Genomic DNA, 110,119 nt, shown 5'->3' with positions numbered 1-110,119 from the left:
CCGTGGGTCCCCCCCCCCCCCCCGGCCCCCGCCGTCTCCCCGCCCGCCGGGGCGGGGCGGGGGGCCCGCCCCCCCCGCGCCCCCCACTCCGCCGTTACGGGACCCGCCGGCCCGGCGGTCCACCGACGTACGGGCGGTCAGCCGCCGCACCGTGCCCATCCACGCACCGACGGGGGAACTCATCATGTCCACGGCTCGCAGCCCGCTGTCCGACGCCCGGCTCTACCTGTGCACGGACGCCCGCAAGCGGCAGGGCGACCTCCCCGAATTCCTCGACGCGGTGCTGGCCAACGGCGTGGACATCGTCCAGCTGCGGGACAAGGGCATGGAGGCGGCCGAGGAGCTCGAACACCTCGCCGTCCTCGCCGACGCCTGCGAGCGCCACGGCGCACTCCTCGCGGTCAACGACCGGGCCGACGTGGCCCACGCCGCCCGCTCCGACGTGCTGCACCTCGGGCAGGGAGACCTGCCCGTGCCCGCCGCCCGCGCCGTCGTCGGCGGTGGCGTGCTGATCGGCCGCTCCACCCACGCCGAGGCCGAGGTCGACGCCGCCGCCGTCCAGGAGGGCGTCGACTACTTCTGCACGGGCCCCTGCTGGCCGACCCCGACCAAGCCCGGCCGCCACGCCCCCGGCCTCGGCCTCGTGCGCCACGCCGCCTCGCTCGGCACGGCACGGCCCTGGTTCGCCATCGGCGGCATCGACGCGGGCAACCTGGACGAGGTGCTGGACGCCGGCGCACGGCGCGTCGTCGTCGTCCGGGCGATCACCGAGGCCGCGGACCCGGCCGCCGCGGCGGCCTCGCTCGCGCGCCGGGTCAGGGAACGCACCGGCTGAGGCGCGTCGCCGAGGCGGTGGAGGAGGGCTCCGAGGGGGTGGGGCGGGGGAGTGTCCGAGGGGTGGACAAAATCCGCCTCATTCCGGTCAATTCCCGCACTCTGGTTGGGGTACCGCCAGGCCCTGGTTAACCTCCCAGTATGGCTCTTGGCACACCTTCCACCAGGACGGATCACGCGCGCACCGTGCGTGAGCTGCTGGCGACCGGCGAGACGTCGTTCTCGTTCGAATTCTGGGCGCCCAAGACCGAGAAGGGCGAGCGGAACCTCTGGAACGCCCTGCGCCGGGTCGAGGCCGTGGCGCCGAGCTTCGTCTCCGTGACCTACGGGGCCGGCGGTTCGACCCGCGCCGGGACCGTCCGGGCGACCCAGCAGATCGCCGCGGACTCCACGCTCACCCCGGTCGCGCACCTGACCGCCGTCGACCACTCGGTCGCCGAACTGCGCAACATGGTCGGGCAGTACGCCGACGCCGGGATCCGCAACATCCTCGCGGTGCGCGGAGACCCGCCCGGCGACCCGATGGGCGAGTGGGTCGAGCATCCGCAGGGGGTGCGGTACGCGGCCGATCTCGTCCGCCTCATCAAGGAGGCCGGTGATTTCTGCGTCGGCGTGGCGGCTTTTCCCGAAATGCATCCGCGATCCACCGACTGGGACTCCGACATCGGTCATTTCGTGGACAAGTGCCGCGCCGGTGCCGACTACGCGATCACCCAGATGTTCTTCCACCCGGAAAGCTATCTGCAGATGCGTGACCGCGTGGTCGCTGCGGGTTGCGACACCCCGGTCATTCCCGAGGTGATGCCGCTCACCAGCGTCCGGCAGCTGGAAAGATTCGCGCAGCTCAGCAACGCGTCCCTGCCGGCCGCGCTGAAAGAGCGCATCCTCGCCGCGAAGGACGACCCGGCCGCTGTACGCTCCATTGGCATCGAGTTCGCCACGGAGTTCTGCGCGAAACTGCTCTCGGAAGGTGTTCCGGGGCTGCACTTCATCACGCTCAACAACTCGACGGCGACACTCGAGATCTACGAGAATCTCGGACTGCACAAGCAGTCGTGACCGGCCGTACCCGCCACCAACCGGGGCGGTGGCCGTAGGAGGGGGCGGGCGTGGGCTGGACGGTCCTCTACATCGCATTCGGCATAGTGGCGCTGTGGCTGCTGGGCGAGGTGCTCCTGCAGTACAAGGCGCGTCTGCGCTGGCGGTTGCTCGCCTTCGCCGGCTTCCTCGGAGTGGTCCTCGGCGTCCTGCTCGCCTCCGTCCCGGTGATCGTCCTCGGGGCGATCGCCTTCGCGACGGGCCAGACGTACGTGACGCTCTCCTTCCGGCGCGGCTTCTCGACCGGCTGGGCCGTGGGCGGCAGCCCGGGGGAGAGCCGCCGCCGACGCAAGGGCGGGGCGCCGGTCAGCCAGGAGCCCGTCCTGGAGGTCTCCGGCCTGGAGTACGGGGGAGAGTCCGGACCGGACGGGAGCGAGCCCGCCCCGACGGCGGTCTACGCGCCGCAGCCGATGCCGGAGGACACCGGCCAGTACGGCGTCTACACCGACCCCGTCCCGGCAGGCAACGACCACCACCAGCCTCAGCACCAGCCCGAGCACCAGCCTCAGCACGGTGAGCAGCAGCCGCAGTACGCCGCCTACGACCCGTCGTACGACGGGTACGGCCAGCAGCCCGCCGCCCACGACCCCTACGCCGTCCAGGGGGGCTACCCCGGCCAGGAGACCTACCAGCAGGACCAGGGCGCCTACGCGGGACAGTACGACTACGGCACGGGCCGGCAGCAGGACGGCTACCAGGCCTACCCCGACCCCTACACCGGCGCGGAGACCACCTCGGGCACCGGGCAGTACGCCCCGTACGACAACCACGGCAACGGCTACGACCCGTCCTACGGCGCCGGGCACCAGCCCGCGGCCGACCCGTACGCCGCGCCGTACACCGACACCCCGCCCGGCGGGGTGTGGGTGCCGCAGCAGCGCGAGAACGAGCCCTACCACTCCCCGCTGCCGCCCGAGGTCCCCGTCCGGCCCGCCCCGTACGGCAACGGGTACGACACCGGCCAGAACGACCAGTACCGCTACTGACCCGCCCGCCGGCCGTCCGCACCCGGCGGCCGGCTCCGGCGCGCCGTCCGCGGCCTCACTGAGAGCCGCGGAAGCCGTCCCCCTCCACGATCAGTCCGGCGACCAGGGCGCCCGACATCCCGGCGTGGGCCGGCCCGCCGCCGGGATGCGACCAGCCGCCCGCCCGATACAGCCCCGGCAGCGCGGTGCGGTTCGCGGAGTGCAGACAGGCGCCCCCGGCCCCGGCGAGGGCCGGAGCCGGCACCGAACCGCCCGCCGCGCCCGTGTCCGCCGCGGTCTCGGCGGGCGTCCGCACCTCGGCGTGGAGTATCCGCTCGCGCAGGCCGGGCACCGCCTCGGCGGCACGGCCGGTCACCACGTCCGCGTACCGCTCGCGCAACGCCGCGTCCGTCCAGTCCACCGGACCGTGCGGCGCGACCGTCACCATCAGGGTCACCGCCTCGTGCTCCCCGTCGGGCCGGGTGGCGGGGTCGTCCGGGCGCAGCACCGTCACCGTGGGAAGCTCCGCCGTCCGGCCACCGAACACCGCCTCCTGCTCCGCGCCCGGATCCGGGCCGTGCACCACCGTCCGGTGGACGGCGCCGGCCTCCCGCGCGCCGCGCAGCGACAGCATGACGAGGAAGCGGCCGGGCACCGGATCCCCTGCGGGCCGTTCGTCCGGGAACGGCAGAAGACCCGGCGCCGGCTGCGCGCCCAGGACCACATGGGCGGCCTCCACGCTCCGGCCGTCCGCCAGTTCGACGCCCGCCGCCCGGCCGTCCTTCTCGGCCACCCCGACCACCTCGGCGCCGAAGACGAACTCCACCTTGCGCGCCAGGCACCGGGCGTACACCGCGTCGGCCAGCGCGCGCATGCCCCCCGCGACGTACCAGCTGCCGAAGGTCTCCTCCATGTACGGCAGGAGGGCGGCGGAGGCCGGGGCGCGGCGCGGGTCGAGACCGTACGACAGGGCGTATCCGTCGAGCAGGGCCGCCAGGCGGGGGTCGGCCAGCTCCCAGGCGCCCACCTCCGCCACCGTCGACGCCTGCCGGGACGGGCGCAGCAGCCTGCGGTGGCGCGTCGCGGGGTAGGGGTCGCGGCCGAACATCTGCCGGTCCTCGGGCAGCGGCTCCTCCAGCAGGGGCCTGCGCGAGCGGTTCCAGGCGACGCCCGCCCGGTCCATGAAGTCGCCCCAGCGGGCCCCGGCCCCCTCGCCGAGCGCCTGGTCCAGCGCCCCGACGACACCGGCCCGCGAGGCGTTGGGCAGCGACACCGCGGTGCCGTCCGCGAAGAGATGCCGGCTCGCCGGGTCGACCTGGGTGAGGGTGACGCACTGCTCCAGGCTCTCGCGGCCCGTCTTCACGAACAGGTCGCGGTGGACCGCCGGCAGATGCAGCAGCCCGGGGCCCGTGTCGAAGACGAAGCCGTCCCGGGCGTACCGTCCGAGCGAGCCGCCGTAGGTCCCCGACCGCTCGTACACCGTCACCCGGTGGCCTGCCACGGAGAGCCGGGCGGCCGCCGCCATCGCGCCTGTCCCGGCGCCGATCACCGCGATTCGTGCCATGCGAGTGACCTTACGGGGTGCCGCCGGCGCTCATCCGTACGGCCACCTTCTGCCCGCCCCGGCCGGCCGCGCCTCCGCGCGGCGCCGTGCCCGGCGCCGCAGGAACCGGCGGATCCGGGAGGCCAGGAAGAACAGCACCACCAGGCCGAGCAGCAGCAGGGACCCCGCGACGACGGCGGCCGCCACCGGGTTGAAGACGGCGAAGGTGATGACACCGGCGACGCCGAGGTCCTCCAGGACGCTGACCCCGGCGTTGCTGAACGGTTCGGGTGAGGTGTTGACCGCCATCCTGGTGCCCGCCTTCACCAGGTGGCTCAGCAGCGCGGTGGTCCCGCCCACGGCCCCCGCCGCGATCTCCGGCAGCGACCCGCTCGCGCCGGCCAGCAGCGCGGCGACGACGGCGCCGGCCACGGGCCTGATCACGGTGTGCGCCGCGTCCCAGGCCGAGTCCACGTACGGGATCTTGTCGGCGACCGCCTCCAGCAGGAACAGCACGGCCGCGGCCACGAGCACATCGGTGCGCCGGAGGGGCTCGGGCACCTCGTCGGCCAGACCGGTCGCGCCGAACAGACCGAGGAGGAGGACCACCGCGTAGGCGTTGATCCCGCTCGCCCAGCCGCTCGTGAACACCAGGGGGAGTACGGACACGGACGCGATCGTAGCCAGTCCGGCCGGCGCCCGGACGGGTGCTGCCGCACAGGTCTGAGTATCCCTACCTAGTACGGGAGATGAGTAGCGGCGCGGATGGGCTCCCACCTGCGCGGACGGAAGAGTGGGGACCACGGAAGGGGCGCGGCCCGGCACCGCCGGCACGGGGCGGCGGAACGGCGCGGTACCCCGGACGTGACGGGGCGTCGGCGCGGAGCTCCGGGACCACGGGGGACACGGGGTCACGGGGGAGGGCTCCGCGGCGGGACGCCGAGCCGGTCCGGTGGAATTCGGGGGGATCGAATTCCACCGGACCGGCGTTCTTCCGTGTGCGGGCCGCCGGGCGGTCTCAGCGTCCGCTGACCCGGCCGTGCAGCAGCAGGGACAGGGCGGAGTGCACGTCGTCGATCGTCCGCTCGGGCTGGAACGCCTGCCAGTCGAGCGCCGCTACCAGGACCATCCCGACCAGCGCCGCGGCCGTCAGCTGGATGTCGATCTCCTCGCTGAGCTCCCCGCCCGCGACGCCCTCCCGCAGCACTCCCTCGACGACGGCCACGGCCTCCTGACGCAGCACCAGGAGGGTCGACTGCCAGGCGCGGTTGGTGCGCCAGAGCTCGGCGACGTACAGCTGGGTGAAAGCCGGGTAGCGGTCGATGAAGACCAGGCCGGCCCTGATCATCGCGTCCAGCGCCTCCACCCGGGTGCCGCCCCGCGCGTCCGTCGAGTCGGCGGCGGAACGCAGCGACTGCGTGAGCAGTCCGACGCCGTGCCGCAGCAGCTCCTCGAACAGTTCCGTCTTGCTCTTGAAGTTGTAGTAGACCGTGCCCTTGGCGACCCCGGCGCGCTCCGCGATCTCGTCCACCGTCGTGGCGGAGAACCCCTTCTCGGCGATCAGGGTCACCGCCGCCTCGTAGAGCTTCTGCCGGGTGATCTGGCGGCGCGTGGTGCTACTGCTGTCCATGCCGTCGATTCTCACAGGTCCCGGGGCGCTCACAGACTCAGCTCCGGGTGCAGCCGGTCCAGGGTCCACACCTGCTTGCGGCGGGCGGAGAGGGCGGTCAGCGCGAGCGCGCCCGCGGTGAAGGCGAGCAGCACGGCGCAGCCCTGCCAGACGGGGCCGAGCCCGCCGCCCGTGATCAGCCGGCGCAGCCCTTCGACCACGTAGGTCATCGGCAGGTAGGGGTGGATCGCGCCGAAGAACCCGGGGCTCGTCTGGACCGGGTAGGTGCCTCCGGCCGAGGTCAGCTGGAGCATCAGCACCGCCAGGACGAGGATGCGCCCGGCCGCCCCGAATCGGGCGTTGAGCCACTGCACGATCGACGCGAAGCAGCAGGTCACCAGCGCCAGGAAGCCGATCGTCCCGGCGGCGTGCGTCATCTGGAGGCCCAGCCGCCAGTGCAGCACCGACATCAGCGCGGCGACCTGGAGCAGGCCGACCGCGGCGACCGGCAGCCAGCCCGCGAAGGCGATGCGCCAGGCGGGTGCCCCGGCCGCGAGGGCCCGCCGGTTCAACGGCTGGATCAGCATGTACGCCACCATCGCGCCCACCCACAGCGAGAGCGGGATGAAGTAGGGGGCGAAGCCGGTGCCGTAGTTGGGCGCGGCGTGCAGCGAGGAGGAGGCCAGCTTCACGGGATCGGCCATGACACCGGTACGGGCGTCGCGTTCGTCCTGGTCGTAGTCGGGGATCCTGCCGACCCCGTCGTTCAGCCCCTGGGCGAGCGTCGACGAGCCGTCGCCCAGGCGCTGGAGCCCGCTGTCCAGGTTCACGGCACCCGTCCTGAGCTTCCTGACGCCGGAGTCGAGGTCCGTGGCGCCCGTCCGCGCGGTGCCGAGGCCGGTGCGGAGCGTGCCCGCGCCCTCGGCCACCTGGTGCGCACCGGTGTTCAGCGCGTTGATCCTCGACACGGCGGACTCCAGGTCGGTGTCCAGGTCCGGTGAGCGCTTCGCCAGGGCGTCGGCCTGCTTCTCCAGGTCGGTCAGCCGGGTGCGCAGTGTCGTCAGGTCCCCCTTCTGGTCCTTCACCAGGGCGTTCAGGTCGTCGGACACCGCGGCGACGTCCTTCGCCGCCGTCACGGCGCGCTGGAGCTGCGGGCAGACCTCCGGGTCCGCGGGGAGCTGTTCCTCGCAGCGGACGCGGTGGACGTCTGCCAGGTCGTCGGAGGCCTTGTGGGCGGCGGCGGAGGCGCCCGGCGCCGTCTCGGCCAGCAGGTCGAGGTTGTCGCGTACGGCCTTCGAGGAGTCGGCCACCAGCCGGGCGGTGTCACCGATGGCCTTGCCGTTGTCCTTCAGGAACGGGCGCACGTCGGCGGCGACCGCGTCGACCTTGTCGGCGAGCAGCTGGGTGCCGTCGGCGACCTGCCGGGAACCCGTCGCGAGGCCGGCCGCGCCCTTGTCCAGCCGGGTGATGCCTGCGGAGAGGGTGCCGCTGCCCGACCTGGCGTCCCTGAGGCCGTCCGCGAGGTCCTCGGAGCCCTTCTTCGCCTTCGTCAGGCCGCTCTCCAGGTCGTCGGCTCCCTCGGCCGCCTTCGCGGTCGCGTCGTGCAGGTCCGAGAAGTCGATGAAGATCCGGTCCAGGAAGCCCCGCGAGGCCTTGGCCGACGCGGCGCTGCGGACCTCGGCGAAGACCGTCCTGGAGATCTGCCCGACGATGTAGTTGTTGGCGTCGTTCGTGCGGACCCGCAGGGCGCCGGTGGCGGGGGAGTCCCCCGCGCTGGAGGCGATCCGCTCGCTGAAGTCCGGCGGCACGGTCAGCGAGAGGTAGTACGTCCCGTCCTCGACGCCCTTCCCGGCCTCGGCGGAACCGACCTCGTGCCAGTCGAAGACCTCGGAGTCGAGCAGCCGCCCGGCGATCTCGTCCCCGGCCGCGAGGTGTTCGCCCCCGGTCCGCGCGCCCTTGTCCTCGTTGACGAGCGCCACGGGGATGCGGTCGAGCCGGCCGTAGGGGTCCCAGAACGACCAGAGGTAGAGCGCCCCGTAGAGCAGGGGCAGCAGGAGGAGTGCCACGAGTGCGGCGCGCGGCATCCGGCCCCTGCCGAACCGCCGCAGCTCAAGCGCGGCCAGCCGTGGTGATCGCATCGGCCGTCCCCTTTCCGGTCGTCGTGCCGTCCGAGGGCGCGGCCGTCGTGGCCGCCGGGCGGGTGGGAACGGTGAGCGCGTCCTCCGGGGCCTCGTCGCACACGGCCAGCACGGTGGTCCCGCCGGCCGCGATCGCGCGCAGCAGCTCCCAGGCCGGTGCGCGCTCGGCGGGGGAGAGCTTGAGGTCGGCGTCGTCCACGGCGAGGAGCCGGGGACGGCCCATCAGGGCGAGGGAGACGGAGAGGCGGAGGGCCTCCAGGCGCTCCAGGTCCCGCACGGAGGTCCGGCCGGCCTTGGGCAGGGCCGCGAGGTCGAGCCCCGCGCCCTCCAGGGCGGTGTCGATCACGGCCCGCGCCGTGGCGGTCCGTTCGGCGCGGGAGCGCAGCAGGGAGCGCGGTGAACCGTCGAAGCGGCGCCGCAGCAGGGCCCGTTCCCGCAGGTGCTCGGCGACGGTGAGGGAGGGGTCGAGCTCATTGACGCCGGGGACCGGGCCCAGCGCGCTGAACCGCCGTACGGCGGTGAGCCGGCCCGGCAGGCGCTCCCCGCCGACCTCCGCCCGGCCCTGGGTGGAACGCATCCGTCCGGTGAGTGCGAGCAGCAGGCACGTACGGCCCGAGCCGGACGGGCCCTGGACCGCGACGAGCGATCCGGGCGCCGCGGTGAACCCCACCCCCCGGAAGGCCCAGCCCCGCGGCCCCTTCAGTCCGAAGTCCTCGGCGCTCAGCGCCGCACCGTGCGGGCCGTCCATGACCCCACCCCTGTCTTTTAAACTGACCAGTCAGTGCAAAAAGCTAGCCCGAACTCGCGCTGGAAGCAAAGTGCCTGGTCAGGGCCGGATTCTGAGGGATTGTCAGTGCCGGGCGGCATCATGGATACAGACGGCCACCGAGCCGTCACACGACGACAGGAGGTTCGTCATGGCCAGCTCGTCCGCAGCCGCCGCCCCGCGGCGCCGCGCAGGCAGCCCTGCCCCCTCACTGACCGGTCCGGCAACCGACGTCCACCCCGTGCCGCGCCGCACCGCCGCGCCGCCCGCCGCCCTCGACCTCCTCGCCCAGGCCCACGCGGGCCTGGCCGAGGCCGCCGTCCTCGACGTCCCCAACGAGCGGTACGCCACCGCCCACCTCGCCGCGCTGCGCACCGCCGCCGCCGTACTCGCCGCCCGCGGCCGGCCCGAACCGGGCAGGCGCCGCAGGGAGCCGATCCGCAGCGCCTGGGAGGTCCTTCCGGACATCGCGCCGGAACTCACCGAATGGAGCGCCCTGTTCGCCTCCGGGGCCCGGCGCAGGGCCCGCGCCGAGGCGGGCATACCCGGCGCGGCCAGCAGCCGCGACGCCGACGATCTGCTGCGCGACGCGGAGATGTTCCTGCGTCTGGCCGAACGGCTGCTGGTGCTCCAGCCCGTCCTTCCGCAGCCCCGGAAGGAGAGGCCCGGGCAGCGGTCCGACGCGGGGTGACCGTGAGGGCGGTGCGAGGCAATAGGGTGGAGAGCACCCGTACCACCTGCACCGTTCACGCTCCGCCGTCCGCGGCGGCACCGTGCCGAGGAGTCAACTGCCGTGTCGGACCAGCTGCGCCCCCGCGCCTCCCTCCGTACCGCCGTGGTCTGGGAGGTCCTCAAGGACGCTCTCGAGCGCCGGGTCAAGGCGACCGGCAGGGAAGCCCTGGACGTGCTGGACACGGGCGGCGGCACCGGTAACTTCGCGGTGCCCGTCGCCCGGCTCGGCCACCAGGTCACCGTCGTCGACCCCAGCCCCAACGCCCTGTTCGCGCTGGAGCGCCGGGCCGACGAGGCCGGCGTCGCCGACCGGGTCCGGGGCGTCCAGGGCGACGTCCTCGGTCTGTTCGAGGTGGCGGACCGGGCCGGTTACGACGCGGTGCTCTGCCACGGCGTCCTGGAGTACGTGGACGACCCGGCCGAGGGCGTACGCAACGCGGTCGACGCGCTGCGGCCGTCCGGCGCGCTCAGCCTGCTCTGCGCCGGTCTCGGCGGAGCCGTCCTGGCCAGGGCCCTGGCCGGGCACTTCGCCGAGGCCCGGCAGGCGCTGACGGACCCCGCCGGGCGCTGGGGCGACGGTGACCCCGTGCCCCGCAGGTTCACCGCCGGCCAGCTCACCGGACTGGTCGACGCGGCGGGCCTGGAGGTCGGCTCGGTCCACGGGGTGCGGGTCTTCGCCGACCTCGTGCCGGGCGTTCTCGTGGACACCGAACCGGGCGCCATGGAGGAGCTCCTCAGGCTGGAGGCGGCCGTCGCCGAACTGCCGGCCTTCCACTCGGTGGCGACCCAGCTGCACGTTCTCGGCGAGAAGCGCGCCTGAGCCGCGACGGCGACACCGTCGGAGTAGGGCCGCGAAAGCGACGGGAGCACGGCTGATCAGCAACGCAGCTGCAGACGGAGTACCGCCCGGAACACCCGATCGGGCCGCGAGCCCCGTATGATCGGGTGACACCATCCGGCATGACGGATCGGAGGTCGGGGAATCTACGCCTCAGCAGCCGAGCCGACATGGCGGTCCGGACTGGCTATGGCTAGAGGGCGGGTTTCACGGGGGCGAATCCCTGCCTATCCTGGAAGGGCCGCATACCGGTCGCCCCCGCGGCCGACGACGAGGAGGACTCCGTGCCGCTCTCGGAGCACGAGCAGCGAATGCTCGAGCAGATGGAGCGAGCGCTGTACGCCGAAGATCCCAAGTTCGCTACAGCGCTTGAGGGAAGCGGGCTGCGCAGGTACACCCGGCGACGGGTCTACCAGGCGGTAGCCGGTTTTCTGGTGGGTATCGCGCTCCTCATGGCCGGAATGGTTTTCCAGCAGACCTGGGTCAGCGTGGCGGGATTCCTCGTCATGCTGGGCTGTGCCGTGCTGGCGGTCACCGGGTGGCGCAAAGCGCCGAAGCCCGGTGAGCAGCAGCCGGCGGGGAGCGCGGGCGGGGGCGGCGGCGAACGCCGGCACCCCAGGCAGCGCCGGTCGATGATGAACCGGATCGAGCAGCGGTGGCAGCGTCGCCGCGACGAGCAGGGTCAGTGAGCTCTCCGCTTCCCGGCCGGCGGTGACAGCAGCACCGTCCACCGGCCCAGGAAGCGGACCGGGCACACCGACAGATGGACGCCGGACCTCACCATGAGGGGCGGTCGCCTCAGGGCGACCGCCCCTCACGCGTTCTCCGCGCGGCCCCGGCAGGCGGGAGCCCTGAGCCCGGGCCCGGCTCCACGGCCCGCCCTCGTCGGGGGAGGGGCAGGGATGCCGGGCACCCGTAGCTGCCCTTGGCCGGGTGGGGGCGTGGGGCCCGGCACCCACGGCTGCTCCGGTCCGCTGAGGGGCGTGGGGCCCGGCACCCACGGCTGCTCCGGTCCGCTGAGGGGCGTGGGGCCCGGCACTCGTGACTGCCTTGGCCGGGTGAGGGGCGTGGGCCCCGGCGCGCGCGGCCGCCAGTCCCGCGAGGGGCGTGGGGTCCGGTACCTGCGGCCGTCCCGGGTCGATCGTGTCCGCCCGGGTTCCGGCGCCCACGGCCCGCCTTGGCCGGGGAGTGGGGCCCGGCACTCGTGGCCCCTTGGTCGGGTGAGGGGCGTGGGGCCGGGCTCTCGTGGCTGCCTTCGGCGGGTGGGTGGCGTAGGCCCTGGCGCGCGTGGCCGCTTGTCGGTGAGGTGCGTGGGCCCCGGCGCCCACGACCGCCCCGGTCGGGTGAGGCGTGCGGGCCCCGGGCCCGGCGCGGACGCCGGACGTGGGGGCCGCCCGGGACCAGCCCCGCTGTGGCGGCCGGCCCCCGGGGATCAGCCCTGCTGCCGTGACGGGCGGCGCAGCCGGGCCGCCCAGCGGTCGCGACCCAGACGGTCCGACCACCGGCGGCCGAGCTCCGCCCGCCGCTCCGAGACCGCCCACATCACCCGTACGGCCGAACGCGGTGCGAGCGTCGCCCGGATCCTGCCCCAGCGCCCGGCCGAGGCCCACAGCCCCGCCCGGACAGCCCGTACGTCCTCGGCCGTGGCGGAGGCCCCGTCCGGCCCGGGGGCGTACAGCACCCGCTCCACGGCGCCCGCCACCCGGTGGACCGCGGCGGCCGCCCCACCGTCGAGACCGCCCAGCCGCACGATCCGCGCGGCGGCCCTGCGCGGGGTCTGTGACTCGTCCGGCGCGATCCCGTGGTCCCAGGCCGTGTCGGTGATCTCCCGCCACGCGGCCATCACCCGGTCCGCCGCGTCCCCGGCGGTACGCCCGCCCGAGGAGCCGAGCCGCCGGGCACGGGCCCGTACGCGCCAGAGCATCGGCAGCAGCGGGAGCACGACCACCGCGAGCGCGCCGAGCACCCACAGCGCCACCGTGCCCGCAGGGGTCCCCGGATCTCCGGAATCCACCGCACCCGGAGCCGCGGACGCGCCGCACTCACCCTGCCGGCGCTCCTGCGCGGGGCAGGACTCCGAGGTGGAGGGCTCGGACGTCGGCGCGGCCGAGGCACCGTCCGTCGGCAGCGCCGGATCGCTCGGGTTCTGCGACGGCGCCTCCGGCAGGGTGTACGCCGGGGTGGTGCCACGGGACGGCGTCGGCTCGAAGCGGGTCCAGCCCACGCCCTCGAAGTACAGCTCGGGCCAGGCGTGCGCGTCCCGCAGCCCGACCGACACCGATCCGTCCGCCTGGGCCGTGCCGGGCGTGAAGCCCACCGCGACCCTGGCCGGAATGCCCAGCGTCCTGGCCATCGCCGCCATCGAGAAGGAGAAGTGGACGCAGAAGCCCTCCTTGTCCTTCAGGAAACGCTCGATCGCCGCGGTACCCGTACCCGACGTCACCGTCGTGTCGTAACGGAAACCGCCCTCCGAGGCGAACCAGTCCTGGAGCTTCACGGCCCGCTCGTAGTCGTTGGCCGCGCCCTCGGTCACCCGCTGCGCGGTCTCCCCCACCACATCGGGCAGCGAGGAGGGCACCCGCGTGTACTCGCGGGCCAGCTCCGAACGCGGGGCCATCGCCCCGGCGAGCTGCTCCGCCGTCGGCTCCACGACCAGACTGCTGACCTCGTAGCGGACTCCGCGCGTCGTCTGGCCCCCGTCGCCGACGAGGGTCCGCCCCTCGGGCTCGTACCGCCAGCGGCCCAGGACGTCCACCTCGCTCGCCGGATAGGGGAGCGGCAGATACGTCTGCTGGTAGGAGCGTGACGCCGAGATGTTCGTCCGGACCTCGGTGACGGCGACGTCCTCGCCCAGCCCGGCCGGCTGCGGCAGCCGGTCGGGGACGTTCTTCAGCTTGCGGGTCGACGGACGCCATTCACCGCCGGTGAACTGGTCCAGCGCCAGGATGCGCAGATAGAAGTCCTGCGGAGCGGCGGAGTTGGTGCGATACGTCAGCACCTCACGGTTCTCCGGCTGGTTGAGGTTGTTCTGCAACGAGACCAGGGGGTTCACCGCGGAGATCGTGCCGCCGCCGCTCCCCTTGCCCGACCCGCCGCCCGTGCCGCCCAGCAGACCGCCGTCCAGAGCGGGCAGGGCCGCGGGCACGGCCAGCGCGATGCCCAGGGCCACGGCGCCGATGCGCCGCCCCGTACGCACCGGTGCCAGGGCGCGCCCGGCCCCCTCCAGGCCGCCGGCCAGGCCGTTCGACGTACGGGACACCCCGCCGAACACCCGCCCCCAGCGGGACAGCCGGTCCCGGCCCTCGGCCAGCAGGAGCAGCAGGTATCCGCACGCGGCGAGCAGGAACCAGAGCCATCCCGCGCCGCCGTCGGAGAGCCCGGCCGCGACCGAGTACAGCGCGAGCAGCGGCAGACCCGCCGGAGCCGCGGCCCGGAAGGTCACCGCGAGGACGTCCACGGCGAGCCCGATCAGCAGGACCCCGCCGATCAGCATCAGCCGGATGCCGTCCGTCGCCGGTGCCGGGATGGCGTACCTGCCGACGTCGTCGGTCCCCGCCGTCAGCAGACCGGCGAGGTGCTGGACCGCCCGGGGGCCGGGCACCACCCCGAACAGGGCGTGCTCCCTGGCGAAGACCACGGTCAGCGCGAGCAGGGTGACGGCCACCTGGAGCGAGACCGTCAGGACCCGGGCCGGCCGGAACCGGCGGGCCAGCGCACCCACCCCGCTCTGGACGGCCAGCAGGAACGCGGCCTGCAGGGCCCACCTCGACGTCTCCACCAGGGGCAGCAGGGCGCCCGCCGCCATCATCGTGGCGACGAACGCACACACCGCCAGCCGGTTACGCCCGCTCATGACCATCCCCCGGAGAACCCCGCCGTCGATCCCGCCCCTGATGCCGGAGCCCCCGGGGCCCGCGTCCCCGCGGGCTGCCCGCCGGAACCCTCCTGGCCCGCCCGCTGCCACAGTCCGGCGAGCTCCGCACCGGGCGGCACCGCCATCGCCGTCCATCCCGCCTCACGCAGCAGCCGCAGACGGGCGGCGGCCGGGGCGGAGGCCACGCCCTCACCGCCGCCCACCCAGTCGTCGCTGTCCAGCACGAACGCGACGGCCCCGCGGCTGCGCTGCCGCAGCCTGGCCGCCACCGCCGTCTGCTCCTCGTCGAGGTCGCCGAAGAACGCCACCAGCAACCCCTCGTCGCCCCCGCGCAGCACGTCGACCGCGCGGGAGAGGCCGCCCCCGTCGGAGTGGTCGACGACCGCGAGGGTGTCCAGCATCAGGCCGGCCGACTCCGCCGACTCCTGCGCCGGCCCGGCGAAGCCGTCGCCGCTGCCCTCCGGCATGGCGCTCCCCTCGTCGGTGAGCAACCGCACCGAGAAGCCGCGCTCCACCATGTGCACCAGCGCGGACGCCGCCCCGGACACCGCCCATTCGAAGGCCGATCCGGGCCCCGCACCCTGGTAGGCGATGCGCCGGGTGTCCAGCAGGACCGTGCACCGGGCCCGCTGGGGCTGCTCCTCGCGCCGGACCATCAGCTCGCCGAAGCGCGCGGTGGAGCGCCAGTGCACCCGGCGCAGGTCGTCACCGTGGCGGTAGCCGCGCGGAATGATGTCGTCCTCGCCGGCCAGCGCCAGCGACCGGTGCCTGCCGTCGCCGTACCCGGAAGCCGCACCGGACAGCCGCAGCGGCGGGAGCGGCTCGGTGCGGGGGATGACGACGAGCGTGTCGTACGCGCTGAAGGAGCGGGTCAGCTCGCACATCCCGAACGGATCGTTCAGCCGGAGCTGGAGCGGCCCCAGCGGGTAGCGCCCGCGCAGGTCGGAGCGGACCCGGTAGGACACCTCCCGTACGCCGCCGGGCTCCACCCGGTCCAGCACGAACCGGGGCCGGGGACCGAGGACGTAGGGAACGCGGTCCTGGAGCATCAGCAGGCCCGTGTGCAGACGGGAGACGTTGTCCATCCGCAGATGGACCCGCGCCTCCGAGCCCGCCGGAACGCGCGAGGGCGACAGCCGCCGGCTGCCGGTCACCCGGTAGCGGGTGCGGTGCAGCACGGCGACGCAGACCAGCGGCAGCACCGCGAGCAGCAGCCCCACCCGGAGCAGGTCGCCCTGGCCCAGCACGTAGGCGCAGACCGCCGCCGCCACACCCGCGGCCAGGAAGGACCGTCCACGCGTCGTCAGCCCGCCGAGCGCCGCCCGCAGACCGCCCCTGTCGTCACTTCCGTCCACGGGGCCGGCCGCCCCGGCCGCCGTCACAGCCGCCGCGCCCCGGGCTGCCGGCCGTACACCGGGGCGCCGGGCCGGTGCTGGGGCTGCACGGGAGCGGCCGCGCCGCCCGACACCGGCACCGGGGTGCGTTGCAGGATGTCCAGCACCACCTGCTCGGCGGTGCGGCGGTTCAGCTGGGCCTGGGCCGTCGGCAGCAGCCGGTGGGCGAGCACCGCGACCGCGAGCGCCTGGACGTCGTCCGGCAGGGCGTAGTCCCGCCCGCTCAGCGCGGCCGACGCCTTGGCGGCGCGCAGCAGGTGGAGGGTCGCGCGGGGCGAGGCGCCCAGCCTCAGGTCGGCGTGGTGACGGGTGGCGGCCACCAGCTCCACGGCGTACCGCCGGACGGCCTCGGCCACGTGGACCGTGCGCACCGCGTCGATCAGCTTCACGATGTCGTGGGCGTGCGCCACCGGTTGCAGGTCGTCCAGGGGCGAGGAAGCACCGTGCGCGTCGAGCATGCGGAGCTCGGCCTCGGCACTCGGGTACCCGATCGACACGCGCGCCATGAACCGGTCGCGCTGCGCCTCGGGCAGGGGGTAGGTGCCTTCCATCTCCACCGGGTTCTGGGTGGCCACCACCATGAACGGGTCGGGCAGTTCGTAGGTGTGCCCGTCGATCGTGACCTGGCGCTCCTCCATCGACTCCAGCAGTGCCGACTGGGTCTTGGGCGACGCGCGGTTGATCTCGTCGCCGATCACGATCTGGGCGAAGATGGCGCCCGGCTTGAACTCGAAGTCCCGGCGCTGCTGATCGAAGATCGAGACCCCGGTGATGTCCGAGGGCAGCAGGTCCGGTGTGAACTGGATACGCCGCACCGAGCAGTCGATGGACCGTGCCAGCGCCTTGGCCAGCATCGTCTTGCCGACGCCGGGCACATCCTCGATCAGGAGGTGCCCCTCCGCGAGCAGCACGGTCAGCGAAAGCCGTACGACCTCAGGCTTGCCCTCGATCACACCCTCGACCGACCCGCGTACCCGCTCGGCTGTGGTGGTCAGATCTGTGAGGCTCGCTCGATCGTCATAGGTCGTCACCCGGCCCTCCTCGGCCCCTTGTGCTCGGACCGGCGCAGAAAGCTGCCCGGCCCGCCCCGATATACGGACACTCTCCGGAGTACCCGGAGAGATGTCACACCCGCATTCTTGTTGCCGTTACCGCTTCGTGTCACTCGCCCGAGGACAAGTGAGCCTGAAATGCCGGGTGTGGTCCGTATGTCGGGGGTGCTTCAGGAGACGGGGAGGATCTCGCGCAGCTTGCCCGTCGTCACGTCGAAGACGAAGCCCCGGACATCGTCCGTGTGCAGGAGGAACGGTGAGGTGCGCACGCGCTGCATCGACTGCCGCACGTCCTGGTCGGCGTCCGAGTAGGCCTCCACCGCCCATGCCGGACGCTGCCCGACCTCGAGCTCCAGCTCCTGCCGGAAGCCCTCGGTGAGCGACTCCATGCCGCAGTTGGTGTGGTGGATGAGGATGACGCTGCGGGTGCCGAGGGCGCGCTGGCTGATGGTCAGTGACCGCAGGACGTCGTCAGTGACCACACCGCCCGCGTTGCGGATGGTGTGGCAGTCACCCAGCTCCAGGCCGAGCGCCCGGTGCAGGTCGAGGCGGGCGTCCATGCAGGCGACCACGGCCACCTTCAGCACGGGACGCGCGTCCATGCCCGGATCGGTGAACGCCTCCGCGTAACGCGTGTTCAGGCCGACCAGGCGGTCGGTGACGGTCTCTCCGGAGGTCGTGGGGGAATCGGTCTCGGCGGGAGTCTGCGCAGAAGTCGACATGGCTACGACGTTAACCGTCACGACCGTCCTGGCGTGCTGTGGAAGGGGACAAAGAACATCAACGGGGCTTGTTGTGAGGTAACCCACAAGTCTCACCGCCGGACACCCGACCGGGTGAGGTCCGCGCCCCCGCCGCAGCCGGGTGACGCGCTGCGCGGTTCGTTGATCGGGAATGGATCGAATGGCAGGGTGGACTAAAGTGACGCGAAGTTACCGACACGCCTGCACATTCTGCATATTTTTACACGTTTCGCTTCCCCGTGATGTGCGGCGTACATGCGGCCCGGCCCTCTCCCGCCCGTCGGCCGGCCGACGCCACCTTCCCCGGCGCCGGCCGACCTCCCCTTCCGGGCGGGTGGGGACCAGACCGCGTGTACGGCCACACGGGACAGAGCCTGAGAGGGCGCTTTGAGCCAGACCCGACACGTCCCGGTGATGCTCCAGCGATGCCTGGACCTGTTGGCCCCGGCTCTGGAGGAGACGGGACCGAGGCCCCCCGTCGTCGTCGACTGCACCCTCGGACTCGGCGGGCACAGCGAGGCCCTCCTCGCCGCGTTCCCCGCCGCCCGGCTGGTCGCCCTGGACCGGGACAAGGAGGCGCTGAGGCTCTCCGGCGAACGCCTCGCCCCGTACGGCGACCGCGCCACGCTGGTGCACGCCGTCTACGACGAACTGCCCGAGGTCCTCGACCGGCTGGGCATCCCCAAGGTCCAGGGCGTGCTCTTCGACCTCGGGGTCTCCTCCATGCAACTGGACGAGGCCGACCGCGGATTCGCCTACGCCCAGGACGCGCCGCTCGACATGCGCATGGACCAGACGACCGGCATCGGCGCGGCCGAGGTGCTCAACACCTACCCGCCCGGCGAACTCGTCCGGATCCTGCGGGCGTACGGCGAGGAGAAGCAGGCCAAGCGCATCGTCTCGGCCGTCGTGCGCGAACGCGAGAAGGAGCCCTTCAGCAACAGCGCCCGTCTCGTCGAGCTGATCCGGGACTCCCTGCCGCAGGCCGCCAAGCGCACCGGAGGCAATCCGGCCAAGCGCACCTTCCAGGCCCTGCGCATCGAGGTCAACGGTGAACTCACCGTCCTGGAGCGGGCCGTCCCGGCCGCGGTGGGGAGCCTCGCCGTCGGCGGCCGGATCGCCGTCCTCTCGTACCACTCGCTCGAGGACCGTCTGGTCAAGCAGGTCTTCGCGGCCGGTGCGGCCAACACGGCGCCGCCCGGACTGCCCGTCGTCCCCGAGCGCTACCAGCCACGCCTGAAGCTGCTGACCCGCGGCGCCGAACTGCCCACGGAGGAGGAGGTCGCCGAGAACCGGCGCGCCGCCCCCGCCCGGCTGCGCGGCGCCCAGCGGATCCGTGAGGAGGAGCGATGAGCCGGTCGCGCCGGGCGGGCCGTACGCGGACGAGGACGGTGGGACCGCGGTGACCAGGACGGCCGAGCAGATGAAGGGGAGGGCCGGCCGGCTCGCCCGGCTGATGCCGTCGGGGCCGAGCACCGCCGCCCGCACCCCCTTCGTCCTGCTGGTCGTGCTGCTGCTCGCGGGTGGCCTGATCTCGCTCCTGCTGCTGAACTCGGCGCTCAATGAAGGATCGTTCAGGCTGAGCAAGCTGAAGAGGGAGACCACCGAGCTCACCGACGAGCAGCAGGCCCTCCAGCGTGACGTGGACGGCTACGCGGAACCCGACGCCCTGGAGCGCCGGGCCCGGGAGCTCGGCATGGTCCCCGGCGGCAGCCCCGCCTTCCTGAACCCCGACGGCACGGTCAGCGGGGTGGCCGAGCGGGCCACCGCCGAACCCTCGCCCGCCGAACCCTCATCCGCCGGGCCCTCGCCCACCGAGGCGCCGAAACCGGAGCCGAGCGAGGCGGAGTCCGCCGGTTCCGATCCCGCGTCGCCCTCCGCCTCCCCGGCGGGCCCGTCGCCCGCCGACCCCTCCGCGACCCCGTCGCCCCCCGATCCCGCGGCCCCGGCCACCCAGGCCCCGGCCGCCCCGGCCCCGACAAGCTCCGGCAGGTGACGCAGTGCCGTCCAAGGAACCGCCGCGCCGCCGCGTACCCGGCCCCTCGCGCTCCCGCAACGCGGCCGGCGGAGCGGGGCGTTCCCGGCCCTCCGCCCGTACCGGGGACCGGCGTCCCCGGCGCCCCGCGGCACCCCGCAAGCGGTCCGGCGGCTCGGCGCAGCCCATCCGCCTGGGCAGCCCGCGCCCCCGGCTGCGCCTGATCAGCCTCTGCCTGACGCTCGTCATGCTGGCCTTCGTCGTCCGGCTCCTCCAGGTCCAGGCGGTCGACGCCAACGCGTACACCGCCAAGGCCGAGAAGAACCGGTACCTGGAGTACACGGTCGCCGCCGAGCGCGGGGAGATCACCGACCGCAGCGGGATCGCCCTGGCCACCAGCGTCGACGCCCACGACATCACCGCCGACCCGAAGCTGTTCACGCCCGAGGACAGCAAGGCGCCGGACGCCCCGCAGCAGGCGGCGGCCCTGCTCGCCCCGATCCTCGGCAAGGACGAGGCGGAGCTGGCCAAGAAACTCGCCACCCCCAAGAGCCGCTACCAGGTGCTGGCGCGCAGGCAGACCCCCCAGGTCTGGAAGCAGATCAAGGACCTCAAGTCCGTCTTCGCGGAGAAGGCCGCCGCCGACCGGGCGAAGGGCGGCCCCGGGGCGAACGTGCTGGCCGGGGTCCTCCAGGAGCCCACCACCAAGCGCGTGTACCCCAACGGCGACCTCGCCGCCGGGATACTGGGATTCGTCAACGCCGAGGGCAAGGGCGGCGGCGGCCTCGAAGCACAGCTGAACAAGGAGCTCCAGGGCGAGGACGGCAAGATCCGCTACGCCCAGGCGGGCGGACGGCCCGTGCCGACCGCCGGCTCCACGGAGATCCCTGCCGTCGCCGGCACCGACGTCGAGCTGACGATCGACCGCGACATCCAGTGGGCGGCCCAGCGCGCCATCGCCGACCAGGTCGAGAAGTCCAAGGCCGACCGCGGCTACGTGGTCGTCCAGAACACGAGGACCGGAGAGGTGCTGGCCATGGCCAACGCCCCCGGCTACGACCCCAACGACCTGGCCCGGAGCAACTCCGCCGCCCTGGGCAACGCCGCCCTCCAGGACGTCTACGAACCCGGCTCCACCAGCAAGGTCATGTCCATGGCCGCCGTACTGGAGGAGGGGGCGGCCACACCCGGCACGCACGTCACCGTCCCCAACCGGCTGCACCGGGGCGACCGGCTCTTCAGGGACGACATCGACCACCCCACCTGGTACCTCACGCTCAACGGCGTACTCGCCAAATCGAGCAACATCGGCACCATCCTGGCCACCGGGCAGCTCGGGAGGACCCAGCCCGAGGCCAACAAGGTCCTGCACTCCTACCTGCGCAAATTCGGCATCGGCAGCACCACGGGACTCGGCTACCCGGGCGAGTCGCCCGGCATCCTCGCCAAGCCCCAGGACTGGTCGACCTCGCAGCAGTACACGATCCCGTTCGGCCAGGGGCTCTCCCTCAACGCCATGCAGGCGGCGTCGGTCTACCAGACCATCGCCAACGGCGGGGTCAGGATCGAGCCGACCCTCGTCCGCGGGACCAAGGGCGCGGACGGCCGCTACACGGCGTCCGACGCCCCCCAACGGACCCGGGTGGTCAGCGAGAAGACGGCCACGACCCTGGCGAAGATGCTGGAGTCCGTGGTCGACGACGAACAGGGCACCGGGACCAAGGCGCACATCCAGGGCTACCGGGTCGCGGGCAAGACGGGCACCGCCAACCGCGTCGACCCCGTACGCGGCGTCTACAAGGGCTACACCGCCTCCTTCGCCGGCTTCGCCCCCGCCGACGACCCGCAGATCACCGTCTACTGCGCCATCCAGAACCCCACCAAGGGCAGCTACTTCGGCGGCCAGATCTGCGGCCCGATCTACAAGAAGGTCATGGAGTTCGCCCTCAAGACCCTCCAGACCCCGCCGTCCGGCAGCGCTCCCGCCCGGCTGCCGGTCTCCTTCAAGCCCGGCGAGTGACTCGGGGAACCCTCAGTGACCACCATCACCCCTGATCCCGGGAACCGGAACGAGAAGTACCGCGACCCCGGCCCCTCACTTCGCGAGAGGCCGGGTCCGCCCGGTACGCTCACCGCCGTGCCCCACGCTGATCAGTGTCAAACCACTCAGAAGGACGCGCCTGTGACCTACCCGGGAGCGCCCCGACCGGACCGGCTCAGGCCGACGCCCCTCGGAGAGCTGGCCGCCCGGCTCGGTGCCGGACCGCAGGATTCCGGTGAGGTCACCGGCATCACCCACGACTCCCGGGCCGTGCGCCCGGGCGATGTGTACGCGGCCCTGCCCGGTGCCCGCTTCCACGGTGCCGACTTCTCCGCCCAGGCCGCGGGCCTCGGCGCCGCCGCGATCCTCACCGACCCGGCGGGCGCCGACCGCGCCGCCGCCACCGGCCTTCCGGTCCTCGTCACCGACGACCCGCGCGGCCGGATGGGCGACATCGCGGCCGAGATCTACGGGCGGCCCGGTGTCGGCCTCCTCCAGATCGGCATCACCGGGACGTCCGGCAAGACCACCACCGCCTACCTCGTCGAGGGCGGGCTGCGCGGCGCCGGACGCAGCACCGGACTGATCGGCACCGTCGAGATGCGGATCGGCGACGAGCGCATCAAGTCCGAGCGCACCACCCCCGAGGCCACCGACCTCCAGGCCCTGTTCGCCGTCATGCGCGAACGCGGCGTCGAGGCGGTCGCCATGGAGGTCTCCAGCCACGCCCTGGTGCTCGGCCGGGTCGACGGCTGCGTCTTCGACGTCGCCGTCTTCAACAACCTCAGCCCGGAGCACATGGAGTTCCACTCCGGGATGGAGGACTACTTCCAGGCCAAGGCGCAGCTGTTCACCCCGCACCGCAGCAAGCTGGGAGTCGTCAACTTCGACGACGAGTACGGCCGCAGGCTGGTCGAGGAGGCGTCCGTCCCGGTCGTCACCTTCTCCGCCGAGGGCCACCCGGACGCCGACTGGCGCGCCGAGGACGTCGAGGTGGGCCCCCAGGACAGCCGCTTCACCGTGACCGGCCCGAAGGGCGAGCGCGTCACCGCCAGGGCCCCGCTGCCCGGCCCGTTCAACGTCGCCAACACCCTCGCCGCGATCGTCACCCTGGCCGCCGCGGGCGTCGACCCGCAGGCGGCCGCCGACGGCGTCGCGGCCGTCCCCGGCGTTCCCGGCCGGCTCGAACGGGTCGACGCCGGACAGCCGTACCTCGCCGTCGTCGACTACGCGCACAAGACCGACGCCGTCGAGTCCGTCCTGCGCTCCCTGCAGAAGGTCACCGAGGGCCGGGTGCACATCGTGCTCGGCTGCGGCGGCGACCGCGACACCACGAAGCGCGGGCCGATGGGCGCCGCGGCGGCCCGGCTCGCCGACACCGCCGTACTGACCTCCGACAACCCCCGCTCCGAGGACCCCCTCGCGATCCTCGCCGCGATGCTCTCCGGCGCGGCCGAGGTACCCGTCCACGAACGCGGCGACGTGCTGGTGGACGCCGACCGGGCCGCGGCCATCGCCGCCGCGGTCGCCCGGGCCGAGCCCGGTGACACCGTGCTGGTGGCCGGAAAGGGACATGAGCAGGGGCAGGACATCCACGGAGTGGTGCGCCCCTTCGACGACCGGAAGGTCCTGCGCGAGGCCATCGAGCGCTCACGAGGACGTACGGGCGCGGCGCAGGACGCCCCCGAGGACCGCGTACACACCCATGAGAACAACAGTCAGGGATGACCAAGTGATCGCCCTTTCCCTCGCCGAGATCGCCGGAATCACCGGCGGGCAGCCGCACGACGTACCGGACCCGTCCGCCGTCGTCACCGGCCCCGTCGTCATCGACTCCCGGGAGGTGCGGCAGGGCTCCCTGTTCGCCGCGTTCGCGGGCGAGCGGGTCGACGGCCACGACTACGCGCAGCGCGCCGTCGAGGCCGGAGCGGTGGCCGTGCTCGCCGCCCGCCCCGTCGGCGCGCCCGCGATCGTCGTCGACGACGTCGTGGCCGCGCTCGGCGCCCTCGCCCGTGCCGTCGTCGAACGCCTCGGCACCACCGTCGTCGCCCTGACCGGTTCGGCGGGCAAGACGTCCACGAAGGACCTGATCGCCCAGATCCTGGAGCGCAGGGCGCCCACGGTCTGGACGCCCGGATCCCTCAACAACGAGATCGGCCTGCCGCTCACCGCGCTGCGCGCCACGGCGGAAACCCGCCATCTCGTCCTGGAGATGGGCGCGCGCGGTATCGGTCACATCCACTACCTCGCCGACCTGACGCCGCCGCACATCGGCCTGGTCCTCAACGTGGGCAGCGCCCACCTCGGGGAGTTCGGCAGCCGCGAGGCGATCGCCCGGGCCAAGGGCGAACTGGTCGAGGTCCTGCCGGAGGACGGCGCCGCGGTCCTCAACGCCGACGACCCGCTGGTGCGGGCGATGGCGTCCCGTACAAAAGCCCGGGTGCTCCTCTTCGGAGAGGCCCCGGATGCGGACGTACGGGGAGAGAACGTGCGGCTGACCGACGACGGACGCCCCGCTTTCGCTCTCCACACACCCACCGGGTGCAGCGACGTGACCTTGCGCCTGTACGGTGAGCATCACGTGTCGAACGCGCTCGCCGCGGCCGCCGTCGCCCATGAGTTGGGCATGTCCGTGACCGAGATCGCCGATGCGCTCTCCGGGGCGGGCACCCTCTCCCGCTGGCGCATGGAGGTCACCGAGCGTCCGGACGGTGTGACGGTCGTCAACGACGCCTACAACGCGAACCCCGAATCCATGAAGGCCGCACTCCGTGCGCTGGCCGCCATGGGCAAGGCCCGACGGGCAGACGGGGGGCGCACGTGGGCGGTGCTCGGTCAGATGGCCGAGCTCGGTGACGCGTCGCTCGCCGAGCACGACGCCGTCGGACGGCTCGCCGTCCGGCTCAACGTCAGCAAGCTCGTCGCAGTCGGGGGAAGAGAAGCCTCCTGGCTGCAACTGGGCGCATATAACGAGGGTTCGTGGGGTGAGGAGTCGGTGCACGTGTCCGACGCACAGGCGGCCGTCGACCTGTTGCGCAGTGAACTGCGCCCGGGAGACGTCGTGCTGGTGAAGGCGTCCCGGTCGGTCGGCCTGGAGAAGGTCGCCCTGGCACTGCTGGAGACGACCGAGGGCGAGGTCGCCGTCCGATGAGGCAGATCCTCTTCGCAGGGGCCATAGGGCTCTTCCTGACGCTGGTCGGCACCCCGCTGCTGATCAAACTTCTGGCCCGCAAGGGCTACGGGCAGTTCATCCGGGACGACGGCCCGCGTACCCACGGCAGCAAAAAGGGCACACCCACCATGGGTGGTATCGCCTTCATCCTGGCCACGATCATCGCGTACCTGCTGGCGAAGGTGATCACCGGCGAGCCGATCCGCTTCTCCGGTGTCCTCGTCCTCTTCCTGATGGCGGGGATGGGCCTCGTCGGCTTCCTCGACGACTACATCAAGATCGTGAAGCAGCGTTCGCTGGGTCTGCGGGCCAAGGCGAAGATGGCCGGCCAGCTGATCGTCGGCATCGCCTTCGCGGTGCTCTCGCTCCAGTTCGCGGACACCCACGGCAACACCCCGGCCTCCACCCGGCTCTCGTTCGTCGAGGACTTCGGCTGGTCGATCGGCCCGGTGCTCTTCTGCGTCTGGGCGCTGTTCATGATCCTGGCCATGTCCAACGGCGTGAACCTGACGGACGGTCTGGACGGACTCGCCACCGGTGCCTCGGTGATGGTCTTCGGCGCCTACACCTTCATCGGGCTCTGGCAGTTCCAGGAGTCCTGCGCCAACGCGCAGACGCTGACCAACCCCAGCGCCTGCTTCGAGGTACGCGATCCCCTCGACCTCGCGGTCGTCGCCTCCGCCCTCATGGGCGCCTGCTTCGGCTTCCTGTGGTGGAACACCTCGCCCGCGAAGATCTTCATGGGCGACACCGGTTCGCTGGCCCTCGGCGGCGCGCTCGCCGGCCTCGCGATCTGCTCCCGCACCGAGTTCCTGCTGGCCATCCTCGGCGGCCTCTTCGTGATGATCACCATGTCCGTGGTCATCCAGGTCGGTTCCTTCAAGATGACCGGCAAGCGGGTCTTCCGGATGGCTCCGCTCCAGCACCACTTCGAACTCAAGGGGTGGTCCGAAGTCCTTGTCGTGGTCCGCTTCTGGATCATCCAGGGCATGTGCGTGATCGTCGGACTCGGCCTCTTCTACGCAGGATGGGCAGCCAAGAAGTGAGCAACGTGGACTGGCAGGGCAAGCACGTCACGGTCGCCGGACTCGGCGTCAGCGGCCTTCCCGCCGCCCGTGTCCTGCACGAGCGCGGGGCGCTGGTCACCGTCGTCGACGACGGCGACGACGAGCGCTCCCGCGCCCAGGCCGCCGTGCTGGAGGCGCTCGGGATCACCGTGCGCCTCGGCGACGGCGACACCCTGCCCGAGTCCACCGAGCTCGTCGTCACCGCCCCCGGCTGGAAGCCCGGCAAGCCGCTCTTCCTGGCGGCCGCCGCGGCGGCCGTCCCCGTGTGGGGCGACGTCGAACTGGCCTGGCGGCTGCGGGGCCCCGACGCCGCACCCTGGCTCGCGGTCACCGGCACCAACGGCAAGACCACGACCGTGCGCATGCTCGCCTCGATCCTGGAGGCGGAGGGCCTGCGCACGGCCGCGGTCGGCAACATCGGGGTCTCCCTGCTGGACGCGGTGCTCGGCGACGAGACGTACGACGTGCTCGCCGTCGAGCTCTCCAGCTACCAGCTCCACTGGGCGCCCTCCCTGCGCGCCCACTCCGGGGCCGTCCTCAACCTGGCCCCGGACCACCTCGACTGGCACGGCTCCATGGACGCCTACGCCGCCGACAAGGGCCGGATCTACGAGGGCAACACCGTCGCCTGCGTCTACAACGCGCAGGACCGGGCGACCGAGGACCTGGTGCGCGAGGCGGACGTCGAGGAGGGCTGCCGGGCCATCGGCTTCACCCTCGGCACCCCGGGACCCTCCCAGCTCGGTGTGGTCGACGGCATCCTCGTCGACCGCGCCTTCGTCCCCGACCGCCAGAAGCGGGCGCAGGAGCTCGCCGAGGTCGGGGACGTCAGTCCGCCGGCCCCCCACAACATCGCCAACGCGCTGGCCGCGGCGGCCCTGGCCCGCGCCTTCGGCGTGCGGCCGGCCGCCGTGCGCGACGGACTGCGGGCCTTCCGCCCCGACGCCCACCGCATCGAGCACGTCGCCGACGTCGCCGGGGTCACGTACATCGACGACTCCAAGGCCACCAACACCCACGCCGCCGAGGCCTCCCTCGCCGCCTACGAGCCGATCGTCTGGATCGCCGGCGGCCTCGCCAAGGGCGCCACCTTCGACGGTCTGGTCACCGGGGCCGCGAAGCGGCTGCGCGGTGTCGTGCTGATGGGCGCCGACCGGGCACTGATCCGTGAAGCCCTGGCGCGACACGCCCCCGAGGTACCGGTGGTCGACCTCGACCGGACCGACACTGGGGCGATGTCCGCCGCGGTCGTCGAAGCGGCACGGCTGGCCCGGCCGGGCGACACCGTGCTGCTGGCCCCGGCCTGCGCCTCGATGGACATGTTCGTCAACTACAACAAGCGGGGCGAGGCGTTCGCGGACGCGGTCCGCCGACTCCCCGACGAGAGCGCCTGACGGGCCGGCTCTCCGCGTCGTACTGTCCCGGAGAGCCCGAGGCGTCCGTGGACCCGGTCACGCGCGGCACCGCCGGGGCGGGACACCGGCGGCGGCCCCCGGGCACGAGCAGTGGAGGGGACAGCGACAATGCCGGCCGACGAGAGCTCAGCCGCGCGCGGAGCCGACCGCTCACGGGCGGGGGCGGCCATCAGCCGGGCGCTCACCCCGCCCCTGCTCGCCGGAGCGCTGCCCGCGGGCCCCGGACCCCTCGCCGGGCTCGTCCTGCGCAGCCGGTCCGCCACGGGGTCCAGGCGGCCCCCCGCGCCGCGCGGCGGCGGCCGTACGGCGGGCACACCGCCCCGGCCGCGCCGCGGCGCCGGGATGCGGCGGACCTACGAGCGGGCACGACGGGCCTGGGACCGCCCTCTGACCGCGTACTACCTGATCCTCGGCGCCGGACTGCTGATCACGGTCCTCGGCCTCGTCATGGTCTACTCCGCCTCGATGATCAAGGCGCTGGAGCTCTCCCGGCCCAGCACCTACTTCTTCCGCAAGCAGTTCATCGCCGCCGTGATCGGGTCCGGACTGATGCTGCTGGCCTCCAGGATGCCCATCAAGCTCCACCGGGCCCTGGCCTACCCGCTGCTCGCCGGCACCGTCTTCCTGATGGTCCTGGTCCAGGTTCCGGGGATAGGGATGTCGGTCAACGGCAACCAGAACTGGATCTACCTCGGCGGCCCCTTCCAGCTCCAGCCCAGCGAGTTCGGCAAGCTCGCCCTGATCCTCTGGGGCGCGGACCTGCTCGCCCGCAAGCAGGACAAGCGGCTGCTGGCCCAGTGGAAGCACATGCTGGTACCGCTGGTGCCGGTCGCCTTCATGCTGCTCGGACTGATCATGCTCGGCGGCGACATGGGCACCGCGATCATCCTCACCGCGATCCTCTTCGGCCTGCTCTGGCTGGCGGGCGCCCCCACCAGGCTCTTCGCCGGGGTGCTCTCCTTCGCCGTCCTCATCGGGTTCGTCCTCATCAAGACCAGCCCCAACCGGATGTCCCGGCTCGGCTGCATCGGGGCCTCCGAGCCCGGTCCCGGCGACTCCTGCTGGCAGGCCGTGCACGGGATCTACGCCCTGGCGTCCGGCGGATGGTTCGGTTCCGGGCTCGGCGCGAGTGTGGAAAAATGGGGCCAACTTCCGGAGCCGCACACCGACTTCATCTTCGCCATCACCGGCGAGGAACTGGGCCTGGCGGGGACGCTGTCGGTACTCGCCCTCTTCGCGGCTCTAGGCTATGCGGGTATCCGCGTGGCCGGACGCACGGAGGACCCCTTCGTGAGGTACGCAGCGGGAGGCGTGACCACCTGGATCACGGCCCAGGCCGTGATCAACATCGGTGCGGTGCTCGGCCTGTTGCCGATCGCCGGTGTCCCGCTGCCGCTGTTCTCCTACGGGGGCTCGGCCCTGCTGCCGACCATGTTCGCCGTGGGGCTGATGATCGCCTTCGCGCGGGAGGACCCCGCGGCGAGAGCGGCCCTGGCCATGCGGAGGCCCGGGGTCAGATGGAAGACGATGAGACGGCGCGTCATGAAGCGTCCGTCCGGAGAGCGGTGAATTTCGGTGCATGTCGTACTCGCCGGCGGGGGGACCGCCGGGCACATCGAGCCCGCGCTTGCCCTCGCAGACGCCCTGCGGAGGCAGGACCCGACCGTGGGAATCACTGCCCTCGGCACGGAGCGCGGACTCGAGACCAGGCTCGTACCCGAGCGGGGGTACGAGCTGGCACTGATCCCCGCCGTACCGCTGCCGCGCAAGCCCACACCCGAGCTGATCACCGTCCCCGGACGGCTGCGCGGCACGATCAAGGCCGCCGAGCAGATCCTGGAGCGCACCAAGGCGGACTGCGTGGTCGGCTTCGGCGGCTACGTCGCCCTGCCCGGCTATCTGGCGGCCAAGCGGGCCGGGGTGCCGATCGTCGTCCACGAGGCCAACGCCAGGCCGGGACTGGCCAACAAGATCGGTTCGCGCTACGCCCACGGGGTCGCCGTCTCCACCCCTGACAGCAAGCTGCGCGGCGCCCGCTACATCGGCATCCCGCTGCGCCGGACCATCGCCACCCTCGACCGGGCCCGGGTCCGCCCGGAGGCGCGTGCCGCGTTCGGTCTCGACCCCAACCTGCCGACCCTCCTGGTCTCCGGCGGCTCGCAGGGCGCCCGCCACCTCAACGAGGTGGTCACACGGATCGCGCCGCTGCTCCAGCGGTCCGGGATCCAGATCCTCCATGTGGTCGGTCCGAAGAACGAATTGCCGCGTATCGACAACATGCCCGGGATGCCGCCCTACATCCCGGTACCGTACGTGGACCGGATGGACCTCGCGTACGCCGCGGCCGACATGATGCTCTGCCGCGCGGGCGCGATGACCGTCGCCGAACTCTCCGCCGTCGGGCTGCCCGCCGCCTACGTCCCGCTGCCGATCGGCAACGGCGAACAGCGGCTCAACGCCCAGCCGGTGGTCAACGCCGGCGGTGGTCTGCTGGTGGACGACGCGGCCCTCACCACGGAGTGGGTGCAGAGCAACGTCCTTCCGGTGCTGTCCGATCCGCACCGGCTGTACGAGATGTCCCGGGCCGCCGCGGAGTTCGGGCGGCGGGACGCCGACGACCTGCTCGTCGGCATGGTGTACGAGGCGATTGCCGCACGCCGCCAGGCGTGAGGCGGGGCGGACCCGGGGCGTGCGCCCCGGGTCCGGCGAAGGAGCGAGCGTGGCCGGACCGACGACCGCCCAGCGCGGCGAGGCCGAGCGGGCCGACACCCCGGCCCGCCCGCCCCACATCAGCCCCGAGGGGCGCCGGCTGACCGGCCGGACACGGCTGGTCCTGGCCGCGGCCGGTCTCGTGCTGACCGCCGCGGCCACCGTCTGGGTCCTCTACGGATCGTCCTGGCTCCGGCTGGAGCGGGTGGCGGTCAGCGGCACCGACGTCCTGACCAGGAGTGAGGTCGAGGACGCCGCGGCGGCCCCCGTGGGCGCTCCGCTGGCCTCCGTGGACACCGGGGCCATCGCGTCCCGGTTGCGCCAGAAGCTGCCTCGTATCGACTCCGTGGATGTCGTACGGTCATGGCCGCACGGTGTCAGCCTTAGAGTGACCGAGCGGAAGCCGGTCCTGCTGGTCGCCAAGGGAGCGAAGTTCGTCGAAGTGGACGCGAAGGGCGTACGGTTCGCGACCGTGGACGAAGCGCCCCCGCACGTGCCGCTCCTTGAGCTGGCCCCCGAGCGGTCGGCGAGCCTGCGCCGCTTCGGCGGTGACCGTCTGCTCCGGGAGGCGGTCCGCGTCGCGGGAGACCTCCCGGGGAAGGTGGCCGGGGAGACGAAGACCGTACGGGTCACCTCGTACGACTCCGCCGTCCTCGAACTGACCCGGGGCCGCACGGTGATGTGGGGCAGTGGTGAGGAGGGACCCGTGAAGGCGCGGGTGCTCACCGCTCTCATGAAAGCGTCCCCCAAAGCGGGACACTTCGACGTGAGCGCGCCCACCGCCCCTGCGGTGTCGAAGAGTTGACGCACGTTTGGCCTGGCCAGCCCCCTGGTTGGTCAGCGCTACGGGTGATCACATAGGGTGAAAAGAAAAACGGGAGGTTCGGCGTGTTCGTTGAACGTGCGCCACTTGTCGACTTAGTGTCCTGTTCGGAAGAGTCCAAGAAGCAGACACACTGGTAACCCTAAACTTCAACGTTAGGGTTTGGGTCGGCACCCGGACCGACCCAATCGGCATCCGTCGTCGCGGCGGGACTACCGCGAAGCGACGACACGTAACTCGAGGCGAGAGGCCTTCGACGTGGCAGCACCGCAGAACTACCTCGCAGTCATCAAGGTCATCGGTGTCGGCGGCGGTGGTGTCAATGCCATCAACCGAATGATCGAGGTCGGTCTCAAGGGCGTCGAGTTCATCGCGATCAACACCGATGCGCAAGCACTGTTGATGAGCGACGCCGACGTCAAGCTCGACGTCGGCCGTGAACTCACCCGCGGCCTCGGCGCCGGGGCGAACCCGGCCGTCGGTCGTAAGGCGGCAGAGGACCACCGTGAGGAGATCGAGGAGGTCCTCAAGGGGGCCGACATGGTCTTCGTCACCGCCGGAGAGGGCGGCGGCACCGGCACCGGCGGGGCACCCGTCGTCGCCAACATCGCGCGCTCGCTGGGCGCCCTGACGATCGGTGTGGTCACCCGCCCGTTCACCTTCGAGGGCCGGCGGCGCGCGAACCAGGCGGAGGACGGCATCGCCGAGCTCCGCGAAGAGGTCGACACCCTCATCGTCATCCCCAACGACCGGCTGCTGTCCATCTCGGACCGCCAGGTCAGCGTGCTCGACGCGTTCAAGTCGGCCGACCAGGTGCTGCTCTCGGGTGTCCAGGGCATCACCGACCTCATCACGACCCCGGGTCTGATCAACCTCGACTTCGCCGACGTCAAGTCGGTCATGTCCGAGGCCGGATCGGCGCTCATGGGCATCGGCTCCGCCCGCGGCGACGACCGCGCGGTGGCCGCCGCGGAGATGGCGATCTCCTCGCCGCTCCTGGAGGCGTCCATCGACGGCGCCCGCGGTGTCCTGCTCTCCATCTCCGGCGGCAGCGACCTCGGTCTCTTCGAGATCAACGAGGCCGCCCAGCTGGTGAGCGAGGCGGCCCACCCGGAGGCGAACATCATCTTCGGCGCGGTCATCGACGACGCGCTGGGCGACGAGGTACGGGTCACCGTCATCGCCGCGGGCTTCGACGGCGGACAGCCGCCGGCCCGCCGCGAGAACGTCCTCGGGTCGAGCGCCGGGAAGCGCGAGGAGGCGGCCCCGCCGGCCCGCACCTCCGAGCCGGCGCGCCAGACCGGCGGGCTGGGCTCCGTGCCTCCGCGCGAGGAGCCCCAGACGCCGGCCGAGCCGGCCCCGGTGGCGAGCGAGTCCTCGCTGCCGCAGGTCACCCCGCCGCACGTGCCGACGGCTCGTCCCTACCAGGACACCCAGGCCGAAGAGCTGGACGTACCGGACTTCTTGAAGTGATAGATCCGCAAGCCGCGGCGCGAGCCGCGGAGTCTTCGGGCGGCGCCCATTTCGCCTTCACCGACAGGTGGGGCGGAGTGAGCGCCGTTCCGTACGAGGAGCTCAACCTCGGCGGCGCGGTCGGCGACGACCCCGCCGCCGTCCGTACGAACCGTGCGCGCGCCGCCCGTTCCCTCGGTCTCGACCCGGACCTGGTGGTCTGGATGAACCAGGTGCACGGGCGCGACGTGGCCGTGGTCGACGCCCCCTGGGGCGCGGCCCCCGCCTCGGAGGTACCCGCCGTGGACGCGGTGGTCACGGCCCGGCGCGGACTGCCGCTCGCGGTGCTCACCGCCGACTGCACGCCCGTGCTCCTCGCCGATCCGGCGGCCGGTGTCGTCGCGGCGGCGCACGCCGGGCGCCCCGGCCTGGTCGCCGGCGTCGTCCCGGCCGTGGTCGAGGCGATGACCGCTCTCGGCGCCGCACCGTCCCGGATCGTGGCGCACACCGGACCGGCGGTCTGCGGACGGTGTTACGAGGTTCCGGAGGGGATGCGCGCGGACGTCGCCGCGGTCGTCCCGTCGGCCTGGTCGGAGACCAGCTGGGGAACGCCCGCGGTCGACGTCACGGCCGGGGTCCACGCCCAGCTCGACGAACTCGGCGTCCGTGACCGGCACAGCTCGCCGTACTGCACCCTGGAATCCGGTGACCACTTCTCGTACCGCCGGGACCGCACGACGGGACGGCTCGCCGGATATGTCTGGTTGGACTGATAGGGCATGACGGATCGCAGGACTCAACTCGCGGCGAACCTGGCACAGGTGGAGGAGCGCATTGCCTCCGCCTGCGCCGCGGCCGGCCGCGCGCGGGAGGAGGTGACCCTCGTCGTGGTCACCAAGACCTACCCCGCGAGCGACGTGCGCATTCTGCACGAACTGGGTGTGCGGCAGGTCGCGGAGAACCGTGACCAGGACGCGGCACCGAAGGCCGAGGCGTGTGCGGATCTGTCGCTCACATGGCACTTTGTCGGACAGTTGCAGACCAACAAGGTCCGCTCCGTGGCCGGTTATGCCGATGTGGTGCAGTCGGTGGACCGGGTGAAACTCGTCACCGCGCTCTCGGCGGCGGCGGTCCGGCGCGGGCGTGAACTCGGCTGCCTCGTCCAGGTCGCCCTCGACGCGGAGAGCGGCGGACGGGGCGACCGGGGCGGTGTCGCGCCGGACGCGATCGAGGAGTTGGCCGCCGCGGTCGAAGCGGCGGAGGGGCTCAGGCTCGACGGCCTGATGACGGTCGCCCCGCTCGCCGGCCCCTACGCGGGGCGCCAACGCGACGCGTTCGACCGCCTGATGGAATTCTCATCCCGCCTGCGCGGGAACCATCCGACTGCGAACATGGTCTCTGCCGGGATGAGCGCGGATCTCGAGGACGCCGTGGCGGCCGGGGCGACACATGTACGCGTCGGTACGGCGGTGCTCGGAGTCCGACCCCGGCTCGGGTAACGTCGCGAAGCAAGTCGGACCACAGCAGAAAATATGGTCATTCCCGCTTCGGGCGGGATGGCCGGAGTGGATCTCGGGCACTTGGTGACACGAATGCCGATCCACCACAGAGCGGAGGACTCGGAGCATGGCCGGCGCGATGCGCAAGATGGCGGTCTACCTCGGCCTCGTGGAGGACGATGGGTACGACGGTCCGGGGTTCGACCCCGACGACGAATTCGAACCCGAGCCGGAGCCGGAGCGCGACCGGCGCCGGCACCAGCCCGCGCATCCGGTGGAGCGGGAAAGGGACGAACCGGTGCGATCGGTGCAGCCACCCGCACCGCGGGAACCGGTTCAGCTCCCGGCGGAAAGCGGACGACCCGCCCGAATCGCCCCCGTGGCATCCATCACACCTGACCGCCCGAACATGGAGAAGAACGCGCCGGTGATCATGCCCAAGGTCGTGTCCGAGCGGGAGCCCTACCGGATCACCACGCTGCACCCCAGGACCTACAACGAGGCCCGTACCATCGGGGAACACTTCCGTGAGGGCACTCCGGTGATCATGAATCTCACGGAGATGGACGACACCGATGCGAAGCGACTTGTCGACTTTGCCGCGGGACTCGTCTTCGGTCTCCATGGCAGCATTGAGCGTGTGACGCAGAAGGTGTTCCTGTTGTCGCCTGCTAACGTCGATGTCACGGCGGAGGACAAGGCCCGCATCGCAGAGGGCGGGTTCTTCAACCAGAGCTGAGAACACCGGGAACAAACCCGGCCGGGAGGCCGGGGGCAACGTGAGCCAGGGGAGAGGGAAGCGCGGGACATGGGCATCGCACTGGATGTGGTCTATATCGCGCTGATGTGTTTCCTCATCGTGCTGATCTTCCGGCTGGTCATGGACTACGTCTTCCAGTTCGCACGTTCATGGCAGCCAGGCAAGGCGATGGTGGTCGTTCTCGAGGGCATCTACACTGTCACCGATCCACCGCTGAAGCTTCTGCGGCGGTTCATACCGCCGTTGCGTCTCGGGGGCGTGGCACTTGACCTGTCCTTCTTCGTTCTGATGATCATCGTCTACATTCTGCTCAACATCGTGGGCAAGCTTGCGAGCAGCGTGTGAACGATACGGTCTTGCCGACTGCCGACGACTACGTAGAGGTGAAGAAGAGATGCCGCTGACCCCCGAGGACGTGCGGAACAAGCAGTTCACGACCGTCCGCCTCCGAGAAGGCTATGACGAGGACGAGGTCGATGCCTTCCTCGACGAGGTCGAATCGGAACTGACGCGTCTGCTGCGTGAGAACGAGGATCTTCGCGCCAAGCTGGCCGCCGCCACGCGTGCGGCCGCGCAGAACCAGCAGCAGCAGCAGCAACAGGGCATGCGTAAACCGCCGGAGCAGCAGGACCGGCCGGGCGCTCCGGTGCCCGCCGCCATATCTGGTCCGCCGGTCCAGCAGCAGCAGCCCCCGCAGATGGGTCCCCCCCAGCTGCCCGGTGGTGCTCCTCAGCTGCCCGCCGGCCCCAGCGGCCATGGTCCCGGTCCTCAGGGCGGCCACGGTCCCGGTCCGCAGGGCCCGCACGGCCCCGGCCCGATGCAGGGCGGTCCCATGGGTGGCCCGATGGGCGGTCCCATGGGTGGTCACGCTCCGCAGCAGCAGATGCAGCAGCAGATGCAGCAGCAGCAACAGCAGCAGATGCAGCAGCCCGGTCAGGGCCCCGGTGGCGACAGCGCCGCCCGTGTCCTCTCCCTCGCCCAGCAGACCGCCGACCAGGCGATCGCGGAGGCCCGTTCCGAGGCCAACAAGATCGTCGGTGAGGCGCGCAGCCGTGCCGAGGGCCTCGAGCGCGACGCCCGTGCCAAGGCGGACGCCCTGGAGCGGGACGCGCAGGAGAAGCACCGCGTGGCGATGGGCTCGCTGGAGTCGGCCCGCGCGACGCTGGAGCGCAAGGTCGAGGACCTGCGCGGCTTCGAGCGCGAGTACCGGACGCGTCTGAAGTCCTACCTGGAGAGCCAGCTGCGCCAGCTGGAGACCCAGGCCGACGACTCGCTGGCTCCGCCGCGGACCCCCGCCGCCGCCTCGCTGCCGCCGTCGCCCTCGCTGGCTCCGGCCGGTGCGGGTGCGATGGGGCACACCATGGGCAGCAGCCACGGCGGTCACGGCAGCCAGCAGATGGGCGCCGGCAACCAGTCCATGGGCGGCGGCCCGTCGTACGGCGGTGGCCAGCAGCAGATGTCACCCGCGATGACGCAGCCGATGGCGCCGGTCCGGCCGCAGGCGCCGCAGCCGATGCAGCAGGCTCCTTCGCCGATGCGCGGGTTCCTCATCGACGAGGACGACAACTGAGCGGCGCGCGCTCGCTGAGCGCGTAGCCGTCGGCAGGCTGAGGGCCGGGCCCCGGGGTTTTCCCCGGGGCCCGGCCCTTTTGCGTGCGGCGTACCCCGTCCGCCGCCCGCCGCACGACCGGGGGCTCCGCCCCGGAAGCCCGGCTCCTCGAACGCCGCGGGGGCTGGTGAGCGAGGAGGGGAAGGCGGGAGCGGGGCTTCGGCGGGGAGCGGGAGCCGCGGCCCCGTGTGCGCACGCGAAACGGCCCGTCCATCCGGTCGGATGGACGGGCCGCTCGGGTGGTGCGGGTCAGTGCTCCGTCTTGCGGAGGCGGAACGTGAGGCCCAGGCCCTCGTCCTCGAAGGCGGTGCCGTAGGTGTCGTCCGCCTCGCCCTGCGCGTAGTCCAGGGCCAGGACCTCGTCCGCGACCAGGGTCGCGTGCGCGGTCAGGGCCTCGGCCGTCGCGGGCGACGTCGACGTCCAGCGGACCGCGATCCGGTCCGCCACGTCCAGGCCGCTGTTCTTGCGCGCCTCCTGGATCAGCCGGATCGCGTCACGCGCCAGTCCGGCGGCGCGCAGCTCCGGGGTGATCTCCAGGTCCAGGGCGACCGTCGCCCCCGAGTCGGAGGCCACCGACCAGCCCTCGCGCGGGGTCTCCGTGATGATGACCTCGTCGGGTGCCAGGGTGACCTGCTCGCCGTCGACCTCCACGGAGGCCGTGCCCTCGCGCAGTGCCAGGCCGAGCGCCGCGGCGTCCGCGTTCGCGACGGCCTTGGCCACCGCCTGGACGCCCTTGCCGAAACGCTTGCCCAGCGCGCGGAAGTTCGCCTTCGCCGTGGTGTCGACCAGCGAGCCGCCGACCTCCGAGAGGGAGGCCAGGGAGGAGACGTTCAGCTCCTCCGTGATCTGGGCGCGCAGCTCGGGCGTGAGCGAGTCGAAGCCCGAGGCCGCGACGAGGGCCCGCGAGAGCGGCTGCCGGGTCTTGACCCCCGACTCGGCGCGCGTGGCCCGGCCCAGCTCCACGAGACGGCGCACCAGCGCCATGTGGGAGGACAGCTCGGGATCGACGGATGACGGGTCGGCCTTCGGCCAGTCGGACAGGTGCACCGATTCCGGGGCGTCCGGGGTGACCGGGACGATCAGGTCCTGCCAGACACGCTCCGTGATGAACGGGGTCAGCGGGGCCATCAGCCGCGTGACGGTCTCCACGACCTCGTGCAGTGTGCGCAGCGCCGCCTTGTCGCCCTGCCAGAAGCGGCGGCGGGAGCGGCGGACGTACCAGTTGGAGAGGTCGTCGACGAACGCGGAGAGCAGCTTGCCGGCGCGCTGGGTGTCGTACCCCTCCAGGGCCTTGGTGACCTCCTCGACCAGGGTGCCGAGCTCGCTGAGCAGCCAGCGGTCCAGGACCGTGCGGTCGGCGGGGGCCGGATCGGCCGCGGACGGGGCCCAGGCCGACGTACGGGCGTACAGGGCCTGGAAGGCGACCGTGTTCCAGTAGGTGAGGAGCGTCTTGCGGACGACCTCCTGGATCGTGCCGTGGCCCACCCGGCGGGCCGCCCACGGGGATCCGCCCGCCGCCATGAACCAGCGGACCGCGTCGGCGCCGTGCTGGTCCATCAGCGGGATCGGGTCGAGGGTGTTGCCCAGGTGCTTGGACATCTTGCGGCCGTCCTCGGCGAGGATGTGGCCGAGGCAGACGACGTTCTCGTAACTGGACTCGTCGAAGACCAGGGTGCCGACCGCCATCAGCGTGTAGAACCAGCCGCGGGTCTGGTCGATGGCCTCGGAGATGAACTGCGCCGGGTAGCGGCTCTCGAAGATCTCCTTGTTCTTGTAGGGGTAGCCCCACTGCGCGAACGGCATCGAACCCGAGTCGTACCAGGCGTCGATGACCTCCGGGACGCGGTACGCCTCCAGCTGGCAGTTCTCGTGCGAGCAGGTGAAGGTGATCTCGTCGATGAACGGGCGGTGCGGGTCGAGGTCCGTCTGGTCGCGGCCGGTGAGCGTGGAGAGCTCGGCGCGGGAGCCGACACAGGTCAGGTGGTCGTCCTCGCAGCGCCAGATGGGCAGCGGGGTGCCCCAGTAGCGGTTGCGGGACAGTGCCCAGTCGACGTTGTTGTTCAGCCAGTCCCCGAAGCGGCCGTTCTTGACGGACTCCGGGTACCAGTTGGTCTTCTCGTTCTCCTGGAGCAGACGGTCCTTGATCGCGGTCGTACGGATGTACCAGGACGGCTGCGCGTAGTACAGCAGGGCCGTGTGGCAGCGCCAGCAGTGCGGGTAGCTGTGCTCGTAGGGGACGTGGCGGAAGAGCTTGCCGCGCGCGGCCAGGTCCTCGGTGAGCGCCTCGTCGGCCTTCTTGAAGAAGACGCCGCCGACCAGCGGGAGTTCCTCCTCGAAGGTCCCGTCGGGACGCACGGGGTTGACGACCGGAAGGCCGTACGAGCGGCAGACCAGGAGGTCGTCGGCGCCGAACGCGGGGGACTGGTGGACCAGACCCGTGCCGTCCTCGGTCGTGACGTACTCGGCGTTGACGACGAAGTGCGCCTCGCTCGGGAACTCGACGAGCTGGAAGGGGCGTTCGTAGGTCCAGCGCTCCATCTCGCGGCCGGTGAAGGACTCACCGGTCAGCTCCCAGCCCTCGCCGAGGGCCTTCTCGACCAGCGGGCGGGCCACGACCAGCTTCTCCGTGCCGTCCGTCGCGACGACGTAGTCGACGTCGGGGTGCGCGGCGACGGCGGTGTTGGACACCAGGGTCCAGGGGGTCGTCGTCCAGACGAGCAGCGCGGCCTCGCCGGCCAGCGGTCCGCTCGTCAGGGGGAAGCGCACGAAGACCGAGGGGTCGACGACCGTCTCGTAGCCCTGGGCCAGCTCGTGGTCGGAGAGGCCCGTGCCGCAGCGCGGGCACCAGGGGGCGACGCGGTGGTCCTGGACCAGCAGGTCCTTGTCGAAGATCCGCTTCAGCGACCACCACACGGAGTCGACGTACTCCGGGTCCATCGTGCGGTAGGCGTCGTCGAGGTCCACCCAGTAGCCCATGCGGGTCGTGAGCTCGGAGAACGCGTCGGTGTGCCGGGTCACGGACTCGCGGCACTTCGCGTTGAACTCGGCGATGCCGTACGCCTCGATGTCCTTCTTGCCGCTGAAGCCCAGCTCCTTCTCCACCGCGAGCTCGACCGGCAGGCCGTGGCAGTCCCAGCCGGCCTTCCGGCCGACGTGGTAGCCCTGCATGGTCCGGAAGCGCGGGAAGACGTCCTTGAAGACGCGGGCCTCGATGTGGTGGGCCCCGGGCATGCCGTTGGCGGTGGGCGGGCCCTCGTAGAAGACCCACTCGGGGCGGCCCTCGGACTGTTCGAGGCTCTTGTCGAAGACCTTGCCGTCGCGCCAGAAGTCGAGCACGGCGTGCTCGAGGGCGGGCAGGTCGACCTGGGCGGGTACCTGGCGGTACTGCGGCGATGTCATGTGCGGGCTTCCTCCGGCGGACGTCTTCCACTTCCGTCGGAGGGACGAGAGCCGGATCAGCTCCCGCGGTACCACCCTCCTTGGCCCCGGGCGTGCGCCCGTGGCCCCCTCATTGGGGTCGCGATGCCGGGTCTAGTGGCCTCGTACCGGTGGGCTGCGCCCATGGTCCGAGGTGTTCTTCCGGCGGCTCCGGGGTGATCTTCACGGCGCGCTCGCCCCCGGGCTCCCACCGTCCCCGGGTCGCTCCTGGCTGCGTACGACGCTACTCGTCCCGTCCCTGCCTCTCGCTGCGGCCAGTGTACGGGCCCGCACGGGCGGCGGCCGACCGGTTTATCCGCGAGGCGGGGCTTGACCCGAATGGCCACACGGGGCGGACGGAGTCCCGGAGAGCGCGCGGCGACGGATTACGGCGCGGGGAGCTGGGCACAACCGTTGCAGGCGCGCTGATCCCCGGCCGCGGGGAGGGGCGTACCGGCGGCGTGCCCCGTTGCCGCGGGGCTGGGGTCGATTTATCGTCCCAGCACGATTCGCGTGCAAGATCACAATATGTGAAGGGGCCGCGGCCATGGTGGCGAAGAAGACCGCCGGATCGAGAACGGCGTCCGCGAGATCCACGGCCCCGGCTGCCGAGGAGGAGAACGGGAGCACGGGCGGGGAGGCCGGTCCGGAGAAGCCGGTCAGGAAGACGGCGAAGAAGGCGGCAGCGGGGAAGACGACCGCCGCTGCCAGGAAGACGGCCAGGGCGAAGAAGACGGCGGCACGTCCGCCGGAGCCGGAACCGGCCGGTCAGGACCCGGCGCACCACGGGCCGGCGAAAAAGAGCACGGCGAAGAAGAGCACGGCCAGGAAGAGCGCAGCCAAGAAGGCGTCGGAGAAGGCCACGGGGGCGGCTCAGGCCGCCGAGCAGACAGGAGCCCACACGGTGGTAGCCAAGAAGAGCGCGGCCCGGACCACGGGTGCAGGAGAGGGCACCGCGACGGCGACGGCGCCGGCGGACCTGGCGGTCAGGCCGGGGGAGGACCCCTGGACCCCGGAGGAGGTCGACGAGGCGCGGACCGGGCTGACCGCGGAGGTCCTGCGGCTGCGCACCGAGCTGGAGGCGTCGGGCGCGGCGCTGGCCGGTCTGATGCGGGACTCCGGGGACGGAGCGGGCGACGACGACGCGGACACCGGCACGAAGAACATCACCCGTGAGCACGAGCTGTCCCTCGCGGCCCACGCGCAGGAGACCCTGGAGCAGACCGAACGCGCCCTCGCCCGGCTCGACGCGGGGACCTACGGGCTCTGCGAGGTCTGCGGCAAGCCGATCGGCAAGGCGCGGATGCAGGCCTTCCCCCGGGCCACGCTCTGCGTGGAGGACAAGCAGAAGCAGGAGCGGCGCGGCTAGGCGCCGTCTCCCGCCCGGCGGCGTACCCGCTCAGGGCCCGCTCCGGCGGGACCTGAGCGGCGGCTGGGGCCGGTGTTCCGCTCGGCGGCGTGTCCGGTCCGGGCCGTGCGGCTCCGGTCGTGGCCCGCTCCGGTGCCGCACCGCTCCGGTCCCGGCCCGTGCGGCTCCGGTCGTACGGGGACCTGCTGTGTGGCGGCTGGGGCCGGTGTTCCGCTCGGCGGTGTGTCCGGTCCCGGTCCGTGCGGCTCCCGTCCCGGCCCGCGCCGTGTCCGGTCCCGGTCCGTGCGGCTCCGGTCCCGGCCCGCGCCGCTCGGGTTCCGCGCCGCTCCGGGCCCGTGCGGCTCCGGGCCCGTGCGGCTCCGGTCGTGGCCCGCTCCGGTCCCGTGCCGCTCCGGTCCCGTACCGCGCCGCTCCCGTACCGCTCCGCTCCGGCGGGGTCCGCTGCCGGGCCGGAGCGGCGCTTCATCCGTCGGCCGGGACCGGTTCCGGCCCGGCACGGACGCCCCGCCGGGCCGTGCCGCGGGAGTCCCGCCGCCGCCGGGGCTCTCCGGCACCTGAGGCCCCTGATCACCCGGGTGTGTCGTACCCTCGTCCTCAGTCAGGTACCTAGGGTTGAGGGACTCACGTGGCAGAGGCGGAGCGCATCATCGGTACGCCGGACATCCCCGATGCCGAGGGGGCCGACGGGGCTGGACCCCAGCAGCCGTCCGAGGACCCGTCCCCGGCCGGGGACGACACCGGCGGCGGCCGGCGCCGGAAGAAGGTCCTGGTACTCCTCGTGGTGGCGGTCCTCGCCTACCTGCTGGACCTGGTCAGCAAGATGATCGTGGTCGCGAAGCTGGAGCACCAGGAGCCCATCGAGATCTTCGGCGACTGGCTCAGGTTCGACGCGATCCGCAACGCGGGCGCCGCCTTCGGGATCGGTGAGGCGTTCACCGTCATCTTCACGGCCATCGCGGCCGTCGTGATCGTCGTGATCGTCCGGCTCGCCCGCAAGCTCTACAGCCTGCCCTGGGCCATCGCCCTGGGACTGCTGCTCGGCGGAGCGCTCGGCAACCTCACCGACCGCATCTTCCGTGCGCCGGGCGTGTTCAAGGGCGCGGTCGTCGACTTCATCGCCCCGGCGCACTTCGCCGTCTTCAACCTCGCCGACTCCGCGATCGTGTGCGGCGGAATCCTCATCGTGATCCTCTCCTTCAAGGGCCTGGACCCCGACGGCACCGTGCACAAGGACTAGTGGGCGCAAGGCATACTCGACTGGTGAGTACGTATCCCGAGGTCCGCACCCTGCCCGTACCCGACGGCCTGGAGGGCGAGCGTGTCGACGCCGCCATCTCCCGGATGTTCGGTTTCTCCCGCACCAAGGCCGCCGAGCTGGCCGCGTCCGGGAAGGTGCAGGTGGACGGCGCGGTGGCCGGGAAGTCCGAGCGGGTGCACGGCGGGGCGTGGCTCGAGGTGGAGATGCCGCAGGCTCCCGCCCCGGTCCAGATCGTCGCCGAGCCCGTCGAGGGCATGGAGATCGTCCACGACGACGACGACATCGTCGTCATCATGAAGCCGGTGGGCGTCGCCGCCCACCCCAGCCCCGGCTGGACCGGCACCACCGTCATCGGCGGTCTCGCCGCCGCCGGCTACCGCATCTCGACCTCGGGCGCCGCCGAGCGCCAGGGCATCGTGCACCGGCTGGACGTCGGCACCTCCGGCCTCATGGTCGTCGCCAAGTCCGAGCGGGCCTACACCCTGCTCAAGGCGCAGTTCCGCGACCGGGTCGTCGAGAAGAAGTACCACGCGCTGGTGCAGGGCCACCCGGACCCGATGAGCGGCACGATCGACGCCCCCATCGGCCGACACCCGCAGCACGACTACAAGTGGGCCGTCACCGCCGAGGGCAAGCCCTCCGTGACCCACTACGACCTCATCGAGGCCTACCGCGCGGCCAGCCTGCTCGACATCAAGCTGGAGACCGGGCGCACCCACCAGATCCGCGTGCACATGTCCGCGCACCGCCACCCCTGCGTCGGCGACCTGACCTACGGCGCGGACCCCACGCTCGCCAAGCGCCTCGGCCTGACCCGGCAGTGGCTGCACGCGGTCCGGCTCGGTTTCGAGCACCCGGCCGACGGCAGCTGGGTCGAGTTCGAGAGCGGCTACCCGGACGACCTCCGCAGGGCCCTCGACACGATCGTGGCGGAGAGCGAATGAGCCCGGCGCCCGTCCCGTACACCACACGCAGGGCCCTGGACGAGACCGACCTCGCGGCGTGCTTCCAGGTCCGCAAGGAGGTCTTCGTCGGAGAGCAGCGGGTGCCCGAGGAGATCGAGTACGACGCCCTCGACGCCACCGCGGTGCACGTCGTCGCCGTGGCCGGGGACGGTTCCGCGCTCGGCACGGGACGGCTCCTGCACGGTGAGGACGCGGCGGGCAGGACCGGCGGCGACGAGTCCGTCGGATCGCTCGGCCGCCTCGCGGTGACCCGCGAGGCCCGCGGCCTGGGCGTCGGCGCCGCGCTGGTCCGCGCCCTGGAGGACGAGGCCCGCGCACGGGGCCTGGCCGCCGTGGACCTGCACGCCCAGACGCACGCGCTCGGCTTCTACGAGCGGCTCGGCTACACCGCGTACGGCCCCGAGTTCCCGGACGCCGGGATTCCGCACCGGTCCATGCGCCGCGTGCTCTGAGCGCGGCCGGCACGGGGGGTGCCACGGGGCCGCCGGTCCCGCGTGGCACGCTGGGATCCCTGACCGGCTGATCAACGGGCCCCGAGAGCCCGGCGCGCTGCGGAAGGCACAACGTGGACCAGATGGCACTCCTGCTCCTGCTCCTGCTCGGAGCGGTGGTCACGGTGCCACTGGGGGAGCGCCTGCGCCTCCCGGCACCGATCCTGATGACCCTCGCCGGGATCGTCATGGCCTTCGCCAGCTTCGTGCCCGACGTGAACATCCCACCGGAGTTCATCCTCCCCGCCCTGCTGCCGCCCCTGCTCTACGCCTCCGTGCAGCGCACCTCCTGGCGGCAGTTCGCGGCCAACAAGCGGCCGATCTTCCTGCTGGCCGTCGCCCTCGTCTTCGTGACCACGGCAGCCGTGGCCACCGTCGCCAACGCGATAGTGCCCGGCCTGCCCATCGCCGCGGCCGTCGCCCTCGGCGCCCTCGTCGCTCCGCCCGACCCGGTCGCGGCGACGGCCGTGGCCGGCTCCGTCGGACTGCCGCGCCGGCTGGTCTCGATCCTGGAGGGCGAGGGACTGTTCAACGACGTCACGGCCATCGTCCTCTACCACGTCGCCATCGCCGCCGCCGTCAGCGGCACCTTCTCGCTGCCCGCGGCGTTCGGACTGCTCGTCCTCTCCGCGGTGGTCGCCGTGGTGGTCGGCCTGGTGCTCGGCTGGCTCACCATCAAACTGATGGGTCTCCTGGGCGACACCACCCTCCAGGTGGGCCTGACCCTGCTCGTCCCGTTCGTCAGCTACGTGCTCGCCGAGGAGCTGATGGGCTCGGGCGTGCTCGCCGTCCTCACCACGGCGCTCTTCCTCGCCGAGCACACCGCCGACGCCGACGACGTCCTCGGGCGGCTCACGGGCCGGTCCTTCTGGGAGATCGTCGACACCCTGGTGACCGGTGTCGCCTTCGGTCTGATCGGTCTCGAACTCCACAACGTCTTCGGCACCGCCGACGGACGCGAACTGCGCCTCGTGGGCTGGGGGCTCGCCGTGGTCGCGGTCGTCGTCGGCGTACGCCTCCTGTGGCTGCTGCCCGCCACCTGGCTCGCCAAGCGGCTGCACACCCGCCGCGACTACAGCGAGGAGATCCCCACCAGCTGGCGCGAGACCGTCATCATGTGGTGGGCCGGAATGCGCGGCGTGGCCTCCGTCGCCCTGGCGCTGGCGATCCCGCTGGAGACGGACGACGGCAGGCCCTTCCCCGGCCGGGACGAGATCGTCTTCATCGCCTTCGCCGTGATCATGGCCACCCTCGTCCTCCAGGGGCTGACCCTGCCGTGGCTGGTGCGCAAGCTCGGGGTCCGGGCCGACACCGACGCCGAGCAGGCACTGGAGCGCGACCTCGCCATCCGTGCCGCCAAGGCGGCGAAGATCCGGCTCCGGGAGGTCCAGGACACCGAGGAGCTTCCCGAGGAGGTCCTGGAACGGCTCCAGCGCGCGGCGTACGACATCGGGGCGCGGATCAGCCCGGACATGGTCGACGAGGAACGGCGCGAGGCGTACGCGCAGCGCGCCGAGCGGTTCAAGGAGATCGGCCGGATCCAGCGCGAGATGATGTCGGCCGCCCGCCACGCGGTGCTCGCCGCCCGCAGCGAGCCGGGATCGGACCCCGAGGTCGTGGACCGGGTGCTGCGCTACCTGGACGTACGGAGCCTGCGCTGACGCCGCCCGCCCCGCCGGAGGCGACTCAGCCGCGCCCGGTGCGCGGGGACTTGTCCGGGGTCGGCACACGGCCGTCGAAGGGGGACCGGCCGCCGTCCGCACCCGTCAGCTCCCGCCAGTGGTCCCCCGGCGGCAGCGCCGCGGGCGACGTGACGACCCGGGGCAGCGCGTAGGGATGGTGGTCCCGGAGCCAGCCGATCATCTGTTCCCGCACGGCGCAGCGCACCGTCCAGATGTCGTCCGCGTCCTTCGCGGTCACCACCGCACGCACCTCGATCGTCGTCGGTGTGGTGTTCGTGACCGCCAGCGACCAGTCGCGGCCGTCCCACGCGGCGCACTCGCCCAGGATGTCCCGGAGGCGGTCACGCATCGCCGCGACCGGCGCCGAGTGGTCGAGCTGGAGGAAGACCGTGCCCGTCATCTGGGCCCCGCCGCGCGACCAGTTCTCGAACGGCCTGCTGGTGAAGTAGGACACGGGCATGGTGATCCGCCGCTCGTCCCAGGTCCGTACGGCGAGGAAGGTCAGGGTGATCTCCTCGACCGTGCCCCATTCCCCGTCCACCACCACGGTGTCGCCGATCCGGACCATGTCGCCGAAGGCGATCTGGAACCCGGCGAAGAGGTTGCCGAGCGTCGACTGGGCGGCGACACCGGCGACGATGCCGATCACACCGGCCGAGGCCAGCATCGAGGTTCCGACGGTGCGCATCGCCGGGAAGGTGAGCAGCATGGCGGCGATCGCGACCGTCGCCACCACGGCCGTGACCACGCGCTGGATCAGCGTGACCTGGGTCCTGACCCGGCGCACGCGTGCGGGATCGCGGGTGGACGTCGCGTAACGGGCGTACGAGGACTGCACCACGGTCGCGGCGACCCGGATCACCAGCCAGGCCGACGCGGCGATCAGCACCAGGGTCAGGACCTGGCCGATCCCGTCCCGGTGGTCCCGCACGATGTCGTGTTCGAGCTGGTCGAAGCTGGCCCTCAGGAGCCCGGTGCCGAGCACCACCTGGAGGGGAGGCCGGCAGAGCCGGAGCAGGCCCCACAGCGGAGTCTCGTGGTGACGGCTGTCGGCGCGGCGCAGCAGTACGTCCACGAGCCAGCCCACCGCCAGCGTGATCAGCAGTGATCCGCCCACCACCAGTAGCGGCGGCAGTATGTTCTCCATTCCCTCGTCCTCCAAGCGTCGGGGCACAACTGGCACCATGGGCCTCATGAACATCATGCTTTTCCACTCGACCTACGGTCTGCGGCCGGCCGTGCACGCGGCCGCCGACCGGCTGCGTGCGGCCGGGCACGAGGTGCGCGTGCCCGATCTCTTCGAGGGGCACACCTTCGACACCGTCGAGGAGGGAATGGACTTCAAGGAGCGGGTGGGCAAGGACGAGCTGCTCAAGCGCGCCGTCCTGGCGGCCGCGCCCTACTCCGACCAGGGCCTCGTCTACGCGGGATTCTCCTTCGGGGCGTCGGTCGCGCAGACCCTCGCGCTCGGCGACGCCAAGGCCCGCGGGCTGCTGCTGCTCCACGGCACCTCGGACATCGCCGAGAACGCCTCGGTGGACGAACTGCCGGTGCAGCTGCACGTGGCCGACCCCGATCCGTTCGAGTCCCACGACTGGCTGACCAGCTGGTACCTCCAGATGCAGCGGACCGGCGCGGACGTCGAGGTCTACCGCTACCCGGGCGCCGGCCACCTCTTCACCGACCCCGAACTGCCGGACTTCGACAAGGCCGCCGCGGACCTGACCTGGAAGGTCGCCCTCGGCTTCCTCGCCACGCTCTGAGGGGCGCACGGGGCCGCGCGCCGGCGCGCGGCCCCCGCCGACCGGTCAGCGCACCGGGGCGTCGGCCCGTTCGACCTTCTGGGTACCGCTGCGGGTGCGGTACGAGCGGACCCAGGAGGACGTCGCGTCCTTGCGGGTCTTGTCGGAGACCGCGTAGTAGTCCATCTGCGAGCGCTCGGCGGTCACGTCGAGGACGCCGTAGCCGTGCGAGTCCATGTCGACCCACTTCACGTGCCGGTTGGCCGCCCCGACCGCCGCGGCGGCGACCACCGAGACCGTCCGGGGGGCGACCCTCAGGATGTCGTCCAGGTTGTCGGACGTCACCGAGGTCACCACGAACTCGGTGGCCGCCGAGGGCGACAGCGGGTAGGTCGCGGCCCTCACCGGCACGTCGTTGGCCCACGCCATGTGGATGTCGCCCGTCAGGAAGACCGTGTCGGTCACCCCCCGGTCCCGCAGGTGCGCGATCAGCTCCCCGCGGTCGTCCGTGTAGCCGTCCCACTGGTCGACGTTGACGGCGAGCCCTTCCGACGGCAGGCCCAGCAGTCCGGCCAGCGGGCCCAGCAGATGCGCCGGGAGGGAGCCGAAGGCGACCGGCGAGATCATCACGGAGGTGCCGACCAGCTTCCAGACGGCGTCCGAACCGGCCAGTCCCGCCTTCAGCCAGTCCAGTTGGGCGCGCCCGGTGATCGAGCGCTCCGGGTCGTCGACCGCGCCGTCGCCGATGTCCGCCTGCCGGGAACGGAAGCTGCGCAGGTCCAGCAGGTACAGGTCGGCCAGGTTCCCGAAGCGCAGCCGCCGGTAGACGGTGCCCTCGGTGGAGGCGCGGACCGGCATCCACTCGAAGTACGCCTGCTTGGCCGCCGCCACCCGGGCCGCCCAGGAGCCCTCCGTCCCGGGGGTGTGGTTCTCGGCCCCGCCCGACCACGCGTCGTTGGCGAACTCGTGGTCGTCCCAGATCGCGATCACCGGGTGGGCGGCGTGCAGCGCCTGGAGGTCGGTGTCCGTCCGGTAGTTCCCGTGCCGCGTGCGGTAGTCGGCCAGGGTGACGATCTCGTGCAGCGGTGCGTGGGGGCGTACGACCGTGTCCTGGGCCGGATAGTCGCCCGAGGCGTACTCGTAGATGTAGTCGCCCAGATGCAGCACGGCGTCCAGGTCGGCGCGGGCCGCGAGGTGCCGGTAGGGGGAGAACCAGCCGGCCTCCCAGTTGGCGCAGGAGACCACGCCGAAACGTATCCCGGACGTCGCCGCGCCGGCGGCGGGCGCCGTGCGGGTGCGGCCCGCGGGGGAGAGGACCTGCTGCCCGTCGCCCGCCGAGAAACGGAACCAGTACGTCGTGGCGGGGCGCAGTCCGCGCACGTCCGCCTTGACGGTGTGGTCCGAGGCGGCCCGGGCGACCGTCGTGCCGTGGCCGGCGATCCGGGTGAAGGCCTTGTCCTCGGCGATCTCCCAGGACACGGCCGTGTCGGCTCCGGCACCCGAACCGGGCACGGCGTCCGGTGAGGGGGTGACGCGGGTCCACAGGAGGACGCCGTCGGGCAGCGGGTCGCCGGAGGCGACGCCGTGGAGGAAGGCCGGTCCGCCTGCGGCGCGGGCACCGGTGGCTGCGGCGAGCACGGGGGCGGCGACGGCCGTGGCGGCGGCCGCCTTGACGACCGTGCGGCGGGTGGGTGCGGAGAGCTGTCGTCTGGTCACGGACCATCACGCTACTGGCGGGTACGGCGAACGGGCGGGCGAACGGAGGAAGTTCGCCCGCCCGTCGGCCGTTCGACACCCGCGGCCGCCGTCCGCGGCCCGCACCGGGCCGCGGACCGCGCGGTCAGCCCTTCAGCGCGGCGGTGATCGCCGTGTTGAAGTCGGCCTCCGTCATGGGGGCGTTGTCGCTGCCCTCGGCGGTGATCTTCTTGCCGTCCATCATGAGCGTGGGGGTGCCCTTCACCCCGCTCTTGTCGAACGTCTTGGACATCTTCATGGCCCAGGCGTCGTACGTGCCGTCCTTGACGGCCTTCTCGAACGCCTTGTTGCCCTTCAGCGCGTCGACCGAACCGGCCACCTCCAGGAGGTAGTCGTCCTTCGCGAACTTGTCCTGCGTCTCCTCGGGGTGGTACTTCGCGGAGTACAGCGCCGACTTGTAGTCGAGGAACGCCTCGGGGCTCACGTCGAGCGCGGCGCCCAGGGCGCTGAGGGCGTTCTTGGAACCCTCCCCGTTGGCCGCGTTGTCGATGAAGGTGGCGCCGATGTACTTGATCTTGTACTTGCCGGCCTCGACGTCCTTGGCGACGGTGTCGCCGACCGCCTGCTCGAACGAGGCGCAGACCGGGCAGCGGGAGTCCTCGTACAGCTCCAGGGTCTTCTTGGCGCTGTCCTTGCCGATGACCACGGTCGTACCGTCGTCACCCGAGGTGTTCTTCGGGGCGCTCACGTTCTTGGCGTCGGCGGCGGCCTCCCAGGCGGAGGGCTTGTTCAGCTGCATCACGCCGTAGCTGACGCCGCCCGCGACGGCCAGGACGGCGAGCACCGAGACGCCGACGACGATCTGCTTGCGGGCCTTGTCCTTCTTGGCCTGGCGCTCGCGCTCGACGCGCAGCCGCTCCCGTGCGGCGGACTTGCTGGCCTGGCTGTTGCGCTTGCTCATGGGTGTTCTCCGTGGGTGCGTGGGGATCGGTTCCCGGGGTGTACCGCGTACTCAGGCGAAGGCGTGCGCCGAGCGCGGTGGTCCCCTCCGTCCCACGGAGTGCACGAGGAGGCGGGCCGTGAGGAGCGGGCCCGGCCGTCCGGCGGGGCGGACGCCCGGCCGTACGGGGCGGGCCGCGGCCCCCGCCGCGGCGACGGCCACCAGCAGCGGCCGGAAGGCGGTGGCGGCGGCCGCGCGCAGCAGGCCCGCCAGGGCCGACTCGCCGTGCCGCAGCCAGGCGGCGGCCAGCAGCCCCACCGCCACGTGGGCGGCGAGCAGCAGCCAGGGGACGGCGGGGCCCGGGGAGGCCAGCAGGGCGGCGGCCGCGTGGCCCGAGCCGGACACCTGCCCGAGGGCGGCGCCGGCGTCGCCCGTGGTCGCCGTGGCGGGGCCGATGCCGCCGTTGCCGCACAGCACGTCCACCCCGACCGCGCGCAGCGAGCCCGTGATCGGGCCGCCCGCCGCGCCGTAGCAGAGGTTCTGGCCGCTGGTGAAGACGGTGTCGGCGGCCAGTTCGAGCGGGACGAGCAGTCCGGCGATGGCCCCGAAGCCGCGCTCCCGGCCCGCCAGCCCGTAGGCCACGGCGAAGACGGCGACCGACGTCAGCCCGACGACGGTCAGGGGCAGGGGCGCCCGGGACAGCAGCACGTGGGACGTGACGGAGAGCGTCACGACGAGGGCCGTGAAGACCGCCGCGCGAACGACTCTGAGGTGCGTACCGGATGCGTCCATCACGGAGGAGTCTCCCACGCGACCTTGTGAAGGCGGCCTAAAGGGGGCCGCGCGGAACGGCTGGAAGGGGGCCGCGCGGCCCGGGCGGCTTCCCCGTGGCCTCCGTGCGGACCCGTATGCGGCGGCCCGCGCCCGGCGTGGGGCGCGGGCCGCCGTCAGGGCCGGGGATCAGCCGCAGGGCGGCACCGCCGCAGGCGTCTCGAAGGTCCCCTGTCCCTGCACCTTGATCAGCCCGACGTAGTTCTTCCCGCACGGGTAGCTCATGTTCCAGGTGGAGACGGCGCGCTCGCCGCCGGAGATGGTCTTCAGCGGACCGTAGGTCGTGCTGGAGGAGCGGTAGCCGAGGTTCGCCTTGATCGTCGCGGTGCCGGCCTTCTTCGTGTAGATGATCTCGATGCGCGACGGGCTGGTGTTCAGCGAGATGCAGAGCTGCCCGTTGCTCAGGCTGGTGCACTTGACCCGGTCGCTGGCGGTGACCGAGACGTCCGACGACGCCTGCGCCGTGGTGGTCGTGGTGCTCTCGGCCGCGTGGGCCGGTACGGCGAGGAGCGAGGCTCCGGCGGCGATACATGCGGCGACGGTCAGGGTGGCGCGGCGACTCATGGTCGTCCCTTCGTTCGGATGCGTGATCAGCACCGGAACGTACAAGGGACCGGCGGCGCTGCCAACCGTTTTGCCGGGCGTGCCCCGGACGCCGCCGGAGGGTGCGGCGCGCCGCCCGCCGACGGCCCGTCCCCCCTGCGGGCCCCGGGCCCGCAGGGGTCGGAGGGCATGGGCGACACGGCGACGGGCCCGGGTGGACGGCCACCCAAGTGGGCGCGAAATCGATCAACAGCTGGCCGGATCCATGCGGTCGGCAGCCCTGCGCGCCCTTGCCCCGACCGGCCGCGGGGGACCGGGGCCGCCGCCCCTCCCGCGCCTCCCCGACACCGGGAGTGCCCGCCGTCCGTCACTGCCAGGACGTAGACTTCCACGCTGTCCCCCCACCCGTTCCCGCCCGTTCTCCCGGAGGCACAGCGCCGTGAGCAAGCCGCCCTTCACGCACCTGCACGTCCACACCCAGTACTCGCTCCTGGACGGTGCCGCGCGGCTCAAGGACATGTTCGAGGCGGCGAACACGATGGGCATGTCGCACATCGCGATGACCGACCACGGCAACCTCCACGGCGCCTACGACTTCTTCCACTCGGCCCAGAAGGCCGGTGTCACGCCGATCATCGGGATCGAGGCGTACGTCGCCCCCGAGTCGCGCAAGCACAAGCGGAAGATCCAGTGGGGGCAGCCGCACCAGAAGCGGGACGACGTCTCGGGTTCCGGCGGTTACACCCACAAGACGATCTGGGCGGCGAACAGCACCGGGCTGCACAACCTCTTCAAGCTCTCCTCGGACGCGTACGCCGAGGGGTGGCTGCAGAAGTGGCCGCGCATGGACAAGGAGACCATCTCCCAGTGGTCCGAGGGCCTCATCGCCTCCACCGGGTGCCCCTCGGGCGAGGTGCAGACCCGGCTGCGGCTCGGACAGTTCGACGAGGCGGTGCGGGCGGCCTCCGACTACAAGGACATCTTCGGTGAGGGCCGGTACTTCCTGGAGCTGATGGACCACGGCATCGAGATCGAACGCCGGGTCCGCGACGGGCTCCTGGAGATCGGCCGGAAGCTGGACATCCCGCCGCTGGTGACGAACGACTCGCACTACACGTACGCCAACGAGGCGACCGCGCACGACGCCCTGCTGTGCATCCAGACCGGCAAGAACCTCTCCGACCCCGACCGCTTCCGCTTCGACGGCACGGGCTACTACCTCAAGACGACGGACGAGATGTACGCCGTCGACTCCTCCGACGCCTGGCAGGAGGGGTGCGCCAACACCCTCCTGGTCGCGCAGCAGATCGACACCACCGGCATGTTCGAGAAGCGCGACCTGATGCCGAAGTTCGAGATCCCGGAGGGCTTCACCGAGATCACCTGGTTCCAGGAGGAGGTCCGGGTCGGCATGGGCCGCCGCTACCCGGCGGGCGTCCCCGATGACCGGCAGAAGCAGGCCGAGTACGAGATGGACATCATCATCCAGATGGGGTTCCCGGGGTACTTCCTCGTCGTCGCCGACTTCATCATGTGGGCCAAGAACAACGGCATCGCGGTGGGTCCCGGCCGTGGGTCCGCCGCCGGCTCGATCGTCGCGTACGCCATGGGCATCACCGACCTCGACCCGATCACCCACGGGCTGATCTTCGAGCGCTTCCTCAACCCCGAGCGCGTGTCCATGCCCGACGTCGACATCGACTTCGACGAGCGCAGGCGCGTCGAGGTGATCCGGTACGTCACCGAGAAGTACGGCGCCGACAAGGTCGCCATGATCGGCACCTACGGCAAGATCAAGGCCAAGAACGCGATCAAGGACTCCGCGCGCGTCCTGGGCTACCCGTACGCCATGGGCGACCGCCTCACCAAGGCCATGCCCGCCGACGTCCTCGGCAAGGGCATCGACCTCAGCGGCATCACCGACCCCAAGCACCCCCGCTACAGCGAGGCGGGCGAGATCCGGGGGATGTACGAGAACGAGCCGGACGTCCAGAAGGTCATCGACACCGCGAAGGGCGTCGAGGGCCTGGTCCGGCAGATGGGCGTGCACGCCGCCGGCGTCATCATGTCCAGCGAGCCCATCGTCGACCACGCCCCGGTCTGGGTGCGGCACACCGACGGCGTCACCATCACGCAGTGGGACTACCCCCAGTGCGAGTCGCTCGGCCTGCTGAAGATGGACTTCCTCGGCCTGCGCAACCTGACGATCATGGACGACGCCATCAAGATGGTGAAGGCCAACAAGGGCGTCGACCTGGAGATGCTCTCCCTGCCGCTGGACGACCCCAAGACGTACGAGCTGCTCTGCCGCGGTGACACGCTCGGCGTGTTCCAGTTCGACGGCGGCCCCATGCGCTCCCTGCTGCGCCAGATGCAGCCCGACAACTTCGAGGACATCTCCGCCGTCTCGGCCCTCTACCGGCCGGGCCCGATGGGAATGAACTCGCACACGAACTACGCCGAGCGCAAGAACGGCCGCCAGGAGATCACCCCGATCCACCCGGAGCTGGAGGAGCCGCTCAAGGAGACCCTCGGCCTGACCTACGGCCTCATCGTCTACCAGGAGCAGGTCCAGAAGGCCGCCCAGATCATCGCCGGGTACTCGCTCGGCGAGGCCGACATCCTGCGCCGCGTGATGGGCAAGAAGAAGCCCGAGGAGCTCGCGAAGAACTTCGTCCTCTTCCAGGCGGGCGCCAAGAAGAACGGCTTCTCCGACGCGGCGATCCAGGCGCTCTGGGACGTCCTGGTCCCCTTCGCCGGCTACGCCTTCAACAAGGCGCACTCCTCGGCGTACGGCCTGGTCACCTACTGGACCGCCTACCTCAAGGCGAACTACCCCGCCGAGTACATGGCCGCCCTGCTGACCTCCGTCAAGGACGACAAGGACAAGTCCGCGGTCTACCTCAACGAGTGCCGGCGCATGGGCATCAAGGTGCTCCCGCCGAACGTCAACGAGTCCGAGCCGAACTTCGCCGCCCAGGGCGACGACGTGATCCTCTTCGGGCTGACCGCCGTCCGCAACGTCGGACAGAACGTCGTCGACTCGATCATCAGGTGCCGCAAGGCGAAGGGGAAGTACTCCACGTTCCCCGACTTCCTCGACAAGGTCGAGGCGGTCGTCTGCAACAAGCGCACCGTCGAATCGCTGATCAAGGCGGGTGCCTTCGACGAGATGGGGCACACCCGCAAGGGGCTGGTCGCCCACCACGAGCCGATGATCGACAACGTGGTGCAGGTCAAGCGCAAGGAGGCCGAGGGGCAGTTCGACCTCTTCGGCGGCGGCGAGACGGACAGCGACGAGCCGGGCTTCGGCCTGGACGTGGAGTTCTCCGACATCGAGTGGGAGAAGTCCTACCTGCTCGCCCAGGAGCGCGAGATGCTCGGCCTCTACGTCTCCGACCACCCGCTCTTCGGCCTGGAGCACGTCCTGTCCGACAAGTCGGACGCGGCGATCTCCCAGCTCACCGGCGGTGAGCACGCCGACGGCGCGATCGTCACCGTGGGCGGCATCATCTCCGGCCTCCAGCGCAAGATGACCAAGCAGGGCAACGCCTGGGCCATCGCGACCGTGGAGGACCTCGCGGGCTCCATCGAGTGCATGTTCTTCCCCGCGACCTACCAGCTGGTCTCCACCCAGCTCGTCGAGGACACCGTCGTCTTCGTCAAGGGACGCCTCGACAAGCGCGAGGACGTGCCGCGCCTGGTCGCCATGGAGATGCAGGTCCCCGACATCTCCAACGCCGGGACCAACGCACCCGTCGTCCTGACCATCCCCACGGTCCGGGTCACACCGCCCATGGTCAGCCGGCTCGGCGAGGTCCTCAGCAACCACCGCGGCGACACCGAGGTGCGCATCCGGCTCCAGGGCCCCCGCAAGACCACCGTGCTGCGGCTCGACCGGCACCGCGTCAAGCCCGACCCCGCCCTCTTCGGCGACCTGAAGGTGCTGCTCGGCCCGTCCTGCCTGGCCGGCTGACGGCCCTGCCCGCACCGACGGGAGGGGCGCCCCGCCACCGGCGGGGCGCCCCTCCCGGCCTGTCGGCCGTCAGTTGTGGCCGAAGCGCTTCTGGTGCTTGCGGGCCACGTCCGACGGGCTGCCCTGAGCCTGCGACTGCGGCTGGGTCTGCGACTCGTACGCCGTCGACCTGGCGTCCTCGGCGCCACGCTCGGCGGCGGACGCGCGGTCGTGCTGACTGCCCTGCTTGCGGTTCTTGTTCTTCGCCATCGTGATGCCTCCTGGGGGAGATCTGGGGTCCAGAACCGCTGTCAGACTCACATAGCACCGCAAAGGCCGCATGTTGGATCATTACCGAGCGTAGTAGGGGAGGTATCATGCGCGGTTCTCCGATCCGCCACGCCGATGATCGAGTTCCGGACCTTAACGCCCCCGCCGTCGGGCAGACTCGAAGGAAACCCTGAGTAAGCGAACCCCGGGTCGGCGGACCCACCCCCCATGTCCGGGCCCGCTGATCCGCTCCCGAGTTGGAAGAGGGTGGAACGCGTGGACCGTTGCGTCGTCCTGGTGGACGCCGGCTACCTGCTGGGCGCAGCCGCGAGCCTGCTGGCCGGAGAGCCCGCCCGTTCCCGCATCACCGTCGACCACGCGGCCCTGATCCAGGGTCTGCGCGAGCGCGCCGAGGCCGACACGGAACAGCCCCTGCTGCGCATCTACTGGTTCGACGGCGCCCCCGACCGCGTACCGCAGCCCGAACACCGCAGGCTGCGGGTCATGCCCCGGGTGACCGTCCGGCTCGGCGCGCTCACCCGCAGTGACGGACGGTGGGCGCAGAAGGGCGTCGACGCGGCGATGCACGCCGAACTGACCGAGCTGGCCAGGAACCGGGCCTGCTCCGACGTGGTGCTCGTGACCGGCGACGGAGACCTGCTGCCCGGCCTCATGTCCGCCAAGGAGCACGGCGTCGCCGTCCACCTCTGGGCGGTGCAGGCCGCCGACGGCGACTACAACCAGTCCGAGGACCTGGTCGCCGAGGCCGACGAGCGGCGGGTCCTGGACCGCGCCTGGATCACCAAGGCCGTACGCGCCAAGGAGACCGGCGGCGTGTGCGCGCCCCCGCCCGCCCCGCGCCCCGAGATCGCCGCGATCCTCTCCGCCCCGCTGCCCGAGGCCGCCCTCGCCGCCTCCGCCGAGCGGGCGTCGGAGGCCCAGGCCGCCGCGGCACGCAACGGCGCCGCCGGCGCCCCGGCCGACGAGGAGGCCGCCCCCCACACGCAGCCCGCCCCCGGCCACAAGGGCGTCCCCACCCCCAAGGACCTGGCGAGCCTGCGCGCGCCCGGGACGCAGGGCGCACCGCACCCCGTGCCGCAGCCCGTCGCCAACGCCACCCTGCGCTGGTCGTCCGACAAGGGCTGGGTCGAGCGGGGCGGACCGCTGGGCGAACCGGCCGAGACCGCTTCCCTGCCGACCCTGGCCCAGCTCACCAGCGCCGAACAGCGCTGGGCGGACCGGGAGGAGGACATCACCACCGTCGGCGGTGACCCCTTCGAGGTCGGCCAGGTCTTCGCCCGGCGCTGGATGGAACGGCTGCCGGAGACGGCCCACCTCCAGAAGCTGTCCACGATGTACCCCCGTGTCCCGCACCGCATCGACGGCGAACTGCTGCGGTACGCGGCCCGCTTCGGGCTCCTCGCGCACAAGGACGACCAGATCGACGAGCACGACCGCTACGCCATCCGGGCCGGGTTCTGGCGCGAGATCGACGTACGGACCGCGGCCGAGCACGCCCCCGCGGGGGAGTGAGAAGGGCGGCGCTGCCCGGCCCCGGACGCGGTACGGGGCATCCGACCCCGTAGTCTCATCCCTCGTGAGTACGGGCACAGCACACGGGACGGGCGCAGCGCGGGCGACGGGCACGGGGGCGGCGCGGTCCGTGTGCGCGGTACGTGATCTGGTCAAGACCTACCCCGCCGTCCGGGGCCGGCGCGGCCGCGCCGCCACTCCCGAGGTGCGCGCCACCGACGGGGTCCGCCTCGACGTCCGGCGCGGCGAGATCTTCGGACTGCTCGGACCCAACGGTGCGGGCAAGTCCACCCTCGTACGCCAGCTCACCGGCCTGATGCGTCCCGACTCCGGGAGTGTCGAGGTGCTGGGACACGACCTCGTACGCCACCCCGAGCGGGCCTCACGGCTCATCGGCTACCTCGGCCAGGAGTCCACCGCCCTCGACGAGCTGACCGTGTCGCTGGCCGCGGAGACCACCGGGCGCCTCAGGGGGCTGCCCGTGCGGGAGGCGCGTGCCGCGCGGGACGACGTACTGGAGGAGCTGGGGCTCACGGAGCTCGCGGGGCGCCCGCTCAAGAAGCTCTCCGGCGGACAGCGGCGGCTCGCCTGCTTCGCCGCGACGCTGGTCGGCGAACGCCCCGTCCTGGTGCTGGACGAGCCGACGACCGGAATGGACCCCGTCGCCCGGCGATCCGTCTGGGCCGCCGTCGACCGGCGCCGGGCCGAGCACGGGGCGACGGTGCTGCTCGTGACCCACAACGTGATCGAGGCCGAGACCGTCCTGGACCGGGTGGCCGTCATGGAACGCGGCAGGGTCATCGCCTGCGACACCCCGGCCGGGCTCAAGGAGCGGGTGGCCGGCGAGGTGCGGGTCGAGCTGGTGTGGCGCGAGCGCGCACCGCTGGACGTCCCGGAGGTCGCCGCTCTCCGCGGGTCGGCGCAGGAGTCGGGGCGCAGATGGGTGCTGCGGCTCGGGCCCGACGAGGCGCGTGCCGCGGTGGCCGCGGTGACCGGCGGGGAGGCCTTCTCCGCGCTCGACGACTTCACGCTGGCCACGCCCAGCCTGGAGGACGTCTATCTGGCGCTCGGCGGGGACGCCGCCAGGGCCACCGAGGGACTGGTGAAGGCGTGATCAGGACGGTGAACGTGTCGGGATACGTGTCGGAGTCGGACGGGAGCACTGCCAGGTGACGAGCATCCTTCCCACGGAGTCCGCGAAGGTGGGTACGTCCCGGAAGCGGACCTCCGCCGCCCGGCACGACCCGTCCGCGCGCACCGCGCCGGCCGCCCTCGCGCCGAGGGCCCGGCTGCTGCCGTCGCTGGCCGCCGTGTACCGGGCGCAGCTCTCCCGGGCCAGGGTCGCGCGGATTCCGCTGCTCTTCGTCGCGACGTTCCAGTCCGTCGGGATCATGGTGCTGATGCGCGGGGTCGTCGACGGCGGAGCCGAGGCACGGGCCGTCGTCGCCGGGTCCAGCGTGCTGGTCGTGGCCTTCGTCGCGCTCAACCTGCTGGCCCAGTACTTCGGCCAGCTCCGGGCCGGGGGCGGGCTCGACCACTACGCCACGCTGCCGGTGCCGCCCGCCGCGGTGGTGCTGGGGGCGGCGGGCGCGTACGCCTCGTTCACCGTGCCCGGCACGATCGTCACGGCGGTGGCGGGCAGCGCGCTCTTCGGTCTTCCGATGACGCACCTGTGGGTGCTCGTCGCGGTCATCCCGCTCTCCGGGGCCGCGCTCTCCGGCCTGGGCGCCGCGCTGGGGCTGCTGGCGCCGCGGCAGGAGCTGGCGACCCTGCTCGGGCAGCTGGGCATGTCGGCCGCGCTGCTGCTGGGTGTGCTGCCGGCCGAGCGGCTGCCCGGCCCCGTCGGGTGGGCGCGCGACCTGCTGCCCTCGACCTACGGCGTCGAGGCGCTGTCCCGGTCCTTCGACGCCCGTCCCGACTGGGCGGTCGTCGCCCTCGACCTCGCGGTGTGCGCGGCGGTCGGTGTGCTCTCGCTGGCCGTGGCCACGTGGGCGTACCGGCGAGCGGCGGTCCGGTGAGGCGTTGACCGCGGGGGCCTGGCACGATGGCACCGTGACCGCACCGTTGACGCCGCCGCACCAGCCCCAGCCGGACGACCCGTGGCAGGCCCCGCCGTCCGGGTCGCACCTCGCGCCCGCCGAGCACCCGGGCCCGCAGGAGCGGCGGACCGAGCTGAGGCAGGGCGCGCTGACCGCCGCGGTCCTGACGGTCGCCGGCCTCGCGCTCGGCCTGCTCTGGCTCTGGCTGGCACCACGGGTACCGCTCGTCTCCGACGAGACCGCCGTCTTCCTGAAGAACAGCGAGGGCGAGGAGGCCATCGGCGCCGACGGCACGTTCGTGCTGCTGGGACTCGCCTTCGGCGCGGTGTCGGCGGCAGCCGTCTTCCTGCGCCGGCGGCGCGGCGGCATCCCGCTGGTGGTGGGGCTCGCCCTGGGCGGGCTCCTCGGCTCCCTGCTGGCGTGGGGCATCGGCACCTGGTTCGGGCCGACGTCGGACGTGGTGGCCCACGCCAAGGAGGTGGGCAAGGGCGTCACCTTCGACGCGCCCCTGGAACTGCACGCGGTGGGGGCGGCGATCCTGGCCTGGCCGATCGCGGCGATGATTGTCCACCTGGGGCTGACGGCCCTGTTCGGCCCGCGCGATCCCGAGCCGGAGTGGGGGACGCCGTACGGGGCGCCCCAGGCGCAGCCGGGGCCCGACAGCGCGTTCGGACCGGCGCCGGAACCCCTCGACGCCGGAACGGACACCGACGCCGGGCAGGACACCCCGGCCGGCCCGGACAGCGGCGCGCAGCCGGAAGCCGACGCGCGCCCGGGTTCCGACGGCGGACGGGCGGACGGGCCCGGTACGGGCCGGCCGTAGCGGCCGGCGGAGGCGGCGCCGTCCCCGGTGTCCTGCTCGCAGCACCCTCGTCCCCTGTCACGGCCCGGAGCGTCCACGCCCCGGGCCGTTCGCGTACCCGGCCGTGTCCGCCCGGGACGCACCGGCGGGTGACCGGGTGCGCACCTGTGAAGGGCCCGGCACGGGGGAGAGGGCCGGGGCCAGGGCCGATCAGACCGCAGGCACGGTGTGGTCCACGCGGTCGGCTGTCCGCACCACCGAGGCCGGGGCAGCGGACAGGGGCCGGGACGCCGGGGAGAGGTCCAAGGACGTGTCCGAGCGCTGACCGCACGCCGGGGGAGCGGGCCGGCCGGTGGTCAGCGGGCCGCGCCCCCGGCGCACCGCACACAGGTCGTCGCCGCCGGGCGTACCTCCAGGCGGCCCGGCGGGATCGGCTCACCGCACCGTTCGCAGCGGCCGTAGCCACCCCGCTCCAGCCGTTCCAGCGCCCGGTCCACCTCGTCCAGGTGGTCCCGGGCCCGGGCCAGCAGAGAGGCGACATGAGCCCGCTCGAACGCGGTGCTCGCCCCCTCCGGATCGTGCTCGTCATCGACCGCCACCAGCGCGTTCGCCGCGACGATCGCGTCGAAGTCACGGTGCAGGGCCGCGATACGGGCCTCCGTGCCGCGGCGCTCCGCGGCCAGCCGCTCGCGGTCGGCGGGCACGTCCCGCCCCTCGGGGATGAATGCGTCCATCCTGGGGCAACGGGTGCGTCCGGGGTCGGCATTCCCCGCCGGCCGCCCGCTACCCGCGGCCGATCGGGGCCAGGGACGCCTCCGTCAGGGCGGCCAGGTCGGAGGGGGCGAGCTCGACCTCCAGGCCGCGGCGGCCCGCCGAGACGCAGATCGTGGAATGGGACCCGGCCGACGCGTCCAGCACCGTACGCAGGCGCCTGCGCTGGCCGAGCGGGGAGATGCCGCCCCGCACGTAGCCCGTGGTGCGCTCCGCCGCCGCGGGGTCGGCCATGGCCGCCCGCTTGCCGCCCACCGCCGACGCCAGCGCCTTCAGGTCCAGCGACCCCGCGACCGGGACGACGGCGACGACCAGCTCGCCGTCGACCTCGGCGACCAGGGTCTTGAAGACCCGGTCGGCGGAGACCCCGAGCGCCTCGGCCGCCTCCTCGCCGTACGACGGGGACGCGGGGTCGTGGTCGTAGGAGTGGACGGTGAACACCGTGCCGGCCGCGGTCAGGGCGACCGTGGCCGGAGTGCCGCCGGGCTGCTGCTTCCTGGACTTCTTCGCCACCGGGCCGGTCCTCGGATCAGTTGGGGTGCGTGGGGTCGCGGGTCAGTTCGGCCGCCGGGAGCGACGGCAGGTGCCGGATGACCGCGGTCTCCCTGCGCAGCAGCGTCAGCTCCTCACGCAGCCGCGTCGCGGTGTCCGGGGCCTGGAGCAGCCGCTGCTTCGACGGGACGTCGAGCACCGCGGCGGCGGCCACCAGGTACGAGACGACCGACGGGTCGTCCGGCAGGTCCGCGCCGGTCGTCAGGGACCGCTCGCTCGCCCCGGCCAGCCGCTTCTGGTAGCTGCGGAAGGCACGCAGGACCCCCTCGGCGAGGGCCCCCGCCTCGTCGGCGGCCGAATCCCCGCCCTCGGCGGACCCCGGATCCTCGGGCAGGTCCTCGACCTCGGCCGTCAGGAACGGGCCGCTCGCGTCGACGGAGAGCAGCCGCACCCGTGTGGTGCCGGTGGCCAGGACCTCGTAGCTGCCGTCGGCGCGCTCCCGGATCTTCGCCGCGTCCGCGACGCAGCCGACCCGGTGGAAGGTCTGGATGGGATCGGGGCCGAAGCCGTCGGCCGGGGCCCGCTCCACGGGGGGCGCGGCGGCGACGGTGTCCGGCATGCCGGTGGCCGTCGGGGCGGTCTCGCGGCCGTCGCGGATCGCGACCACCACGAAGCGGCGCGGTTCGTCCTCGTCGATCGCGAGCAGCTCACGCATCATGGCGCGATAACGCTCCTCGAAGACGTTGAGCGGCAGCACGAGGCCGGGGAACAGCACCGCGTTCAGCGGGAAGAGGGGCAGGCGAGCGGTGGTCACAGCGGCCAAGCCTAATGGCCGCGGCGCCCGCCGTGTTCCGGCCGCCCGCACAGCGGTGTGGAGGAGGCCACCCGGAGCCGGGCACCGGCCCGCGCGTCGAGGAACCCGCCGAGCGCCTCCCCGGTCACCGAGGCCCACGGGAACGAGGTCGCGTAGGGCCCGATCAGCCGGAACTGCTCCAGCGCCTCGGCCGCGCGGCCCCGGGCGACCAGGACGTACGCGAGGAGGTTGCGGACCTCCGCCGGCCAGGGGTCCCCGGCGGGGAAACCGGCCGAGAACCTGATCGCGAGGTCGGCCGCGGCGTCGACCCGGCCGGTCTGCACGGAGTTCGCGCGCGCCGAGGCCTTCTCGTCCCGCAGCAGGGCGTAGGCCGCCCTGACGGGCAGGGCCTGCACCAGGGAGTCCCCGGCCGCGTCCTCGGCCGCCCGCTCGGCGAAGTCGAAGCACTCCCGGTGGGAGCCGTACCACTCGGCCGAGAGGTAGCGGAGCGCGGCGACATGACTGCCGTAGTGGTGCGGGCAGCGGCGCACGGCCTGCTCCCACAGCGACTCGAAGACCGTGTGCGTGGCGTGCGTGCCGCGGGCGTGGTCGAGGGCCAGCCGCCACGGCACCGGGTCGCGCGGATCCGCCTCGGCCGCCGCCGTGATCAGCGGGCCCACCTCGCGCAGCAGCTCGGCGTGGGCCGGTGACTCCCACGCGCGGCGCACCGCCAGCGCGGCCTTGACGAGCAGCGCGTCCGGGTCGCGCGGGGCGGTGGCCAGCCAGCCCGTGAGCCAGCCGTCGCGACCGCGTGCGAAGGCCACCAGCCGGACCAGCGCGCGGTCGCGGCCCTCCCAGTCGGTGGCGTCCCGGGTGGTGGCGAGGAGCTTGGCCGCCGGTTCGAAGTCACCCAGGGCCGCCGCCACCAGCGTGGGGGAGAGCAGCGCGTCGGGGGCGTCGAGCAGCACCGCGTCGTCCGCCGGCAGCCCGGCCGACAGCTCGGGGCCGTACCGGAACGTGCGCGCGGAGCTCAGCAGTGCACGGAGGAAAGCCATGGTGCAGACCATTGAAAAGCCCTGGTGGGGGCGGCGCCAGAGGCGCCCTGTGAAGCTTCTGTAGCGAGTGGAAGGGTTGCCCTGGAAGAGGTCAAGAAAGGGCAAAGGAAGCGGTCGCGAGTGGCGTGATCCAGACCTTCCGGTCACCGGCCGCCGCCCGCCCCGACGGGCCCCGGCCGGCCCTTCGACGACTGTGCCGGCAGGGATCGGGGCGTACGGGGCGCCGCCCGGACGTCAGCCGCGCCGCAGCAGCCGGGACGCGCCCGCCGCCACCGTGGTGGCCAGTATCCATCCCAGGAGAACCAGCGCCGCCGCCGTCCACTGCCAGCCTCCCCGCAGCAGCCAGTAGCCGTCCTGCCCGAGACCGATCACGGGCACGAGCAGGTCCAGCGCGTACAGCGCCGGGTTCCACTCCGGGTGCTCGTCGCCCTTGATGGACTCCGGGCGGTACTGCGAGAAGGCCACCGTGCCCGCCGCCCACAGCACCGCCATCCAGACCAGGGCGCGCCCGGGCCGGTAGCCGTACGCCACGGCCCAGTCCTGGAGGTACCCCCAGATCCTCCCGGCCGGCGGCAGCGTCTCGCGGCGCCGCCGCTGCTTGGCCAGCAGCACCTCGCGGGCGTCCGCGTCCTCCCCGCAGCTGCGGAGCACCGCCGCGAGGCGCTCGTACGGCTCGGGGACGTACTCCGGGGTCGCGGCCAGGACCCACTCCAGACGCCGGGACAGCGGGAAGTGGCCGTAGGGGACGAGGTTCTCGTACACGAAGCCGCCCATCGCCAGGCCGCCCGGGCCCGGCCAGCTGGTCGACACGTCGATCAGTGTCACCACCTTCGCGCCGTTCAGCACCACCCGGCCCTCCCGGGGGCGCTCCGCGTTGAACCGCAGCTCCGGGGTGACGATCCGGCGCAGCGACAGCTCCTCGCGGTCGGCGAGCAGGAACCTGGCCTTGTGCAGGTCCACCGCGTCCCCGAACCGCCCGTCGTCGAGCCGCACCGCGCCGCGGCACTCGAAGGCCTGCGCCCGTGTCCCGCGCGCCGGACCGCCGCCCCGGGCGATCCCGAACGGGGGAGTGGTCCCCTGGTTGCCCGTGTCGATGCTCACCCACGCCTCGGTCATGTACAGCGTGCGCTCCACGCTCAGCTGCGGGGCGTTCAGCGCCCGCCGTCCGTCCGTCGCGCGGAGCCGGCTGCCGCGCAGGCTCAGCGAGCCGCCGACCTTCGCCCCGCGCAGGCTCAGCTCGCCGAGCGTCTCGATCATCTCGGCCTGCAGGTCCTGCGCCACCGACATCCCGTCGCCGACGAAGGCCCGGCCCCGGCGGTCGGGACCGATGCGGATCTGGTTGATCAGCAGGTCCGTGCCGATCTGGGCGTCGGTCAGCCGGATGCCGCGCTCGACCCGGCAGCGCGGCAGGTGCAGGTCACCCTCCGTGTGCAGCCGGGCCGCGTCCAGCCTCGGCACCGCGCACCCCACCATCCGCAGGGTCGTGAAGTGGCACTCGGGCACCACCACCTCCTGCTCGAAGCGGCAGCCCGTCAGCTCCACGTACGGCGAGACGCGCCCGCCGGCCAGATCCAGCTTCCCCGTGATGCGCACGCCCCTCAGCTTCAGCGCCGCCACCCGCCCCGGCCGTGCCGCCGGCCCGCTGAGCAGCAGCCGCGCCACCGTCCGGGCGCCGACACTCCGCTCCGGCCCCCAGCTGTGCGGGGCGAACGGGTCGTCGCGCGCCGCGTCGTGGGAGCGCAGATCGTAGGTGGTGCCGTTGCGGAAGGACTGCCACATACCCAGCTCCGCGGCGCTGAGCCCGTCAGGGATCTCGCCGTCCTGCGGTTCGGTCACTGCCTCACCTCCGCCCGCGCGGATCACCCCGCGCCTCGTACAGTCGTTCTTCCCTCTGTGTGACCACGTGAACGCTAATGGTCAGCAGTGACAGCCGGGACATGTATCAGCCAGTGATACGGGCGACCGGACGCCGGATCCGGTCTGCGAGAATTGCGGTGTGATCTCTCGAATCGATCTGCGCGGCACCGCCCTCCCCGAGGGCGGCGACCTGCGCGACCTGCTGCCCCGTGCCGAGTTCGACGTGGAAGCCGCCCTGGAGACGGTGCGGCCCATCTGCGAGGACGTACGCCATCGTGGCTCCGCGGCAGTGATCGAATGGGGAGAGAAGTTCGACGGCGTACGCGTCGCCTCCCTGCGGGTACCGGCCGACGCGATCAGCGGGGCGCTGGAGCGCCTCGACCCCGCCGTGCGGGCGGCCCTGGAGGAGTCCGTGCGCCGCGCCCGCCTCGTCCACCGCGCGCAGCGCCGCACCACGCACACCACCCAGGTCGTCCCCGGCGGCACGGTCACCGAGAAGTGGGTGCCCGTCGAGCGCGTCGGGCTGTACGTCCCCGGCGGGCGCTCGGTCTACCCCTCGTCCGTCGTCATGAACGTCGTCCCGGCGCAGGAGGCCGGTGTCGAGGGCGTCGCCGTCGCGTCCCCGCCCCAGAAGGAGTTCGGCGGACTGCCGCACCCGACGATCCTCGCCGCGTGCGCCCTCCTCGGCGTCGACGAGGTGTACGCCGCGGGCGGTGCCCAGGCGGTCGCGATGTTCGCGTACGGCACCGGCGACTGCCCGCCCGTCAACCTCGTCACCGGCCCCGGCAACATCTACGTCGCCGCCGCCAAGCGCCTCCTCAAGGGCCGCGTCGGCATCGACGCCGAGGCCGGCCCCACGGAGATCGCGATCCTCGCCGACGCGAGCGCCGACCCGGTGCACGTCGCCGCCGACCTGATCAGCCAGGCCGAGCACGACCCGATGGCCGCCGCCGTGCTCGTCACCGACTCCGAGGAGCTGGCCGCCGCCACCGAGGCCGAGCTGAAGCCCCAGGTCGCCGCCAGCAAGCACGTCACGGACCGGATCGAGCCCGCCCTGGCCGGCCGCCAGTCCGCGATCGTCCTGGTCGACGGCCTGGAGGACGGCCTCAAGGTCGTCGACGCCTACGCCGCGGAGCACCTGGAGATCCAGACGGAGAACGCCGCCGCGGTCGCCGGCCGGGTCCGCAACGCCGGAGCGGTCTTCGTCGGCCCCTGGTCGCCCGTCTCCCTCGGCGACTACTGCGCCGGCTCCAACCACGTCCTGCCCACCGGCGGCTGCGCCTGCCACTCCTCGGGCCTGTCCGTGCAGTCCTTCCTGCGCGGCATCCACATCGTCGACTACACCCGCGACGCGCTCGCCGAGGTCACCCACCACGTGGTGGCCCTCGCCGAGGCGGAGGACCTCCCCGCCCACGGCGCGGCGCTCAAGGCCCGGTTCGGGTGGAAGGTTCCGCAGCAGTGAGCGACGACAGCACCACGCACAACCCCTGGGACGACCTGCCGATCCGCGACGAACTGCGCGGCCAGTCCCCGTACGGGGCGCCCCAGCTCGACGTACCGGTCCGGCTGAACACCAACGAGAACCCCTACCCGCTGCCCGACGCCCTCGTCGAGCGCATCGCCGAGCGGGTCCGCGAGGCCGCCCGCGACCTCAACCGCTACCCCGACCGCGACGCCGTGGAGCTCCGCACCGAGCTGGCCCGCTACCTCACCCGGACCGCCGGGCACCCGGTCACCGCCGCGGACGTGTGGGCGGCCAACGGCTCCAACGAGATCCTCCAGCAGCTGCTCCAGACCTTCGGCGGCCCCGGGCGCACCGCGATCGGCTTCGAGCCCTCGTACTCCATGCACGCCCTCATCGCACGCGGCACCGGCACCGGCTGGATCTCCGGACCGCGCAACGAGGACTTCACCATCGACGTGGAGGCCGCCCGGAAGGCCGTCGCCGAGCACCGCCCCGAGGTCGTCTTCATCACCTCGCCCAACAACCCCACCGGCACCGCCGTGGACGCGGAGACCGTCGTCGCCCTGTACGACGCCGCCCAGGCCGCCCGGCCCTCGATGGTCGTCGTGGACGAGGCGTACGGCGAATTCAGCCACCACCCCTCGCTGCTCCCGCTGATCGAGGGCCGCCCCCACCTGGTGCTCTCCCGCACCATGTCCAAGGCGTTCGGTGCCGCGGGCCTGCGCCTGGGCTACCTCGCGGCGGCCCCGGCCGTCGTCGACGCGGTCCAGCTGGTGCGCCTGCCGTACCACCTGTCCTCCGTCACGCAGGCCACCGCGCTCGCCGCCCTGGAACACACCGATACGCTGCTCGGGTACGTCGCGCAGCTCAAGAGCGAGCGTGACCGGCTGGTCGCCGGACTGCGGGAGCTCGGCTTCGCCGTCACCGACTCGGACGCCAACTTCGTCCAGTTCGGCCGCTTCGCCGACAGCCGCACCGCCTGGCGGCAGATCCTCGACCGGGGCGTCCTGGTCCGGGACAACGGCGTACCGGGGTGGCTGCGGGTCTCCGCGGGAACCCCGGCAGAGAACGACGCGTTCCTCGATGCGGTGCGCGAACTGAAGAAGGAGCACGACGCATGAGCCGCGTAGGCAGGGTGGAGCGGACCACCAAGGAGACCTCCGTACTCGTCGAGATCGACCTCGACGGGACCGGCAAGGTCGATGTCGCGACCGGGGTCGGCTTCTACGACCACATGCTCGACCAGCTCGGCCGCCACGGACTCTTCGACCTCACGGTCAAGACCGACGGCGACCTGCACATCGACTCGCACCACACCATCGAGGACACCGCCCTCGCACTCGGCGCCGCCTTCAAGCAGGCGCTCGGCGACAAGGTCGGCATCTACCGCTTCGGCAACTGCACCGTCCCGCTGGACGAGTCGCTCGCCCAGGTCACCGTGGACCTCTCCGGCCGCCCGTACCTGGTGCACACCGAGCCGGAGACGATGGCGCCGATGATCGGCGAGTACGACACGACGATGACCCGGCACATCCTGGAGTCCTTCGTCGCCCAGGCGCAGATCGCCCTGCACGTCCACGTCCCGTACGGCCGCAACGCCCACCACATCGTGGAGTGCCAGTTCAAGGCGCTGGCCCGCGCCCTGCGGTACGCCAGCGAGCACGACCCGCGCGCGGCCGGCATCCTCCCGTCCACGAAGGGCGCGCTGTGACCGGCCTGAACACCGTTCTGATCCTCGTCGGCCTCTTCCTGGCCGGCGGGGTCTACTCCTTCTGGAAGCAGGGCATGCCCAAGGGCGTCGTCGTGCTCCTCGGGATCGGCTCCGTGATGTGCCTGGTGGCGGGCGTCATGCGGATCCAGGGACTCTGGGACTGAGGGAACACATGAGCGACAGGAAGAAGGCCGTCGTCTTCGACTACGGCTTCGGCAACGTCCGTTCCGCCGAGCGGGCCCTCGCCCGCGTCGGCGCGGACGTCGAGATCACCCGCGACTTCGACACCGCGATGAACGCCGACGGGCTGCTCGTCCCCGGCGTCGGCGCCTTCTCGGCCTGCATGGCGGGCCTGAAGAAGGCACGCGGCGAATGGATCATCGGCCGCAGGCTGGCCGGCGGCCGCCCCGTGATGGGCATCTGCGTCGGCATGCAGATCCTGTTCGAGCGCGGCATCGAGCACGGCGTGGAGACGGAGGGCCTCGACGAGTGGCCCGGCACCGTCGGACCCCTGAAGGCCGACGTCGTGCCCCACATGGGCTGGAACACCGTCGAAGCCCCCGAGGGATCCCAGCTGTTCGCGGGCCTGGACGCCGGGGCCCGCTACTACTTCGTGCACTCCTACGCGGCGCACGACTGGTCCCTCGAAGTCACCAACGACAAGATCCGCGCCCCCAAGGTCGCTTGGGCCACGCACGGAGAGCGGTTCGTGGCCGCCGTCGAGAACGGCGCGCTGTGGGCCACCCAGTTCCACCCCGAGAAGTCCGGCGATGCCGGCGCCCAGCTGCTGACCAACTGGATCGAGACGCTGTAATGCCGAAGCTTGAACTGCTCCCCGCCGTAGACGTACGCGACGGACAGGCCGTCCGCCTCGTGCACGGCGAATCCGGCTCCGAGACCTCCTACGGCTCCCCGCTCGAGGCGGCCCTCGCCTGGCAGCGCTCCGGAGCCGAGTGGCTGCACCTCGTGGACCTGGACGCCGCCTTCGGCACCGGCGACAACCGCGCGCTGATCGCCGAGGTGGCCGGCGCCATGGACATCAAGGTCGAGCTCTCCGGCGGCATCCGCGACGACGCGTCGCTGGCCGCCGCCCTCGCCACCGGCTGCCGCCGGGTCAACCTGGGCACCGCAGCCCTGGAGACCCCCGAGTGGGTCGCCAAGGTCATCGCCGAGCACGGCGACAAGATCGCCGTCGGCCTCGACGTCCGGGGCACGACCCTGCGCGGCCGCGGCTGGACCCGCGACGGCGGCGACCTCTACGAGACGCTCGCCCGCCTCGACTCCGAGGGCTGCGCCCGCTACGTCGTGACCGACATCGCCAAGGACGGCACGCTGCAGGGCCCCAACCTGGCGCTCCTGCGGGACGTCTGCGCCGCCACCGACAAGCCCGTCGTCGCCTCCGGCGGCGTCTCCTCGCTCGCCGACCTGCGCGCGATCTCCCTCCTCGTCCCGGAGGGCGTCGAGGGAGCCATCGTCGGCAAGGCCCTGTACGCCGAGGCGTTCACCCTCGAAGAGGCACTCAAGGCGGTCGCCGCATGACCGACTCCGTACGCCGCGTCTCCTCGGGCGCCCCCTGGGAGGAGCAGTTCGGCTACTCCCGTGCCGTGGAGCTGCCGAGCGGCCTCGTCCTGGTCTCCGGCTGCACGTCGGTCGTCGACGGCCGGATCGTTGCGGGCAGCCCCTACGAGCAGGCCATCGCCTCCTTCCAGGCCGCCTTCGACGCCCTGAAGCAGCTCGGACTCGGCCGCGAGGACGTCGTCCGCACCCGGATGTACGTCACGCACGCCCGGGACACCGACGAGGTGGGCCGCGCCCACAAGGAACTCTTCGACGACGTCCGCCCCGCCGCTTCCATGCTCATCGTGTCCGGCTTCGTCGACCCCTCGCTGGTCGTCGAGGTCGAGGTGGAGGCCTACCGGGCGGGTGGGCGATGACCCTCGCCGTACGGGTCATCCCGTGCCTGGACGTCGACCGGGGCCGCGTCGTCAAGGGCGTCAACTTCCAGAACCTGCGCGACGCGGGCGACCCCGTCGAGATGGCCGGGCTGTACGACGCCGAGGGCGCCGACGAGCTGACGTTCCTCGACATCACCGCCTCCAGCGGCGACCGCGAGACGACGTACGACGTGGTCCGCCGCACCGCCGAGCAGGTCTTCATCCCGCTCACCGTCGGCGGCGGCGTCCGCACCGCCGACGACGTCGACAAGCTGCTGCGCGCCGGGGCCGACAAGGTCGGGGTCAACACCGCGGCCATCGCCCGTCCCGAGCTCATCCGCGAGATCGCCGAACGGTTCGGGCGCCAGGTCCTCGTGCTCTCCGTCGACGCCCGCCGCACCCCCGGGGGCACCTTCGAGGTGACGACCCACGGCGGACGCCGGGGCACCGGCATCGACGCGGTCGAGTGGGCGCACCGGGCGGCCGAACTCGGCGCGGGCGAGATCCTGCTCAACTCGATGGACGCCGACGGCACGAAGGACGGCTACGACACCGGGATGATCGAGGCGGTACGCGCCCACGTCACCGTCCCCGTCATCGCCTCCGGCGGTGCCGGGCGGCTGGAGGACTTCGCGCCGGCCGTCGGCGCGGGCGCCGACGCGGTGCTCGCCGCGTCCGTCTTCCACTTCGGTGACCTGCGGATCTCCGAGGTCAAGGGCGCCCTGCGGGAGGCCGGACACCCCGTGCGCTGACCGCCGCGGGGAGCGGGGCGGGCGCGAAGACCGGCGATCTCGCCGATGTCCGCACCGGGAGCACGCCAGCAGAGTGGCGCCGTCAGCACATGACGGCGCCACTCACGCGGTGCTCCCCCGAAGGCCCCCGGACGACGGGGCCGCCGGCTGCCGCGGTGTGGTTCGCCACGACCGAGAGGATCCCCCCTCGTGCAGCAGCACCTCCCCTCCGGCGACGTCTCCCCCCGCCGGCACCGCATGTCGAAGAGCCGCACCCGCACCCTGAGGCTCGCCCTCGCCGCGACGGCCGCCACCGCCGGGCTGGTCACCGCGCTGATGCCGGGCGCGCAGGCCGCCGACAACCCGTACGAGCGCGGTCCCGCCCCGAGCAACACGAGCATCGAGGCCGTCCGCGGGTCGTACGCCACGTCCCAGACGACCGTCTCGTCGCTGAGCGTCAGGGGCTTCGGCGGCGGCACCATCTACTACCCGACGTCCACGTCCGACGGCACCTTCGGCGCGGTCGTGATCGCCCCCGGCTTCACCGCCTACCAGTCGAGCATCGCCTGGCTCGGCCCGCGCCTCGCCTCCCAGGGCTTCGTCGTCTTCACCATCGACACCAACACGACGGCCGACCAGCCGGCCAGCCGCGGAGACCAGTTGCTGGCCGCGCTGGACTACCTCACCGACGACAGCTCGGTGCGCACCCGCGTCGACGCGTCCCGGCTCGGTGTGATGGGCCACTCGATGGGCGGCGGCGGCACCCTGGAGGCGGCCAAGGACCGCCCGTCGCTCCAGGCGGCGATCCCGCTGACCGGCTGGAACACGGACAAGACCTGGCCCGAGGTGCAGACCCCGACCCTGGTCATCGGCGCGGACGGCGACACGGTCGCACCCGTCGCCACCCACTCGAAGCCGTTCTACAACTCCCTGCCCGGCTCGCTGGACAAGGCGTACCTGGAGCTGCGGGGTGCCACCCACTTCACCCCGAACACCTCGAACACGACGATCGCGAAGTACAGCATCTCGTGGCTGAAGCGCTTCATCGACAACGACGCCCGCTACGAGCAGTTCCTCTGCCCGCTGCCGGCGGCGAGCCTGACGATCGCCGAGTACCAGGGCAACTGCCCGCACACCTCCTGACGGCACGGGAGCCGGGGCCGGACCGCGCGTACCGCGGTCCGGCCCTTCCACGCCGGCCTGCGGTGCTCAGCCCCGTGCGAGGAACGCGGTGACGGCCCCCGCGAACCCCGGATCGCGTACGACCGTCAGATGGTCCCCCGGCAGCACGGCCAGTTCCGCCCCCGCGATCGCCGAGGCCAGCACCTCGGGCCGGGTCGCGAGGGGGTCGTCCGCCCCTGCGAGGACCAGCGTCGGGACGGTGATCCGGTCCAGCGGCAGCGCGTCCCGGTGCACCGCGCGTATCTGCGCCGCCAGCGCCAGCCGGTCGCCGCCCGCCGCGTCGGCCAGCACCCGGAAGGCCCTGGTCCGTTCGGGTGCGTCCGCCGCGTCCTCGGCCGTCAGCGCCGCCGCGACCAGCTCCGGAGGCATCACCCGGGTGTCCAGGCCGCCCACCTCCACCGCCCCCGCACCGATCCCCCCGGTCACCAGGCGGCTGATCCGGCCGTCCCGCGCCGTCGCCAGCACCGCCACCACGGCGCCCATCGAGTAGCCCACGACGTGCACCCGGTCCGCGCCGACGCGGTCGAGGAGCAGGCCCACGTCACGGGCCATCAGCGACTCGCCGTAGTACGTGTCGTCGTGCGGCCGGTCGGACCCGCCGTGGCCGCGCGCGTCCAGGGCGTACACCCGCCGCCCCCGCGCCACGAGCGCCTCGACGACGCCGGGACCCTCCCAGTTCAGCCGGGCGTCGGCGGCGAAGCCGTGCAGCAGCACCACCGGGGGCAGGGTGCTGTCCGGATCCCGGGACCAGGACCGGTAACGCAGGGTCAAACCGTCGTGTGTACGCAATTCATCGGCCATGCGCCGACGTTACGGGCGGCGGCCGCGCAACGGGCCGCCCCTGTGCCCCGGCACAGCGCGCACGCCGTTCCGTTGGGAGCCCGCACCGCTCGGGGCCGGCCGGGAACCGGGAGCGGACGCGAGCCTTCCGACGCTGTTTACGCGGAAGTAACGTGAGGGCGTGACCCCATCGACGACCGTGCACAGTCCGCCCCGGCTGTACGGCCGCAGCGGTGAACTGGCCATCCTGGAAACCCTGTCGGCCCGGCTGCGGGCGGGGGACGGCGGAGCCCTCGTACTGACCTCGCCCCCCGGCCTCGGACGCACCGCCCTCCTGCGGCAGGCCGCCGCACACCACCTCGCCGGGCGCGCCGGGCCCGTGCTGTACGCCTGTGCGGCCCCCGCCGAACAGCGGCTCCCCTACAGCGGGCTGCACGCCCTGCTCTGTTCCGCCCCCGGTCCGCTGCCCCTCGCCCCCGACACGGTCCTGCGCTCCGGCATCACCCCGGGCGGGCTGCTCGGGCTGCTGCGGGGGCTGGGCGCCGAACAGCCCCTGCTGGTCTGCGTGGACGACGCGCACCTCTGGGACCCCGACTCCCGCGCGGCGCTCGGCTTCGCCGCCCGCAGACTCGGCGCCGGCAGCCGGGTCGCGGTCGTGATCGGCTCGGCCGAGGAGAGCGCCTTCGCGGGACTCCCCGCACTGCGGCTCGGCCCGCTCGACGACGACGCGTCGGCCGCGCTCCTGGACCGGCTCACCGACGGCACGGCCGAGGTCGACCCCGTCGTACGCAGCGAACTCCTGCGGGAGGCGGCCGGGAACCCGCGGCTGCTGGCCGGGCTGACCGGCCGGCTCACCCCCGGCGAGCTGGCCGGGCACACGGCCCTGCCCTACCCGCTGCCCGGAGGGGAGAGCGTCCTCGACGCCCACGCCGAGTACCTGGACGGACTGCCCTCCGACACCCACACCCTGCTCCTGCTCGCGGCGGCGGCCGGGGAGCACGAACCGGACGGGGCGGGCGCCGACGCGGGCCTGCTGCTGCGGGCCGGAGCCCGGGCCGGGCTGGCCACCGCCCACCTGGACCGGGTGCTCTTCGCCCCCGCCGGCACCGCCGGGGCCCTGCGGCGCGTCGGCAGCCGCGTGCACTTCAGCCACCCGCTGCTGCGCCGCGCGATCCTGCACCGGGCGCCCCCCGGCCGCCGCCGGGCCGTGCACGAACTGCTCGCCGGACTGCTCGCCGGGCCCGGTCCGACGCCGCTGCCCGCACTCGTCCAGCGGGCCTGCGCGGCGTCCGGACCGGACGCCGCGCTCGCCGGACAGCTGGAGAAGGCGGCCACGGCCCCGCGCCCGCACGGCGAACGGTCGGCCGCGCTGGCCCGGGCCGCCGCGCTCTCCGCCGACGACACGCTGCGCGCCGCCCGGTTCACCGCCGCCGCCGAACAGGCGCGGCTGGCCGGCGACACCGGCCGGGCCCGCGCCATGCTGGCCCGCGTCGGCCCGCACCTGGCCGGCGGTGCCGCCTCCTACGTACGCGGCATGCTCGCCCTGCGCGACGGACCGGCCGCCGACGCCCGGGAGGCACTGCTCACCGCGGCGGAACTGCTCGCCCCGCACGACCCGCGCCGCACCCTGGAGGCCCTCTTCGGCGCCGCGGAGGCGGCGTGGGACATGGGGGACGCCATCGCCTACCTGGACGCGATGAACCGCATCCCCGTCGCCCCGGCCGACCGGTCCATGGCGCAGTACCGCGCCGGGATGTGCGCCGTGCTCGCCGGGCACGCCGACCGGGGCCACGCCCTCCTGCGGTGCTGCCTGGACTCCGCAGGCCGCGCCGGGGGAGCGGGCGAACTCCTGCGGGCGGGCGCCTCGGCCCTGGTCCTCGGCGAGGTCGAGGCGGCCTGCCGGGCCGGTACCCGCGCCCTCGCCGTCGTACGCACCCGGGGCCCGGAGGCCCTCCTGCCGCACGCCCTGGAGCAGCTCGCGTACGCCGAACTGCGCGCCGGGCAGCACGCCAGGGCCCGGGCCCACGCACTGGAGGGGCTGCACGCGGCCCGCCGTACCGGGCAGCGGAACTCCGCCACCCACCTGCACGCCGTACTCGCGCTCGCCGCCTCGGTGGAGGGGCCCGCCGAGGCCTGCGCCGCACACGCCGACGCGGCGCTCGCCGGAGCGGGGCCGCACGGCCTGGCCCAGGCCGCCATGCTCGCCACCTGGGCCGTCGCCCGCGCCGACCTGGCCGCCGGGCGCCCCGCCGAAGCGGCGGCCCGGCTCGGTCCGCTGGTCCGGCCGGGGCCGGGGACGGGACACTTCGCCACCCGGATGCTCGCCGTCCCGTGCTACGTCGAGGCGATGGTGCTCTCCGGACGGGCCGACGAAGGTGCGGATGAACTCGCGCTCGCCGTCCGGGAGTTCGCCCTGTGGACCGCCCGGACGACCGACCCCCAGGTGCCCGCCCAGCTCGCCCGCTGCCGCGCCCTGCTGGCCCCGCCCGAGGAGGCCGAGGCCCGTTACCGGGAGGCGCTGACCCACCACGACCGCGCGGGCGGCGACTTCGAGCGCGCCCGCACCCGGCTGCTCCACGGCCAGTTGCTGCGCCGTCTGCGCCGCACCCGCGAGGCGCGCGGCCCGCTGCGTGACGCGCTCGTCGCCTTCGAGCGCTGCTCGGCCCGCGTCTGGGCCGAACGCGCGGGAGGGGAACTGCGGGCCGCCGGGGAGGCGGTGGACGCGCCCGACCGCGCCGGACCCGCCCCGCTGGCCGGACTCACCCCGCAGCAGCAGCGGATCGCCCGGTGCGTCGCGGAGGGCGCCACCAACCGCGAGGTGGCGGTCCGGCTCTCGGTGAGCCCGCGGACCGTGGACCACCACCTCCGCAACGTCTTCGCCGCGCTCGGCATCCGGTCCCGGACCGAGCTCGCGCGGCTGCTGGACCGCGGGGGCGGGGGCGGGGTTGCAGGACCGTGATGAGAAGAACGGCGCAGACCTCTAGGTACCGACCGGGCGGTATGCCATTCTGCGGTCGTCAGGATCGATCGGTGTGCGCCCGCCCCGCGCCGGGCCGCGCGCGCACCGGGGCCGGCCCCACCGCGGCCGGCCGATTCCCGGTGGAGGCCGCCATGCCACAGGTCGTACGTTCACGGATCAGGGCGCTGCACGGACCGCCCTCCGTGACGCCGTCGCCGCTCCGCGCCCGCTCGCTGGCCGACCGTGAGGCCGTGGCCGTGCTCCACCGGGCGGCCCGGGTGCTGCTGGAGGCGCTGCCCGAGCTGACGGACCGTCTGGTCGAGGCGCTGCGGGAGCAGGAGCCCGCCTACCGCGCCGCGATGGAGACCGAGCCCGCCGAGATCTGGCAGGAGGTCCACCACTCGCTGCGGCACAACGTCGCCTCCCTCATCCAGCCCCGGGAGTTCCGGGAGGCCGCCCACCGCACCTCCCGGTGGATCGGCGAGAGCCGGGCCGAGCAGGGCGTACCCCTGGACGCGGTCATGCACGCCTTCCGGATGGGCGGCGCCATGGTCTGGCAGGACCTGGTCGACGACACGGCCCGGCGCCACCCCGAGGACACCCGGCTGCTGGTCCATGTCGCCGCCGACGTATGGAACTTCGTCGACGAGCACTGCGGTGTCGTCGCCGAGGCGTACCGGCAGGCCGAGCGCAGGCTCTCCTGGCGCCGGGAGAACCAGCAGCGCCTGCTGACGGCGGCCCTGCTCGACGGCACCGCCCGCATCGCCGACCTGCCGGACGCGGCGGCGGTGCTGGGGCTGCCCGTGCAGGGCCGGTACGCGGTCCTCGCGGCCGCCGCCGCCCGCCGCGCCCCGCACGGCGCCGGGCGCCCGCCGCTGGACCTGGACGGCACCACGGCCGCGCTCTGGTACCCGGCGGGGGAGGTGGAGCTGGCGATCCTGCCGCTGGGGACGGCCGCGGCGGAGCAGCGGTACGACGGCGAGAGCGGGAACACCCCCTCCGCCGGTCCCGTCGCGGACACGGACGGCCGGCTCCGCGCACTCGCCCGGGGCCTGACGGCGCCTCCGGGGACCCGCGTCGGCATCAGCTCCGTGGTCGACGGACTCGCCTCCGTCGGGGACGCGCGGCGCCTCGCCGAGACGGCGCTCCGGGCCTGCCCGGCGTCCGGCGGCACCGTCCTGCTCGACGAACACCTGCCCGCCGCGCTCGTCGTGTCCTCACCCGGCCTCGGAACGGCGCTCGCCGACCGGGTCCTCGGCCCGCTGGACCGGCTCGACCCGGCGGACCGCGACGTACTCGTCGAGACGCTGACCGCCTGGCTCGACTCGGACGGCTCGGCGCAGCGGGCGGGGGCGAGGCTCTACTGCCACCGCAACACCGTGCTGAACCGGCTCCGGCGCTTCGAACAGCTCACGGGCCGCTGTCTGACCCGGCCCTCGGACGCGGTCGAGGTCACCCTGGCCCTGGCGGCGCGACGGCTCCTGGCGGACTGAGACACCCGGGCCGAAGACCGAGGACCGAGGACCGAGGACCGAGGACCGGTGGCCAGACGCCGACGCGACACGGCACGGACGGGCGGTGGCCGGGTGGGGCGCGGGCGGCAGCGCACGGCGGGGCGCGGACCGGCGGTGGCCGCGCGGGCGGCCCGAGGACGGCAGGGCACGCGCTGCCGGGGCGGGCGGTGACCGGGCGCGGCAGGCCGCCGGCGCACCACGCCGGAACCGGGCGGCGGCCTCCGTCGGCGGCAGCCCGGTCCGGCTCCCGCCGACAGGTGTTGTGCCCGCGCACAGTCCTGCGCCGGGCGGGCTGTACCGGCGCCGCGCCCCGCGCCCGCCCCCTGTGCCGCCCGCGCCCCGGCTGGTGCCATGGCGCGCATGTCTTCAGCTGCCCTCCACGGGCCCGTACCGGCGGAGCGGACCCGGTGAGCGGCGCGGTCGACGCCCGGTCGCTCGCCGTGGTCATCTTCCTCGGCTTCGTCGCCGTGTCCCTGCTGCTGTGCGGACTCGCCGCCGCCGACCAGGACGACCCGGAGCACTTCTACGCGGGCGGCGCGACCCTCGGCCCCGTCGGCGCGGGACTGGCCATCGCCGGGGACTACGTCTCCGCCGCCACGCTGCTCTCCACCACCGGATCCGTCGCCCTCGCGGGTTTCGACGGGCTGCTGTTCGCCCTGGCGACGGTCGCCTCGCTGATCCTGGTCATGCGCCTGTTCGCCGAACGCCTGCGGCGCAAGGGCGTGTTCACCCTGGGCGACTTCCTCGCCGACCGGCTCGGCGACGGGTCCGTACGCCGGGCCCTCGGGGTGGCCACCCTCGTCGTCCTGGCCCCGCTGCTGCTCGTCCAGCTCACCACCGCCGGGCGCGTCATGGCCTCCATGTTCGGGCTCCCCGACGGCGCCCTCACCGGCTGCACGGTGGCCAGCGGCGCGCTGATGGTCTGCTACTCCGCGTTCGGCGGCATGCGCGGCACCGGCTACATCCAGATCCTCAAGGTGGCCGTCGTCCTGGGGGCGGTCACCCTGCTCGCGGGACTCGTCCTCGCCCGCTTCGGCTGGTCCCCGTCCGCCCTCTTCGAGGCCGCCCGGGCCGGCAGCGGTGCGGGCGGCGACTACGCGCGCCCCGGGCTGCAGTTCGGCCACGGGCTCGCGGGCGGGCTCGACCTGATCGGCTTCCAGGCCACCCTCCTGCTCGGCGCCGCCTGCATGCCGCACATCATGATGCGCCTCCACCCGGTCCGTGACGCCCGGACCGCCCGCAGGGCCGGATTCTGGGCCGTGACCCCGGTCGCCCTGCTGTGCGCCGGCATCGTCGTCGTCGGACTGGGCGCCTCCGCGCTGGTGGGCCGGGACCTGCTGCACGCCGCCGACCCGGCCGGCGGTACCGCCCTGCTGATGGTGACCAGCGCACTGGACCCCGGCGCGGCCGGACCGCGGGACAGCCCCCTCTTCGCGCTCGTGGCCTGCGCCGCGTTCGCCACCACCCTGGCCGCCGTCGCCGGGATCACCCTGGCCGCGGCCTCGTCCCTGGCCCGCGACTTCACCCCGAAGTCCGGGGCCCGGGGCGAGGGCAGGGCCTCCGGCGCGGAGATCCGGCGGGCCCGGCTGGCCGTCGCCGGGATCGGGGCGTCCGCCGTCCTCCTGTCGGCGTGCACCCACGACCGCAACCCCCAGGTGCTGCTGTCCCTGTCGTTCGCGGCGGCGGCCTCGGTCCTGCCGCCGGTCCTGCTGTACGCCCTGTTCAGGCCGCGCTTCGACGCCCGCGGGGTGCGGTGGACCGTCTACGGGACGCTTCCGCTGATCGGGGTCCTCATGATCCTGTCACCGGCGTTCTCCGGCACCCCCGTCGCGCTCTTCCCGGAGTGGGACTTCGACGTCTTCCCGCTCCAGACCCCCGGCCTCGTGACCATCCCGGCCGGATTCCTCCTCGGCCTCGTCGGCCGGGGCGGGTGCCCAGCGGCCCCGGTGAGCGGCACCGCCACCGGGCCCGCTGGGCACCCGCACGCGTCCGGACCGGCGCCTGAGCTCGGGACGCGGGCCGGGCCCGTACCGGGGAGTACGGGCCCGCCCGCCGGCCTACGGCCTACAGGCCCAGCTCGGCCGTGTGCAGCCGGGCCAGCGCGTCCTTGTCGCCGTCCAGCTCCACCCGTGCCGCGTCCTGCCGGCCCGCGGCGAACAGCAGCAGCTCGCCGGGCTCCCCGGTGACCGTCACCACCGGCGTGCCCTTGTGGGCCACCGCCGTCCGGCCGTCCGGACGCCGCAGCACGACGCCCACCGGCGACCGGCGGCCCAGCATCCGGGCCGTCTTCTCGGTGCGCGACCAGAGCACGTCGGCGAAGACCGGGTCGAGCTCCCGCTGCGACCAGTCGGGCTGCGCCCGGCGCACGTCCTCCGCGTGGATGTAGAACTCGACCGTGTTGGCCGCCTCGTCCAGCTGCTTCAGGCCGAAGGGCGACATCCGCGGCGGACCCGTACGGATGAGCTGGATCAGTTCCTCGTACGGCTTGGCGGCGAATTCGGCCTGGACCCGCTCCAGCCGGTTCTTCAGGGCGCCCAGCACGATCCCGCCCGCCGCGTCCGCGCGGCGTTCACGCACCACGACATGGGCGGCCAGGTCACGGGTCTTCCAGCCGTCGCACAGGGTCTGGGCCTCGGGACCCGCCGCTTCCAACAGGTCGGCGAGCAGGAGACGTTCACGCTTCGCATGGGTCGACATGCCCGCCAGCGTACGGCCGCCGCCCGCGGTCCGCCCAGTGGACGCACGGCCGGACGGCCCTGCCCGGCGCGGCACAATGGGCCCATGACCAGCACGCCCGGCTCCCCGCCCGCCAGCAATCTCGACCCGGCCGTCGCCGCCCGCCTCAAGCGCGGCCCGGACGGACTGTTCCCGGCCATCGCCCAGCAGTACGACACGGGCGAGGTGCTCATGCTCGGCTGGATGGACGACGAGGCGCTGCACCGCACCCTCACCACCGGCCGCTGCACCTACTGGTCCCGCAGCCGCCGGGAGTACTGGGTCAAGGGGGACACCTCCGGCCACACCCAGCAGGTCAGGTCGGTCGCGCTGGACTGCGACGCCGACACCGTCCTGGTGAAGGTCGACCAGACGGGCGCCGCCTGCCACACCGGCGCCCGCACCTGCTTCGACAAGGACGTCCTCCCGCTCTCCACGCCCCGATAAGGTCACCCGCCATGGATCTCGAGACCTTCCGCAAGCTCGCCGTCGACCGCCGTGTCATCCCCGTCAGCCGCCGGCTCCTCGCGGACGGTGACACCCCGGTCGGGCTCTACCGCAAGCTGGCGGCCGAACGCACCGGCACCTTCCTCCTCGAATCCGCGGAGAACGGCCGCACCTGGTCCCGCTACTCCTTCATCGGGGTACGCAGCGCCGCCACCCTGACCAGCGTCGACGGACAGGCCCACTGGCTCGGCACCCCGCCCGTCGGCGTCCCCGCGGACGGCGACCCGCTCCAGGCGCTGCGGGCCACCGTCGAGACCCTGCACACCCCCCGTGACCTCGTCGGCGACGACGGCCTGCCGCCCTTCACCGGCGGCATGGTCGGCTACCTCGGCTACGACGTCGTCCGCCGCCTCGAGCGGATCACCGAGCACGGCGGCGACGACCTGCGGCTCCCCGAGCTCACCATGCTGCTCACCTCGGACCTCGCCGTGCTCGACCACGGCAACGGCACCGTCCTGCTGATCGCCAACGCGATCAACCACAACGACCTGGACACCGGCGTCGACGAGGCCCACGCGGACGCGGTCGCCCGGCTCGACGCCATGGAGCGCGACCTGTCCCGGCCGGTGGAGAACACCCCCGCGGCCCTGCCGCCCTCCGAGCTCCCGCCCTACACCGCGCTCTGGGGCGGCCAGGCCTTCATGGACGCCGTCGAGGACGTCAAGGAGCGCATCCGGGCCGGCGAGGCCTTCCAGGTGGTCCCCTCCCAGCGCTTCGAGACGCCGTGCACGGCCTCCGCGCTGGACGTCTACCGGGTCCTGCGCGCCACCAACCCCTCGCCCTACATGTACCTCTTCCGCTTCGACGGGTTCGACGTCGTCGGCTCCAGCCCCGAGGCGCTCGTCAAGGTCGAGGACGGCCGGGCGATGGTCCACCCGATCGCCGGGACACGGCACCGCGGCGCCACCCCGCAGGAGGACCAGGCGCTCGCCGACGAACTCCTCGCCGACCCGAAGGAACGCGCCGAGCACCTGATGCTCGTCGACCTCGGCCGCAACGACCTGGGGCGGGTCTGCGAGCCCGGCAGCGTCGAGGTCGTCGACTTCATGTCGGTCGAGCGGTACTCCCACGTGATGCACATCGTCTCCACCGTCACAGGACGCGTCGCCGAGGGCCGCAGCGCCTTCGACGTCCTCACCGCGTGCTTCCCCGCGGGCACCCTCTCCGGCGCCCCCAAGCCCCGCGCCCTCCAGATCATCGAGGAGCTCGAACCCACCCGCCGGGGCCTGTACGGAGGCTGCGTCGGCTACCTCGACTTCGCCGGGGACTCCGACACCGCCATCGCCATCCGCACCGCCCTGCTCCGCGACGGCACCGCGTACGTGCAGGCCGGCGCGGGCGTCGTCGCGGACTCCGACCCGGTCGCCGAGGACACCGAGTGCCGCAACAAGGCCGCCGCGGTCCTGCGGGCCGTGCACACGGCGAACCGGCTCGGCGGCCACTGAGACGGCGGAGGACGGACCGGCCCGGGGAGCACCGGGCCGGCCACGGGCGAACCGCCTCGGGGGCCGCCGGGCCGGTAGGGGATAGTGGAGTACGTGAGTGCTGTCCCCGTACCCCAGCCCCGTGCCCGAGCCGCCTCCGCGCCCGACAGCGCCGGAAGCCGCCGGAGCCTGGCCGCAGGCCTGCTCCTCGGAGCCGCCGGCGCCACCGTCGTCCTCCTCGCCTCGGGGCAGACCTGGGCCGAGGGCAAGGCCGCCGTCGGCGGCGGCATCCTGCCCCTCAGCGCCGACGGCCAGGACGTCACCGGCCTCCCGGCGGCCCTGGCCGTCGTCGGCCTCGCCGCCCTGGTCGCGGTCTTCGCCGTCCGCAGCGGCGGCCGCGTGATCGTCGCCGGACTGCTGGCCCTCAGCGGCCTCGGCGCCGGGCTCAGCGCCTACGCCGGTGCCTCCGACCGCGCCGCCCTGGACGAGCGGGCCGCGCAGACCACCGGCGACACCTCGGCCACCGTCCAGGCCCTCAGCCACACCGCCTGGCCCTACGTCACCGCGGCCGGCGGGCTGCTGATCCTGCTCGCCGGACTGCTCGCCCTGCGCTACGGAAGCCGCTGGCCCGCCATGTCGGGACGGTACGAACGCGACGGCACCCCCCGCCCCCGCAAGGCACCCCGCACCGCCCCGGACCCCGAGCGGCCCGAGGAACTGTGGAAGGCCCTGGACCGCGGCGAGGACCCGACGCGCGAGGCATGACCCCCCAGCCTCACGTCCCCCGGCACGTACGGGACAATGGGACCGAGCCTTTCCGGCAGCGACACCCTCAGCGCAACACCAACTAGGAGCAACTCATGGCGGGCAGCAGCCACGGACACACCCCGGCCGCCTGGACCGGTGTCATCATCTCGTTCATCGGCTTCTGCATCGCGGGCCTCTTCATGGTCGCGGCGAACACGCTCGGTTTCTGGGCCGGTGTCGCCGTCGCCGCCCTCGGCGGTGTCGTCGGTCTCGCCATGAAGATGGCCGGCCTCGGCATGCCGAAGGAGTCCGCCGAGATGGCGGCCGCCAGGGCCCGCGCCTCCCAGGCCCAGATCACGGTCTGAACGGCCACCCCGGCCCCGGCGGGCGCCGGGACCCAGGACACGACGCGAGGCGCGGCCCGGACCGGGCTGCGCCTCACCGCGTGAACGGGGACAATCACCGCGTGGACGCCTCGACCTCTCCCGCAGCCGCCGCCCCCGACCCGGCCCCCGGGCCCCCGCCGGGCCCTCCGCCCGCTCCCGCCCCGCCCTCCCGGCTCCGGCGGCTCGCCGTCCCCGCAGGGGTCCTGGCCGCCGTCGTCGGCGCCTTCGGCTACGTCGCCGCGGTCGACCCCAACGAACCCGGCCACTACCCCGTCTGCCCCATGCTCCGCTTCACCGGGATGTTCTGCCCCGGCTGCGGCGGGCTGCGCAGCGCCCACGCCTTCGCCCACGGCGACCTCGCCACCGCCCTCGGCGCCAACGCGCCGGCCGTCGCCGGCTACGTCGTCTTCGCCGTGGTCTGGCTCGTCTGGGCGGTCCGCGCCGCCCGGGGCCGGCCGATGCGGATCGCCCTCGCACCCGGTTACTGGTGGGCCGTCGGTGCCGTGCTCGTGGTGTTCTCCGTGGTCAGGAACCTGCCCTTCGGCTCGGCACTGGCACCGTGAATGACCAGGTCGTGGGACGCCGGGCCGCCGGATGCGGGCCCTGAGCCCTCCTGCGGATACCATCGAGACGGCTGATCCTGTACCCAATCACCGCTTCGGAAGGGGGCCGCTCGCGTGAGTGTGCTCGACGAGATCATCGACGGCGTCCGCGCCGACCTCGCGGAGCGGCAGGCGCGCGTCAGCCTCGACGAGCTCAAGGAACGCGCCGCGCGCGCTCCCCGGGCCAAGGACGGAGTCGCCGCCCTGCGCGGCGAGGGTGTGACCGTCATCTGCGAGGTCAAGCGCTCCAGCCCCTCCAAGGGGGCCCTTGCCGCCATCGCCGACCCCGCCGCGCTCGCCGCGGACTACGAGGCGGGCGGGGCGTCCGTCATCTCGGTCCTCACCGAGGAGCGCCGCTTCGGCGGTTCGCTCGCCGACCTGGAAGCCGTCCGCGCCAAGGTCGACATCCCGGTCCTGCGCAAGGACTTCATCGTCACCTCGTACCAGCTGTGGGAGGCACGCGCCTACGGCGCCGACCTCGCCCTGCTGATCGTCGCCGCCCTCGACCAGGAGGCCCTGGTCTCGCTGATCGAGCGCGCCGAGTCGATCGGCCTGACGCCGCTCGTCGAAGCGCACGACGAGGAGGAGGCGGAGCGCGCCGTGGACGCCGGGGCGAAGATCATCGGTGTCAACGCGCGCAACCTGAAGGACCTCAAGGTCGACCGTTCCACCTTCGAACGCGTCGCGCCGGAGATCCCCGACCACATCGTCAAGGTCGCCGAGTCCGGCGTCCGAGGCCCGCACGACCTCATCGCCTACGCCAACGCCGGCGCCGACGCGGTGCTGGTCGGCGAGTCGCTGGTCACCGGGCGCGACCCCCGGGTCGCCGTCGCCGACCTGGTCGCCGCCGGCGCCCACCCGGCGCTCCGGCACGGACGGGGCTGACCCCGACCCGTGTCCGCCGACCGTCCCGCCGCCCGCGTCCGGCCGGGCCTGCGCCCCGCCGGGGCGAGCGCCCGGGACCCGCACGCGCCGCTCGCGCGCGGCTGCCGCCCCCGCGGCTGCCGCGCGCCCGCACGGCGCGTGCACGGCCGGCGGGTGCGGTACGTGATCGGCGACGAGCCCGGACAGGTCAACGGCATGCGATGGCGCACGGGGTCCGCGCCGTAGCGAGCCCCGGCCGTCGCCCCCCGGACAGGGGGATCCGCACGCCCACCGCACCCGACCGCCCACCGGTCGGCGTGGCGGCCCGCTCACGGCGCATACGGTGACACCACCCGTTGCGATTCGAGGAGCACGTCGCATGTCGTCCGACTTCTTCATCCCGGACCCCGAGGGTCTGATCCCCAGCGCCGAGGGCTATTTCGGCGCGTTCGGTGGCAAGTTCATCCCGGAGGCGCTGGTCGCCGCCGTGGACGAGGTCGCCGTCGAGTACGACAAGGCCAAGGCCGACCCCGCCTTCGCCGCCGAGCTCGACGCCCTCCTGGCCGACTACACCGGCCGCCCCAGCGCGCTGACCGAGGTCACCCGCTTCGCCGAGCACGCGGGAGGGGCCCGCGTCTTCCTCAAGCGCGAGGACCTCAACCACACCGGCTCGCACAAGATCAACAACGTGCTCGGCCAGGCCCTGCTCACCAGGCGCATGGGGAAGACCCGCATCATCGCGGAGACCGGAGCCGGCCAGCACGGTGTCGCCACCGCGACCGCCTGCGCCCTCTTCGGCCTCGAGTGCACCATCTACATGGGTGAGGTCGACACCGAGCGCCAGGCGCTGAACGTGGCCCGGATGCGGATGCTCGGCGCCGAGGTCGTCGCCGTGAAGTCAGGCTCCAGGACCCTCAAGGACGCCATCAACGAGGCGTTCCGCGACTGGGTCGCCAACGTCGACCACACCCACTACCTCTTCGGCACGGTTGCCGGACCGCACCCCTTCCCGGCGATGGTGCGGGACTTCCACCGGGTGATCGGGGTCGAGGCGCGCCGTCAGATCCTGGAGCGCGCGGGCCGGCTGCCGGACGCGGCAGTCGCCTGCGTGGGCGGCGGCTCCAACGCCATCGGCCTCTTCCACGCCTTCATCCCGGACGCGGACGTCCGCCTCATCGGCTGCGAACCCGCCGGACACGGTGTGGAGACCGGCGAGCACGCGGCGACCCTCACCGCGGGCGAGCCCGGGATCCTGCACGGCTCCCGCAGTTACGTCCTCCAGGACGAGGAGGGCCAGATCACCGAGCCGTACTCGATCTCGGCCGGGCTCGACTACCCGGGCATCGGCCCGGAGCACGCCTACCTCAAGGACAGCGGCCGCGGCGAGTACCGCGCGGTCACCGACGACGCCGCCATGCGGGCGCTGCGGCTCCTGTCCCGCACCGAGGGGATCATCCCGGCCATCGAGAGCGCGCACGCGCTGGCCGGGGCCCTGGAGGTCGGGCGGGAACTCGGCGAGGACGGGCTGATCCTCATCAACCTGTCCGGCCGCGGTGACAAGGACATGGACACGGCAGCGCGGTACTTCGGGCTGTACGACGGCGCCGACGCGGCCGTCGAGGCCGACGTGGCCGACGGAGAGGAAGAGGTCACCAGGTGAGCGGCGACCGAGAGCTCCTCGAATCGACGCTCGCCCGGGCGGCGTCCGAGAACAGGGCGGCGCTCATCGCCTACCTGCCCGGCGGCTTCCCGACCGTCGACGGCGGCATCGCCGCCGTCAAGGCGGCCGTCGCGGGCGGCGCCGACGTCATCGAGGTCGGACTCCCGCACAGCGACCCGGTGCTCGACGGACCCGTCATCCAGACCGCCGACGACATCGCCCTGCGCGGCGGGGTCAAGATCGCCGACATCCTGCGCACGGTCCGTGAGGCCCACGAGGCGACGGGCGCGCCGATCCTCGTCATGACGTACTGGAACCCGATCGACCGGTACGGCGTGGAGCGCTTCACCGCCGAGCTGGCCGAGGCGGGCGGCGCCGGGTGCATCCTGCCCGACCTGCCGGTCCAGGAGTCCGGGCTGTGGAGGGAGCACGCCGAGAAGCACGGCCTCGCCACCGTCTTCGTCGTCGCCCCGAGCAGCAAGGACGCACGCCTGGCCACCATCACGGCCGCCGGCTCCGGCTTCGTGTACGCCGCCTCGCTGATGGGCGTGACCGGCACCCGCGAATCGGTCGGCGAGCAGGCCCGCGACCTGGTGCGGCGCACCCGCGCCACCACGGACCTGCCGGTCTGCGTGGGCATCGGCGTCTCCACCGCCGAGCACGCGCGGCAGGTCGCCGGCTTCGCCGACGGGGTGATCGTCGGATCGGCCTTCGTCAAGCGGATCCTGGACGCCCCGGACGAGGCGGCGGGCCTCGACGCCGTCCGCGCGCTGGCGGCCGAACTGGCCGAAGGCGTTCGAAAGCGCTGACAGCGCCCGTCATCCGTACGGGTGGACCTGGGACCGGGGAGGCGCTGACGTGCCTCCCCGGTTCGTTCACGCAATGTGAGCGAGAAGAACCAAGACCGAAGCAGAGCCGCGCGTGAGCGGCTGGCCCAGCAGCGTGAGCAGGACCGTGCGCGGGAGCGCCGCCGCCGCACGCTGATCGTCTCGACGGCCGTGGTGGGGGTGCTGGCCCTCGCGGCCGTGATCGGCGTCGTCGCCGCCAATGCCGGGAAGAGCGGCAAGGACAAGGAGGCCGGCCCCGCCGTCACCCCCTCGGGGGCGATGGGTGAGGACGGACTCGCCCTCCAGGTCGGGGCCGACGACGCCCCGTCCACGCTCACGATCTGGGAGGACTTCCGCTGCCCGGTCTGCGCCCAGTTCGAGAACGCCTTCCGCGACACGATCACGGAGCTCGCCGACAGCGGCCAGCTCAAGGTGGAGTACCACCTGGCCACGATCATCGACGGCAACCTCGGCGGCAGCGGATCGCTGCGCGCGGCCAACGCCGCCGGCTGCGCCCAGGACGTGGGGAAGTTCGCCGCGTACCACGACGTCCTCTACCGCAACCAGCCCGCGGAGACCGACGACGCCTTCGGCAGGAACAGCAAGCTGATCGACCTGGCCGGCAAGGTGGACGGCCTGGACACCCCCGCCTTCCGCAGCTGTGTGGAGGACGGCACGCACGACAGCTGGGTCCAGAAGTCCAACAAGGCGTTCGCCGAGGGCGGATTCGAGGGGACACCGGCCGCGCTGCTCAACGGCGAGTCGATCTTCCCGAAGAAGGGCGACGAGCAGATCTCCGCCGCCAACATCAAGAAGTGGGTCGAAGAGGCGAACAAGGGCAAGAAGCCGGGCACCGTAGGGGCGACGCCGTCGGCTTCGTAGGCCGCCGGGGGCGCTCCGGCGGGTGGTCCGCCGGAGGGCTCGTTACCCAGAAGTTGCCGGACGGCTTGCCGTACGTCCCGTCCGGCAGGGTAGCGTCGACCTCGTCATGAACCTTGCCTTCATTCCCAGCCCGTCGACCGGCGTGATCGAGCTCGGCCCGATCCCGCTCCGCGGCTACGCGTTCTGCATCATCATCGGTGTCTTCGTCGCCGTCTGGTTCGGCAACAAGCGCTGGGTCGCCAGAGGCGGCACCGCCGGCACCGTCGCCGACATCGCCGTCTGGGCCGTGCCCTTCGGCCTGGTCGGCGGCAGGCTCTACCACGTCATCACCGACTACCAGCTGTACTTCAGCGACGGTGAGAACTGGGTGGACGCCTTCAAGATCTGGCAGGGCGGCCTCGGCATCTGGGGCGCGATCGCGCTCGGCGCGGTCGGTGCCTGGATCGGCTGCCGCCGCCGCGGGATCCCCCTCCCGGCCTGGGCCGACGCGCTGGCCCCCGGTATCGCCTTCGCCCAGGCGATCGGCCGCTGGGGCAACTGGTTCAACCAGGAGCTGTACGGCAGGCCGACGGACGTGCCCTGGGCGCTGAAGATCAGCGAGGGCACCAACCGGGTCGCCGGCACCTACCACCCGACCTTCCTCTACGAGTCGCTCTGGTGCGTCGGCGTCGCCCTGCTGGTCATCTGGGCCGACCGCCGCTTCAAGCTCGGACACGGCCGGGCCTTCGCCCTGTACGTCGCCGCGTACTGCGCGGGCCGCGGCTGGATCGAGTACATGCGTGTCGACGAGGCGCACCACGTGCTGGGCCTCCGGCTCAACGTGTGGACCGCGATCATCGTGTTCGTGCTCGCCGTGACGTACATCGTGATCTCGGCGAAGGTGCGGCCGGGCCGCGAGGAGATCGTCGAGCCCGCCGCGGCGGAGCCGTCCGGGGACGGCGCCGAGCCCGAGGCCGACGCGTCCGGGACGACCGGCGCGAAGGCCGACGCGGAGGCCTCCGGGAAGGCCGGGGCCGACGTGGAGGAGAGCGAAGACGACTCCTCCGGTACGGGCGACTCCTCCGGTACGGGGGAGAAGGCGCCGGAGGCCGACGGGACCCCGCAGAAGGCCGACCGGAGCTGACACCCGCTGTTCCGTGAGGGGGCCGCCGGACCGCACAGGTCCGGCGGCCCCCTCACGCGTGCGGCACTCAGGGGCGCCGGGCCAGCGAGAGGGTGCGCCGCGCGCTCGCCACCACCGCGGCGTCGACGAACCTCCCGTCCGGCAGGGCCTGCGCGCCCTCCTCGGTCCGGGACGCCTCGACGACCTGCTCCGCCGCGTCGATCTCGCGGGCCGTCGGCCGGAACGTCCGCTCGATGACCGGCAGCTGCCGGGGGTGGATCGCCGCCCGGCCGAGCAGGCCGAGGTCCCTCCCGTGGGCACAGGACGACCTCAGCCCGGACAGGTCCCGGACGTCGGGGAACACCGACATGACGGGCGGATCGAGCCCGGCCGCCCGTGCGGCGATCACCACACGGCTGCGCGGCCAGTCCAGGCCCGTGTCGTCCCGCACCCCCAGATCGGCCCGGAGGTCCGCCTCGCCCAGCGCGATCCCGCGTACGGCGTGGTGGGCCCCGGCGATCGAGTAGGCGTGCTCGATCGCGAGGGCCGACTCCAGCAGCGGATACAGCGGCACCCCCGGGGCCAGGGCCGCGACGTGGTGCACCGACGCCGCGTGGGTGATCTTGGGCAGCCGCATCCCGGACAGCCCCGGCAGCCCCGCCAGTGCCCGCACGTCGTCCTCGCCGTGGACCCGGACGTGGACCGGCACCGCCGCCGGGTCCGCCGTGACCGGATCCGACAGCAGTTCCGCCGTCGCGGCCCGCGCGTACGCCTTCCGGTCGGGGGCGACCGCGTCCTCCAGGTCGACGATCACCACGTCCGCGCCCGAACCGAGCGCCTTGCGGACGACGCCCGGCCGGTCCCCGGGCACGTACAGCCAGGTCAGGGCCACCGCCGGGCCGCTCACAGCGCGCCCTCCTCCCGCAGTGCCGCGACGGCCCGCGCGGAGAGGCCGAGCTCCGCCAGGATCTCCTCCGTGTCCGCTCCGTGCGGCCGGCCCGCCCAGCGGATCGCCCCCGGGGTCTCCGAGAGGCGGAAGAGCACGTTCTGCATCCTCAGCGGTCCCAGTTCGGGGTCGTCGACCTCGGTGATCGTGCCCAGGGCCCGGTACTGGGGGTTCTCCATCACGTCCCGCACGTCGTGGACCGGTGCGATGGCCGCCTCGGCCTTCTCGAACGCGTCCACGGCCTCCTCCCGGGTGCGCCGGGCGATCCAGTGGCCCACCGCCTCGTCCAGTTCGTCGGCGTGCTCGGCCCGGGTGCTGCCGGCGCGGAACCACGGCTCCTCGATCAGTTCCGGGCGCCCCACCAGGCGCATCACCCGTTCCGCGACCGACTGGGCGGAGGTGGAGACGGCCACCCAGTGGCCGTCCGCGGTGCGGTAGGTGTTGCGCGGCGCGTTGTTGCGGGAGCGGTTTCCGGTCCGCGGCTGGACGTAGCCGAGCTGGTCGTACCAGAGGGGCTGCGGGCCCAGCACGGTCAGGATCGGCTCGATGATCGCCATGTCCACCACCTGCCCGGCCCCGGTGCGGTCCCGTCCGGCCAGCGCCGTCATCACCGCGTACGCCGTGGCGAGCGCCGCGATCGAATCGGCGAGGCCGAACGGCGGCAGGGTCGGCGGGCCGTCCGGTTCGCCGGTGACGGCGGCGAAGCCGCTCATCGCCTCGGCGAGCGTGCCGAAGCCGGGCCGGTGGGCGTAGGGGCCCGTCTGCCCGAAGCCCGTGACCCGGGCCAGCACCAGGCGCGGGTTGACGGCGCGCAGCTCCTCCCAGCCCAGCCCCCAGCGCTCCAGGGTTCCGGGCCGGAAGTTCTCGATGACGACATCGGTCTCCGCGGCCAGCCGCAGCAGCACGTCCCGGCCGCCGGGGGCGGAGAGGTCCAGGGCCAGCGTGCGCTTGTTGCGGCCGAGCATCTTCCACCACAGGCCGACGCCGTCCTTCGCGGGGCCGTGCCCGCGTGAGGGATCGGGCTTCCGGGGGTGCTCGACCTTGACGACCTCGGCCCCGAAGTCACCCAGCAGGGTGGCCGCGAGCGGCCCGGCGAAGAGCGTGGCGAGGTCCAGGACCCGCAGGCCGGCCAGCGGCGGCGTCGCGGGGGTCCCGGGACGTGAGGGGTGTTCGGCAGTGGTCACGCGGCATCGATCTCGCTTCGGTAGGGCATGGACGTCGAGGCGCCGGCTCTCTGGACGCAGAGCGCCGCGGCCGAGGACGCCCAGGCCACCGCCTCGGGCACGGGCCTGCCCTCGCCGAGCGCCACGGCGAGCGTCCCGACGAAGGTGTCCCCGGCGCCCGTCGTGTCGACCGCGATGACCTCGGGGGCCGGGAAGAGGACCGGTTCGCCGCCCCGCGCCGCGTACAGGCAGCCCTTCCGGCCGAGGGTGATCAGGACCTCGGGGACCTGGCGCAGCAGGATCCGGGCCGCTGCGTGCGGTTCCTCGTAGCCGGTGAGCGCGGCCGCCTCGTGCTCGTTGGGGACGATCAGGTCGACGGCGTCCAGGAGCCCGGCGGGCAGCGGCTGTACGGGGGAGGGCGTGAGGATGGTCCGCACACCGCGGGCCTTCGCCGTCCGCGCCGCCTCGGTGACGGCGGCCAGGGGGAGTTCCAGCTGGAGGAGCAGCAGGCCGCCCGCCGCGACGGCCGCCCGCTCGCCGGGGCCGAGCCCGGTCACGGTGCCGTTCGCGCCGGGGACCACCACGATCGCGTTGGATCCCTCGTCGTCGACGACGATGTGCGCGGTGCCGCTGGGGCCCGCGACGGTGTGCAGCAGCTCCGTGTCCACCCCGGCGTGCTCCAGGTTGGTGCGGAGCGCCGAGCCGTACTCGTCGGTCCCGACCGCGCCGATCATCACCACCTCGCCTCCCGCGCGGGCGGCGGCGACGGCCTGGTTGGCGCCCTTGCCGCCGGGCACCGTCCGGAACTCCCGTCCGGTGACGGTCTCCCCGCGCCCGGGTGCCCGGGCGACGTAGGCGACCAGGTCCATGTTGGTGCTGCCGAGCACCGTGATCGCTGTCATGGGCGGCGTACCTCCTGATGGGTCAGTTCCGCGAGGGTGTCGAAGCCGATGGCGTCGAAGCCGGACACGGAGGTGGCGAGGCGGTTCTTGAGCGGGGCGGTCCAGTGGTCGGGCAGCGCGGAGGCCCGGCCGGCCAGCAGCCCCGCGAGCGAGCCGGCCGTCGCCCCGTTGGAGTCGGTGTCCCAGCCGCCGGACACGGCGAGGCAGACGGAGCGGCCGAAGTCCCCGTCGGCGTGGGTGAGGGCGGCGGCGAGCAGTGCCGTGTTCGGCAGGACGTGCACCCAGTGGTGGGTGGGGCCGTAGACCGCGTGCAGCCGGTCCACGACCGTGTCGAAGTCCGGTTCGGCGCGGGCCGTCCCGATGCCCAGGCGCACCGCGTGCGCGTACCGGGACCGGGGCGGCACCACTCGCAGCCCCGCCGCCAGGCAGCCGTGCACATCGGTCTCGCCACCGGCGGCCTCGGCCAGCGCGGCGGCGGTGAACATCGCCCCGTACACCCCGTTGGCCGTGTGGGTGAGGACCGCGTCCCGGTGGGCCTGTTCCGCGGCCGCCCCCGGGTCGCCGGGGTGGACCCAGCCGTGCACGTCGGCCCGGATCCGGGCGCCGATCCACTCCCGGAACGGGTTGCGGTGCCGGGCGGTGTCCGGCGGTTCGACGCCGTCGAGCAGATTGCGGTAGGCGACGCGCTCGGCCGTGAAGACGCGGCCCGCCGGGAGCTCGTCGAGCCACAGCCCGGCCAGGTCGGACGTGCTGAACCCGCGTCCGTGCCGCTGGAGCAGAAGCACCGTCAGCAGGGCGTGGTCGAGGTCGTCGTCCTCCGGCATCCCGTCGATGTTCTCGGCGAGGGAGGTGGCCGCCGAACGCCGGTTCCACGGGTGGGCGGCAGCCAGCGCGGGCGGCACCCCCCGGGCCGTGAACCAGGTGGTGAGCGGCCAGTTGCCGGTGGCGCGGGCCAGGGCGCGGATACCGGCCAGCGGCAGCTTCTCGACCGGCTTGCCCAGGAGGCAGCCGGCCGCCCGGCCCAGCCACGCCGCGTGCAGACGGTCGGGTCCGGTGGCCACCGGGCGGGCGCGCGGCGCCGGCCAGCGCGGGCAGGAGGCCCGGATCGCGGACAGTTCGGTCGGCTCGTCCTGGGCCAACGGACTCTCGCGCAGGGCGAGTTCGTCCAGCAGCTGCCCGGCGAGCACCCGCAGCCGGCGTGGCGCGGCGGGCACCGAGGCCCCCGCACGCTCCGGGGCCGGGGACCCGCCGGCCGCGTACCAGCGCCGTTCGACGTCCGTGGCGTCCCGGCCGTCCTGTGCGGCCTGGCGCAGCTCGTGTCCCACCAGGTCCTCGGGCTGCACCCAGGTCAGGCGTACGGTCACCGGCCGTCGCCCGCCAGCAGCGCGAACGCCTCCTCGTGCGCGCGGCGCCGCGCCGTGTCCCGTACGAAGATCTCGCGGGCCACCTCCGCGAGGGCCCGGGCCGGGGCGTGCAGATCGAGGCGGCTGCCCTCGGCGACCGTCTTCACCCACTCCCCGGGGACGGCCCCCTCGCCGTGCAGCGCACCCGCCAGGGCGCCGCTCATCGTGGCGATCGAGTCGCAGTCGCGGCCGTAGTTGACCGAGCCGAGCACCGTGCGGCGGTAGTCGCCCCCGCCGACGAGCAGCATGCCCAGCGCGACCGGGAGTTCCTCGACCGAGTGCAGGCGCGAGGGCCGCCGGGCGCCGAGCGAGGGGTCCCGGTAGTGGGGCCCGACCGTGTCGAAGGGGGCGACGGCGGCGCGCAGCGGCACCAGCGCGGACTCGAAGTCCGTGTGGCGCGAGGCCACTTCGCACACCGACTCGATCGCCGACCGGGTGCCGTCCTTGGCCAGGGCGAGGGCGGCCTCCACGACGGAGACGGGGGTCGCCCCCGGGACACAGGCGGCCGCGACGGCGGCGGCCAGCACCCCGGCCGCCTCCCGGCCGTACGAGGACTGGTGGGCGCCCGCGACGTCCAGCGCCTCCGCGTACGCGGCCTCCGGGTGGGCCGCGTTCACCAGGCCGACCGGCGCCATGTACATCGCCGCCCCGCAGTTGACGATGTTCCCCGAGCCCGCCTCCCGGGGATCGGCGTGTCCGTAGTGCAGCCGCGTGACGATCCACTTCTCGGCGAGGAAGATCCGCTGAAGGGGCAGCGCCTCGGTCTCCAGCTCCGGGATCCAGCGGGGCCGTGACATCAGGTCGGGTACGAGGTGGTCGGCGACGGCGTACGCGTCGAGATGGTCGCGCACCGTCTCGTACACCCGGATCAGCGCATGGGTCATCAAGGTGTCGTCGGTGACGTGCCCGTCGCCCTTGTGGTACGGCGCGATGGGGCGCGCGGTGCGCCAGTCGTCGCCGTACCAGGGGCCGACGATGCCGGTCACCCGGCCGCCGTGGCGCTCGGCGATCTGCTCGGGGGACCAGCCCTCGACCGGGCCGCCGAGGGCGTCGCCCACGGCCGCGCCGACGAGGGCTCCGGTGACGCGTTCATCCAGGGTGAGCGCCGTGGTGGCCGTGCCGGCCGCGAGCGGTACGGATGTTTTGTGTGCCATGCCGGAATTGTCCACCCAGGGTGGCCGGTTCCGTGGCTGCCAGCAGCCCGGCGAGTTCGATGAGATCCGTCCCGGCGAGGCGGGGCAGCGCGCACCCGGCCAGCGTCCTGCACGCCTCCCGCCACCCCTCGGGCACGGTCGCCGTCCCGCCCAGCGCCCCGGTGAGGGCCCCGGCGAGCGCGGGCGCCGAGTCGGCGACCCGGGACAGGCAGGCGGCGGCCGGGACGGCCTGCGCGAACTCGCCCCGGGCGGCGGTCGCCAGGGCGAGGGCTACCGGTACGGTTTCCGCCGCGGCGATCCCGTAGCTGTAGACGTGGTCCACGATCTGGTGCTCCAGTACCGGGACGAGCGCGAAGGCGCCGGCCGCCTCGTCCGCGAACTCCCGGGCCAGGCGCACGGCGTGGACGGCGTTGCGGGCGATCTCGGTGCCTTCGGGGAGGCGGTCGAGCGCGGCGTCCACCGCCGTCTCCACGTCCGACCCGGCGAGGGCCTCGGCGATGGCGGCGGCGATGGCACGGGCGCCGTGCACCCCGTCGCCGTCCTGGGTGTACCGGGCGTCGAACTCGGCGAGCTCCGCCGCGGACGCCGGGTCCCCGGGGTGCACGACCGCGAGGACGGCGGCCCGCACACAGGCGGCGTCGTCGAAGTAGTGGGGATTGTCGTGGCCGGTGGCGGGCGGGCGCAGTCCGGCGGCCAGGTTGCCGAGCCCGGCCCGTACGGAGATCCGGGCCCGCAGCGGGAGGACGGCCGACTCGACCTCGGGAGCACGGGCGCTCGCGGCGGCGACCTTCGCGGCCAGCGCGTTCCACGACCGGTCGATCGCGTCCCGCATCCGTTGGCCGGGGGAGAGGTCCGGGGCGTGGTCGGCCGCGGCGGCCAGCACCGTCCTGGCGGCGAACGCGGCCCACTCGGCGTCGTCGGACGGCCCGAGCCGAAGCGGTTCCGGCGGCTGGTTCAGGGCGATGGGCACGGGCAGCGTCGTCGTCGCGTTCTGCTCGGCGAAGGTGTCCAGCTCCCGGGTGAGCCGCCTCGTCCACTCCGGCATCCGGGCCGCCCGGTGCCGCGCGGCCGGCCACCCGGCGGCGTCCCCGGCGGCCAGCCCGAGCAGCATCCCCTCGACGCGGGCCCGCCTGCCGGGGGCACCCGCGCTCCCGGCCGCCGGTTCGGCGGAGATGCGGACGGCCACGTGGGGGGCGGACTCCGCCGGCGCGGTGGGCACGCCCCGCGAAGCGGAAGCGCGGCGGCCGGCGGTCACCGGGCGCCCCGCCGGACACCGGCAGCCGCAGTACCCGGCCCGGGGGGCTGGGGGCCCGGCGGGGCGGCGGTGGGTGGTGCCGGGGCCGACGGTGCGGAGCCGGCGGACGTCACGGTGAGTGACGTGACGGCGGACGCGGCGGGGGCGGGCCGCGCGCCCCCGGACGGCACGGAGGCGGACGACGGTGCTCCGCCCGGCGCTCCGTGCCGTGGCGGAACGGGTGGGGCGACGGGCTGCCGGTGGAGTGCGACCGCGCGCCCCGGGGGCGGCCCGGCGAGGGGCTCCGGGTGCGGTGGGGCCGCGGGCCTTGCGGGCTCCCCGTGCGCCGCGGCGGCGGGCTCCCGGTCCGGGGCGGGAGGCGCCCCCGCCCGGTCCTCCCCGTCGTCCGGGATCAGCAGCTCCGCGATGTCCAGTACGTGGTACCCCCGCATCGACGGCAGGCAGCTGCCCCGCACCGGGCCGATCGCCTCCGCCCAGTCCCCGGGGATCGCCGACGCCCCGTGCAGGGCGCCCGCCAGCGCGCCCGCCACGGCGGCCGTCGTGTCGGCGTCGCGGCCCATGTTCACGGCCGTGAGCACCGCCGTACGGAAGTCACCGCGCGCCGCGGTGAAGGCGCCGAAGGCCAGCCCCACCGCCTCCGGCGCCAGGTCCGTCCACGGATAGCCGCCGATCACGACCGCGGAGCGCACCGCGCGTTCCCCGGTCAGCCGGTCCGGATACGAGCGCTGCGCCGCCGTGACCGCGCGGCGCAGGGAGCGCGCGGTCCAGGAGTCCATCGGCACGACCGAGAGGGCGGCGGCGATCACGGACGCGAGCCCCGCCCCCACCATCGCCGCCGCCACCCCCGCCGCCACCGCCTGCCCGCCGTAGATGCCCTCCCCCTCGTGGCTGACCCGCCCGTCCACCGCGACCAGGCGGGCGGCCTCGGCCGGGCGTCCCGCCGCGAACACCCCGAACGGCGCCGCCCGCATCGCGAGACCGTCGCTCCAGGCGTGCCGGTGCTGGGCCGAGATCGGGGCGGCCAGACCGCGCCGCAGGTTCTCCAGCGTGCCGCGCTCGCTGAATCCGGCACCCCGGAACGGCCCCTCGTCCAGATCGGCGATCCAGTGGTGCCACGCCCGCTCGACATGCGAGACGGTCAGCGCCGAACCGTGCCTGGCCAGCAGCAGCCCCGAAAAGATCGCGTACTCCGTGTCATCGGTCCCGGCCGGATCGTCGCTGACGAAGCCCTCGATGCGGCCCCACCGGCGGCGGATCTCGGACGGGCGCATGTTCTCCGCCGGAGCGCCGAGCGCGTCCCCCACCGCGAGTCCCAGCAACGCCCCCCGGGCCCGGTCGCCCGTGCCGGGGCCCGGACCCTCCGCCATGAGCTCCATCGTGCCGCCCTTCGCTCGCACCCGTGAGAACCGGATATGCGAGGTGTGCCCACTCACGGCGAAGAGAGGCGTGCATTTCGTGCAAATCAACCACGCGAGTGAGGTCCGCGCGGTAGGTAAGTTCGGCCTTCCTTGCTGGCGGGAGGCGTTTTTCGTGCGTACTTTCGACGGTGCGGAGCGGAGGAGCCCATGGGGTCCGCTCCCGGGAAAAAGGGGAGAGCTGTGTCCATCATCGAGACCGACGCCGTACTGCACGAGGCGCACCGGGACAACCACACCCACCGCGACGTCAACGGCGGCTGGCTGCGGCCCGCGGTGTTCGGCGCGATGGACGGTCTCGTCTCCAACCTCGCTCTGATGACGGGCGTCGCCGGAGGGGCGGTCTCCCAGCAGACCATCGTCATCACCGGCCTCGCGGGGCTCGCCGCCGGTGCGTTCTCGATGGCCGCGGGGGAGTACACCTCCGTCGCCTCGCAGCGCGAGCTCGTCGAGGCCGAGCTGGCGGTCGAGCGTCGTGAGCTGCGCAAACATCCTAAGGACGAGATGCGGGAACTCGCCGCGCTCTACGAGTCCCGAGGGGTCGAGCCCGCGCTCGCCCGGGAAGTCGCGCGGCAGCTGTCCGAGGACCCGGAGCAGGCGCTCGAAATACACGCCCGCGAGGAGCTGGGCATCGACCCGGGTGACCTGCCCTCGCCGCTCGTCGCCGCCGTGTCCTCCTTCGGCGCCTTCGCGCTGGGTGCCCTGCTGCCCGTCCTGCCCTACCTGCTCGGCGCCGACCGGCTGTGGCCCGCGGTGCTCCTCGCCCTGGCCGGCCTGTTCGGCTGCGGCGCGGTGGTGGCCCGGGTGACGGCACGCACCTGGTGGTTCAGCGGACTGCGCCAGCTCGTGCTCGGCGGTGCCGCCGCCGCGATCACCTACGGCCTGGGCACCCTGTTCGGCGTGGCCGCGGGCTGACCCCTCGAACAGGTTTCCGTCGGGTCCCCGCCGGGCAGGGGGACGACCCGGGGCCGCCCCGCGGCGTCCGGGCCGTGTGACGTACGTCGTGGCGCACGGCTCTGGGCGGATGGGGCGACCCGGCCCTAAAGTGAGACGCTATACAGCGCTACACATAAGTAGCCATTACTCGGCGGTTTCAATTCTGTGACCGCTGGGAAAGAGCCGTAGACACCGCAGGCAACGACGCCTGCTCTCTGCGGTCTCCCGGACGGTGGACCTCCGTACCGTCCGCTCAGGACCCCCGCCACCACGGCTCCGTGGTGTCCGCATGTTGGAACAGCCTTTCCGCTTTTTGAGAAGCGTTCCATCATGTAACCTGCACGAAATTTCGCAGAGGGCCAACGTCGTCCCTCGGCACAGCACATGCCACGACGACGACGGGAGAGCCGATGCGTTCCGACGCCTGGTCGCCCATGGACGGTCGCCCTGTCCAGCAGGGAATGTACGACCCCCGTAACGAGCACGACGCCTGCGGCGTCGGGTTCGTGGCCACTCTGACCGGTGTGGCCAGCCATGAGCTGGTCGAGCAGGCGCTGACCGTACTGCGCAACCTCGAACACCGCGGCGCCACAGGATCCGAGCCCGACTCGGGTGACGGCGCCGGCATCCTCCTCCAGGTCCCGGACGCCTTCCTCCGCGAAGAAGCCGGGTTCGAGCTCCCCGAGGCCGGCTCCTACGCCGTCGGCATCGCCTTCCTGCCCGCGGAGAACTCCACCGACTCCGTCAAGCAGATCGAGAAGATCGCCGCCGAGGAGGGCCTCGACGTCCTCGGCTGGCGCCAGGTCCCGGTCACCCCGGACATCCTCGGCAACGGCGCCCGCGCCGTCATGCCGGAATTCCGCCAGCTGATCGTCGCCGACGGATCCAGCGCCGGTATCGCGCTGGACCGCAAGGCCTTCGTCCTGCGCAAGCGCTCCGAGCGCGAGGCCGGGGTGTACTTCCCCTCGCTCTCCGCACGCACGATCGTCTACAAGGGCATGCTCACCACCGGGCAGCTGGAGCCGTTCTTCCCGGACCTCTCCGACCACCGCTTCGCCACCGCCGTCGCGCTGGTCCACTCCCGCTTCTCCACCAACACCTTCCCCAGCTGGCCGCTCGCCCACCCGTACCGCTTCGTCGCGCACAACGGCGAGATCAACACGGTCAAGGGCAACCGCAACTGGATGAAGGCCCGCGAGTCCCAGCTCGCCTCCGGCCTCTTCGGCGACGCGCAGCTCGACCGCATCTTCCCCGTCTGCACCCCGGACGCCTCCGACTCCGCCTCCTTCGACGAGGTCCTGGAGCTGCTCCACCTCGGCGGCCGCTCGCTGCCGCACTCGGTGCTGATGATGGTCCCCGAGGCGTGGGAGAACCACGCGTCCATGGACCCGGCCCGCCGCGCGTTCTACCAGTACCACGCCACGATGATGGAGCCCTGGGACGGCCCGGCCTGCGTCACCTTCACCGACGGTGTCCAGGTCGGCGCGGTCCTCGACCGCAACGGCCTGCGCCCCGGCCGCTACTGGGTCACCGACGACGGCCTCGTCGTCCTCTCCTCCGAGGTCGGCGTCCTGGACATCGACCCGGCCAAGGTCGTCCGCAAGGGCCGCCTCCAGCCCGGACGGATGTTCCTCGTGGACACCGCCGAGCACCGCATCATCGAGGACGACGAGATCAAGGCGTCCCTGGCCGCCGAGAAGCCGTACGAGGAGTGGCTCGAGACCGGCGAGATCGAGCTCGAGGACCTCCCCGAGCGCGAGCACATCGTCCACACCCACGCCTCGGTCACCCGCCGCCAGCAGACCTTCGGCTACACCGAGGAAGAGCTCCGCGTCCTCCTCGCCCCGATGGCCCGCACCGCCGGTGAGCCCCTCGGCTCCATGGGCACCGACTCGCCGATCGCCGCGCTCTCCGAGCGCCCCCGGCTGCTCTTCGACTACTTCACCCAGCTGTTCGCCCAGGTCACCAACCCGCCGCTGGACGCCATCCGTGAGGAGCTCGTCACCTCGCTGCGCTCCACGCTCGGCCCCGCGGGCAACCTCCTGGAGCCGACCGCCGCCGCGTGCCGCAGCGTCACGCTGCCCTTCCCGGTGATCGACAACGACGAGCTGGCCAAGCTCATACACATCAACGCCGACGGCGACATGCCGGGCATGTCGGCCGCCACCCTGTCCGGCCTGTACCGCGTCAGCGGCGGCGGCGACGCCCTCGCCGCCCGGATCGAGCAGATCACCAACGAGGTCGACGCCGCCATAGAGGACGGCGCCCGCCTCATCGTCCTGTCCGACCGGCACTCCGACGCCGAGCACGCGCCGATTCCTTCGCTGCTGCTCACCTCGGCCGTCCACCACCACCTCATCCGCACCAAGCAGCGCACCCAGGTGGGCCTGCTGGTCGAGGCCGGAGACGTCCGCGAGGTCCACCACGTCGCCCTGCTCATCGGCTACGGCGCCGCGGCCGTCAACCCCTACCTCGCGATGGAGTCCGTCGAGGACCTCGTCCGCGCCGGTACGTTCATCGACGGCATCGAGCCCGAGCTGGCCATCCGCAACCTGATCTACGCCCTGGGCAAGGGCGTCCTGAAGGTCATGTCGAAGATGGGCATCTCGACCGTCGCCTCCTACCGGGGCGCCCAGGTCTTCGAGGCCGTCGGCCTCGACGAGGCCTTCGTCGCCCAGTACTTCAACGGCACCGCCACCAAGATCGGCGGCGCCGGACTCGACGTCGTCGCCAAGGAGGTCGCCGCCCGGCACACCAAGGCGTACCCCGCCTCCGGGATCTCCGCCTCGCACCGCGCGCTGGAGATCGGCGGCGAGTACCAGTGGCGCCGCGAGGGCGAGCCGCACCTGTTCGACCCGGAGACGGTCTTCCGCCTCCAGCACGCCACCCGCAACCGCCGGTACGACATCTTCAAGAAGTACACCGGCCGGGTCAACGAGCAGTCCGAGCGCCTCATGACGCTCCGCGGCCTGTTCGGCTTCAGGAGCGGCCGCGAGCCGATCTCCATCGACGAAGTCGAGTCCGCCGCCGACATCGTCAAGCGCTTCTCCACCGGCGCCATGTCGTACGGCTCCATCTCCCAGGAGGCGCACGAGACGCTCGCCGTCGCCATGAACCAGCTGGGCGGCAAGTCCAACACCGGTGAGGGCGGCGAGGACGCCGAGCGGCTCTACGACCCGGTGCGCCGCTCGTCCATCAAGCAGGTCGCCTCCGGCCGCTTCGGTGTCACCAGCGAGTACCTGGTCAACGCGGACGACATCCAGATCAAGATGGCGCAGGGCGCCAAGCCCGGCGAGGGCGGCCAGCTGCCCGGCCACAAGGTCTACCCGTGGGTCGCCAGGACCCGGCACTCCACCCCGGGCGTCGGCCTGATCTCGCCCCCGCCGCACCACGACATCTACTCCATCGAGGATCTGGCCCAGCTGATCCACGACCTCAAGAACGCCAACCCGGCGGCCCGCGTCCACGTGAAGCTGGTCTCCGAGGTGGGCGTCGGAACGGTCGCGGCGGGAGTCTCCAAGGCCCACGCGGACGTCGTCCTCATCTCCGGCCACGACGGCGGCACGGGCGCCTCGCCGCTCACCTCCCTCAAGCACGCGGGCGGCCCCTGGGAGCTCGGCCTCGCCGAGACCCAGCAGACCCTGCTGCTCAACGGCCTGCGCGACCGCATCGTCGTCCAGACCGACGGCCAGCTCAAGACCGGCCGCGACGTCGTCATCGCCGCGCTGCTGGGCGCCGAGGAGTTCGGTTTCGCGACCGCGCCGCTCGTCGTCTCCGGCTGCGTCATGATGCGCGTCTGCCACCTCGACACCTGCCCGGTCGGTATCGCCACGCAGAACCCCGTCCTGCGCGAGCGGTTCTCCGGCAAGGCCGAGTACATCGTCAACTTCTTCGAGTTCATCGCCGAAGAGGTCCGCGAGATCCTCGCCGAGCTCGGCTTCCGCACCATCGAGGAGGCCGTCGGCCACGCCGAACTCCTCGACACCGAGCGGGCCGTCACCCACTGGAAGGCCCAGGGCCTCGACCTCGCCCCGCTCTTCTACGTGCCGGAGCTGCCCGAGGGCGCCGCGCGCCACCGCGTCAACGAGCAGGACCACGGACTGGCCAAGGCCCTCGACAACGAGCTGATCAAGCTCGCCGCCGACGCCCTCGGCGCCGACAGCGCCGAGGCCGCCCAGCCCGTCCGGGCCCAGATCGCGATCCGCAACATCAACCGCACGGTCGGCACCATGCTCGGCCACGAGGTGACCAGGAAGTTCGGCGGTGCGGGCCTGCCCGACGACACCATCGACATCACCTTCACCGGGTCCGCCGGCCAGTCCTTCGGCGCCTTCGTGCCGCGCGGTGTGACGCTGCGCCTGGAGGGCGACGCCAACGACTACGTCGGCAAGGGCCTCTCCGGCGGCCGTGTCATCGTCCGACCGGACCGCGGCGCCGACCACCTCGCCGAGTACTCCACCATCGCCGGCAACACCATCGGCTACGGCGCGACCGGCGGCGAGCTGTTCCTCCGCGGCCGCACCGGCGAGCGCTTCTGCGTCCGCAACTCCGGTGCCACGGTCGTCTCCGAAGGCGTGGGCGACCACGGCTGCGAGTACATGACCGGCGGCCACGCGGTCGTCCTCGGCGAGACCGGCCGCAACTTCGCCGCGGGCATGTCCGGCGGTATCGCCTACGTCGTCGACCTCGACCTCGACAACGTCAACACCGGCAACCTCGGCGCCGTCGAGGCACTCGACGACACCGACCGGCAGTGGCTGCACGACGTCGTGCGCCGCCACCAGGAGGAGACCGGCTCCACGGTCGCCGGGAAGCTGCTGGCCGACTGGGACTCCGCGGCCGCCCGCTTCAGCAAGATCATCCCGTCCACCTACAAGGCAGTGCTCGCCGCCAAGGACGCCGCTGAGCTCGCCGGTCTCTCCGAGCAGGAGACCACCGAGAAGATGATGGAGGCGGCGACCAATGGCTGACCCCAAGGGCTTCCTGACCACCGGACGCGAGGTCGCCCAGACCCGCCCCGTCGGCGAGCGCGTGAAGGACTGGAACGAGGTCTACGTTCCGGGATCGCTGCTCCCGATCATCAGCAAGCAGGCCGGCCGCTGCATGGACTGCGGCATCCCGTTCTGCCACAACGGCTGTCCGCTCGGAAACCTCATCCCCGAGTGGAACGACTACGCCTACCGCGAGGACTGGTCGGCGGCGTCCGAGCGGCTGCACGCCACGAACAACTTCCCGGAGTTCACGGGCCGCCTGTGCCCCGCCCCGTGCGAGTCGGCGTGTGTCCTCGGCATCAACCAGCCCGCCGTCACCATCAAGAACGTCGAAGTCAGCATCATCGACAAGGCGTGGGACAGCGGCGACGTCACCCCGCAGCCGCCCGAGCGCCTCTCCGGCAAGACCGTCGCCGTCATCGGCTCCGGCCCGGCGGGTCTCGCCGCCGCCCAGCAGCTGACCCGCGCCGGCCACACGGTCGCCGTCTTCGAGCGCGCGGACCGCATCGGAGGACTCCTCCGCTACGGCATCCCCGAGTTCAAGATGGAGAAGTCGCACATCAACCGCCGCATCGAGCAGATGCGCGCGGAAGGCACCAAGTTCCGTACGGAGGTGGAGATCGGCAAGGACATCGACGCCGCCAAGCTCCGCCGCCGCTACGACGCCGTCGTCATCGCGGCCGGTGCCACCGTCTCCCGCGACCTGCCCGTCCCCGGCCGCGAGCTGAACGGCGTGCACTTCGCGATGGAGTACCTCCCGCTCGCCAACAAGGTGCAGGAGGGCGACCTCACGGTCTCCCCGATCACCGCCGAGGGCAAGCACGTCGTCGTCATCGGCGGCGGCGACACCGGCGCCGACTGCGTCGGTACCGCCCACCGCCAGGGCGCGGCCTCCGTCACCCAGCTGGAGATCATGCCGCAGCCGGGCGCGGAGCGTAACGCCGGTCAGCCCTGGCCGACGTTCCCCATGCTCTACAAGGTGACCTCCGCGCACGAGGAGGGCGGTGAGCGGATCTACTCCGTCTCCACCACCCACTTCGAGGGCGACGAGGACGGCAACGTCCAGTCCCTGCACCTGATCGAGGTGGAGTTCAAGGACGGCAAGCTGGAGCAGAAGGCCGGCACCGAGCGGGTCATCCCGGCCCAGCTCGTCACCCTGGCCATGGGCTTCACCGGCACCGACCAGGCCAACGGCCTCGTCCAGCAGTTCGGCCTCGAACTCGACGAGCGCGGCAACATCGCGCGCGACGACGACTACGCGACCAACGTCGGCGGCGTCTACGTCGCCGGTGACGCGGGCCGCGGCCAGTCCCTCATCGTGTGGGCCATCGCCGAGGGCCGCTCCGCGGCGCGCGGTGTGGACCGCTTCCTGACCGGGATCAGTGCCCTGCACGCCCCGATCCGCCCGACGGACCGTTCCCTGACGGTCTGATCACGCCCAGAGACGTCCCGTACAACGGCGTACGGAACTGAACACGGCGCCCGCCCGTCCCCGACCGGACAAGGGCGGGCGCCGCGGCGTGTCCGGGACCGGGCGGCGACGGCACCCGCCGCTGCCCGCGCCGCTCTCCCCGGGCAGCCGCGCCGCGCACTCCGGGGTCAGCCGACCAGGGCCAGCGCGGACACGGCGGCCAGCGTGCCCGTCACCGCGAGCACCAGCCCCGTGCCCAGGAACCGGCCCATGTCGATCCGCGTACCGTGCCAGCGGCACCGCTCGAACCACAGCAGCGTCGCCAGGGACGCCCACGGGGTGACGAGCGACCCCACGTTCACGCCGACCAGCAGGGCCAGCAGCTGCTCGTGGTTCCCCACCGGGATGACCGCCTCGCCCGCCAGGTAGGCCGGCAGGTTGTTCAGGACGTTCGACAGCCCCGCGCCGACCGCGGCCGACCGCAGCATCCCCACGAAACCGTTGTCCGAGCCGAGCGCCGACGCCAGCAGCCCGTGCAGGCCGTGCGCGTCGACGGTCCCCACCACGAGAAACATCCCCGGTACCAGCACCAGCAGCCGCCACGGCACCAGGGACAGCCGCAGCTCCTGCCTGCGCCGTACGGCGAACGCCGCCACGACGACCACCATCGCGGTCAGCGACGCCGACCAGAGCGGCACGTCCGCGACCAGGATCGCCAGCAGGAAGCCCGCGCAGGCCACCGAGCAGATCCGCAGCAGGACCGGATCCCGGGCCACCGTGGGACCGGGTGGCGCGTACCGGTCCGCGCCCCGCCTGCCACGCCGCCAGTAGAAGACCCACAGGCACGACGCCGTCACGGCGATCGACGCCAGCTGCGGCAGCCACATCACCGCGGCGAGACCGGACGGGGAGAGCGCCACCCGGTCCGCGGCCAGCAGATTCGTCAGGTTCGACACCGGCAGCAGCAGACTCGCGGTGTTGGCGAGCCAGACCGTCGTCATGGCCAGAGGCACCGCCGCGATCCCCACCCGGGCGGCCAGCGCCAGCATGACCGGGGTCAGCAGCACCGCCGTGGTGTCCAGGTTCAGCGTGATCGTGGTGAGCGAGGCGAACAGCACGCACAGCCCGAAGAGCAACGGGTACCGGCCCCGTCCCGCCCGCGCCACCCAGGCCGACACCACGTCGAAGACCTGGGCCCGGCCAGTCAGCTCGGCCATCACGATCACGGTGCCCAGGAACACCACCAGCGGCCCGACACGGCGCATCTCCTCCGAGGCCTGCTCCGAGGGCAGCAGCCCGGTCGCCACCGCGAGCAGCCCGAGGGCCAGCAGAACGCCCGCCAGCCAGTCGAGCGGGTGCAGCCGCCGGAGCCCGCCAGGCGGCCGGTCACCGGGGCCGCCGTCACCGGAGCCCGACGCAGCAGAGGAATCTCTCACCATGGGACGATGGTCCCAGAAAGCGGACTCAGCTCCGGGACCGGCGAGTTCGGGCCTCAGGCCGCCCCGGTCAGGGAGGCCGTGCGCACCGCGACCACCACGGCCAGCAGCGCCACCAGGACCACCCCGCCGGCCAGTTGCGTCGCGGACGTCCGCAGCTTCGCCGGGGCGTACGCCAGCCCGTACGTCACCAGGCCGCCGGTCACCAGCCCGCCGAGGTGCCCCTCCCACGAGGTGAACGCGGCGGAGATGACCATCCACAGCAGGAATCCCGCCATGAAGCGGTTGACCGCCCGCATGTCCCGGCCCAGACGCCGGTTGATGACGTAGAACGAGGCCGCCAGACCGAAGATCGCCCCCGAGGCGCCGACCGCCGTCGTCTCCGGCGAGACGAGGTACACCAGCACCGAACCGCCCACCGCGGACAGCAGGTACAGCGCCAGGTACCGTGCCCGGCCGAGCTGCCCCTCCACGACCCTGCCGAGGTTCCACAGCGCGAGCATGTTGAACACCAGGTGCATCACGCCGAACGACGCGTCGGGCGGCAGGTGCAGGAAGGCACCCGTCAGCAGCCGGTACCACTCCCCGTCGGCCACCCCGGTCAGCTCGAAACCCGGATAGGTCTCGCCCTTGTAGTAGTACTGCCCGCCCGCCGGGTCGACCAGCACCGCCCCGAGCATCCCGAAGCGGTCCACCGTCTCGGACCTCACCACCTCGACGACGTACGCGAGGATGTTCAGCGCCATCAGCACGTACGTCACGATCGGAGTCGCCGCGCTCGGCACCGCCCCGCCGAACAGCGAGCGCGCCTGACGCACCGAGCGCTGTCCCTCCCGCACGCACTCCACGCAGTGGTGCCCGACCGACGCCTCACGCATGCAGTCGGGGCAGATGTACCGGTCGCAGCGCGTGCAGCGCACATAGGTCTCGTACGCCGGGTGGCGGTAACACGTGGTGGCGGCGGCCTCCATGGCCGGCTCCTTCATTCGTGGACGGGGAGGAGCGCCGCGCGGGGCGACGGCGCTCAAGATAGCGAACGAGGGTGAGGGGCGGCACACCTGGGTGGCGCGGTGCGTACGCCCGGAACTCCCGCGGCCACCAGGGCGGAAGCCGCGCCCCCGACCGGACGCCCCACCGCCCGCCCGCACGGGACGCGGGACACGCGACGACGGCGTCCGATCCGGTGAACACGCGGCGAATCACGACAGAGGATGTCCTGATTCCGCTGTTCGATGGCCCCATGACGACCAGCGCGACACCGGGTACGTGGCAGGACTTCCGCACGGCACAACCCGCCTTCGCCGAGACCGTGGAGAGACGGTTCCGGCAGTACGAGCACCACGTCCTCGCCACGCTGCGCGCGGACGGATCACCCCGGGTCACCGGTCTGGAGACGGAGTTCCGGATGGACGCCCTGTGGTTCGGCATGATGCCGCACTCCCGCAAGGCCCTGGACCTGCGCCGCGACCCGCGGTTCGCCGTCCAGGCCAACCCGGGTCCGGACGCGGGGATGGCCGACGGGGACGTCCGTGTCTCCGGGCGGGCGGTGGAGATCACCGACCCCGCCGTCCTGGCCCGGTTCGCCGAGGAGGTCGCCCCGCCCGAGCCCTTCCTCCTCTTCCGCGCCGACCCGACGGAGGTGGTCCGTACCGGGCTGGACGGCGACGACCTCGTCGTACAGGTCTGGCGCCCCGGCCGGCCGCTGCGCACCCTGCGCAGGGCGGCCGACGACAGCCCCGTCCGGGAGTCGTGACGGCCCGGCCCCCAGGCCACGCGGTGCGGGGCGCCGCGTGGCCTGGCCGGCGGGGGCGACGGGGGAGGGGAGCGGGGGAGTGACCAGGGTGGCGGGCCGGTGGACCCGCCGCCCGCGCGTAAGCACCCGGCCCGGCCGTTTCCCGGAGCCGGCGGGGTCCCGCCCCCGGAGAAGGCCGCAGCCCTCCGGGAGAACGGCGCGCCAAGCGCCACGGAACGATTACCGAACCCGCCGTGAACGGTCCCCGGCAGCCCGCTGGTCAGCGGACTTCCCGGCGCGCCGGGGCGGAGTGATCTGCCGCCCGCCGACAGAACGTGCTACGGTTGCCGAGTTGCAGTTTTGGTACCCATGAACTTTATGTGCGCCTGACGGGAACCCTCCTCAGGCGCTTTATTGTTTTCCGGCTTTCTCCGGATGGGGCTCAATGCGGCGACTTGGAATCCGTAAAGTGCGGATTTCCGGCACTGCACCTCTTTTAGGAGAATGACATGGCTACTGGAACCGTGAAGTGGTTCAACTCGGAAAAGGGCTTCGGCTTCATCGAGCAGGACGGCGGCGGCGCCGACGTCTTCGCCCACTACTCCAACATCGCCACCCAGGGCTTCCGTGAGCTCCAGGAGGGCCAGAAGGTCTCCTTCGACGTCACGCAGGGCCAGAAGGGCCCGCAGGCGGAGAACATCGTCCCGGCCTAATTGCCGGACGCGTACCTCGCAGCCGGGGCCCGCACCGTGAAGGTGCGGGCCCCGGTTTGTGCTGTTTCCGCTCAGTTGTTTCTCCCGGTCGGGTTCTCCGCCGGGCATCTGCTCTGTGCTTGCATCCTGGGGCGCACATCAAGCAGTCCGCAGCAGTCGGCAGTAATCCCAGGAATCCCCCAGGAGGGCAATTCCGTATGACCCGCTCCGAACGCCAGGACCGACCGACCCGCAGCCGCCCGATAAAGGGGCGCGGCGCGGACCGGGCGCAGTCGAACAACCGAGGGTCCGGCAAGGCACCGGCCCGCCGCAGGACCGCGCCCGCCCAGGGCGGCGAGTTCGCCCTGCCGGAGACGCTGACCCCCGCACTGCCCGCCGTCGACGCGTTCGCCGAGCTGGACATGCCCGCCGCGCTGCTGAAGACCCTCGCCGCGCAGGGCGTCACCGACCCCTTCCCGATCCAGGGCGCCACCCTGCCGAACTCGCTGGCCGGCCGGGACATCCTCGGCCGCGGCCGCACCGGCTCGGGCAAGACCCTGGCCTTCGGCCTGGCACTCCTCGCCCGTACCGCCGGACGCCGCTCCGAGCCGCACGCCCCGCTGGCCCTCGTGCTCGTCCCCACCCGCGAGCTCGCCCAGCAGGTCACCGACGCCCTGACCCCGTACGCGACCTCCGTGAACCTGCGCGTCGCCACCGTCGTCGGCGGCATGTCGATCAGCAGGCAGTCCGGCGCACTGCGCCGCGGCGCCGAGGTGCTCGTCGCCACGCCCGGCCGGCTGAAGGACCTCATCGAGCGCGGCGACTGCCGGCTCGACGAGGTGTCGATCACCGTCCTCGACGAGGCCGACCAGATGGCCGACATGGGCTTCATGCCGCAGGTCGTCGCGCTGCTCAAGCAGGTCGAGCCGGACGGGCAGCGGATGCTGTTCTCCGCGACCCTCGACAAGAACATCGACCGGCTGGTGAAGATGTTCCTCACCGACCCGGTCGTGCACTCGGTCGACCCGTCGGCCGGTGCCGTCACCACCATGGAGCACCACGTGCTGCACGTGGCGGACGAGACGGACAAGAAGGCCGTCGCGACCCGGATCGCCGCCCGTGACGGCCGGGTGATCATGTTCGTGGACACCAAGCGTTCCGCCGACCGCTTCGCCAAGCGACTCCTCGCCAGCGGCGTGCGCGCCGCGGCCCTGCACGGCGGCCGCTCCCAGCCGCAGCGCAACCGCACCCTGGACCAGTTCAAGAACGGCCAGGTCACCGCGCTCGTCGCGACGAACGTGGCGGCCCGGGGCATCCACATCGACGATCTCGACCTCGTCGTCAACGTGGACCCGCCGACCGACCACAAGGACTACCTCCACCGTGGCGGGCGCACCGCGCGCGCCGGGGAGTCGGGCAGTGTCGTCACGCTCGTGCTGCCCGAGGAGAAGCGCGACATGACCCGGCTGATGCAGGACGCGGGCATCGCCCCGCTCACCACCCGGATCAAGTCCAGCGACGAGGAGCTCAGCCGGATCACGGGTGCCCGTGAGCCGTCCGGTGTCGCGATCGTCATCGAGGTGCCGCAGCCGACGCAGCCCAAGCCGCGTACCCGCGGCGGAAGCCAGGGCTCCGGCCAGGCGGCCGGCGGATCCTTCCGCTCGGGCAGCCGTGGCCGTGGCCGGCGCGGCGGTACGGGCTCCGGCTCGGGCGCCGCACAGGGCGGCACCGGCGCTGCCCGTGGCGGTGCGGGCGGCGGCGCGCGGGGCGGGTCCGGCACCGGTGGTGCGGCTCGCGGCGGAGCCGGTGGCGCGGGCGGTTCCGCCCGTGGCGCCGGGGCCGGCCGGGCAGGCGGCACGGGGCGCGGCAACGCTCCCGGCCGTGGCCGCCGGGCCGCGTGACATCAGGGCGTGGTGGGCGCGGCCCCCCAACCCCACCCCCCCCGCCCACACCCCGCCGCCGGACCCGTGCGGCGGCGGGGGGGCCGCCCCCCCCCCCCCCGCGCCCCCCGCAAAGCACAGCAAAATGCGAAGAACGCCACCCCCAACAAGCAGTTACAGCGCCCCAAGTGGAACATATAAAC

The 110,119-nt window shown here is 73.1% G+C and carries 92 protein-coding genes and 2 pseudogenes; 62 read left to right on the top strand and 32 right to left on the bottom strand.

Features of this window, described 5'->3' with window-relative positions; translation table 11 throughout:
- Nucleotides 1–184 precede the first annotated feature (184 nt).
- From thiE to ACFVS9_RS12020, 3 genes are all read left to right on the top strand, one after another.
- Nucleotides 185–835 carry a thiamine phosphate synthase gene (thiE, locus tag ACFVS9_RS12030; RefSeq protein ID WP_389931658.1) on the top strand — a complete coding sequence of 217 codons (651 nt, stop codon included), beginning with the start codon at nucleotides 185–187 and terminating at the stop codon, nucleotides 833–835.
- A gap of 140 nt (nucleotides 836–975) precedes the next feature.
- Nucleotides 976–1,893 (top strand): methylenetetrahydrofolate reductase [NAD(P)H], encoded by a 918-nt coding sequence (gene metF, locus ACFVS9_RS12025; protein ID WP_383116067.1) that lies wholly within the window; start codon nucleotides 976–978, stop codon nucleotides 1,891–1,893.
- Between the two features lie 50 nt (nucleotides 1,894–1,943).
- Complete coding sequence (locus tag ACFVS9_RS12020) at nucleotides 1,944–2,918, top strand: hypothetical protein (protein WP_389931657.1); 975 nt, start codon at nucleotides 1,944–1,946, stop codon at nucleotides 2,916–2,918.
- 55 nt (nucleotides 2,919–2,973) lie between these two features.
- On the opposite strand, the gene ACFVS9_RS12015 is transcribed toward ACFVS9_RS12020, so the two are convergent.
- The 5 genes from ACFVS9_RS12015 to ACFVS9_RS11995 form a co-directional block, all read right to left on the bottom strand.
- Complete coding sequence (locus ACFVS9_RS12015; protein ID WP_389931655.1) at nucleotides 2,974–4,461, bottom strand: phytoene desaturase family protein; 1,488 nt, start codon at nucleotides 4,459–4,461, stop codon at nucleotides 2,974–2,976.
- Between the two features lie 30 nt (nucleotides 4,462–4,491).
- The gene (locus ACFVS9_RS12010) at nucleotides 4,492–5,109 is read right to left on the bottom strand and encodes a DUF4126 domain-containing protein (protein WP_383116064.1); all 618 of its coding nucleotides are present in this window, start codon (nucleotides 5,107–5,109) and stop codon (nucleotides 4,492–4,494) included.
- 349 nt (nucleotides 5,110–5,458) lie between these two features.
- Nucleotides 5,459–6,070, bottom strand: a complete 612-nt coding sequence (locus tag ACFVS9_RS12005) for a TetR/AcrR family transcriptional regulator (protein WP_383116063.1) — start codon at nucleotides 6,068–6,070, stop codon at nucleotides 5,459–5,461.
- Nucleotides 6,071–6,099: 29 nt separating this feature from the next.
- A complete protein-coding gene (locus ACFVS9_RS12000) occupies nucleotides 6,100–8,187 on the bottom strand; it encodes a YhgE/Pip family protein (RefSeq protein ID WP_389931653.1) in 2,088 nt (695 codons plus the stop codon).
- On the bottom strand, nucleotides 8,159–8,935 hold the full coding sequence (locus tag ACFVS9_RS11995; protein WP_389931652.1) for an ATP-binding cassette domain-containing protein: 777 nt from the start codon (nucleotides 8,933–8,935) through the stop codon (nucleotides 8,159–8,161). Before ACFVS9_RS11995 ends, ACFVS9_RS12000 begins: the two co-directional genes overlap by 29 nt.
- Before the next feature lie 169 nt (nucleotides 8,936–9,104).
- Between ACFVS9_RS11995 and ACFVS9_RS11990 the strand changes: the two genes are divergently transcribed.
- The 3 genes from ACFVS9_RS11990 (at nucleotide 9,105) to ACFVS9_RS11980 (ending at nucleotide 11,212) form a co-directional block, all read left to right on the top strand.
- Complete coding sequence (locus ACFVS9_RS11990; RefSeq protein WP_389931650.1) at nucleotides 9,105–9,644, top strand: SAV_6107 family HEPN domain-containing protein; 540 nt, start codon at nucleotides 9,105–9,107, stop codon at nucleotides 9,642–9,644.
- Nucleotides 9,645–9,746: 102 nt separating this feature from the next.
- Complete coding sequence (locus tag ACFVS9_RS11985) at nucleotides 9,747–10,505, top strand: methyltransferase (protein ID WP_389931648.1); 759 nt, start codon at nucleotides 9,747–9,749, stop codon at nucleotides 10,503–10,505.
- Between the two features lie 302 nt (nucleotides 10,506–10,807).
- On the top strand, nucleotides 10,808–11,212 hold the full coding sequence (locus ACFVS9_RS11980) for a DUF3040 domain-containing protein (protein ID WP_356707285.1): 405 nt from the start codon (nucleotides 10,808–10,810) through the stop codon (nucleotides 11,210–11,212).
- 743 nt (nucleotides 11,213–11,955) lie between these two features.
- Here ACFVS9_RS11980 and ACFVS9_RS11975 read toward each other — a convergent pair.
- The 4 genes from ACFVS9_RS11975 to ACFVS9_RS11960 form a co-directional block, all read right to left on the bottom strand.
- On the bottom strand, nucleotides 11,956–14,376 hold the full coding sequence (locus ACFVS9_RS11975) for a DUF3488 and DUF4129 domain-containing transglutaminase family protein (RefSeq protein WP_389931646.1): 2,421 nt from the start codon (nucleotides 14,374–14,376) through the stop codon (nucleotides 11,956–11,958).
- Nucleotides 14,373–15,779, bottom strand: coding sequence for a DUF58 domain-containing protein (locus ACFVS9_RS11970; protein ID WP_389931645.1), 1,407 nt, complete (start codon nucleotides 15,777–15,779; stop codon nucleotides 14,373–14,375). The genes ACFVS9_RS11975 and ACFVS9_RS11970 overlap by 4 nt, the downstream gene beginning before the upstream one ends.
- Nucleotides 15,776–16,822, bottom strand: a complete 1,047-nt coding sequence (locus ACFVS9_RS11965; RefSeq protein ID WP_383116056.1) for an AAA family ATPase — start codon at nucleotides 16,820–16,822, stop codon at nucleotides 15,776–15,778. Before ACFVS9_RS11965 ends, ACFVS9_RS11970 begins: the two co-directional genes overlap by 4 nt.
- 191 nt (nucleotides 16,823–17,013) lie before the next feature.
- Nucleotides 17,014–17,565 carry a beta-class carbonic anhydrase gene (locus ACFVS9_RS11960; RefSeq protein WP_383116055.1) on the bottom strand — a complete coding sequence of 184 codons (552 nt, stop codon included), beginning with the start codon at nucleotides 17,563–17,565 and terminating at the stop codon, nucleotides 17,014–17,016.
- 408 nt (nucleotides 17,566–17,973) lie between these two features.
- Between ACFVS9_RS11960 and rsmH the strand changes: the two genes are divergently transcribed.
- The 16 genes from rsmH to ACFVS9_RS11880 all read left to right on the top strand — a co-directional run bounded on the left by rsmH (nucleotide 17,974) and on the right by ACFVS9_RS11880 (nucleotide 36,069).
- Nucleotides 17,974–18,939: a 16S rRNA (cytosine(1402)-N(4))-methyltransferase RsmH gene (gene rsmH / locus ACFVS9_RS11955; protein ID WP_383116054.1), complete on the top strand. Its 966-nt coding sequence runs from the start codon at nucleotides 17,974–17,976 to the stop codon at nucleotides 18,937–18,939.
- Between the two features lie 49 nt (nucleotides 18,940–18,988).
- Nucleotides 18,989–19,582 carry a cell division protein FtsL gene (locus ACFVS9_RS11950; protein ID WP_389931643.1) on the top strand — a complete coding sequence of 198 codons (594 nt, stop codon included), beginning with the start codon at nucleotides 18,989–18,991 and terminating at the stop codon, nucleotides 19,580–19,582.
- Between the two features lie 4 nt (nucleotides 19,583–19,586).
- Nucleotides 19,587–21,581: a peptidoglycan D,D-transpeptidase FtsI family protein gene (locus ACFVS9_RS11945; protein WP_389931641.1), complete on the top strand. Its 1,995-nt coding sequence runs from the start codon at nucleotides 19,587–19,589 to the stop codon at nucleotides 21,579–21,581.
- A gap of 15 nt (nucleotides 21,582–21,596) precedes the next feature.
- The gene (locus ACFVS9_RS11940; protein WP_383116051.1) at nucleotides 21,597–23,330 is read left to right on the top strand and encodes a UDP-N-acetylmuramoyl-L-alanyl-D-glutamate--2,6-diaminopimelate ligase; all 1,734 of its coding nucleotides are present in this window, start codon (nucleotides 21,597–21,599) and stop codon (nucleotides 23,328–23,330) included.
- A gap of 4 nt (nucleotides 23,331–23,334) precedes the next feature.
- Nucleotides 23,335–24,753, top strand: a complete 1,419-nt coding sequence (murF, locus tag ACFVS9_RS11935) for a UDP-N-acetylmuramoyl-tripeptide--D-alanyl-D-alanine ligase (protein WP_383116050.1) — start codon at nucleotides 23,335–23,337, stop codon at nucleotides 24,751–24,753.
- On the top strand, nucleotides 24,750–25,820 hold the full coding sequence (mraY, locus tag ACFVS9_RS11930) for a phospho-N-acetylmuramoyl-pentapeptide-transferase (RefSeq protein ID WP_383116049.1): 1,071 nt from the start codon (nucleotides 24,750–24,752) through the stop codon (nucleotides 25,818–25,820). The genes murF and mraY overlap by 4 nt, the downstream gene beginning before the upstream one ends.
- Entirely contained in the window at nucleotides 25,817–27,235 is a 1,419-nt protein-coding gene (gene murD / locus ACFVS9_RS11925; RefSeq protein WP_389931678.1) for a UDP-N-acetylmuramoyl-L-alanine--D-glutamate ligase, read from the top strand. The genes mraY and murD overlap by 4 nt, the downstream gene beginning before the upstream one ends.
- Before the next feature lie 129 nt (nucleotides 27,236–27,364).
- Nucleotides 27,365–28,825 (top strand): putative lipid II flippase FtsW, encoded by a 1,461-nt coding sequence (gene ftsW / locus ACFVS9_RS11920; protein ID WP_383116048.1) that lies wholly within the window; start codon nucleotides 27,365–27,367, stop codon nucleotides 28,823–28,825.
- Between the two features lie 6 nt (nucleotides 28,826–28,831).
- Nucleotides 28,832–29,926, top strand: coding sequence for an undecaprenyldiphospho-muramoylpentapeptide beta-N-acetylglucosaminyltransferase (gene murG / locus ACFVS9_RS11915; RefSeq protein WP_383116047.1), 1,095 nt, complete (start codon nucleotides 28,832–28,834; stop codon nucleotides 29,924–29,926).
- A 49-nt stretch (nucleotides 29,927–29,975) separates the two neighbouring features.
- Nucleotides 29,976–30,770 (top strand): cell division protein FtsQ/DivIB, encoded by a 795-nt coding sequence (locus ACFVS9_RS11910; RefSeq protein WP_383116046.1) that lies wholly within the window; start codon nucleotides 29,976–29,978, stop codon nucleotides 30,768–30,770.
- A gap of 276 nt (nucleotides 30,771–31,046) precedes the next feature.
- Nucleotides 31,047–32,261 carry a cell division protein FtsZ gene (gene ftsZ, locus ACFVS9_RS11905; RefSeq protein WP_383116045.1) on the top strand — a complete coding sequence of 405 codons (1,215 nt, stop codon included), beginning with the start codon at nucleotides 31,047–31,049 and terminating at the stop codon, nucleotides 32,259–32,261.
- On the top strand, nucleotides 32,258–33,013 hold the full coding sequence (gene pgeF / locus ACFVS9_RS11900; protein WP_383116044.1) for a peptidoglycan editing factor PgeF: 756 nt from the start codon (nucleotides 32,258–32,260) through the stop codon (nucleotides 33,011–33,013). The genes ftsZ and pgeF overlap by 4 nt, the downstream gene beginning before the upstream one ends.
- A gap of 6 nt (nucleotides 33,014–33,019) precedes the next feature.
- Complete coding sequence (locus ACFVS9_RS11895) at nucleotides 33,020–33,739, top strand: YggS family pyridoxal phosphate-dependent enzyme (protein WP_383116043.1); 720 nt, start codon at nucleotides 33,020–33,022, stop codon at nucleotides 33,737–33,739.
- 127 nt (nucleotides 33,740–33,866) lie between these two features.
- Nucleotides 33,867–34,478: a cell division protein SepF gene (locus ACFVS9_RS11890; RefSeq protein WP_031098945.1), complete on the top strand. Its 612-nt coding sequence runs from the start codon at nucleotides 33,867–33,869 to the stop codon at nucleotides 34,476–34,478.
- A gap of 69 nt (nucleotides 34,479–34,547) precedes the next feature.
- The gene (locus ACFVS9_RS11885; RefSeq protein WP_383116042.1) at nucleotides 34,548–34,844 is read left to right on the top strand and encodes a YggT family protein; all 297 of its coding nucleotides are present in this window, start codon (nucleotides 34,548–34,550) and stop codon (nucleotides 34,842–34,844) included.
- 49 nt (nucleotides 34,845–34,893) lie between these two features.
- On the top strand, nucleotides 34,894–36,069 hold the full coding sequence (locus tag ACFVS9_RS11880; protein ID WP_389931638.1) for a DivIVA domain-containing protein: 1,176 nt from the start codon (nucleotides 34,894–34,896) through the stop codon (nucleotides 36,067–36,069).
- Between the two features lie 288 nt (nucleotides 36,070–36,357).
- On the opposite strand, the gene ileS is transcribed toward ACFVS9_RS11880, so the two are convergent.
- On the bottom strand, nucleotides 36,358–39,507 hold the full coding sequence (gene ileS / locus ACFVS9_RS11875) for an isoleucine--tRNA ligase (protein WP_383118606.1): 3,150 nt from the start codon (nucleotides 39,505–39,507) through the stop codon (nucleotides 36,358–36,360).
- A 565-nt stretch (nucleotides 39,508–40,072) separates the two neighbouring features.
- Between ileS and ACFVS9_RS11870 the strand changes: the two genes are divergently transcribed.
- The 5 genes from ACFVS9_RS11870 to ACFVS9_RS11850 all read left to right on the top strand — a co-directional run bounded on the left by ACFVS9_RS11870 (nucleotide 40,073) and on the right by ACFVS9_RS11850 (nucleotide 45,269).
- Complete coding sequence (locus ACFVS9_RS11870) at nucleotides 40,073–40,894, top strand: TraR/DksA C4-type zinc finger protein (RefSeq protein WP_383118607.1); 822 nt, start codon at nucleotides 40,073–40,075, stop codon at nucleotides 40,892–40,894.
- A 625-nt stretch (nucleotides 40,895–41,519) separates the two neighbouring features.
- Nucleotides 41,520–42,131, top strand: a complete 612-nt coding sequence (gene lspA, locus ACFVS9_RS11865; RefSeq protein ID WP_389931636.1) for a signal peptidase II — start codon at nucleotides 41,520–41,522, stop codon at nucleotides 42,129–42,131.
- Between the two features lie 23 nt (nucleotides 42,132–42,154).
- Nucleotides 42,155–43,096, top strand: a complete 942-nt coding sequence (locus ACFVS9_RS11860) for an RluA family pseudouridine synthase (RefSeq protein ID WP_383118609.1) — start codon at nucleotides 42,155–42,157, stop codon at nucleotides 43,094–43,096.
- Nucleotides 43,093–43,569, top strand: coding sequence for a GNAT family N-acetyltransferase (locus ACFVS9_RS11855; RefSeq protein ID WP_389931633.1), 477 nt, complete (start codon nucleotides 43,093–43,095; stop codon nucleotides 43,567–43,569). The genes ACFVS9_RS11860 and ACFVS9_RS11855 overlap by 4 nt, the downstream gene beginning before the upstream one ends.
- Before the next feature lie 113 nt (nucleotides 43,570–43,682).
- The gene (locus ACFVS9_RS11850) at nucleotides 43,683–45,269 is read left to right on the top strand and encodes a Na+/H+ antiporter (protein ID WP_383118611.1); all 1,587 of its coding nucleotides are present in this window, start codon (nucleotides 43,683–43,685) and stop codon (nucleotides 45,267–45,269) included.
- A 25-nt stretch (nucleotides 45,270–45,294) separates the two neighbouring features.
- Here ACFVS9_RS11850 and ACFVS9_RS11845 read toward each other — a convergent pair whose 3' ends face one another.
- Nucleotides 45,295–46,437: a mechanosensitive ion channel family protein gene (locus ACFVS9_RS11845; protein ID WP_383118612.1), complete on the bottom strand. Its 1,143-nt coding sequence runs from the start codon at nucleotides 46,435–46,437 to the stop codon at nucleotides 45,295–45,297.
- Between the two features lie 37 nt (nucleotides 46,438–46,474).
- On the opposite strand from ACFVS9_RS11845, the gene ACFVS9_RS11840 reads away from it, so the two are divergent.
- Nucleotides 46,475–47,053, top strand: coding sequence for a dienelactone hydrolase family protein (locus tag ACFVS9_RS11840; protein WP_389931631.1), 579 nt, complete (start codon nucleotides 46,475–46,477; stop codon nucleotides 47,051–47,053).
- 45 nt (nucleotides 47,054–47,098) lie between these two features.
- On the opposite strand, the gene ACFVS9_RS11835 is transcribed toward ACFVS9_RS11840, so the two are convergent.
- The 4 genes from ACFVS9_RS11835 to ACFVS9_RS11820 form a co-directional block, all read right to left on the bottom strand.
- Nucleotides 47,099–48,748 carry an alkaline phosphatase D family protein gene (locus tag ACFVS9_RS11835; RefSeq protein WP_389931629.1) on the bottom strand — a complete coding sequence of 550 codons (1,650 nt, stop codon included), beginning with the start codon at nucleotides 48,746–48,748 and terminating at the stop codon, nucleotides 47,099–47,101.
- 124 nt (nucleotides 48,749–48,872) lie between these two features.
- Nucleotides 48,873–49,688, bottom strand: a complete 816-nt coding sequence (locus ACFVS9_RS11830; protein ID WP_383118615.1) for a DsbA family protein — start codon at nucleotides 49,686–49,688, stop codon at nucleotides 48,873–48,875.
- Between the two features lie 51 nt (nucleotides 49,689–49,739).
- Nucleotides 49,740–50,459 carry a hypothetical protein gene (locus tag ACFVS9_RS11825; RefSeq protein ID WP_389931627.1) on the bottom strand — a complete coding sequence of 240 codons (720 nt, stop codon included), beginning with the start codon at nucleotides 50,457–50,459 and terminating at the stop codon, nucleotides 49,740–49,742.
- Nucleotides 50,460–50,627: 168 nt separating this feature from the next.
- Nucleotides 50,628–51,062: a hypothetical protein gene (locus tag ACFVS9_RS11820; protein WP_389931625.1), complete on the bottom strand. Its 435-nt coding sequence runs from the start codon at nucleotides 51,060–51,062 to the stop codon at nucleotides 50,628–50,630.
- A 418-nt stretch (nucleotides 51,063–51,480) separates the two neighbouring features.
- On the opposite strand from ACFVS9_RS11820, the gene dnaE reads away from it, so the two are divergent.
- Nucleotides 51,481–55,017: a DNA polymerase III subunit alpha gene (dnaE, locus tag ACFVS9_RS11815; RefSeq protein WP_389931623.1), complete on the top strand. Its 3,537-nt coding sequence runs from the start codon at nucleotides 51,481–51,483 to the stop codon at nucleotides 55,015–55,017.
- A gap of 69 nt (nucleotides 55,018–55,086) precedes the next feature.
- Here the strand turns inward: dnaE and ACFVS9_RS11810 are convergent, their stop codons facing one another.
- Complete coding sequence (locus ACFVS9_RS11810) at nucleotides 55,087–55,266, bottom strand: hypothetical protein (protein WP_383117360.1); 180 nt, start codon at nucleotides 55,264–55,266, stop codon at nucleotides 55,087–55,089.
- 267 nt (nucleotides 55,267–55,533) lie between these two features.
- On the opposite strand from ACFVS9_RS11810, the gene ACFVS9_RS11805 reads away from it, so the two are divergent.
- The 4 genes from ACFVS9_RS11805 (at nucleotide 55,534) to ACFVS9_RS11790 (ending at nucleotide 59,661) form a co-directional block, all read left to right on the top strand.
- A complete protein-coding gene (locus ACFVS9_RS11805; protein WP_383117391.1) occupies nucleotides 55,534–56,799 on the top strand; it encodes an NYN domain-containing protein in 1,266 nt (421 codons plus the stop codon).
- Nucleotides 56,800–56,929: 130 nt separating this feature from the next.
- Nucleotides 56,930–57,913, top strand: a complete 984-nt coding sequence (locus tag ACFVS9_RS11800; protein ID WP_383117392.1) for an ABC transporter ATP-binding protein — start codon at nucleotides 56,930–56,932, stop codon at nucleotides 57,911–57,913.
- A 55-nt stretch (nucleotides 57,914–57,968) separates the two neighbouring features.
- Complete coding sequence (locus ACFVS9_RS11795) at nucleotides 57,969–58,817, top strand: ABC transporter permease (RefSeq protein WP_383117361.1); 849 nt, start codon at nucleotides 57,969–57,971, stop codon at nucleotides 58,815–58,817.
- A 34-nt stretch (nucleotides 58,818–58,851) separates the two neighbouring features.
- Entirely contained in the window at nucleotides 58,852–59,661 is an 810-nt protein-coding gene (locus ACFVS9_RS11790; protein WP_383117362.1) for an ABC transporter permease, read from the top strand.
- A gap of 335 nt (nucleotides 59,662–59,996) precedes the next feature.
- On the opposite strand, the gene ACFVS9_RS11785 is transcribed toward ACFVS9_RS11790, so the two are convergent.
- The 5 genes from ACFVS9_RS11785 to ACFVS9_RS11765 all read right to left on the bottom strand — a co-directional run bounded on the left by ACFVS9_RS11785 (nucleotide 59,997) and on the right by ACFVS9_RS11765 (nucleotide 64,587).
- Complete coding sequence (locus ACFVS9_RS11785; RefSeq protein WP_389931620.1) at nucleotides 59,997–60,374, bottom strand: TraR/DksA family transcriptional regulator; 378 nt, start codon at nucleotides 60,372–60,374, stop codon at nucleotides 59,997–59,999.
- 49 nt (nucleotides 60,375–60,423) lie between these two features.
- Complete coding sequence (ybaK, locus tag ACFVS9_RS11780) at nucleotides 60,424–60,924, bottom strand: Cys-tRNA(Pro) deacylase (RefSeq protein WP_383117364.1); 501 nt, start codon at nucleotides 60,922–60,924, stop codon at nucleotides 60,424–60,426.
- A 16-nt stretch (nucleotides 60,925–60,940) separates the two neighbouring features.
- Complete coding sequence (locus tag ACFVS9_RS11775) at nucleotides 60,941–61,717, bottom strand: LON peptidase substrate-binding domain-containing protein (protein WP_383117365.1); 777 nt, start codon at nucleotides 61,715–61,717, stop codon at nucleotides 60,941–60,943.
- An 11-nt stretch (nucleotides 61,718–61,728) separates the two neighbouring features.
- Nucleotides 61,729–62,763: a hypothetical protein gene (locus tag ACFVS9_RS11770; protein ID WP_383117366.1), complete on the bottom strand. Its 1,035-nt coding sequence runs from the start codon at nucleotides 62,761–62,763 to the stop codon at nucleotides 61,729–61,731.
- A gap of 222 nt (nucleotides 62,764–62,985) precedes the next feature.
- Nucleotides 62,986–64,587 (bottom strand): oxidoreductase, encoded by a 1,602-nt coding sequence (locus tag ACFVS9_RS11765; RefSeq protein ID WP_383117367.1) that lies wholly within the window; start codon nucleotides 64,585–64,587, stop codon nucleotides 62,986–62,988.
- 160 nt (nucleotides 64,588–64,747) lie between these two features.
- On the opposite strand from ACFVS9_RS11765, the gene hisD reads away from it, so the two are divergent.
- The 9 genes from hisD (at nucleotide 64,748) to ACFVS9_RS11720 (ending at nucleotide 71,592) form a co-directional block, all read left to right on the top strand.
- Nucleotides 64,748–66,070, top strand: a complete 1,323-nt coding sequence (gene hisD, locus ACFVS9_RS11760; protein WP_383117368.1) for a histidinol dehydrogenase — start codon at nucleotides 64,748–64,750, stop codon at nucleotides 66,068–66,070.
- On the top strand, nucleotides 66,067–67,194 hold the full coding sequence (locus tag ACFVS9_RS11755) for a histidinol-phosphate transaminase (protein ID WP_383117369.1): 1,128 nt from the start codon (nucleotides 66,067–66,069) through the stop codon (nucleotides 67,192–67,194). Before hisD ends, ACFVS9_RS11755 begins: the two co-directional genes overlap by 4 nt.
- Nucleotides 67,191–67,784, top strand: coding sequence for an imidazoleglycerol-phosphate dehydratase HisB (hisB, locus tag ACFVS9_RS11750; protein ID WP_383117370.1), 594 nt, complete (start codon nucleotides 67,191–67,193; stop codon nucleotides 67,782–67,784). Before ACFVS9_RS11755 ends, hisB begins: the two co-directional genes overlap by 4 nt.
- A complete protein-coding gene (locus ACFVS9_RS11745) occupies nucleotides 67,781–67,948 on the top strand; it encodes a hypothetical protein (RefSeq protein ID WP_014156783.1) in 168 nt (55 codons plus the stop codon). The genes hisB and ACFVS9_RS11745 overlap by 4 nt, the downstream gene beginning before the upstream one ends.
- 8 nt (nucleotides 67,949–67,956) lie before the next feature.
- On the top strand, nucleotides 67,957–68,598 hold the full coding sequence (hisH, locus tag ACFVS9_RS11740) for an imidazole glycerol phosphate synthase subunit HisH (RefSeq protein WP_383117371.1): 642 nt from the start codon (nucleotides 67,957–67,959) through the stop codon (nucleotides 68,596–68,598).
- The gene (gene priA / locus ACFVS9_RS11735; RefSeq protein WP_014156785.1) at nucleotides 68,598–69,323 is read left to right on the top strand and encodes a bifunctional 1-(5-phosphoribosyl)-5-((5-phosphoribosylamino)methylideneamino)imidazole-4-carboxamide isomerase/phosphoribosylanthranilate isomerase PriA; all 726 of its coding nucleotides are present in this window, start codon (nucleotides 68,598–68,600) and stop codon (nucleotides 69,321–69,323) included. Before hisH ends, priA begins: the two co-directional genes overlap by 1 nt.
- Complete coding sequence (locus ACFVS9_RS11730; RefSeq protein WP_389931615.1) at nucleotides 69,320–69,718, top strand: RidA family protein; 399 nt, start codon at nucleotides 69,320–69,322, stop codon at nucleotides 69,716–69,718. The genes priA and ACFVS9_RS11730 overlap by 4 nt, the downstream gene beginning before the upstream one ends.
- Nucleotides 69,715–70,470 (top strand): imidazole glycerol phosphate synthase subunit HisF, encoded by a 756-nt coding sequence (gene hisF, locus ACFVS9_RS11725; protein WP_383117374.1) that lies wholly within the window; start codon nucleotides 69,715–69,717, stop codon nucleotides 70,468–70,470. Before ACFVS9_RS11730 ends, hisF begins: the two co-directional genes overlap by 4 nt.
- Nucleotides 70,471–70,659: 189 nt before the next feature.
- Nucleotides 70,660–71,592, top strand: coding sequence for an alpha/beta hydrolase family protein (locus tag ACFVS9_RS11720; RefSeq protein WP_383117375.1), 933 nt, complete (start codon nucleotides 70,660–70,662; stop codon nucleotides 71,590–71,592).
- A gap of 66 nt (nucleotides 71,593–71,658) precedes the next feature.
- Here the strand turns inward: ACFVS9_RS11720 and ACFVS9_RS11715 are convergent, their stop codons facing one another.
- Nucleotides 71,659–72,432: an alpha/beta fold hydrolase gene (locus tag ACFVS9_RS11715; protein WP_389931613.1), complete on the bottom strand. Its 774-nt coding sequence runs from the start codon at nucleotides 72,430–72,432 to the stop codon at nucleotides 71,659–71,661.
- 160 nt (nucleotides 72,433–72,592) lie between these two features.
- Here ACFVS9_RS11715 and ACFVS9_RS11710 point away from each other — a divergent pair, with 160 nt between their 5' ends.
- The 3 genes and pseudogenes from ACFVS9_RS11710 to ACFVS9_RS11700 all read left to right on the top strand — a co-directional run.
- Entirely contained in the window at nucleotides 72,593–75,370 is a 2,778-nt protein-coding gene (locus ACFVS9_RS11710) for a LuxR C-terminal-related transcriptional regulator (RefSeq protein WP_389931611.1), read from the top strand.
- 152 nt (nucleotides 75,371–75,522) lie between these two features.
- Entirely contained in the window at nucleotides 75,523–76,863 is a 1,341-nt protein-coding gene (locus ACFVS9_RS11705) for a PucR family transcriptional regulator (RefSeq protein WP_383117378.1), read from the top strand.
- Nucleotides 76,864–77,051: 188 nt separating this feature from the next.
- Nucleotides 77,052–78,581, top strand: a pseudogene (locus ACFVS9_RS11700) (cation acetate symporter); the annotation flags it as partial.
- A gap of 367 nt (nucleotides 78,582–78,948) precedes the next feature.
- Here ACFVS9_RS11700 and ACFVS9_RS11695 read toward each other — a convergent pair.
- Complete coding sequence (locus ACFVS9_RS11695) at nucleotides 78,949–79,581, bottom strand: TIGR03085 family metal-binding protein (RefSeq protein WP_383117380.1); 633 nt, start codon at nucleotides 79,579–79,581, stop codon at nucleotides 78,949–78,951.
- A gap of 84 nt (nucleotides 79,582–79,665) precedes the next feature.
- On the opposite strand from ACFVS9_RS11695, the gene hisI reads away from it, so the two are divergent.
- The 11 genes from hisI (at nucleotide 79,666) to lgt (ending at nucleotide 88,621) form a co-directional block, all read left to right on the top strand.
- Nucleotides 79,666–80,046: a phosphoribosyl-AMP cyclohydrolase gene (gene hisI / locus ACFVS9_RS11690; protein WP_383117381.1), complete on the top strand. Its 381-nt coding sequence runs from the start codon at nucleotides 79,666–79,668 to the stop codon at nucleotides 80,044–80,046.
- Between the two features lie 11 nt (nucleotides 80,047–80,057).
- Nucleotides 80,058–81,551 (top strand): anthranilate synthase component I, encoded by a 1,494-nt coding sequence (locus tag ACFVS9_RS11685; RefSeq protein ID WP_389931608.1) that lies wholly within the window; start codon nucleotides 80,058–80,060, stop codon nucleotides 81,549–81,551.
- An 84-nt stretch (nucleotides 81,552–81,635) separates the two neighbouring features.
- The gene (locus ACFVS9_RS11680; protein WP_383117383.1) at nucleotides 81,636–82,295 is read left to right on the top strand and encodes a TIGR02234 family membrane protein; all 660 of its coding nucleotides are present in this window, start codon (nucleotides 81,636–81,638) and stop codon (nucleotides 82,293–82,295) included.
- Between the two features lie 95 nt (nucleotides 82,296–82,390).
- Nucleotides 82,391–82,642 carry an HGxxPAAW family protein gene (locus ACFVS9_RS11675; RefSeq protein WP_383117384.1) on the top strand — a complete coding sequence of 84 codons (252 nt, stop codon included), beginning with the start codon at nucleotides 82,391–82,393 and terminating at the stop codon, nucleotides 82,640–82,642.
- A 101-nt stretch (nucleotides 82,643–82,743) separates the two neighbouring features.
- On the top strand, nucleotides 82,744–83,226 hold the full coding sequence (locus tag ACFVS9_RS11670; protein WP_389931605.1) for a DUF2752 domain-containing protein: 483 nt from the start codon (nucleotides 82,744–82,746) through the stop codon (nucleotides 83,224–83,226).
- A gap of 114 nt (nucleotides 83,227–83,340) precedes the next feature.
- Nucleotides 83,341–84,150, top strand: a complete 810-nt coding sequence (gene trpC, locus ACFVS9_RS11665; protein ID WP_383117386.1) for an indole-3-glycerol phosphate synthase TrpC — start codon at nucleotides 83,341–83,343, stop codon at nucleotides 84,148–84,150.
- A 48-nt stretch (nucleotides 84,151–84,198) separates the two neighbouring features.
- A complete protein-coding gene (gene trpM / locus ACFVS9_RS11660) occupies nucleotides 84,199–84,375 on the top strand; it encodes a tryptophan biosynthesis modulator TrpM (RefSeq protein WP_383117393.1) in 177 nt (58 codons plus the stop codon).
- A 133-nt stretch (nucleotides 84,376–84,508) separates the two neighbouring features.
- The gene (gene trpB, locus ACFVS9_RS11655; protein ID WP_383117387.1) at nucleotides 84,509–85,789 is read left to right on the top strand and encodes a tryptophan synthase subunit beta; all 1,281 of its coding nucleotides are present in this window, start codon (nucleotides 84,509–84,511) and stop codon (nucleotides 85,787–85,789) included.
- A complete protein-coding gene (gene trpA, locus ACFVS9_RS11650; protein WP_389931603.1) occupies nucleotides 85,786–86,598 on the top strand; it encodes a tryptophan synthase subunit alpha in 813 nt (270 codons plus the stop codon). The genes trpB and trpA overlap by 4 nt, the downstream gene beginning before the upstream one ends.
- Nucleotides 86,599–86,673: 75 nt before the next feature.
- Nucleotides 86,674–87,498: a DsbA family protein gene (locus ACFVS9_RS11645; protein WP_389931601.1), complete on the top strand. Its 825-nt coding sequence runs from the start codon at nucleotides 86,674–86,676 to the stop codon at nucleotides 87,496–87,498.
- A gap of 106 nt (nucleotides 87,499–87,604) precedes the next feature.
- Nucleotides 87,605–88,621 (top strand): prolipoprotein diacylglyceryl transferase, encoded by a 1,017-nt coding sequence (gene lgt / locus ACFVS9_RS11640; RefSeq protein WP_389931599.1) that lies wholly within the window; start codon nucleotides 87,605–87,607, stop codon nucleotides 88,619–88,621.
- 67 nt (nucleotides 88,622–88,688) lie between these two features.
- On the opposite strand, the gene ACFVS9_RS11635 is transcribed toward lgt, so the two are convergent.
- The 7 genes and pseudogenes from ACFVS9_RS11635 to ACFVS9_RS11605 all read right to left on the bottom strand — a co-directional run.
- On the bottom strand, nucleotides 88,689–89,507 hold the full coding sequence (locus ACFVS9_RS11635) for an HpcH/HpaI aldolase/citrate lyase family protein (RefSeq protein WP_383118350.1): 819 nt from the start codon (nucleotides 89,505–89,507) through the stop codon (nucleotides 88,689–88,691).
- The gene (locus ACFVS9_RS11630) at nucleotides 89,504–90,730 is read right to left on the bottom strand and encodes a CaiB/BaiF CoA transferase family protein (protein ID WP_383118351.1); all 1,227 of its coding nucleotides are present in this window, start codon (nucleotides 90,728–90,730) and stop codon (nucleotides 89,504–89,506) included. Before ACFVS9_RS11630 ends, ACFVS9_RS11635 begins: the two co-directional genes overlap by 4 nt.
- Nucleotides 90,727–91,611 (bottom strand): ribokinase, encoded by an 885-nt coding sequence (gene rbsK, locus ACFVS9_RS11625; RefSeq protein WP_389931596.1) that lies wholly within the window; start codon nucleotides 91,609–91,611, stop codon nucleotides 90,727–90,729. Before rbsK ends, ACFVS9_RS11630 begins: the two co-directional genes overlap by 4 nt.
- Nucleotides 91,608–92,975, bottom strand: a complete 1,368-nt coding sequence (locus ACFVS9_RS11620) for an ADP-ribosylglycohydrolase family protein (protein ID WP_389931594.1) — start codon at nucleotides 92,973–92,975, stop codon at nucleotides 91,608–91,610. Before ACFVS9_RS11620 ends, rbsK begins: the two co-directional genes overlap by 4 nt.
- Entirely contained in the window at nucleotides 92,972–94,168 is a 1,197-nt protein-coding gene (locus ACFVS9_RS11615; RefSeq protein ID WP_389931592.1) for an ADP-ribosylglycohydrolase family protein, read from the bottom strand. Before ACFVS9_RS11615 ends, ACFVS9_RS11620 begins: the two co-directional genes overlap by 4 nt.
- Complete coding sequence (locus ACFVS9_RS11610; protein WP_383118361.1) at nucleotides 94,104–95,279, bottom strand: ADP-ribosylglycohydrolase family protein; 1,176 nt, start codon at nucleotides 95,277–95,279, stop codon at nucleotides 94,104–94,106. Before ACFVS9_RS11610 ends, ACFVS9_RS11615 begins: the two co-directional genes overlap by 65 nt.
- Nucleotides 95,280–95,728: 449 nt before the next feature.
- Nucleotides 95,729–96,799, bottom strand: a pseudogene (locus tag ACFVS9_RS11605) (ADP-ribosylglycohydrolase family protein); the annotation flags it as partial.
- Nucleotides 96,800–97,021: 222 nt separating this feature from the next.
- On the opposite strand from ACFVS9_RS11605, the gene ACFVS9_RS11600 reads away from it, so the two are divergent.
- The 3 genes from ACFVS9_RS11600 to ACFVS9_RS11590 all read left to right on the top strand — a co-directional run bounded on the left by ACFVS9_RS11600 (nucleotide 97,022) and on the right by ACFVS9_RS11590 (nucleotide 104,197).
- Nucleotides 97,022–97,753, top strand: a complete 732-nt coding sequence (locus ACFVS9_RS11600; protein ID WP_383118355.1) for a VIT1/CCC1 transporter family protein — start codon at nucleotides 97,022–97,024, stop codon at nucleotides 97,751–97,753.
- A 431-nt stretch (nucleotides 97,754–98,184) separates the two neighbouring features.
- Entirely contained in the window at nucleotides 98,185–102,744 is a 4,560-nt protein-coding gene (gene gltB, locus ACFVS9_RS11595) for a glutamate synthase large subunit (protein WP_389931590.1), read from the top strand.
- The gene (locus ACFVS9_RS11590; protein ID WP_389931588.1) at nucleotides 102,737–104,197 is read left to right on the top strand and encodes a glutamate synthase subunit beta; all 1,461 of its coding nucleotides are present in this window, start codon (nucleotides 102,737–102,739) and stop codon (nucleotides 104,195–104,197) included. Before gltB ends, ACFVS9_RS11590 begins: the two co-directional genes overlap by 8 nt.
- A 167-nt stretch (nucleotides 104,198–104,364) precedes the next feature.
- On the opposite strand, the gene ACFVS9_RS11585 is transcribed toward ACFVS9_RS11590, so the two are convergent.
- Together ACFVS9_RS11585 and ACFVS9_RS11580 are read right to left on the bottom strand one after the other, a co-directional pair.
- Complete coding sequence (locus tag ACFVS9_RS11585) at nucleotides 104,365–105,615, bottom strand: SLC13 family permease (protein ID WP_389931586.1); 1,251 nt, start codon at nucleotides 105,613–105,615, stop codon at nucleotides 104,365–104,367.
- 53 nt (nucleotides 105,616–105,668) lie between these two features.
- Entirely contained in the window at nucleotides 105,669–106,583 is a 915-nt protein-coding gene (locus tag ACFVS9_RS11580; RefSeq protein WP_383118359.1) for a rhomboid family intramembrane serine protease, read from the bottom strand.
- A 269-nt stretch (nucleotides 106,584–106,852) separates the two neighbouring features.
- Here ACFVS9_RS11580 and ACFVS9_RS11575 point away from each other — a divergent pair, with 269 nt between their 5' ends.
- The 3 genes from ACFVS9_RS11575 (at nucleotide 106,853) to ACFVS9_RS11565 (ending at nucleotide 109,937) form a co-directional block, all read left to right on the top strand.
- On the top strand, nucleotides 106,853–107,365 hold the full coding sequence (locus tag ACFVS9_RS11575; RefSeq protein WP_383118360.1) for a pyridoxamine 5'-phosphate oxidase family protein: 513 nt from the start codon (nucleotides 106,853–106,855) through the stop codon (nucleotides 107,363–107,365).
- Between the two features lie 488 nt (nucleotides 107,366–107,853).
- A complete protein-coding gene (locus ACFVS9_RS11570; RefSeq protein WP_015607926.1) occupies nucleotides 107,854–108,057 on the top strand; it encodes a cold-shock protein in 204 nt (67 codons plus the stop codon).
- 197 nt (nucleotides 108,058–108,254) lie between these two features.
- Nucleotides 108,255–109,937 (top strand): DEAD/DEAH box helicase, encoded by a 1,683-nt coding sequence (locus ACFVS9_RS11565; protein WP_389931584.1) that lies wholly within the window; start codon nucleotides 108,255–108,257, stop codon nucleotides 109,935–109,937.
- Nucleotides 109,938–110,119: the final 182 nt, after the last annotated feature.

The sequence above is a fragment of the Streptomyces sp. NPDC058008 genome, assembly GCF_042886395.1.
In the GTDB taxonomy this organism is placed as follows: Bacteria; Actinomycetota; Actinomycetes; order Streptomycetales; family Streptomycetaceae; genus Streptomyces.
This window is presented reverse-complemented; position numbering and strand designations above follow the sequence as displayed.

What these genes read in the sequence shown, in the direction of transcription:
- thiE (WP_389931658.1), top strand. Translation starts at nt 185, where the DNA reads ATGTCCACGGCTCGCAGCCCGCTGTCCGACGCCCGGCTCTACCTGTGC.
- metF (WP_383116067.1), top strand. Translation starts at nt 976, where the DNA reads ATGGCTCTTGGCACACCTTCCACCAGGACGGATCACGCGCGCACCGTG.
- ACFVS9_RS12015 (WP_389931655.1), bottom strand. Translation starts at nt 4,461, where the DNA reads ATGGCACGAATCGCGGTGATCGGCGCCGGGACAGGCGCGATGGCGGCG.
- ACFVS9_RS12005 (WP_383116063.1), bottom strand. Translation starts at nt 6,070, where the DNA reads ATGGACAGCAGTAGCACCACGCGCCGCCAGATCACCCGGCAGAAGCTC.
- ACFVS9_RS12000 (WP_389931653.1), bottom strand. Translation starts at nt 8,187, where the DNA reads ATGCGATCACCACGGCTGGCCGCGCTTGAGCTGCGGCGGTTCGGCAGG.
- ACFVS9_RS11995 (WP_389931652.1), bottom strand. Translation starts at nt 8,935, where the DNA reads ATGGACGGCCCGCACGGTGCGGCGCTGAGCGCCGAGGACTTCGGACTG.
- ACFVS9_RS11990 (WP_389931650.1), top strand. Translation starts at nt 9,105, where the DNA reads ATGGCCAGCTCGTCCGCAGCCGCCGCCCCGCGGCGCCGCGCAGGCAGC.
- ACFVS9_RS11975 (WP_389931646.1), bottom strand. Translation starts at nt 14,376, where the DNA reads ATGAGCGGGCGTAACCGGCTGGCGGTGTGTGCGTTCGTCGCCACGATG.
- ACFVS9_RS11960 (WP_383116055.1), bottom strand. Translation starts at nt 17,565, where the DNA reads ATGTCGACTTCTGCGCAGACTCCCGCCGAGACCGATTCCCCCACGACC.
- mraY (WP_383116049.1), top strand. Translation starts at nt 24,750, where the DNA reads ATGAGGCAGATCCTCTTCGCAGGGGCCATAGGGCTCTTCCTGACGCTG.
- ftsW (WP_383116048.1), top strand. Translation starts at nt 27,365, where the DNA reads ATGCCGGCCGACGAGAGCTCAGCCGCGCGCGGAGCCGACCGCTCACGG.
- ACFVS9_RS11895 (WP_383116043.1), top strand. Translation starts at nt 33,020, where the DNA reads ATGACGGATCGCAGGACTCAACTCGCGGCGAACCTGGCACAGGTGGAG.
- ACFVS9_RS11890 (WP_031098945.1), top strand. Translation starts at nt 33,867, where the DNA reads ATGGCCGGCGCGATGCGCAAGATGGCGGTCTACCTCGGCCTCGTGGAG.
- ACFVS9_RS11885 (WP_383116042.1), top strand. Translation starts at nt 34,548, where the DNA reads ATGGGCATCGCACTGGATGTGGTCTATATCGCGCTGATGTGTTTCCTC.
- ACFVS9_RS11880 (WP_389931638.1), top strand. Translation starts at nt 34,894, where the DNA reads ATGCCGCTGACCCCCGAGGACGTGCGGAACAAGCAGTTCACGACCGTC.
- ileS (WP_383118606.1), bottom strand. Translation starts at nt 39,507, where the DNA reads ATGACATCGCCGCAGTACCGCCAGGTACCCGCCCAGGTCGACCTGCCC.
- ACFVS9_RS11870 (WP_383118607.1), top strand. Translation starts at nt 40,073, where the DNA reads ATGGTGGCGAAGAAGACCGCCGGATCGAGAACGGCGTCCGCGAGATCC.
- ACFVS9_RS11855 (WP_389931633.1), top strand. Translation starts at nt 43,093, where the DNA reads ATGAGCCCGGCGCCCGTCCCGTACACCACACGCAGGGCCCTGGACGAG.
- ACFVS9_RS11845 (WP_383118612.1), bottom strand. Translation starts at nt 46,437, where the DNA reads ATGGAGAACATACTGCCGCCGCTACTGGTGGTGGGCGGATCACTGCTG.
- ACFVS9_RS11840 (WP_389931631.1), top strand. Translation starts at nt 46,475, where the DNA reads ATGGGCCTCATGAACATCATGCTTTTCCACTCGACCTACGGTCTGCGG.
- ACFVS9_RS11830 (WP_383118615.1), bottom strand. Translation starts at nt 49,688, where the DNA reads ATGAGCAAGCGCAACAGCCAGGCCAGCAAGTCCGCCGCACGGGAGCGG.
- ACFVS9_RS11825 (WP_389931627.1), bottom strand. Translation starts at nt 50,459, where the DNA reads ATGGACGCATCCGGTACGCACCTCAGAGTCGTTCGCGCGGCGGTCTTC.
- ACFVS9_RS11820 (WP_389931625.1), bottom strand. Translation starts at nt 51,062, where the DNA reads ATGAGTCGCCGCGCCACCCTGACCGTCGCCGCATGTATCGCCGCCGGA.
- ACFVS9_RS11810 (WP_383117360.1), bottom strand. Translation starts at nt 55,266, where the DNA reads ATGGCGAAGAACAAGAACCGCAAGCAGGGCAGTCAGCACGACCGCGCG.
- ACFVS9_RS11785 (WP_389931620.1), bottom strand. Translation starts at nt 60,374, where the DNA reads ATGGACGCATTCATCCCCGAGGGGCGGGACGTGCCCGCCGACCGCGAG.
- ACFVS9_RS11770 (WP_383117366.1), bottom strand. Translation starts at nt 62,763, where the DNA reads ATGGTCTGCACCATGGCTTTCCTCCGTGCACTGCTGAGCTCCGCGCGC.
- hisB (WP_383117370.1), top strand. Translation starts at nt 67,191, where the DNA reads ATGAGCCGCGTAGGCAGGGTGGAGCGGACCACCAAGGAGACCTCCGTA.
- hisH (WP_383117371.1), top strand. Translation starts at nt 67,957, where the DNA reads ATGAGCGACAGGAAGAAGGCCGTCGTCTTCGACTACGGCTTCGGCAAC.
- priA (WP_014156785.1), top strand. Translation starts at nt 68,598, where the DNA reads ATGCCGAAGCTTGAACTGCTCCCCGCCGTAGACGTACGCGACGGACAG.
- ACFVS9_RS11730 (WP_389931615.1), top strand. Translation starts at nt 69,320, where the DNA reads ATGACCGACTCCGTACGCCGCGTCTCCTCGGGCGCCCCCTGGGAGGAG.
- hisF (WP_383117374.1), top strand. Translation starts at nt 69,715, where the DNA reads ATGACCCTCGCCGTACGGGTCATCCCGTGCCTGGACGTCGACCGGGGC.
- ACFVS9_RS11715 (WP_389931613.1), bottom strand. Translation starts at nt 72,432, where the DNA reads ATGGCCGATGAATTGCGTACACACGACGGTTTGACCCTGCGTTACCGG.
- ACFVS9_RS11705 (WP_383117378.1), top strand. Translation starts at nt 75,523, where the DNA reads ATGCCACAGGTCGTACGTTCACGGATCAGGGCGCTGCACGGACCGCCC.
- ACFVS9_RS11695 (WP_383117380.1), bottom strand. Translation starts at nt 79,581, where the DNA reads ATGTCGACCCATGCGAAGCGTGAACGTCTCCTGCTCGCCGACCTGTTG.
- hisI (WP_383117381.1), top strand. Translation starts at nt 79,666, where the DNA reads ATGACCAGCACGCCCGGCTCCCCGCCCGCCAGCAATCTCGACCCGGCC.
- ACFVS9_RS11685 (WP_389931608.1), top strand. Translation starts at nt 80,058, where the DNA reads ATGGATCTCGAGACCTTCCGCAAGCTCGCCGTCGACCGCCGTGTCATC.
- ACFVS9_RS11675 (WP_383117384.1), top strand. Translation starts at nt 82,391, where the DNA reads ATGGCGGGCAGCAGCCACGGACACACCCCGGCCGCCTGGACCGGTGTC.
- trpB (WP_383117387.1), top strand. Translation starts at nt 84,509, where the DNA reads ATGTCGTCCGACTTCTTCATCCCGGACCCCGAGGGTCTGATCCCCAGC.
- lgt (WP_389931599.1), top strand. Translation starts at nt 87,605, where the DNA reads ATGAACCTTGCCTTCATTCCCAGCCCGTCGACCGGCGTGATCGAGCTC.
- rbsK (WP_389931596.1), bottom strand. Translation starts at nt 91,611, where the DNA reads ATGACAGCGATCACGGTGCTCGGCAGCACCAACATGGACCTGGTCGCC.
- ACFVS9_RS11615 (WP_389931592.1), bottom strand. Translation starts at nt 94,168, where the DNA reads ATGGCACACAAAACATCCGTACCGCTCGCGGCCGGCACGGCCACCACG.
- ACFVS9_RS11610 (WP_383118361.1), bottom strand. Translation starts at nt 95,279, where the DNA reads ATGCTGCTCGGGCTGGCCGCCGGGGACGCCGCCGGGTGGCCGGCCGCG.
- gltB (WP_389931590.1), top strand. Translation starts at nt 98,185, where the DNA reads ATGCGTTCCGACGCCTGGTCGCCCATGGACGGTCGCCCTGTCCAGCAG.
- ACFVS9_RS11590 (WP_389931588.1), top strand. Translation starts at nt 102,737, where the DNA reads ATGGCTGACCCCAAGGGCTTCCTGACCACCGGACGCGAGGTCGCCCAG.
- ACFVS9_RS11585 (WP_389931586.1), bottom strand. Translation starts at nt 105,615, where the DNA reads ATGGTGAGAGATTCCTCTGCTGCGTCGGGCTCCGGTGACGGCGGCCCC.
- ACFVS9_RS11580 (WP_383118359.1), bottom strand. Translation starts at nt 106,583, where the DNA reads ATGGAGGCCGCCGCCACCACGTGTTACCGCCACCCGGCGTACGAGACC.
- ACFVS9_RS11575 (WP_383118360.1), top strand. Translation starts at nt 106,853, where the DNA reads ATGACGACCAGCGCGACACCGGGTACGTGGCAGGACTTCCGCACGGCA.
- ACFVS9_RS11570 (WP_015607926.1), top strand. Translation starts at nt 107,854, where the DNA reads ATGGCTACTGGAACCGTGAAGTGGTTCAACTCGGAAAAGGGCTTCGGC.
- ACFVS9_RS11565 (WP_389931584.1), top strand. Translation starts at nt 108,255, where the DNA reads ATGACCCGCTCCGAACGCCAGGACCGACCGACCCGCAGCCGCCCGATA.